We start from the raw sequence: 115,343 nt of genomic DNA, 5'->3' as shown, positions 1-115,343 counted from the left end.
TAAACTATTTTTTTAAATTATCCCAATAATGTTTAAAAGCTAATTCATTTTTATTATTTCCATGGTTATAATAAACTTTATCACATATAGCATCTGGCAGATATTGTTGCTTTACATAATGATTAACATAGTTATGCGGGTATTTATAATCTACACCTCTACTTAAGTTCTTTGCTCCCAGATAATGAGCATCTTTAAGATGTATAGGAATATCTCCAGTTTCCAAATTATCTAAATCATATAAGGCAGAATCAATTGCTTTAATAACTGAGTCTGATTTCGGACATTGAGCTAGGTATATAGTAGCTTGTGCAAGAGGTATCCTAGCCTCTGGAAAACCTAACTGTAGCGCTGATGAAACACAGGCTTCTGTTATAGTTATAGCTTGAGGAACAGCCAATCCAACATCTTCACTAGCAACACATAATAACCTTCTAGTAATTCCCTGCATATCTTCCGCCTTAATAAGCCTAGCTAGGTAGTGTATAGATGCATCTGCATCTGAGCCTCTTAAAGATTTATGAAATGCCGATAAAATCGAATACCCATCATCTCCACCTCTATCATAACTCAATCTTTTTAAACTTGATGATTGTATAACTGTATCTAATGATACATTAACTGAGTTAGATGGTACGTCTATTCCTAAATTAAAAGCTAATTCTAATTTATTTAAAGCACTTCTCATATCACCATTACAAGTCTCTGCTATACAATCTAAGGCTTCATCATCTATTTTTATACTTTCATATGAGTATAAGCCCTCTATTTTATCTACAGCTCTTTTTAGTCCTTTAAATATATCACTCTTATCTATCGCTTTGAATTCAAATATAGAACTTCGACTCAAGATAGCTTTGTATATAACAAAATAAGGATTATCAGCCGTACTTGCTATTAATGTCACTGATCCATCTTCTATAACCTCAAGTAGAGCTTGTTGTTGTTTTCTATTCATAGCTTGAATTTCGTCAAGCATCAAAATTATACCATTATATGAAAATAAATCTTGCTTCGTAGTATCAATAACTTCTTTTATTTCTTTTACACCACAGTTTACAGCATTTAGTTTTACATATTTCTTTCCTGTAGTATTAGCTATTATATTAGCTAATGTTGTCTTTCCTGTACCTGGAGGTCCAAAAAAAATCATATTTGGTATAGATTGATTTTTTATTATTTTATTAAGAACTTTTCCTTCACCTATTATATGTGATTGACCTATCATATCCTCTATTTTTTCTGGCCTTAATCTATCTGCTAAAGGTTGCATCGTCTCCTCCTTATATAAAAAATTTGCTTCGTTTGATCAATGTATCGATGTAATGTTTTAAATTCATATGATACTAAATTATAACTTATCCATAAATCCAAATAAATTATAATTTACTCATAATTAAAAAGAAGGTATCTATTACTAGATACCTTCCACTCATAACATTTTATTAGTTAGAATTTTTAACTTTTTTTAGCTCAGGTATAAGTTTATCATTAAGTATTTTTATATGAGTTCCTTTCATACCTAACGACCTAGACTCTATAACTCCTGCACTTTCAAATTTTCTTAAAGCATTTACTATAACAGATCTAGTTATTCCAACTCTATCTGCTATTTTACTTGCTACAAGTAAACCTTCTTTTCCATTTAATTCATCAAATATATGCTCTACTGCTTCTAATTCTGAGTAAGATAATGTTCCTATTGCCATCTGAACTACAGCCTTTTTTCTCATTTCAACTTCTAGCTCTTCACTTAAAGCTCTTAATACCTCAAGACCTATAACTGTAGCACTATACTCTGATATAACTAAATCATCATCTGTAAATTTATTATTATATCTTGATAATACTAAAGTTCCTAATCTTTGTCCGCTACCTAATATTGGAACTATAGTAGTATATTTTTCAAGTCTTCCGTGCTCATCTGGGAATAAATCTAAAACTTCCTCCCCAGTTAAATTATCTAGAGTCTCTGTTATTCTTAATAGACTTTGATTATATTCTTTTGTGAACATTCTTTGATTAGTTCCTTCTTCTTCGATTACCGAACTATCTTCTTCATCATTAAGATAAAGGCCTAGTATTTTTCCTTTTGAACTTAGTACATATACATTTGCACTAAGAACTTCTCCTAATGCGCCTGCTAATAATTCAAAAGAAACGCTGCTTCCACCATTTGTTTGTAATGTCTTATTTATCCTTCTCGTTTTTTGTAGCACTTCGCTCGCCATTTATAATCATCTCCTCATGAAATATCGGCCTAAAATAACCTTTTTTATATCTTTCTTCAAATTTCTTTATGTTTAAACAAAAACTTATATTCATAATTTGTGCAATGAAAATCTTATCATAAAACGAAAGGTTTTTCAATATAAAATATAATTAGACTTTTCATTCAACTTCCACAAATTTATAGTACATATTTTCTATTTTTTACACTCTTTATTTGAACATACACTTTTTGTTTCAGTTTTCGTAACTTTTTCTACCATATATGAACCGCAATCCTCACAGACTTCACCTGTAGGTTTGCTCCAAGATACAAAATCACAATTAGGATAATTAGAACATCCATAAAATGCCTTACCTTTTTTAGACTTTCTAAGAATTATATCTCCATCCTCACACTTAGGACACTTGACACCAATTTTATTAACAAGAGGCTTTGTATTTTTACATTCTGGATAATTTTTACAAGCCATAAATTTTCCAAATCGACCATACTTTATAACCATATTAGAACCGCAAAGTTCACATATTTCATCTGTTTCTTCATCCATATTTACCTTTTCTACATTCGCAATAGCTGTCTCTATAGCTTCTTTTAATGGAGCATATACTTGGGCTACAACACACTTCCAATCCGTATTTCCTTCTTCTATATTATCTAATTCATTTTCCATCTGTGCTGTAAAGTCTACATCTATAAATTTTTGGAAATTATCTTCTAGAATATTTGTGACTATTACTCCTAATTCAGTTGGATATAAACTTGTACCTTGCTTTTCTACATAACCTCTATTTAGTATAGTTGCAATCGTAGGAGCATAAGTACTAGGTCTACCAATTCCCAATTCTTCTAAAGTTTTTACTAAACTAGCTTCTGTATATCTAGCAGGAGGCTGAGTAAAATGTTGATTTGGAATAAACTCTTCTATATTTAATAAATCTCCTTCTTCTATAGGAGGTAATATCTTATCTTCTCTTTCAGTAAAGTTATAAATCTTAGTATAACCATCAAACTTCATTTTAGAACCAGTAGCTTTAAATATAAAATCTCCTACCTTGCATTCTACATTTAAAACATCAAATACAGAATCTTCCATTTGACTAGCTACAAATCTTCTCCAAATTAAGTTATATAATTTAAATTGATCTTTGCTTAAAGAAGATTTTATGCTATCAGGAGTCCTATATACAGATGTAGGTCTTATAGCCTCATGAGCATCTTGTACTTTTTTACTATCTTTCCCTTTTTTCTTATCTTCTGAGGCATTCTTATAATATTGATTTCCAAGTTCATCTAATATATATTCCTTAGATCTATCTTTTGCTTCTTCAGAAATTCTCTTTGAATCTGTTCTTATATAAGATATAAGACCGACTGTACCTTCTCCTTCTATATCTATACCTTCGTATAATTCCTGTGCTATCATCATTGTCTTCTTAGTAGTGAAAGATAGCTTATTAGCAGCTTCTTGTTGAAGCATACTAGTAGTAAAAGGTTTTGGAGCTGCCTTTCTTCTTGATTTAGATTCTATTTTCTCTACAATTAAATCTTTATTCTCTATTTGTTTTAAAATATCATTAACAATTTCTTCATTTTCTAATTCAAGTTTTTCATTTGATTTACCATAAAACTTAAATACAATATCTTTATTATCTTCTGTCTTTGCATTAATCTCTATTGTCCAGTATTCCTTTGGTACAAAAGCATTTATATCTTTTTCCCTATCGCAAATTAACTTTGTTGTTACTGATTGCACTCTACCTGCACTAAGACCTTTTCTTACTTTTTGCCAAAGTATAGGGCTTATTTGATACCCTAGTAACCTATCAAGTACTCTTCTTGCCTGCTGAGCATCAACAATATTTATATTTATATTTCTAGGATTTTTTATAGCTTTTTTAATAGCTTCTTTAGTTATTTCATTAAACTCGATTCTACAATTTTTATCCTCATCTATATCTAATATATGAGCCAAATGCCAAGAAATAGCTTCTCCCTCTCTATCAGGATCGGTAGCTAAATATACTTGCTTTGATTTTTTAGCTTCTTTTTTCAATTCTTTTATAACATCGCCCTTACCTCTTATATTAATATATTGAGGTTCAAAATTATTTTCTATATCTACACCTAACTTACTTTTAGGTAAATCTCTTACATGGCCTACAGATGCCTTTACAGTATAATGACTTTTCCCTAAAAATTTCTCTATTGTTTTAGCTTTTGCTGGCGATTCCACGATGACTAATGTTTTTGCCATTTTAAAGCACACACCCCCACTATCTATGTTATTTATACATTTAAACTATATGTATTATTATTTCCTTCTATTATGATGTCCTTTAATGATAACTCATTTAATAATGTATTTACTGATTTTATTTCCATACCAGTATAATCACAAATATCATCAATTTGCAAGACCCCTTTATTTTTTATCGCATTAATTACAGTGATACTTTCTTTACTTAAACTTATATTATCATAATTTTTACCAAATTCTACTTTATTAATGCAACTTATATTATATTCATTAATTATATCATCTAAATCTTCTATTAATTTTGCACCCTCTTTAATAATTTTATTACATCCTTTACTCATTTCTGAATTAATATTCCCAGGAATTGCAAATACATTTCTTCCTTGATCTAGTGCAAACTCTACAGTTATTAATGCACCACTTTTTCTAGCAGCCTCCACTACTATAACGCCTTTACTTAAACCACTTATAATTCTATTTCTATTTACAAAATTAGATGGTATTACAGCTGAGTTAACATTATATTCTGATAAAATAAGCCCACCATTATCAAGGATTTTATCCGCTAAAGCTATATTTTGCCTCGGTAGAGGATTATTAGCTGACGATCCTAAAACAGCTACAGTTTTTCCTTTTCCCTCCATACAGCCTATATGCGAAAATGAGTCTATTCCAATAGCTAAACCACTAATTATATTTACTCCTAAATTTGATAACTGCTTGCTTATGCTTTTTGCACAACTTACTCCATACCTTGTTGGCTTTCTAGAACCTACCATAGCTATATTTAAAGTATCATTTAATATTGATAAATCACCTCGATAAAATAATAATATTGGCGCATTATATATATGTTTTAAATCACTAGGATATTCATCATCTATACAAAAATACTTAACATCATTTTTATATAATATTTCTCTTAATTCATCTAAATATGAATTGCTTTTATATTTTACTATATTTTCTTTAATATTTAAATTTATATTTTTTAAAGTATATATTTCTCTATCAGAGAATTCCATTAAATTTTCTATATTTCCGACTTCATTTTGAAGTTTTTCTATCGTTTTAGTACTTATACCACTTATGGATTTTAGCCACAAAAATGCATCTTTTCTTTCCATAATTCACCTCTATCTAAAGTAAGTATAATAAGCCTTCCTGTATGAAAAAGCCTCATTTATATGATTCGATTTTATTGTATCACTATCATCTAAATCTGCTATTGTTCTAGCCATTTTTAAAAGTTTAGTATAACTTCTATTACTTAATTTATATTTATTAAAAATTAATTTAGTTATCTCTACAGCATTTTTATCCAACTCACAATATTTATCTATTTTAGATGACTTTATTTCATTATTACTACTTATCAAATCATTCTTAAACCTGTATTTTTGTAACTCTCTTGCTTTCTCAACTCTTAATTTAATATCACTAGAACTTTCTGTTTTTTTATAACTATGCAATTCTTCATATGAAACTTGATTTACTTCAATAAAAAGATCAAATCTATCCAATAAAGGACCTGATATTTTGTTCAAATATCTAGTAACTTCGTAATTCCTGCATTTGCATTCTTTATCAGACATATAATAACCACATGGACACGGATTCATAGCTCCAACCAGCAATAAATTACATGGATATTTAACATTATATTTAACTCTAGATATATTTATATATTTATCCTCTATTGGTTGCCTAAGAGTCTCTAATATTTTCCTATCAAACTCAGCTATTTCATCTAAGAACAATACTCCTCTATGAGCTAGGATCACCTCTCCTGGCTTAGGATTACTTCCACCTCCAATTAATGATTGTTTTGTAGACGTATGATGAGGAGACCTAAAAGGTCTTTTGTTAACTATTCCTATGTTTTCATCAATCAACCCTGATACACTATAAATTTTACTTACCTCTAACATTTCATCATTATCTATTTCAGGAAGTATAGTTGTTATCCTTTTCGCAATCATTGTTTTTCCCGATCCTGGAGGTCCTATCATTAAAATGTTATGGTTTCCTGCGGCAGCTATTTCAGCTCCTCTCTTTACGAAGTAATTTCCTCTAACATCTTCAAAGTCTTCTTCATATAATTCTTTAAATTTAGATTCATACTTATTATTTAATAATATTTTATCTTTATTTATATCTATCTCTTTGTTTAAATATCCTATACATTCAGTCAAACTACGTATAGGTATAATTTGAATTCCATCTATATATAAACTTTCTATTAAATTTTCTACCGGTATAAAAATTCTTTTTAGATTATTTTCTTTAGCTCCTATTACTATAGGTAAAATTCCTCTAACCTTTCTTAAATTTCCATCTAAAGATAACTCTCCTATAAACATACTTTCATTCATATAGTTTTCATCTTTTTTGATATAATCTCTAAGCAATCCTATACATATTGATAAATCTAAGAAAGATCCTTCTTTTTTCATGTCTGCAGGAGATAAGTTTACAACTATTCTCGAATTTGGGAATTTATATCCACTATTTATAATTGCCGATTTTACTCTTTCTCTAGCTTCTCTAATTTCTGTGCTTGGAAGTCCAACTATATTAAAACATGGTATACCATTAGTTATATCTACTTCTACTTTAGTCAAAAAACTTTCTATTCCTATTATATTGCTAGAATTAATTATACTTAGCATACTTACCCGCTTTCTAAAAGGCATTTACAATATGATTAATTTTATTTTCATTAAAGTATATTTCTATAACGTCAAATCTTATTGGTACATCATTGAAATGATTCATTAATATGTAATATCTAGCTACATTTGATATTTTTTTAATTTTTTTATAGTTTACAGCCTCTGCAGGATATCCATATCTAATATTGCTTCTAGATTTAACCTCAATAAATACTAATTCATTATCAATTTTAGCAATGATATCAATTTCACCAGTTTTTATTTTGTAATTTTTCTCTATTATTTCCGCTCCACTTTTAGTAAGATACTTTAATGCAATTAACTCTCCTAAATCTCCTTTTTCTTTATTATTCATAGTATTCACCTATTTCTAATTTTTTTAATTATTGTCAACAGACAGTATAAGTATACAATCTCCAACTTTTTTATTGAATTTTTTTCCATTTAGTATACTATATAAAATAGGGATATTATAAAATAGGAAGGGAGATATAACAATGAATAATAGAACACTCATAAAACTAAAATCAAAATTAGCATCAGTGCTAATTTTGATTTTAGTTTGTGCATTATCATTTATAGGATGTTCAGATTCTAGTGACAATAATAATAATCAATCTAATATAATAAATAACTCTTATAAGCCTACAAGCTTAAGCCTAACTGCTGTTGGTGATGTAATGGCTCACACTCCGCAGTTAAAGGCTCAATACGACTCATCTACTAATACATATTCTTTTGATAATAACTTTCAGTATATAAAAAGTTATATTGAAAATTCAGATTTAAGTATTGCTAATTTAGAAACTACTTTAGCTGGAGAAAGTTTACCTTATAGCTCTTATCCTACTTTCAATACGCCGGATGCACTTGCAGTTGCATTAAAGAATTCAGGCTTCGATGTAATTTCCACTATAAATAATCACACATTTGACAAGGGTACTTTAGGTTTTGAAAGAACACTTTCTACCTTGAAGGAACTAGGTTTTGACACAATAGGAACTCGAAGTAATGTTGATGATGATGACTATATCATAAAAGATGTAAATGGTATTAAATTAGGAATTACATCTTACTCTTATGGAGATATTAAAGGTTCTAATAAGTACCTAAATGGTATACAAGTTTCAGATGAATGTAAGGATAAAGCTAATATATTTAGCTCGTCTGATATAGAAAGTGCTTTTTCTACTATAAATAATACATTATCTAGCCTAAGCGATACTGATATGCAAATAGTAATTCTTCACTGGGGAAATGAGTATCAAAGAACGCCTAATAACTTTCAAAAGGAGTTAGCACAAAAATTATCTGATGCCGGGGTTGATATTATAATAGGTTCTCATCCCCATGTAGTTCAACCTGTAGAAATGATTAAATCCTCTAACGGTGAAAATGATACCTTAGTTGTATATTCTTTAGGAAATCTAATATCCAATCAAAGAGAAGAAATTTTAGGTACCTCTTATACAGAAGATGGATTAATGGTAACTATTGATATTGCCAAAGATAACCTTGAAGATGAGGCTTATGTGTGTAATGTTACGTGCATTCCTACTTGGGTAAATAAATATACTTCGGGGTCTAAATTGGTTTATGAAATTGTTCCTCTTGAAGATAAAACTACATTAAATACTATGGAAAATCTACCTTATAGTAAAATTGAACAATCTTATGAGAATACATCTTCGTTAATAGATGATTCAGATATTATACAAGTAGTTAGCAGTCCATTTGAGTAATTTACTTAAATAATAAAAAAGTCCTTCCATATAGTTTTTAAACTCATATGGAAGGATTTTTTATAATAATTTATTTTTAGTTTTATTATTTAAATAACTATTTATATATAACCTTAGAATCTATTTCTTTTACAGTTTGACATCCTGTTAATATCATAGTAGCTTCTAATTCAGATTTTACTTTATTAATATAATCTTCTACCCCTTCTCTTGCTCCTCCAAAAGATGCAGTTACAAAAGGTCTTCCTATTAATACAGCATCTGCGCCTAGACCTATCATTTTTAGTACGTCTACTCCTGTTCTTACCCCGCCATCTGCAAGTATAGTTACTTTTCCTTTAACAGATTTAGCTATTTCAGGAAGAACCTCTGCAACTCCTGGAGTACAATCTAGAACTCTCCCTCCATGATTTGATACAACAATTGCATCTACACCTGCTTCTACTGCCATAAGTGCATCTTCTACAGTCATTATACCCTTTAATATAAATGGTAACTTTGTACACTCTTTTAGTTCTTTTATATCCTCTACATTTTTAGGAACTACTGTTTTTCCATGCATAGATAAGGTTACTAATCCACAAGCATCTACATCTACACCAACTGCAAAAGCACCCGATTCTTCAGCTAGTTTTATTTTTCTTTTTATATCTTCATTTTCCCAAGGTTTTATAAATACAATGCCATCACCATTATTTTGTGATAGTACTTCTAAATTATCTATTAGAAAAGAATCCACTGCTGTATCTCCTACCATTGCATATACACCACTATTTATACAACCTTCAACAACAGGAGTTATATATTCTTTTTCTGTAAGCCCTCCACCCATATTTAAAGTAGTTCCTGTTATAGGAGCTGCAAATATTGGTGATTCCATTTTCTTTCCAAATAATTCTATAGATGTATCTGGTTTTGATACACTATGTATTACTCTCATATTTATCTTTACTTTTTCTAAACTTTTAAAGTTTTCTATAAAAGAAGAACCACTTCCTTTACCACCCATTCCAGGAACTTCACCTGAACAGACTACACCATTACATGTCTTGCATACTCTACAACTTCCATTCAAATTAATTCTAGCGCTTTTTAACATTTCTTTATAATCCATTGTTAGTCCCCCACAATTACTATTTTTTATTATATTATAACACATTCTTTAAGAAACTTTTTCTATGTATTGGTGTTATTCCATGCTTTTCAATAGCTTCATAATGTTCTTTTGTACCGTATCCTTTATGGCCTTTAAATCCGTATTCTGGATATATTTCATCATACTGGTACATCATACTATCTCTTGTAACTTTTGCTAATATACTTGCTGCAGCAATTGAGATAGATTTTGAATCCCCTTTAATAATTGGATTTTGCTTAATATTTATTCCAGGTATCGTAGCCGCATCAACTAATAAATAGTCCGGAGATTTTTTTAGACAGTTTAATGCTTTTTTCATTGCCATATAAGTAGCATTTAATATATTAAACTCATCAATTTCTTCATTATTTACAATTCCTATCCCATAATCAAGAGCTTCTTGCTTTATAATCTCAAATAACTCATCTCTCTTAGCCTCACTTAACTTTTTAGAGTCATTTATACCTTCTATTTTTGTACCTTGTTTAAACACTACTACAGCAGCCACAACAGGACCTGCTAAGGGACCCCTTCCAGCTTCATCTATTCCGCCTATATAAAGATACCCTTTTTCATACCCTTCATTTTCATATATATTTATTCTGTCTAATCTCTCTTCTTCTCTTCTTATATTATCTAACTTCTTAGCTAGTTTTAGAGCTAAATTTTGTACAGATTTTCTTTCATCACTTTTTAATATTTCTATATACTCCATATATTTATCTACTTCTAAATTATCTACTATTTCTTTGATTTGTTTTACACTTTTATTTGTCATTAGCTTCTCCTTACTTTTTTGTTGTACATAGGTATTTTAACACAATTATTTTTATATTAATAAATATTAGTAATAAGTTTTTACTTTTTAATCTTATTTAATTTCTACTATAAGGTATAAATTCTTAATCTATCTTCTTATAATATTCCATCTTCATCTCTATTATAAACTGGTTATCTAAATTAAATACTTTCTTCATTTGAACCACCTATTCTATATCTATCTAAATATTAGACAATACTATATAAAAATTAATTTATAAAAATAACAAAAAGAGATATCTTAAAATACTACCTCTACACAACTAATTGTATAATTAGGTCTATTTATAGACATCTCTTTTTAATTACACTGCTTTATTCATTCTATATTTATTTTCTATTTTTTTATCTGGGATAAACTTCCCTATAAATCCAGCTATAATAACTGGAACTATCCAATTAAACCCAAAAGAAGCAAAAGGTAAATTTAGAACAAAAGGTATACTAATATTAAAATCATTAGCTACAGTTAACATACTTACTATTAGCGCTGCATACGTAGCAAATTTAAATACATTATCATTACTTATTTTATCACCAAACAAAGTTAATACTATTAAGGTAACAGTTGCTGGGTATATTAAACTTAATATTGGAGCTGAGAATTGTATTATTGTACTAACTCCGAAATTAGATACTATAGCACTAAATATACAAACAACAGTAACTACTATTTCATATCTTAACTTGCCATTTGTAAGCTTTGTAAAATACTGTCCTGTCGCAGATGTAAGACCTACTGAAGTCGTTAGACAAGCAAGGCCAACTATTACTGCAAGAATTATCTTGCCAGGATTACCAAGTAACATACTTGTTATATTTACTATTAATGATGTCTGAACTATATCAGCTCCATATTTAGTTGATACTGTAGCTCCTAGATATGCAAGACCTCCATAAACCAAACATAATCCTATTGATGCTACTATACCAGCTTGCAAAGTTAATTTAACTTTTAATTTATCATCTTTATATCCTTTATTCGAAATTGTAGCTATTATTACAGTTGATAAGGCTACTGCTCCAAGAGTATCCATAGTTTGATAACCTTGGTTAATCCCTTCAACAAATACATTTTCTATCATAGGTGTTGTACTTATTTCTCCTAATGGATTTAATATTCCTGATATTATTAAGATTGCTAAAGCTATTAATAATGTTGGGGTTAAAAACGAACCTATTATATCTACAACCTTTGATGATTTTATTGTTAAAATTAAAGTTAAAGCAAAGAATATTATCGAGAATATTACAGGGTTAAAACTTTGAAATAATGGCATAATACCCATTTCAAAAGTAGTCGCTGCAGTTCTAGGTATTGCTAAAAGTGGACCTAAACATATCATTATAGCACAACCCAGTATTACTGATAATTTTTTACCTGATCTGCTTAAAATCTTACTTACTTCTCCATTACACTTAGCTGCTGCTAATATAGCTAATAATGCTAAACCTACATCAGCTAATACAAATCCAGCAAATCCAGTTAGCCAACTAGATCCTGATACTAATCCTAAAAATGGTGGAAATATTAAATTACCTGCTCCAAAAAACATAGCAAATAGAGCAAATCCTACCACCATTACATCTTTTATATTTCGCATATAATGCCTCCCAATGTTACTATATAAATTATAATTTCAATTCATTATATATTTTATTTTCTAAATTGTCAATAATATTAGAAATTTTAGTTTTTTTGTATTTTTTTGTATATTATGTAATTAAAATTAAAAGGTCATCTCTTTAAAGATATAATTTTATCTTTAAAGAGATGACCTTATATAATCACTATTTATTAATTTGTATCTTATTTTATATCTTCCGGTACTTCTAAACTTATTTGACCTATTTTTCCTTCTCTAAACTCATTTAAAACAGTGAATGCTATACGAGTGTAGTCTAGTTCTTTTCTACCTGTTATAAACCCTCTCTTACGTCCTATCATATCCATAGTCTCAAGTGGAGTTTCTCCTAATTCTTCTAACTTGTATCTAGCTTTTAACTTCTCTGGCTCAATAATCATAAGCTTCTCTATAAGTTTTAATGCTAGAGTTTCAACATCTAAAACTTCATCCTTTATAGCTCTACTAAAAGCTAAATTTAAAGCTACCTCTTGATCTTCAAATTTAGGCCATAAGATACCTGGAGTATCAAGTAGCTCCAAGTTACCTTTTAATCTAACCCACTGCTTACCTTTAGTTACTCCTGGCTTATCTCCTGTTACAGCACTTTTTCTTCCCGTTAATTTATTTATTATAGAAGACTTACCTACATTAGGAACACCTACTATCATTATCCTTATAGGTCTTTCTTTTCTACCTTTATCTTTAAGCGCTTCCATCTTATCCTTAGTGACATTTTTACACTCTTCTATTAGCTTATTTAAACCTGCACCCTTCATAGTATCTACCGGTATTGCTTTTATGCCTTTTTGTTTATAGTAATTTATCCATCTATTTAATTTATTTCTATCTGCTAGGTCACTTTTGTTTAGTATAACAACTCTTGGTTTGTTTCCTGCTAATTTATCTATATCTGGATTTTTACTACTATAAGGAATTCTCGCATCTAAAAGTTCGACAACTACGTCTACTAATTTTAGGTTATTTCTAACCAAGTCCCTAGTTTTTTTCATATGACCAGGATACCAGTTTATATGTAAATTATCATCTACAAGATAATCTTCATAGTCCGACCTCATTTTATCTCCTCTTGCCATGATTATCACTCCTTCATTATTTCTTACTATTTTTATCATATTTAACTTACTTATTATATCATAATCTTTACATCAATGATAATAATTGTAATACTAATACTTTATATCTATATTTTCACTTAATATACTATTATATATACCTCTATTCATTAACAAACTATTTAATTTAAATCTCCTTAAGATTGAAAAAAGAGTTGTCAAAATGATTTAATCACTTAGACAACTCTTTTATTTATAGTAAAGTTTCTAATTATCTAGCTTCTTTTATCTTAGCAGCTTTACCAACTCTACCTCTTAGGTAAGTTAATTTAGCTCTTCTTACTTTACCTCTTCTAGTTACTTCTATCTTCTCTAATTTTGGAGAGTGAACTGGGAAAGTTCTTTCTACACCAACGTTAAAAGATATTTTTCTAACAGTGAAAGTTTCTCTAGCTCCTCCACCTTGTCTCTTTAAAACTACACCTTCGAATACTTGAACTCTTTCTCTTTTTCCTTCAACTATTCTAACGTGTACTTTAACTGTGTCCCCAGGTCCAAAGTTAGGAACATCGTTTCTTAATTGTTCTTGTTCTAATGATCTTAATATTTCGTTCATTTTTTCCTCCTAGTATCATAGACGTTCTTAATACTTGACCAACGTACAGAGGAACGCCCGTATTTTCGACATTGTTTATTATACTATATAATTTTATTTCTTACAAGTCTTTTTATACAAATCAGGTCTTCTTTCTTTAGTAACTTTTACAGATTCATCGTATCTCCATTGTTCAATCTTCTTATGATTACCGGATAATAAAACATCTGGTACTTTCATTCCCATAAATTCTCTAGGTCTTGTATAATGAGGATATTCCAATAAGTTATCCTTAAAAGATTCTTCTTCAAAAGATTCATTTTGACTTAGTACACCAGGTATAAGCCTAGATATAGAATCTATCAATATTAGAGCAGGAAGTTCTCCTCCTGTCAATACATAGTCCCCTATAGATATTTCATCAGTAACTATTAAATCTATAATTCTTTGGTCAATACCTTCATAATGTCCACATAAAAGTATTACATCGTCGCACACAGACATCTCTTGTGCAATTTCCTGACTATGTACTTTTCCTTTAGGTGTTAAGTAAATCACCCTAGGATTTTTTATATCATGTGTGTTTACTATATGCATGTAAGCATCATATATAGGTTGTGGAGTCATAAGCATCCCTGCTCCCCCTCCAAAAGGATAATCATCTACTTTTTTATGTTTATTATTAGAAAAATCTCTAATATTATATATATATACCTCTATGCTACCCTTATCAACCGCTCTTTTCATTATACTTTCATTCATATAGGAATTAAATATATCCGGAAAAAGTGTCATTATATGAAATCTCATATTCTCACCTAGTCTAACATTCCCTTAATAGGATCTATTATCATTTTTCTTTCATCCATATCTATAGTTGGCACAAACTTCATTATAGCTGGTATTAGATATTCTTTTTCTTCACCTTTAACAACATATACATCATTTGCAGCATATTGAAGAACTTCTTTTAATACTCCAACTTTTTCTCCATCTACAGTAAACACATCTAAACCTATCATGTCAGCTATAAAGTATTCTTCTTCTTCAAGTTCTCTACCATCTTCTCTAGATACGTATATAAACTTATCTCTTAATCTTTCTGCTTTTTCTATAGAATCAATATCTTTAATTTTCATTATTACAAGGTTACCCTTATATCTAACTCTTTCTACGTTCCATTTAGTATTAAAATCTTTATCTAAATAAAAAACATCTAATTCATCAAATCTATTTATATCATCAGTAAAAGGATAAACTCTTACTTCTCCTTTTAAACCTTGAGTATTCACTATTTTACCAACTTTAAAGTGAGTTAATTTATTACTCATGCTACCACCTTCTTCTGCGAAAATTACGTTTTATTTTGTATTATAAGCAAAAAGGATTAGGTATATACCTAATCCTTTTATACTATCTCAAGAGAGACCTTTTTGTCTTCTCTATTTGCAGCAGATCTTATGACAGTCCTTATAGCTTTAGCTATTCTGCCCTGCTTACCGATAACCTTACCCATATCGTCTTGAGAAACACTAAGCTTTAAGATTATTTCATCTTCTTTTATAGTTTCCTCAATCTTAACTTCGCCAGGATTATCAACTAGAGCTTTAGCTATATCTAACACTAGCTCTTTCATATATTTCATCTCCTAATATATGCTTCTATTATTTGAATGAATTACTTAGCTTGCTTAGAAGCTTCGAATTTTTCCATTACTCCGTTGTTAACTAATAAAGTTTTAACAGTATCAGTTGGTTGAGCACCATTTGATAACCACTTTACAGCTTTCTCATCGTTTATTTTTATTTGCTTTGGTTGAGAAACTGGATTGTAGTATCCTATTTCTTCTATGAATTTTCCATCTCTTGGAGATCTAGAATCCGCAACTACTATTCTGTAGAAAGGTTTTTTGTTTGATCCCATTCTTTTTAATCTTATTTTAACTGCCATTACAGTCACCTCCGAATAATTTTTGTCTTTTTTATTTATTTAAAGAAAGGAAGTCCGGCAAAACCGCCCCTTTTCTTCATGCTTTTTTGTGATCCTGTAAACATCTTCATCATTTTTTTCATTTCATTGAGTTGTTTTATCATTCTGTTTACATCTTGAACACTTGTACCACTACCTTTAGCTATTCTTTTCTTTCTTGAAGCATTTAATAGTGATGGATCTCTTCTTTCATCAGGCGTCATTGATTGTATTATAGCTCTGCTTCTCTTCATTTCTTTTCCATTAAGATCTACATCTCCAAGTTGGTCTTTTATATTTCCCATACCTGGTATCATGCCTAATACTTTATCAAGAGGCCCCATATTTTGAATTTGCTCCATTTGTTGTAATAAATCTTCGAAGTCAAATTCTTGTTTTTTAATTTTTTGCTCTAACTCTTTAGCTTTTTCTAAATCTAAATTTTCTTGAGCTTTTTCTATTAAGCTTAGGACATCTCCCATACCTAATATTCTAGATGCCATTCTATCTGGATGGAAAGGCTCTAAATCATCTAGCTTCTCCCCCATACCTATAAACTTTATAGGCTTTTGTGTAACTGCTCTTATCGAAAGCGCAGCTCCACCTCTAGTATCTCCATCTAGTTTAGTTAAAATTACTCCATCTATTCCAAGAGCTTCATTAAAGCTTTCAGATACATTTACTGCATCTTGTCCTGTCATAGAGTCTACTACTAAAAGTATTTCATGCGGCTTAACTTCTGATTTTATAGATTTTAATTCATCCATTAAGGCTTCATCTATATGAAGTCTACCAGCTGTATCTATTATAACTAAGTCATGATTATTTTTTATTGCATGACTTAATCCTGCTTTTGCTATATTAACTGGGCTTTCTTTATCTCCCATATTAAATACTGGTATGTCTAACTTTTCACCTACAACTTGTAACTGCTTAATAGCTGCTGGTCTATATATATCGCCTGCTATTAATAATGGCTTTTTACCTTGTTTTTTAAAGTATCCACCAAGTTTACCAGAAGTAGTAGTCTTACCAGCACCTTGAAGTCCAACCATCATTATAACTGTTGGTGGTTTTGGAGATATCATTATTTTACTTTGAACATCTCCCATTAAGCTTGTAAGCTCTTCATTTACTATCTTTATAACATGCTGTGCAGGAGTTAAACTTTCCATTACCTCTTGACCAACACATCTTTCTTGAACTGTTTTAACAAAATCTTTAACTACTTTAAAGTTAACATCTGCTTCAAGAAGTGCAAGTTTCACTTCTCTCATAGCTGTTTTAACATCTTGTTCAGTAAGTTTACCTTTTGATTTTAACTTACTTAATGCACCTTGTAGTTTATCTGATAATCCTTCAAATATCATTTTAACATCTCCCTACATATATCTTCTATATTTTCTAGCTTAGGGATTAAATTAGCACAATCTCTATTTTGCAATAAATCTTGCTTAATGTCAACAATTTTATTTTCTACAAGTTTAACAAATTCTTCTTGCTCTTGTAGCTTAGAAACTAGCTTAAGCTTGTCCTCATAATCTCTTAAGATTTTCTCTGATCTTTTTAAAGTATCATATACACCTTGCCTTGATACACTTAAGTTTTCACTTATTTCTCCCAAAGAATAATCTTCTTCATAATATAAAGATACTATCTCTCTTTGCTTATCAGTTAAAAGTTCTTTATATTGTTCGAACAATAACCCAATCTCAATCATTTTTTCTATATTCATTAGTTCACTTCCCAAGTGATATACTGTAAAGGTTATTTACTTTACACATTGTATTTTATATTAAATTTTATTTATTGTCAACATTTATTTTAGTAAGCTAATTTTTCCCAAATAGTGCATCTGAAAATGCTTTTGCATCGAAATCTTGTAAGTCTTCTACGCTTTCACCAACACCAATTAACTTAACTGGTACATCTACTTCAGACTTAACTGCAAGCACAACTCCACCCTTTGCTGTACCATCTAGTTTAGTAAGTACTATTCCTGTTATATCTGCAACTTCTTTAAATGTTTTAGCCTGTGAAACTGCATTTTGACCTGTTGTTGCATCTACAACTAATAAAACTTCTCTTTTAGCTTCTGGGAATTCTCTATCTACTATTTTAAATACTTTTCCTAATTCATTCATAAGATTCGCTTTATTATGTAGTCTACCTGCTGTATCACAGATTAATAAATCAACTTTTCTAGCTTTTGCAGCTTTTATTGCATCAAATATTACTGCTCCTGGGTCTGCTCCTTCTTGATGCTTAATTATATCTACATTACATCTATTTGCCCATACTTCTAATTGTTCTATTGCTGCAGCTCTAAATGTATCCCCTGCTGCTAACAATACTTTTTTACCTTCAGATTTATATCTATTTGCTAGTTTTCCTATAGTTGTAGTTTTTCCAACTCCATTTACTCCTACCATAAGCACTATAGTTGGAGAATGTTCTACATCTAGCTTTGAATTCTCTGATGTAAGTATTTCTTCTACTATGGTTTGTAATTCAACTCTAACATCTTGAGGATCAGTTATACCCTTAGATTTTATGACACATCTAAGCCTTTCTATCATATCCATAGTTGTATTAACACCGACATCAGCAGTTATTAATACCTCTTCTAAATCTTCTAATAGCTCTTCATCTACCTTTGTGTATGATTTTAATACAGTATCGATTTTATCTGTTATACCTTGCTTGGCCTTAGTTAAACCTTGTTTTAATCTACCAAATAAACTAACCTTTTTTTCTTTATCATCTATTTCTTCTTGTACTTTAGTTTCTTCTTGTATAGAATCGAAATCAACTTCTTTTACATTAGATACTTCTTCTATACCGTTATTCTTATCTTCGCTCTTTATTTCAATCTCCTCAATAGCATCTTTCACTTCTTCAAGTTCTTCTCTAGCTTCTGACTTCTCAATAACTTCTTTAGCTTCTTCTAGCACTTCTTTAGTCCCTGGATTTTGAATATCCTCTTTAACTTCTTCAATAGCTTCTTCTTTTATAGTATCACAAATTTCTTCTATTACATTTTCTTGTACTTCTTCTGTTAATGCACTTTCGACATCTTCTTTATTTTCTTCTTGATTCTTCTTATTGAATTTAAATAATTTTTTAAACACTTATAATTCCCTCCAAATAATTAAAATTCACTTTTCCTTAGCCATTATTTTTAAATCTATTTTACACTTGCAAAACTTTAGGCCACATATAGCTAAAATTAATTTAAATATACTTTAGTAGGTAGAAAAATCTACCTACTTAAAGTTTTATATTACATCTGTTAGTTCTTCTGCTTCTTTTAATTTCAAGCTTATAACTTTTGATATTGCTTTTTCTTGCATTGTTACCCCATATATATAATCAGCAGCTTCCATAGTACCTCTCCTATGTGTTACCGCTATAAATTGAGTATCCTTAGCTAATTCTTTTAGAAAATCTCCAAATCTTGCTATATTAGCATCATCAAGTGGCGCTTCTATTTCATCTAGTATACAGAATGGTGTAGGCTTAGCAAGTAGTATAGAGAATAATATACTTATTGCTGTTAGTGCCTTTTCTCCACCTGATAATAAACTTAAGTTTTTCATTTTCTTTCCTGGTGGTTGAGCTGTTATTTCAATATCACTTTCTAGTATATTATCCTTATCTAAAATAGTAAGTACACCATGGCCTCCTCCAAACAATCTCTTATATACAAATTTAAAGTTTTCATTTATTTCATTAAATTTGACTTCAAATTCAAGCTTCATATTTTCTTCTAAATCAGCTATTAGCTTTTCTATAACTTCTATAGATTCTTCCAGGTCTTGTTTTTGTTCCTTATAGAAATCATATCTTTCTTTTACTTCTTCATACTCTTTTATAGAATCTATATTTACATTTCCAAGATTTCTAATTTCTCTTTTTAAGCTTTCTAGTAGCTTTTTATCAACTACTACATTTTCATTCTTCAATTCTACAGCTTGAACATATGTTAATTCATAATTTTCATAAAGTCTATTTATATAAGTTTCTTTAGTAGATTTTAATCTTTCTAATTTACCTTGTATTTTGAATAAACTTTCCTTTAAATCTATAAAAGTTCTATCTGCATCTTTTAAATCTTTATTAAAGCCTTCTAATTTTTGTTTTAAATCTTCTTTTAAAACTTTCTTATTTTCTAAACTTTCATTATTATGTGCTAGTTGATTATTTAAATTTTCTTTTTCTTTCTCTTCTAATTTAATATTCTCTTCTAACTCATTAATTTGTCTTTCTTGCTTTTTAGCAGATTCCTCAATTAATTTTACTTTTTCTTCGGAATTATTATTTTCATTAGTTATTCTATTTATATCTTTAGTTATACTTTCATATATTTGTTTATACTTAACTAATTCTAAATTAAGTTCATCAAATTCAATTTTATGTTCTTCATATAAATCACTATTATTCCTTAAATCTTCACCTAATTCTTCTATCTGCTTTTTATTTTCACTATGTTTATTATCTATACTTAATATTTCATTATTAACAAAGTTAGTTTTTTCTAAAGTCTCGCTTAAATAAGATCCTAAGTCTGACTTTTCTCCTTCAAGTTTATTACTATTATCTCGAAGAGATTTTATTTCATCATTAACCCTACTAATATTAGATTTCTCTAGAATAATAGATTTTTCGACTTCAGATATTTTTTCTTTGCATTTTTCTAATATTTCTCTTGTTATTATTATAGACTGACTAGTTTTCTCTCTTTCATCTATTAAAGATGAATTTTCAATTTTTATAGTTTTTATTTTTTCACTGTATTCAGCTATAAGCCTTTTTCTTGATAATATATTTCCATTTGTTCTTAAACTTCCTCCAGTTAAAGAACCTCCTGGATTTAATATTTCACCTTCTAAGGTTACAATTTTAAATTTGTGATTAGTTTCCTTTGCAAATTTAATTCCATTGTCAATATTATCAATAATTATAGTTCTACCTAATATATTTTCTAGTATATTTTTATACTTATCATCATAAGAAATTAAATCACTAGCTACACCTATAAACTTTGTATTAGCTCTTATATTTCGAACATCAATTTTATTAGACTTTATTATATTTATAGGTAAAAATGTAACCCTACCTAGATTATTTTTCTTTAAATAATTTATAGCATACTTTGCACTATTTTCATCACTAGTAATTATATTTTGCATATATGCTCCAAGAGCTGCTTCAATTGCCTTTTCAAACTTTTCGTCAACACTTACAACTTGTCCTAAGGCTCCATAAATACCTTGTAAATTTTTATTTTTAAGAACTTCTTTTACACCTCTATTAAAACCTTCATAATGATTTTCCATATCAATATATATATTAAGCTTTGAGTTGTAATCATTTAAGCTATACTTATTACTTTGAATTTTTGATTCTAAGTTATTATTTTTATCAATTAAATTTTTCAACTCTATGCTAAGATTTTCTGATTGAGTTTTTAAGCTATTTAATTCTTTATTTTCATTACCAAGTTTCAATTGAAGGTCATTTAGCTCTTCATTTTTGTTGTTCAATTTTTCATTTAGTTCATCTATATCTGAATCTATAGTGTCTTTTCTAGAATTAATATTTTCCTTGTTTGCATTTAGTGTTGAAAGCTTATTACTTGCATCCTGCTTTTTATTTAATAAAATTATTATTTCATCTTTTAAATCATCGATTCTTTTATTTAATTCTTCTATAATAACTTTTTTATCACTATTTTTTAATTCTATATCTTTTAATGATTTTTCTAATCTATTTATCTGTTCTTCTTTTTCATTTTTTTGTTCTTGTAAGCTTTGTATATTTAATTTATCTTCGCTTAACTTTTCTCTTATTTCACTTACTTCTTTATACTTTCTTTCTATTTCACCTTTGAAGTTCTTTATTCTTTCATTAATAATATTTATTTCATAATCCTTTTGAGATATTACCGACTTTATAGAATTTATATAGTCAACAGACTTATTTATATTTTCATCCATATCTTCAATTTCTTTATTTGTTATATTAAAATTATTTTCTATATTTAACTTTTCTTTTTCTATCTCTATAGATTGATCCTCAAGTAACTTATTATGATTATTAACTTCTTTTAGTTCTAATTCTAAAGATTCTATTTCTTTTATAAAACTATTAACTTCTATAGTTTTTAGCTTTTCTTTTAATTCAATATACTTTTTAGCTTTTACTTGTTGATTAAAAAGAGGTTTTAATTGATTTTCTATCTCTACATATATATCATTAATTCTCTCTAAATTTTCTTTAGTATTTTTTAAGTTTCTTTCTGCTTCTTGTTTTTTATATCTATACTTAGATATTCCACAAGCTTCATCAAATACTTTTCTTCTATTTACAGGATTATTGCTAAGAATTTCATCTACCTTACCTTGTTCTATTATAGAATATCCATCTTTACCTATACCTGTATCTAAAAGTATTTCCTTTATATCTTTTAATCTACAATGCTTATTGTTTAAGAAAAATTCGCTTTCTCCATTTCTATAAGCTCTTCTTTTTATAGTTATTTCACTAAATTCTAAATTTAGTTGGTTATCACTATTATCTATAGTAAGCGCAACTTCACAGTAGTTCATAGGTTTCTTCGTATCTGTTCCTGCAAAAATAACATCTTCAAGCTTTTCACCTCTTAGGCTTTTTACACTTTGCTCACCTAAAACCCATCTTACAGCATCAGAAATGTTACTTTTCCCACTTCCGTTGGGCCCCACTATTGCTGTTACACCTTCTTTAAAAACTATATCTGTTTTTGTGGGAAAAGACTTAAATCCCTTTAATTCTAATCTTTTTAAATACAAAACTATCTCTCCCTTCGATAAAACTAAAGGTTGTAAATATTATATAAACTACTATATATGTCATTCATATTTATTTTTATAGACTTATTATCATCTAATACAATTTCTAAATCATTTATATCAATATCTTCTTCTTTTGTTTTTAAATTTATTTTTAATTCATTCTTCATGTAATTACTATTCGATTTTTTATTTCCAATTATTTTAGAAACATTTTTCTTATTAGTTTTTACAGTTATATATTTTTCGACACTATATTTATTAGCTATATAAATTAAATAATCTCTAATCATTTCAGATTCAGCTAATTCTCTAAAAGCTGGATGATGTGGACCATCTACGACAGCCTTACCAACCTGTATATCTTCTGTAGCTTGAAGTCCAACTCTTATTACATTTATATTATTTACATAAAATAAAGCTAATAATTTTTTAACTATTTGAATACTTTGTTCTAATGTAAAAGGCTTGTACTCTCCTTTATTTAATAAAACTTCTAGTCCTGTGTCTTTAACAACTAATGTAGGATAAATTCTCACACAGTCAGGCTTTAGTTCGATAAACTTTCTTGCAGTATCAATACATTTTTCTTCTGTATCAGATGGTAATCCAACCATCATTTGCAATCCTAAATTAATTCCACTTTCTTTTATAAGCTTTGCACTTTTTATTACTTCCTCAGTATCATGCCCTCTTACACTATCTATTAGAACATTTTTGTCCATAGATTGTACTCCAAGTTCTATTATACTTACTCTATATTCTTTTAATCTATTTAAAATGTCTTCATTTATACAATCCGGTCTTGTAGACATTCTTATATCTTGAATTAATCCTTTTTCTACGTATTCCTTAGCTATCTTTAATAAATTATTTTGAATATCTTCATCTATTGCAGTAAAACTTCCTCCAAAAAATGCAACCTCAACACTTGCATCCTTATCAATAGTTGGTAAATATTCTTCAATTATGTTTCTTACATCTTCACTTGTAACATCTGTACTTACTCCAGTTATCTTTTTTTGGTTACAAAATATACAATCGTGAGGACATCCTCTATGAGGTACAAATATTGGTATTATCCTTTTTTTCACTTATCATCATCCTTTTCAACCTATGTCTGATTTAATAAAAATTATATCATCTAAGTAGTAAACTAGATACTAGTTATCCCTTTAGCTATTAAGATGGGATTATCCAAAGTTTAGCTATTTGATTTTATAATATTTTATCTAACGCTACTCTAGCTGCTAATTGTTCTGCTTCTTTCTTACTCTTGCCTTCTCCGATTCCTAGAACATCATTATTAGTTCCAACCTCCATAATAAATCTTTTATTGTGATCCGGTCCTTTTTCATCTATTAATTTATACCATATATTACTTTCTCCCTTACCTTGTAAAACTTCTTGTAAGTGCGTTTTATAGTCCCTAAATATCTTTCCTCTTCTTGCGTCTGATATTATATACTTCATATTATTTAGTATAAAGTTTCTTGCATCCTCTATAGAACCATCTAAATAAATTGCCGCTATAACAGCTTCAAAGGCATCGGCAAGTATAGATATTCTTTCTCTACCACCTGTTGCTTCTTCACCTTTTCCAAGTAACATAAAGTCACCTAACTTTATTTTATTAGCCACTTCACTTAGAGACTCTTCACAAACTATACTCGCTCTTAGTTTAGTAAGCTCTCCTTCAGGCAAATCCTTTTCATTTTTAAATAAATAATCACTAACTACTATACTTAATACTGAATCTCCTAAAAACTCTAATCTTTCATTAAAATTATATCTTTTATTTTCATTAGAATATGAACTATGTGTAAGAGCCTCAAGTATATATTCTTTATTATTAAATTTATAATCTATAGTTTCTTCAAATTTGTATATATTCTCTAGTATTCTTTTACTTATTCTCATAATACGACCTCCGAGTTTATTATCTCTAGATTATAGTGTACTATTTTTTTAAAACTATTGCAAAACTAAAATTTCTTTCATTAATAAACAAAAACCTATGAAACTATATAAGCCTCATAGGTAATTAAAATCAATACATTTTATAAATGTTTATAAGTCATCATCACAATCGCAAACTTCTGTACATTCTATATAACTATCATCGTCATCATCAGAAGATAGTATTATTGCTTGACAATTAGGACAGATAACATCAATTTCATCATTGTATAATAAATCTTCATCAATATCTACTAAATCACCACAGTTAGGACATTCCATTTCAACATAGCTAAAATCAGAGTCTTCATCACTATCTTCATCTTCATCTTCGTAAATATCCTCTTCCATATCAGCTAAATCTTCATCTATAGACTCTACATATTCTATAAGATCAGCTTGTTCTTCTTCTAAGTCTACTATGGCATCAGCAAAACTTTCTAGAACCTCTACAATTTTATGTATTATTTTCCCTTCTTTTGTTTCCTTACTTATTTCTAATCCTTCTGCAAGACCTTTTAGGTATGCAACTTCTTCATATAAGTATTTCATGGATACCCCTCTCTTTCTTTACATATATTAAAAGCTCATATATCTTTATTATTAAGATATATAAGCTTTTATATACATAAATAATTAAACTCTTGATAAATATTCTCCAGTTCTTGTATCTATCTTTACTTTATCTCCTTGGTTTATGAATAAAGGAACTTGAACAACTGCACCTGTTTCTACTGTAGCTGCTTTAGTTACGTTACTTGCAGTATCTCCTTTTATTCCTGGCTCAGTTTCTACAACTTCTAGTTCTGCAAAGTTTGGAGCTTCAACTTGGAAAGCTTGACCTTGATAGAATCTTATTGTAGCTACTTCATTTTCTTTTAAGAACTTTATAGCGTCTTCAACTTGTACATAGTTTAATGGTATTTGGTCATATGTTTCTTCATCCATGAAGTAGTATAACTCTCCATCATTGTATAAGTATTGCATTTGTCTTGTTTCTATATGAGCTTTAGGGAATTTATCACTTGGATTGAAAGCTTCTTCTCTTATTGCTCCTGTTTTTAAGTTTCTGTATTTAGTTCTTACGAAAGCAGCTCCTTTACCAGGTTTAACGTGTTGGAAATCTACTATTAAACATGGTTGACCATCTTTTTCGAAAGTTACACCTTTTCTAAAATCACTTGCTGATACCATTTCTGTTCCTCCATAAAATAAATTTATTATCTGAATATATTTTGGTGATACTTAGACTTTATCTATCTATTATTATAAGCAAAAGTTTTATTTTCATCTTAGTTAAATACTTCTATAAAAACCTTTACTATATTATAATCACCTTACCTTTTTCAATTATATATTCTATTGTAATCTTGTCAAGTTATATTAGTGTATATTATGTAATATTTACTCACTAAAATTAAGAATAGCATTTATTCCTAAAATATAACCATAAAATCCAAAACCAGATATTTGACCTATACAAGATGCTGCTGTTACACTTTTTTGTCTAAATTCTTCTCTTTGATGAATATTAGATATATGTACTTCAACTACCTTAGTTTTTATGGATCTTATAGCATCATGAATTGCATAGCTATAATGTGTAAAAGCACCTGGATTAATCACTACACCGTCAAATTCATCATTCGCTCTATGAAGCATGTCTATTATAGCACCTTCATAATTACTTTGAAAAAATTCCACATCTATTTTTTCTTTAAATTCATTTTTAATGTAGTTTTCTAAATCTTCTAGGGTATTATTGCCATATACTGTAGGTTCTCTTTTACCTAGAAGGTTTAGGTTTGGTCCATTTATTACTATGATTTTCATTTTTGCCCCCTAACATTTAGATTACAATTTTTATTACTATATAATAATATCATAAATTATCTGATATAAACAAGTATTTGACTTATCACTTCATTTATATTTTTATTATTTATATCCACGATTATATCAGAAGATTCCTTATATTTTTCATACCTCTCGGTTAAAAGCTCTTCTATTTTTGCATATAAATCTGTACTACTTTTTAATAGAGGCCTTTTATGTATATCATTGGAAACATTCTTTACTAAAGTTTCTATGCTTCCATTTAAAAATACTACATTATCCTGTTTATTTAATAATTTACAATTATCATCTATTTTTATTATTCCACCACCTGTAGAAATAATAATATCATCTTCTAAAACTAACTTTTCTAAAAGTTTTGACTCTATTTCTCTAAATTTATTTTCTCCATATTTTTCAAATATATCTACTATACTCATTTTAGACTGCTTTTCTATCTCATCGTCCATATCTATAAATCTTAAATTTAATTTATTTGAAAGTTCTTTACCTATTGTAGTTTTTCCTGCACCCATGAGTCCTATTAATATAATTTTCACCTATATTCCCCCTCAAAATTTCTTATGTATACTTTAAATTTAGTTTCATAGATTTCTTTATTTTTTTGTAATTTTAGCTTCATGCTAATAAATTTATTACTCTCATCTTTTGATACATACATTTTTTCTACATAGTCACCTATTTCATACCCTCCAGCCTCACTTTGATTTTTTATATTAAGAGTATTTATAAATAACTTATTTAGTCCTTTTTTAAAACTAATTTCTTTATTCTTATTATTAGAATAATTTATATCATCTTCATTACTATATCTACACTTTACTGATACTGCACTTTTGAAGTTTACTCCTTGTTCATTTATACTATCGGTATTGTCAAACTCTATATCTATTATTCCTTTTGATTTCTCAATTAAAGATTTTATACTTTTACTCATTTCTAGTCCTTGTTGCTGGACTTCTACTTTATCCTCTATTGAACTTTTAGTATTTATGCATAGTATTAACAGAGAATATAATACTAGTGATAATGTCAATATTATAGATAATGATATTATGCTTTCTAGAAGTAAATAACCACCTTTATTTTTCATATTGATCTTCCTTAAAAAGAACTCTACCGCTAACCGGAACTATAGTTATCTCTTTACTTATTTTATTATTAAAAATTTTGATAGTAGATCCAGTTGGATTCGGAGTACCATCATTCCTGAAATATATCTTTTTATTTGGATATGTAATATCTACATTATTCGGTAAATATACATTTTTTACTTGAATACCTTTATCCACTAATACGTATCCATTGCGACCATTTTCCTTAGTCATAAGTACAAATGAACTTAGGTTTCCTAGCATATTGTTTGATCTAACATATCTTATATCACTACACATCTGCTTAGCAAAAGAATTAATTTCATAATTGTATGAATTAAATTTAGGTATGCACATGCTACAAATCAAAACAATAACACCAATTGTTATTACCAATTCTATTAAAGTTACACGCCATCTCTTTTCATATTATATTTCCTCGTAATTATATATAGTTATTAGTTTATACTTTTTAAAAATTTCTTTTAAATCTTCTAAATCATTTTTATTATCTATATCATCTTCTTTATCTTCTACGATCTCATCTTCAGAATTTTCAATTATATCTGTTTCATTTATATTATCAAGTTCATTATTTTCTGTATTAGTTTCTGTAATTACTTCCTCTATATCTGTATCTTCGCTTTTTGCATATTCTTGAAGTGTACTTATTTCATTCCAAGGATTTTTTATTTTTATATTTACTTTGATTTGTTTTTTATAATTATTTTCTTTAGCTGTAACTTTCATTTCAAATTCAAAATTCTTAACTTCTCCAAACGGAGTTTTATTAGATAATTCCACCGTAGTATTATTTAAATCACTTTTTGAAATATCTTTACAGATTAATATAAAGCTTTTGTAGTTATCTCTTTTAATATAGTTAATATACTCTTGAGAGTCACTACAATTATCAATAGCATTTTCGATTTCATTTTTTATATTTCCATATACTATTTCTACTGCACCTAACCCATTTTCTTTCAATTGTAAATTTTTTAATTCTAAACTAGCAATATTAACATTACTATATGTTAAACTTATACAAGTTATACATATCGTGCTTATTATAGAGAATATTATCATAGTAACAATCATTATTGATCCTTTATTGTTTCGTAACATATGTGTTAACCTCTACACCTTTATTTTGTAAACTAACTCTTATATTCAACTTATAGCACTGATAATATTCTTCATTTTTAATTACTCTAGATACTATTTTGTATTTTCCTAATTGCTCTTCCTCATAAAAATTAATATTTTCAGTATCAGAATACTTTATTAAGTCTCTTTTATCATTGATATATGTTTCCGCAATACTTAACATTTCTATATTAGTTTGATTACTTATTGTGAAGTTACTACTACTTTGTATAGTTATACTTATAATACATACTGCCAACATCACAATAGATAAACTAATAATGCATTCAATTAATGCAAATCCGCCTTTTCTATCTTTTAAAATTTGTTTAATTTTAATTCAAACCTTTCAGAATAGTTTTTACTTTATACTATCTAGGTAAAATTTCTTTATGGCATTTTGATCTTCTTTCGTAGGATTTATATTAGTCCATATATAAAATGCCTCTAAACCTTGATTTATCAACATATCTATGCCATAGATAGTATCGAATCCATTTTTACATCCCCACTTAATGAAATTAGTATCATGAGGCTTATATACTATGTCGCATACTAATAGTTTTTTATTTGGAATTATACTCTCATCTATAGGGCATTCACTTGTTCCCATTCCAATTGGTGTTGTATTTATTAATATGTCTATAGAGTCTAAATCAGCTGTTTCTATTTTTTTAGTAGAATATTGAACTTTTATATCAAAATTTTCATTTAACATTAATGTTATATTCTTAGCTCTTTCTTCACTACGATTTCTTATTTCTATTAATTCAACATTATTTGATGCAAGTTCTACTGCAATACTTCTACACGAACCACCTGCACCTATAATCATTACCTTTTTACCCTTTAGATCATATCCCTTATCTAAAATAGACTTTACAAATCCCTTTCCATCCGTGTTATATCCTTTTAAAATACCTCCTTCATTTTTTATTGTATTTACAGCTCCAATTAACTTTGCATTTTTATCAACTTCATCTAGATATCTAATAACGTCTACCTTATGAGGTATAGTTACATTACATCCAAATATTTTTAAAGCCCTTAAGCCTTGTATTCCTTTTTTCAAATCACCAGGATTAACATCAAAACATATATAAGTGTAATTTTTATTATACTTTTCAAATAAATAATTATGTATACTCGGTGAAAAGCTTTGCTCTATTGGATGACCTAGTAAGCAAACTGTTTTAGTCTTAGAATTTATTTTCATACTATCTCCTACCTATAATTTATTATCAATTTAGTTTTAAATTATACCATATTTTAACAAACTAAAAACTACACATTTTCCTGTACTCTGAGTAAACAAAATCTTCTTGCTTATTTTTAATTCTTTTCTTATATATCTTAATCTTATAGTCAGCTTTTATTTCAACTATTATTTCTATATTATTAGTGTCACTTGTCTTTATTGTTAATTTTCCTTCATATAATTCTACTATTAGCTTCGCTAATGCAATTCCCATATCAAGAACTTTTCTTTCATTATCATTTATATACTTATTATAATCATACCCACCATTATTTTTTATAGACATAGTTATAAAATCATTTCTACTACCTATGTCAAAGTGAATATCACTATTATTTATTGAATATCTAGCAACTATAGACAGCAAAATTAATATAACCTTTTCTATATCATCAGGATCAATATTAGCTATTTTTTCTTCTTCATCTGTATCAAAAATTATGTTAAGTTCATTATCACTTACACAATTACTAAATTCATTAACTATATCTTCAGATATATCCACTATGTTATAATAATCTCTTTTAATTTCATGAAAATCCGACTGTAATTTAGCGAGATCTATTATATTATCGATTAATCCCATAAGTATGTTTACATGTTTTTTTACAACTTCTACAGTATTTAAAACATCTATGTTATTAGACCTCTCTAATTCATTCTTATATACTACCTCAACAAGTTGGTTGCTTGAGTGAATTAAATTCAAAGGAGTTTTTAATTCATGTGACATATTTATAAAAAATTCAGTCTTTGATTGATTCAACTTTTCCTTCTCCTCTATTTCTTGTTCTATTAGCTCAGTTTTTACCTGCTCAGTAATATCCCTTACTATACCAATCATCTTTATTTTTTTATTTATATTTAAAAGCATACCACCATATTCAATATTTATGTCCTCACCGTATCTATTTACTAGTATATCTCTCTTATATTTAACATTATCATTTATATTGCCTGATGTAACAATAATATTTTTATTTATTCCATCTATATCTATACTATGAAGATCCTTAGTTCCAACCATATTTAAAAATGCAGAATTTGCATACTGAAGGGTTTTATCTTCAAAATTTAATACATATATGCCTTCTGGAATAGTATTTACTAAAGATTCATATTTTTTCTTACTGTACTCTAAATTTTTTAACAAGTTTTTAAAGTTAGTTATATCTCTTATAACAAGTAAACTTCTACCGTCTTCACCTTCTCTATAATCTATTTTATCAATATTTAAACATACATCCATACCATTATCATAAGTATAATAAAGTTCGCCTTTTGGATATTCTCCTAATATTATATTCTTAATATCTTCTTTATTAAAATCTATATACTCATTTTTCTTATTATCATAAATAATATCCTCTTTATTAGTGACGAGTACTGAATAAGGCATGTTGTCAACTATTTTTTTATACTTAGTGTCATTATCTTTTATTTTCATTTCTATACTTTTTCTAGAAGTTATATCTGTCATTATACAAACTATACCTATATCATCATTATTTAATTTAACAGGTAAATATCTACAGTTAATAATTCGACCTTTTCTATCTCGTATTTCATCATCTATGCAGTCGAATATTTTTCTAGCTTTTTCTACATTTCTTAAAAATCTATTAGAATCTTCTATACTATTTTTACAAAATACATCTAAGTTAATATTATATTTATAGTCATTATATTCTTGCCACATTTCATAAAAGCTACTATCTTCATTTATTATGTATCCTTCACTATCTATTAAAAACATAATTTTATTTAAACTTTTTAACATTAAATTTAGTAAATTCTCTTTTTTATTTATTATTTCATAAATCTCATTATTTGTATTTTTTTTCATATTTAGTTTTTCACTATGCATTTTCATATTTATGTTACTTCTGTTAATTTTACTAGTAATATTTAGATTTTTATCATAAGTATTTTTTATATATTCTTTAAATAATTTTATTAAAATATATATACTAAACATTAACCCTAAAATCAAATTTGTATTTATAAGTAATATATTATTTTTTAATATAAGATTTACGAATATCTGTCCAAAGTATATAAAATGAATAGTGTACTTCATCTTAAATTTAGTATGAGATAAATATGTAGAAAATAAATATAAACTTGTCATTAATATATAGGTCTCTATAACAGTACTATATAGAATATTCTTTGTGTCTAAAGATAATATTAATGATCCTAAAGCTAATATGTAATTTATTGATAATATAATTTGTTTTGTTTTTTTCTTAATATTCTTAACTTCTACTTCTACTAATAATAACAATACTATCAAGTCACTTATATTTCTAAAAAAAATAAACCCATTAGAATTATTACTATTTAATATTAATATTATTTTTAAAGATATTATAGTTATAAGCATTACAAATCTCATAATTGATTTTTTATATTTATTCCCTAATAAATTACTAAATACTAAATATAAACTTGTAAGAAAAATTGATACATTAAGTATTTCTAAATATTTATACATCTTATTCCCCTCTTAGTTTAATTAATACTCTTTTAAGAGCCTATGTCAAAATATATATCTGAAAATTCTATATCTATTTTTTCAATGTCTGTATTATCATATTCTTCATTTTCTTCATCCATAGTATTAGATTTGCTATTCTCTAATATTAGTTCAAACTTACTTCCATATCCTATTTTGCTATAAACATTTATTTTTGCATTATGAATATATGCAAGTTTCTTAACCAATGCTAGTCCTACTCCAGTACCTTCAGCACCCCTTGACAATGTCGTATCTACTTGTTCAAAATTTTCGAAAATAGCATCCATCTTTTCATTAGGTATTCCTACTCCCGTATCTTCCACTGAAATAATAACTTCTTCTTTGTTTGAATTTATAGATACCATTATTTTTCCATTATTATTAGTAAACTTTATTGAATTAGATAGTAAATTCAATAATATTTTCTCTATTTTATCTTTATCTATAAGAATTACTTTTTTCTGTATATTAGTAATAAAAAGTATTTCTAAATTTTTATCTTTTGAGTATTCTCTCGAAAGTTTAACTATATTCTCTACAAACTTAACTACATCACATCTTCTATAGTTCATTTCTAAAATCCCATTTTCTATTTTACTTATTTCTTCTATATTATTTAATAACCTCTTTAATCTATAAGAGTTCTGCTTAACAACTCTTGCATAATTATCGATATATTTAAGATCATACTTTGATTTATTATTTTGAAGTATTTTATTTACTTCGAAAATGGTATTTATTGGTCTCTTTAAATTAGCAGATATTGTATATAAAAATTCTGTTTTGAATTTATATTTATCTCTCATTTCATTTAGTTTTTCTATCATTTGCTCTGCCTTGTATTCATTATCTAATATACTAACAACGCAAACTAAATTATCATCTTCTTTAGAATCTGTTATAGACATAGATAAATTAATATTCTTATCTTCTTTTATTGAAAACTTTTTAAATCTACCAAAGTTTTCATCCTTCATATATTCTTTGACTATTTCATTAAACCTATCTGAACCTATATACTTAAGTATTTTTATCATAGATTTATTTCTATAAGTATGTACTTTAGTTTTTTTATCTATTATGACAATTCCTTCTGGAAGATTCTGTAGTAATAGTTTATAAGTTTTTTCACTTTCTTCTAATTGATTTTTAGCATTTTCAAAATCGGTTATATCTATAGCTATGCTTAACATCATAGATGTACTATTTAATGTAATAGAGGTAGTCATGAATTCAATTATCTTCCCATCTTCAGTCTCTATCTTATTTATCGTTTTATCTTCTTTTCCCTCTCTAACTAGATCTATATTTTTTATAAAACTATTTCTATTTTTCTTAATTATATTCCCTTTTATATCATCTATTAATAATACTTTCTTCATCTTTTTATCTATATTAAATAACTCTAATGCTTTATCATTTATATAACTTACTGTATCAATAGTATGAATTATTACTCCATCATTTAATATATTCATAAGTTTCTTATATCTTTCTTCACTCTCTTTTAATCCCTTTTTCATTTTTATATCATCTGTAATATTTTCCAATATACATATTTTTAGAGTTTCTTCATTCATTACATCTAAAGTACAAATAAATTTAAATACTTTATCATCATAAGTGTTAATATTTATAAACTTATCAATTTGATTACATGCAGAGTTTATACTATTTATCATTTCATCAAAATTTTTTATTCTCTTTTTTAAATAAGCTATAATATTTGCCTCTTGAGAATAAATATTATCTTCTTTTAAAAACATTTCAAATTCCCTATTTCCATAAATAAAATCACCTTCACTATTCAAAATAAATATAGGTAAATTCAATGTTTCCATAGTGTTTTCTATTTTATTGTTTAGTGTCTTTACTTTTTCATTGAGATTATGCTTTAGATTAGATTGTAGTTCCATTTCTGTTATGGCTTTTGATATGTATCTTCTGTTTAGTTTTAACTTGTGCCTATTTTTATTAAGATTACGCTTTACATTTTTTATCTTATCTATAATTCCTAGATTAACAATTAAGATATTTAATATAATACTTATAATCATTGATATTTCATAACCGGAACTTAAAGATAATACTGCAAGTGTATACCCTACTATTAATAAAAAATTTAGATACCTTTTAAAATTGATTTTCTTATAAAATAAAGTTAATATTATAACTTTAGTAATAAACATTAAGCTAATCAAATAGGTTATGTCCATATTTATTAAATTTGATGATAAATAACTTATATAATAAATACTAACTCCTATTTCTATACTATGTATTAATAAAATAATTGCAAATGATATATTTTTATATAAAAAAAACATAAATGCAGATAAAACTATAATAGAAATCAGTATTATTATATTTAGCAACTTCAATATTTGCATGTATTCTTGGATATTTTCCATAATCAATCTCACCTCATAAAATTTAGGTATTATTTTTTGTTTTTTTACCTATTGGTACGTAAAAAAATTAAATATTGTTATATATTTTTTAAATCTTAGTATTCATTAACATATATGTAATATTATCATAGTCATTATAAATAATTTGTCAATTCTTGATTCAAATTAAAAAATTTATATTTGCTTAACTTCTCTATAATATTTGATAGATTGAAAAATTTTCCAAAAAGAAAAAAGCCCTATTCAAGGCTTTTTTCTGTCTTAAGTTCTTTTCTTAGTTTTTTAAGAGCTCTCTTTTCTATTCTAGACACATAGGATCTAGATATTTGAAGTTTTTGTGCAATCTCTCGTTGTGTTTTATATCCCATAGTAGTCAGGCCATATCTTAACTTTATTATTTCTCTTTCTCTATCAGTTAAAATTTTATCTAATTTTTCATAAAGTTTGCTTATTTCTACTTTAAGTTCAACTTGATCCACAATATAATCAATATCTGTCCCCAACACATCAATCAAACTTATTTCATTTCCTTCCTTATCCATACCTATAGGATCTTGAAGTGAAACCTGTGACTTATTCTTTTTATTTGTTCTTATATTCATAAGAATTTCATTCTCTATGCATTTAGATGCATAAGTAGCTAACCTTGTGCCCTTATCTACGTTATATGTCTCAATGGCCTTTATTAATCCTATTGTACCTATAGAAATTAGATCATCTTGATCTTCTGTAGAGTTATTATACTTCTTTGCTATATGAGCTACTAATCTCATGTTCCTTTCTATTAATACTTCTTTTGATGACTCGTCATTTTCTCGCTTAAACTTGGTTAAATAGTATACTTCTTCTTCAGGGGTTAATGGTTTTTCAAATGATTTTAGAATAGTCAAATATCCACCCCCTTTGACACATATCATTTTAAATTATATGTATCAAGTAGATGTAAGTTGACTATTTTAAAAATATTCTTTATTTATTTTTTCGCATATTTCTTTAAAAATCGGTATTGCTGACTTACTTTCAGTTTCTGTACCTTCTACTAGAACAGTAATTGCATATTTTGCATTTTCACTTGGATAAAATCCGGTTATCCATCCATGATTAATAGATACTTTATTCAAACTACTTTGAGCTGTACCGGTTTTCACTCCACATCCACCTTCTAAATCAGCAAGATCCTTTGCTGTACCTTCTTCTGAAACAGACTTCATAATTTCTTTTATTTTAGTTATTATATAAGGCGAAATGATTTCTTCATCTTTAGAGTTTTTGAATACCTTTATTATATTTTTATCATTATTGATTACACTATCATAAATATATAATGGCTTATATGTACCATTATTAGCTATTATCTGCGTAAGTTGATTTATTTGTATCGGTGTAAATTCTAAGGAACCTTGACCTATTGCTAAATTCCTTATAGCTATTTCATTTGGTATTTTAGATGATACTTCCTCATCTAATCCTATGCCAACACTTTCATCTAAATGAAGAGTTTTTATAGCTTCTAAAATTTTTTCTTTTCCTACCTTACTAGCTATATCCAAAAATGCCGGATTGCAGGAATTAGCAAAAACATCTTTTAAAGTCTCCTTACCATGCCCATCTAAGTTATGACAATGTAGTACCTCATCCGTATTTCCAACCTTAGTTTTACCTGTACAATTATATGTATAATTCTCATCAATTACCTTATTAGCTAAGGCTGCATATAATACAACTATTTTAAATACAGAACCTGGAGGATAAGTAACTGATATAGCCCTATTCTCTAACTCTCTATTATTACTGTTAATATATTTTGATATATCATTTTGATTATAATTTGGTCTTGAGCTTATAGACAGTATTTCTCCACTTTCTATATCAGAAATCACCACTGCTGTAGGATTTGATTCATTATTAACAGTATCCTCTACTATTTTTTGAATTTTAGAGTCAATTGTAAGTCTAATATGTTTATCATCATCACTCGACGTTACAGTTTCAATACTTCCATTCAGTATATCTAGACCTTGAGTTTTCCCTGAATCTGCCGCTTTAAATACAGATACATATTCTTTATTGCTATCTTTTAAAATATCATCCATATCTTTTTCTATACCACTTTGAGGACTTTTATCTGCTTTTTTTAAATATCCTATTGTATGAGTTAAAAGATTATCTTCAGAATATCTAAATGTTTTTTCTCTTACAATAATTTCTTTTTCCTCTAGTTGTTTTATCATACTCTCATTTATATCTTCTACTTCAATTTCTACAATATTACTTAAAAGTTGTTCTTGAACTGCCTTGAATATATCCTCATCAGTTATATTAGTTGCTTTTTTAATTAAGCTTATATTTTCATAATTACCATTTAAAAGTTTTTGTGGCACTAATAGTACCTTTTTCTTAACTGTATCTGTTAGTGGTATATTATTCCTATCATAAATTATACCTCTAGCAGAATTTAAATTTATTTTATCTGTACTTTGATTTTCTACACGTTTTGAATATTCTTCATATTTAAATATTTTTATATCAGCTAATCTATAAAGCAAGAAACTATAAATCAATATACATATTAAAAATATACTCTTGATTCTGCTTCTGCTTCTTTTAGATACTGGACCCTTTATTCTAGACATAAAATCACCCCTTAGGTATTTGTCATTTTTGACAAAACTTAAGGGGTTAATACTTATTTCATTATATTAAATTTAATTGGCTTCTTATTTTGGATATTACTATATCTATAGCAACCTGATTATGTCCACCTTCTGGCATTATTATATCTGCATATTTTTTATATGGTTCTATAAATTGATCATGAGCAGGTTTTACAGTACTTAAGTATTGATCTATTACTGAGTCTACTGTTCTACCTCTTTCTTTTATATCTCTTTGTATTCTTCTAAGAATTCTTATATCATCTTCTGTATCAACATATATTTTTATATCTAGTCTATTTCTTAATTCTTCATCCTCTAATATCATAATACCTTCTACTATTATAATATCTTTTGGAGCTATGGTTATAGTTTCGTCTAATTTTCTTGTATGAATTTCATAATCGTAAACTGGCTTTTCTACTGATTTACCTTCACATAAATCTTCTATATGTTGTATTAAAAGTTTATTATCAAAAGAAAGCGGATGGTCATAATTAGTTTTTAGTCTATCTTCAAAACTTAAATGGCTTTGATCTTTGTAGTAAGCATCTTGCTCTAATATAGATATATTTTCTTCTGGTATATTCTCTATTATAGATTTGCAAACAGTACTTTTTCCAGATCCAGTTCCTCCAGTTATTCCTATTATAAGTGGTCTCTTATTATTTTTCATTTTTATTTCTCTCCTTAACATGTGATACTTATCTATGTCTAAATCTGATTTATCTTATTTAATGTAACAAAATCATAGTACTATACTTAAAGTTTTTCAAAATATTCTTCATCATATACTTTTGTTTCATCTAAATAGAAACCTGTAGTGTACTCTCTATGATTACTTTTTATTATTTCCTTCATTATTGATTTATCAAAAGTATAGCTTTCAGGATTTTCATAGAAAGAATCTATTACCTTTCTATATGCCTTTACAACAGTTTTTACATAATCCGAATCCTTTTTTCTTCCTTCTATTGTAAGGCTGGTTATTCCTGCTTTTATAAGCCTTGGAATAAATTCTATCATACATAGGTCCTTTGAACTAAAGAAAAATGTTCCACCCTCATCTTCGTACACAGGGCAATATTCTCCTGGTCTTTTCTCTTCAACCAAATTATACTTCTTCTCTTCAGAGTAAAGGTTTATATCTCTAGTAGCTATATAGCTTGTTAATAATTTTCTTCCTGAGTATGACATGCACATACCTCCATGAACAAAAACTTCTATTTCCATATCAAAAGGAGTTTTTGCTTTTATTCCTTCTATTTCTTTTAGAGATATTTCTCTTGATACTACTACTCTTCTTATACCTTGATCATACCAAAAATTTGCTGTAGCATAATTATTAACATTTGCTAATGTTCCTAAATGTAACTTCATATTTGGAACAACCTTCTTAATAGTTTCAAGAACTCCTGGTTCTGATATTATTAATGCATCTACCTTTGCTTCTTCTAATTCCTTTAAGTAATTTTCTAAACCTATGAAATCTTGATTATGAGGAAGTAGTGTTATACTTACATAAACTTTCTTACCTCTTTCATGGGCAAAATTTACACCCTCTATTATTTCTTCTTTAGTGAAATCTTTAGATGATGTTTTCATACCAAAAGATTCCCCTCCTATATAAACAGCATCCGCTCCAGATTCCACTGCTACTTTTAATGTTTCTAAATCCCTTGCGGGGGCTTGAAGTTCAACTTTTGTTATCATTTTATTCTGCTCCTCTTTCTTTTTCTTTATAGCTAAGCGCTACTCCATCTCCAATCGGAATCAATGAAGTACTTAAATACTCGCAATTACATATATAATCTAGGTAATTTCTCATTCTTTTTACTATAGTTTTCTTTCTTCTAACTACAAAATCATCATGAGCTACCATTCCTTTATATAAAATGTTATCAGAAATTAAAAGTCCTCCGACCTTTAATTTATCTATAACCATATCATAAAATAACTTATACTGACCTTTAGCAGCATCTAAGAAAATCATGTCGAATTCGCCTTCAACTTTAGGTAATAATTCTTCCGCATCTCCTTCTAATATAGTTATATTATTTTCAAATCCAGCTCTCTTTATATTTTCTTTTGCTCTTTCTATCATAGCTTCATTTCTTTCAACAGTTGTTATCTTTACTTCATCACCCACTGTTGTTGCAAAAAGTATAGAAGAGTATCCGATAGCACAACCAACTTCTAGTATATTTTTAGGTTTATCTACCTTTAATAGCACTTTTAATAAATCAGAAACTTCCTTGTGCACTATTGGAACATTATGTTCTGTAGCATAAATTTCTAATTCCCTTAAAAGACCGTCTTTGTCTTTAAGAGTAGTTCTTATATATTCTTCTACTAAATTGTTTACTATATTACTCAATTAAATTCACTCCTTATAAACTAATATGGATTACGCCTTAATACATAAGACATAATCCATAATTTTGGCGTTAGATTAAAATAAACTATAATTATTTTTCATTTGTACTTGTATTTTTATTTTGTTCTTCTTTTAACTTATCTCTTGCATCTTTATATTCTTTTTCATATTTTAAATGATCTTCATAGTTTGTACTATAATTATTTCCACCATCTATTTTTGCAACAAAGTATAAATAATCTGTTTTTTCAGGATAAAGTGCAGCTTTAATTGATTTTATACCTGGATTTGCAATTGGAGTCGGTGGCAATCCCTTATTTAAATAAGTATTATAAGGAGAATCAATTTTTAAATCTGCATAAGTTACAATTTGCTTTCTTTCATCAAATATATACTGTATTGTTGCATCTGATTGAAGAGGCATACCTATATCTAATCTGTTATAGAATACACTTGCTATTAATGCTCTATCTTCATCTAATACTGCTTCCTTCTCAATAATAGATGATAAATTTATGACTTCTTGTAAAGTCATATTAAGTTCTTTTTGCCTCTTTACTAAAGTATCTGTATATTCTTTTTTAAATCTTAAAAGCATATCAGAAAGTACTTTTTCTTCGCTATCTTCCTCTTTAAAGTAATAAGTATCTGGATATAAAAACCCTTCTAATGATATGATATCATCTTCCTTTAAAAAACTAAACTTTTCATAGAATTTAGATGGATTTTTAATTAGTTCCTCATAAATAGCTTTATCTCCAATATTATTTTTTACAAGAGTGTTAATTATTTCCTTAGATGTTGAACCTTCAGGAATTGTTACTTTAATACCATCATTATAAACTTTACCAGAAACTAAAAGTTCTAATATATCCTTATTAGAATAAGTTTGATTAATTAAGTACTTACCTGCCTTTATTGATTGAGCATCATTACTTAATTTTACAACTATTTTGAATAAAGTTTTGTTTTTAATTAATTTATTTTCGTATAATATATCCGATATACTATTAACAGTTGACCCACTTGGTATATCTACGATTATATCTTTTTTACTGCTCTTATTATAAGGTCCAATTTCATAAAATACAAAGGCCCCTATAAGAATTACTAATATAATAGAAGTTATTCCTATTACCTTTAGCTTATTCTCTTTTAAACTCATAGGTTATCTACTCCTTATATATATTTATATCCTTTATATTATAAATCTAAGCATAAAAATTTTCAATGAATTTGTCGAAGAAATATCTTTTTTGATTCATAAAATAAATACCTTTCTTTAAATAAATAATAAATTTGTAAATATTTTGACTTTTTAATAAAAAAGCCTAACGTTATTTTTTACACGTTAGGCTTCTTATAATCATTTATCTAGAATTTTTTTATTCCATCTTTTGTTACTACACCATATACTAATTTTTTAGGTTCTACTTTTTCATCAACTATTGAATATGCATTTATAAATCTCTCTTTAGCAGATTCTAATTTTTCTTCTTTATTTAAATACATAGTTGCTAATGTATCGCCTTCGTTTACATAGTCTCCAACTTTATTGTTTAAAATTATACCTGCAGCTAAGTCTAGTTCATCATCCTTAGTCTCTCTGCCTGCGCCTAAAATCATTGCTGATACTCCAACCTCTTCAGCTTCAATTCTACTTATATATCCACTTCTATGAGCTTTTATAGGAATTACTAAATTAGCTTGAGGGAATAATGAATAATCATCCACTACTCTCTTATCTCCACCTTGATTTTCTATAAATACTTTTAATTTTTCAAGCGCTGAACCAGAAGATATAGCTTCTCTTATTTTTTCTACACCTTCTTCGAAAGTATCTGCAGTCTTAGCTAAAACTAACATATATGCACCTAATGTTTCACATAAGTTAACAAAATCCTTTGGACCATTTCCTTTTAATGTTTCTATAGCTTCTATTACCTCTAAAGAGTTACCAACAGCAAAACCTAATGGTTCATCCATATCTGTTATCATTCCTATAGTATCTCTATTCATCCCATTACCAATATCAACCATAGCTTTAGCTAATTCGAATGAATCATCTAAAGTTTTCATAAATGCACCATCACCAGTTTTAACATCAAGTAAAATTGCATTAGCTCCAGAAGCTAATTTTTTACACATTATACTTGCAGCTATTAATGATATATTATCTACAGTTGCTGTAACATCTCTAAGAGCGTACATTTTCTTATCTGCTACAGCTATTGTAGCAGTCTGTCCACATACAGCTATTTTGTGTTTATTCACTGAATCTATAAACTTCTTAGCTTCCATCTCTATTGAGAAACCAGGAATAGCTTCTAGCTTATCTAAAGTTCCTCCAGTATGTCCTAGACCTCTCCCAGACATCTTTGCTACAGGTGCTCCACAAGCTGCCACTAATGGTGCTAGCGCTATTGTCGTTTTATCTCCAACTCCACCAGTACTATGCTTATCAACCTTTATACCATCTATTTCTGATAAATCTATAACATCACCAGAATTCATCATAGCTTCTGTTAAGTATACAGTTTCTTCTTTATTCATTTTATTTAAATATATAGCCATTAGTAACGCTGATGCTTGATAATCTGGTATCTCACCTTTTGAGTATTTATCAACAAAAAATTCTATTTCAGCTTTGCTAAGTTCATGGTTATCTCTTTTTTTTCTTATTATATCGTAGATTCTCATATTATTTCTCCTAATATTCTATGGTCTATGAATAGCCCTAGTATTTATTTATGAGTAATACTAGGGCTGCTATATTGTGTTATATTCTATTAACAACCTTTTTAACTAAACTTAAAAACTCTGATTTTACTTTTTGAGTAGTTTCTATAACTTCTTCATGATCAAGAGGTTGGTTAAGTATTCCTGCTGCCATATTAGTTATGCAAGATATACCTACAACATCCATTCCAGAATGTGATGCTACTATAACTTCAGGAGCTGTAGACATACCAACTGCATCTGCACCTAAAATTTGTGCCATTCTTACTTCTGCAGGAGTTTCATATGTTGGTCCACTGAAGAATGCATAAACACCTTCTTGAATCTTCATATTTAATTCTTTAGCGCATTCTTTTACTAATTCTACATTCTTTGGTTGATATGCAGTTGACATATCAGGGAATCTTGGACCAAATCTTTCATCATTTTCTCCAATTAGTGGGTTACTACCACTTAAGTTTATATGATCTTTTATAACCATTAAATCACCTGGCTTGAAATCCTTATTTGATCCACCAGCTGCATTTGTTACAACAATAGTTTCTACTCCTAAAGCTTTCATAACTCTAACTGGGAAAGTTATTTCTCTTTGAGAGTAACCTTCATAATAATGGAATCTACCTTGCATAGCAACTACTTGTTTACCTTCTAAAGTACCTATAACTAAACAACCAGCATGCCCTTCAACTGTAGAAACAGGGAAGTTTGGTATTTCATTATAATTTATTTTTACAGGGTTTTCTATTTCATCAGCTAATATCCCTAAACCAGATCCTAATATTAAACCTATTTTAGGATTAACAGTAGTTTTTTCTTTTATAAAAGAAACACTTTCTTGTACTTTTTCAAACATATTTTTCATTTGCCATTCCTCCAAAACTATTTCATTATGTCTTTCTTAAAACTAATTCCATGCTTAGGCATTTTTACATTTAATAAATCTGCAACTGTTGCTCCTATATCAGCAAAGCTCTCTCTTATACCTAAGTTGACATTTTCTTTTATATTTTTACCATATACTAGTACCGGTATATACTCTCTTGTATGATCTGTACCTTTGTAAGTTGGATCATTACCATGGTCTGCATTTATTATTAGTACATCATCATCTTTCATAGCATCCATTATTTCAGGTATTCTAGCATCAAACTCTTCTAGTGCTTCTTTATAACCTTCTACATTTCTTCTATGACCAAACTTAGAGTCAAAATCAACTAAATTAGTGAAAATTAAACCATCATTATCTTTTTTAATATAATTTATTGTTTCATCTACACCATGCATATTATCTTTTGTATGTATAGCCTCTGTTATACCTTGTCCATTAAATATATCTTCAATTTTACCTACACCTATGACATCAAGGTTTGATTCTTTTATATTGTCAAGTACTGTAGGCTCAAAAGGATTTAAAGAATAATCTCTTCTGTTAGATGTTCTTGTAAATTCACCAGCCTTTTTACCTATAAATGGTCTAGCGATTACTCTAGCTACTGCATTATCTCCCATCATAATATCTCTAGCTATTTCACACATTTTATATAGCTCTTCTAATGGTATGATTTCTTCATTTGCTGCTATTTGGAATACACTATCTGCTGAAGTATAAACGATTACATCTCCAGTTTTTATTTGATGTTCTCCAAATTCATCTAAGATAGCAGTACCAGATGCAGGTTTATTACCAACTACTTTTCTTCCAGTTTTACTTTCAAACTCATCTATTATTTCTTTTGGGAATCCATTTTCAAAAGTTTTAAATGGAGTCTCAACTAAGACACCTGTCATCTCCCAGTGTCCTGTAGTTGTGTCCTTTCCTTGTGATAATTCTGCACATTTTCCAAATACACCTATTGGTGATTTTTCACTTTCTATAAAATCTGCTTCATCTATATTACCTATACCTAGCTTTCTCATATTAGGTATTTTTATATCACTATATTCTTTAACTATATTACCTAAGGTATTTACATTCTTATCTCCAAACTTCTCTGAATCAGGAAGTTCACCTATACCAACACTGTCTATTACCATCCATATTACTCTGCTCATTTTAATGTCCTCCTTTAGTAACTTATGATCTAGGATGCTTTTCTTTCACTTCTTTTCTAATATTTTTATTTATTTGATTTACATAACTTTGTAAACTTGATAAATTTGAATTTCCTAATATCTTGCTTACTACTGCTATATTTGCTCCATTATTTAGTAAATGAATCGCAAATGAATGTCTAAGCATACTAGGGTTTATATTTTTATTTATATTTGCTTCTACTGCGTATTTTTTTATAATTTTCCAAAGACCTTGTCTTGTAAATCTACTACCTAAAGAGTTTACAAATAAAGCCTCTTCCTTTTCATTTGCAATCCTATTTCGTCCTTCTTTTATATATTTTTCTAAATAAATTTTAGTTATATCAGAAATAGGTATCACCCTTTGATTCTTCCCAGAGTTACAATAAATATATTCAATATCCAAATCTACATCAGTTATATCCATTTCTACTAACTCTGAAACTTTTATACCTGTACCATATAAAACTTCAAATATTGCTTTATCCCTTATTAATCTAGGAGTATCTAATTTAGGGAAATCTAATAAGGAGTTAATTTCATACTCAGTTAAAATATCAATATTATTTTGCTTAACTTTTGGTTTTTTTATATTTCTTGCAGGGTCACTTTTACAATTTCCTGAAAAAAACAAGTAATCATGAAAAGATTTAATAGACGATATCATCCTAGAAACTGTAGAAGCCGATACATTCGACCTTTCTAGTTCCATTAAATAACCTATAATATCATTTTCCCCTACTTTTTCTAATTTTATATTTTTATTATCTAAGTACTCAGTATATTTTTTTATGTCTGTGAAATAAGATGATACTGTATTTTCAGATAATTTTTTTTTATTTTTTATATAACCTATATATTCCTTTATGACGTCCATACCAAACTCCTTTATCTGACTAGGAATTGTAAAATATTAATAAATATAAAATTCAATAGTACTTGTAATAACAGTGAAACAGCTATTATTATTATTGAATTTAATAAGTATCGCTTAAATAAAAATATAATATTTTTTTTATTTCTATTTTTAAATTCATAAAAAAATTCTTTTAAATAGTTCATTGAGACTAGTGTAAGTATAATCGCACCCGGTATAATTGCTAAAGTTTTAATCAAAACCACAAACACAATTTTAATACTTTTTAATTTAAGTAACAATATGCAGCTATTTATAGTATAGCCTATTGACACACCTTTTAGCATAAAAATTAAAATAGAAACTGGAAATGTTATTACCAACAAGTTTAGTATACCTATTAAACTCATAAATTTAAAGTCTAATTTTAAATTTGATAGAATAACATTTTTAACTGATATACTATCTTTAGAGCTATAGTATTTTTCAATCGAACTAACAACACCATTTAAAGATTCTTCATAGCCTGGACTAAATTTATTCATGCAAGTTCCCACTATAACAAATACTATAAATAGTATTCCTATTAAAATTATTTTTTTATTAAGTTCCTCATAATAAACTTTTCTTCCATATGTTCTTCTCAAATTTATAACCTCCCCTTATACCTTACAAATTATTATGTAAGAAAAGAGGAGGTTATGCCTTTTATATTAATTCTTTTATTAGCAAGATTCCAATCGAAGTTTTTGCATCTTCAATTTCATTTCGTGCTATCATATTGTATACTTCATCCTTATCAATTTCATGAACTTCTAAAAACTCATCTTCATCAAGGTTTCGTTCTCCTTGAATAAGATTTTCAGCCAGGAAAATATATATTTTTTGATTGGAAAATCCAGCAGATGTATAAAACTTATGAATTAATTTCATATTTTCCGCACTATAACCTGTTTCTTCTTTTAACTCTCTTATAGCACATTCTTTTGGATTTTCTCCTATTTCTATTTTACCAGCCGGAATTTCCCATAATTCCTTTTCAACAGCCTTTCTGTACTGTCTGACTAATACCACTTTATTTTCAGGAGTTATTGCTACTATACCTACAGCTCCATTATGCTCAACAATTTCTCTTTTCTGGTAACCTCTATTTGGTACCTCAACAGTCTCCACCTTTAAGCTAATTGTCTTTCCAGTATATACCCTATCACTACTAATAGTTTTTTCCTCTATCATTACAAACCTCCATTAAGTAATAAGCTGCAGTGCTTGCCGCTTGGAAGAATTCTTTATCTTGTTCATAATTTCTTCCCATACTTTTAACCTTTAGATTAAAGTAATCTAAATCCTCTTTAGTTTTTCCGTTATTGATATATACTACATTGTGTTTTTTATCTAATTTGCTATCTTTTATTTGTTTCTTTATAGTATCTATTAATTTATCTTTATATACAGTAATCGGTATATTTACACTAACATTTACAATATCATTAAATACTGTCATGCTATGATGAGATATTCCATTATGTCGTTCTCTCATATCTGCAAAACTTATTCTTGGAACTGCAATTGGCATTCCTCCTAGTTTCTTAACTGCGTCTAAAATTGGACCTTGTTCGATTCCAGTAAATCCATATTTAGTTCCCGTACCAGCAATACCTGGCCCCATACTAACAAAAACTGCATCTGCGTTAATTACTTCTTTAGCAGTTATTAATGCTGTATAAATATTTATACATTCATAATCACCACCAAAGGCATTACCTATAGTTATAGTAGAATCTATTAATTTTCTAGCCTTTAAAGTTTCTACATTCTTACTTAAAAATATAGGAAGTGCAGCCCCATCAGTCATTACATAAACTAATTTTTTATTTGGATTATTTTTTTTATAAGATGCCACAAATGGAGTTAACATACTATGTAAAGTCCCAACTACAACAGGCATATTATCTAGACTTTTAAAGTTTTCAATTGCACTATGATAACTACTTTCCTGTTCCTCTACTGAATCGACCTTAACTTGAAAAGGTGTATATCTTAACTTCATAATATGACCACCTGGAGTAAAGTTCGATTCTATATTATTTAAATTAGATATAACAAAATGATAACCACCAGTACCTAAACTTAGTTCTACAGCAGTAGTATTTAATATAACTTCATCACCCACATTAACATTCCCACTCATTTTAGGATAGTTATATGCTTTTTGTATATTTCCATTAATATTAACTCTAATATCGTCTAAGTTTTCGCTTTTATCAACTATCGATTCTACTATACCTATTTTTTTACTTATCATAAGTTTTACCTTCCTAACTTATCTATAAAGTTTAATATTTTATTATTTTCAATTATTTTAGTTAATGAATATTTCTCTGTTAATATATGTATAAGTACTAAAAATACTAACCAACTTACTCTAACATTAAATGAGTATCCAAAAACCATAAGCATTCCTATAGATATCCCCAGTACATTTGAACCAGTGTCACCCATCATAGCCTTTGCTTTTAAATCATAATTAAAGTAAGCTAAAACATTTGGAAGTATCAGTAATGGTAATATTTTTATATATCCTGTTAATGTTATAAATATTGTTACGGTAATTACTAGATATACCTTTATAGCTCTACCTGGTCTTAAGTCTAGTAAGTTCATTAAGTTCGTTGATAAAGCTATTATTAGAGTATTTATAATTATATCTGGAATACTTTCTGAAATCGCTATAGATATTAAAAGACCTACAAATCCACCAAAAATAGCCTTAAATCCACCCGTAGTTAAAACTCCTTTAAAGAAACTTTTAAAATGTCCTTTTAATCCACTCACTTCCCTTGTTCCTATTATGTCATCTAATATCCCTGCAAAAAACATAGATATTAGTCCAAAAATAAACATAAATACATATAGTAAATTTTTGTATTGTGCAGTAAAGAAAGCTAATATAATACCATTAATAATAATCATAGGCAGGAATACAATTCCCATACTAACTGGTATCATATCATTTTTATAATTTGGTCTAACTACGTTACTATTTATGAGTAAGTTTTTAAATAATGGTATAGCGTAACATGTTCCTATAAATCCTATTATAGAGATAACAGCATAAAATATATAACTATTCAATTAAACTACCTCCACTCTTTCTTTTTTTGCTTTAAAACTCTCTTTATGTGGTAGTATTGTTTTCCTCTATGAATAAATCCTTTTAAATCTCTTCCTGTTTCATTATGAGTCATATTAACTAATACTTCTTTTATCTTATAACCATTCTTTAATATGTCTATTGTCATTCCGACTTCGACACCATATCCAAATGGTATTTCTTTGAATTTTTCTAAAACTTCTTTTTTGAATAATCTTTGCCCAGATAAAGTAGCATCAAGCTCTACTCCTGTCATTTCAAAAACGGAATCTTTTGCTAAGCCTTTTACAAAACCTAATCCACCTTTTTTCTTTGCTGGTGGGAATTTAGCAATTACTACATCAGCCTCATCATTTAATATAGGATTTATTAATTTTTTTACGTCATTTGCTGATCTTCCTAAGTCTGCATCTAAAAAGCCTATAATATCTGCATTTTTCATTGCTATTTTTAATCCGTAATTTAAAGCATATCCTTTACCTCTATTTTTATCCAATTTTAAAACAACTATTTTTTCACTATTTACTTCTGAAGCAATTTTTGTAGTTTTATCAGTTGATCCATCATCTACAACTATTATTTCATTTATTTCTTTTATACCTTTTATACTTTCCAATGTATCCTTTATTTTTACTTCTTCATTGTATGCAGGTATTATCATGCTTATATAAGGATTCATAATTTTTTCTCCTTTTACTTATATGGTATTAAACTTTCTGCAGTTTCAGATATTCCAAAATTCCCAACTACATTTTCATCTTTTAGTGCTAATACTAATGCTAAGTTACCGCTACCTTGATTTATATTATCTATTGTAGCAATCTTATTCTCAGAATATAATTCTATATATGATATTTTTTTATTTGTATTTTCAACACCAACTAAGTATTTACCTTCTGATTTTAATTTTTCCACTAGTAATTTATCTATTGACTCAAAATGTTTTGCTAAATCTTTTGTATTAGTTTCTTCTGATAGTACAACTGAAGTATATGATGTATGATTTGATTCTAACTTATTTAGATCTAATAACCCTACTTGCTCAAGGTACTTTAAATTTTCTCTTGCATTATCATTTTTTAAAGACTCTACTACATAATTAATCAAGTCTGACTCATTTTTGATTTCTACACCAACATTAGTTGATACATCATTTAGAATCTCCTCGCTTATTGTATCTGTCTTTAAATTGATATTAAATACTACATTTCCATCAGCTTTAGTTATAGCATTTTCTATATATTCTGAATTGCTATTTCCATTAATTGATATTATACCTATACTCTTATCAGTCAATTCTTCAGATATTAGTTTATCAGAGTTATTATTAATGTAATCAATAGTTTTATCATAACTTGTATTTATTTCTTTTAATTTAGTTTCTAGATCATTATTTTTCTTTCTTAATTCTTCAAATTTAACATCTAAATCACCTATTATTTGTGCTTGTTGTTTACTAAGCTCTTGATCGTAATTTAAATTAAACCCTACTAATATACCTATTCCTAATGATATAAATATAGCACCTATAGTTACTATATAATACTTCATATTTATGTGCATCTTAATCCTCCTAATTTTACATCTGTAATAATAACCTAAACTTTAGCTGCATTAAGTGTATAAATTGTTTTACACTTGGTGAGAAAGACGCAACTATTAATATTGGGAATAACGCCGTTAAGATTAATGCAAATATATATTTAAGCTTTAATCTACTTCTATACAATAAATTTACACCTTTTGCATCTATAAGTTTTGATCCTATTTTTAGCCTTACTAAAAAAGTACTTGCCATTCCTGGTCTTCCTTTTTCTAAGAAGTCAATCATATTAGAATGAGTTCCAACTGCAACAATAAGCTCTGCTTCATATTCATATGCAGTTAGCATAGCTATATCTTCACTGGTTCCAGGTGCTGGAAATACTACTGCATCTAAACCTAAATCTTGTACTCTTTTTAAACCTGGTGCTCTACCATCTGTATATGCATGAACAACAATCTCTTTTGTCTTTCTTAATGCTTCATCACTTACACTATCCATATCTCCAACAATTACGTCTGGAGTATAACCAAATTCAATCAAAGCATCTGCACCACCATCGACACCTACAAGAACAGGCTTCATTTCCTCTATATAAGATATTATCGTACTTAAATCTTGTTTATAGTCTTGTCCTCTAACTACAATAAGAACATGTTTATTTTTATAATCAGTTTTAACTTTTGGGATTTCAACTTCTCCTAAAATAAGTCCCTTTTCCTTTTTTGCATAATCTATAGTGTTATCAATAAATCTATCTAATTCTATTCCAAGATTTTCATATGCTTCTTTTATCTTTTTTGAAACTGCATTTTTATCTAAAACTTCTCCACTTCCTAAAAGTTTACCATCACTATATATTTTTCCATCTATAACTTCGATAATCTGATCTTCCCTTAGTTCATTAAATAGTTCTTCTCCAACATTATCTATTATAAAAATATTTTTATCCGCAAGTATTCCTGGTCCTTTATTAGGATATCTACCACTTATAGAGGGCGCTGCATTAATTACTAATTTTATCTTTCCTTCTACTAAGGAATTTGCAGCAACTTCATCTAAATCAATATGATTTATTACTGCTATTTCTCCTCCCGTAAGTCTTTTCGCAAGCCTTTTAGTCTTTCTATCTACCTTAATAGGGGCTTCGACTCTCATATTTTAAACCTCCGATATGTTTTTAAAATCAAATTACATTATAGCATTATTTAGCAATAAAAGAAATATTTTAACCTTTTTTTATCTCTCACCCTATATACACTCACATTTTACTATACTTTTATTAAAATTCACATTTTCTATTCTTACTATACTACAATTTCATAAACTATTGCTTATACAGCAACTTTAAATTAAATCTATAAGTGTTTCTTTTTTATTTAATTCTGGACTTTCTATAACTTTATTTAGTAATTCAGTTAATTTTTCTCCTATACTTTTCCCTTTATATCCTAACTTTTCTAAGTCTTTTCCATTTATATCTAAATCATTTAACTTATAGCACTCTTTGTTATTTTCTATTGCTACAATTTTCTCTATTATACCATCTATTATATCTTTTTCATTTGAAGCATAATTTTTATTTTGTATATTTGATATTAAGTAGTTATTATATACTTTTTTTAATTCTAGCGCTTCTCTTAATATTTTTGGACCTACTTTATTTAATAATTTCTTTATTTCTATTTGATCTACTTCTATGCTATCTACAAGCATACAATCAACTAATATCATACATTCCTTTTTAAGTTTTTTAGAATATACTAAAGTATCAATTATACTTGTAGACGGAATTTTCTTTTTTTTAATGATGTATTCCAACATTGCCATTCTCTTAGCTAAATCGTTTGGGCAATATTTTAGTACCCCAAGTTCTTTTTCAAAAACATTATACTTTTCTTTATTCATATATGAATAAATTCCGATACATTTAAAGATTCCTGTTTTATATAAAAGTATAATATCTTGAGGATTATCACTTAGAATCATCTTTGTGAATTCACCTGTAATTCTTTCTTTACTTATATTTTTTATAATATCAATATTCTTATATATACTTTTTAAAGTTTTATCTTCTATTTTAAAATTTAACTTACTGCTAAATCTTATTGCTCTAACTAGTCTTAATCCATCTTCATTAAACCTTTCATCTGGATCACCCACAGTTTTAACTATTTTATTCTTTATATCTGTTATTCCATTAAATTTATCTATTATTCCTAGCTTATCATTATATGCAATTGCATTTATTGTAAAATCTCTTCTCTTTAAATCATCTTCTATATATTTTGTAAATTCTACATCTTTAGGTCGTCTATTATTTTCATATTCTCCCTCTAGTCTATAAGTGGTTATTTCATACACTTCTTTGTCTATTATTACGCCAACAGTTCCATGTTTTATTCCATTATCAATAATTTTAAAACCTTTAAAAATATCTATAATTTCATCAGGCTTTGCATTAGTAGTTATATCATAATCATTAGGCGTTATTCCAAGTATGCTATCTCTCACACATCCCCCCACTATAAATGCTTCGTATCCATTTTCATACATTTTATCTATTATGAATTTGACTTTTTGGGGTAAATATATTTCCATTGTTTTGTCTCCTTGATAAATTTTATAAGTTAATATTGTTAATTATATGGAATATTTAAAGATTTTGTTCATTTATTTATCTTATTTTATGCTTTATATCAAAAAATAAGCCTTCTTTTATTGAGAAGGCTTATTTTCTTAATCTCTATATAATTATTTTACCATACTGTGTTCTAATCTTAATTTATCTGCAATCATAGCTATAAATTCAGAGTTTGTTGGCTTTCCTTTAGTGTTGTGAACAGTATATCCAAATAATTGATTTATTGTATCTACTTTACCTCTACTCCATGCTACTTCTATAGCATGTCTTATAGCTCTTTCAACTCTACTTGGAGTCGTGTTGAATTTTTTAGCTATACTTAGGTATAGCTCTTTTGTTACTGCTCCTAAAAGCTCTACATTGTCAATAACCATTTTTATAGCTTCCCTTAAATATAAATATCCCTTTATATGTGCTGGTACTCCTATTTCATGTATAATATTCGTTATCTCAGTCTCTATATTTCCTGAATTTTTAACAAAATCACTTCTTGTCATTTGAATATCTGTATTTACTCTAGCCTTTGGCTCTATATGAGCTGTCTTATTAGATACTAATTCTCTTATTCTATTAATAAATATTACAAAATCAAAAGGTTTTACTATGTAATAATCTGCCCCTAAATTAATTGCGCTTTGCGTTATTTTATCTTGACCAACTGCTGATAAAACTATTATTTTTGGCATTTTTGGTATATCCATTGCATTTAATTTCTCAATAACTCCTAATCCATCTAAATGCGGCATAATCACATCTAAAACTAATAAATCTGGTTGAGTTCTCTTTACCAAATCTAATGCTTCAATTCCATCTTTAGCTATCCCTAGTATTTCTATGTCCTCTTCATTTGATAAATATTCCTTTAAAACTTGACAAAAGTCTTTATTATCATCAGCTAAAACTATTTTTATTTTTTCGTTCACTAAAATTCCCCCCATTAATAAAACATTCTCTTATCTTCAGAAAATCTATTTTTAATTCTTTACTAAAAGATAATTCGACATACTAAAATTATAATCCTTCATATTTATTAAAATTTTATAATCTATTTTTTATTTTACCATTTCATCTATGAAAATGCCATATCCTTTTTTAGGATTTTTTTTAAAAACATGAGTGATACTGCCTATAAGCTTATTATTTTGTATAATAGGAATACCACTCATTCCTTGAATTATTCCTCCAGTATAATTTATTAAGTCTTCGTCTATAACCTTTATTACCATATCTCTATCACATGTACTATCATCTATTATTTTTTCTATTTTTATATCATAGGTTCTTATATTTCTATTTTCATCTTCAAAAAGAATTATAGCATCTCCAATTTTCACATCACTAGATGTCCCTAATTCTATTTGCCCACTCAATAGATCTACTTTATCTAATAATAAATCACCGCAAATTCCAAAATTTGAATTATTATCAAATTCACCTATAGCTTTACTTAAATCAAATTCCCCCTTTATCTTCCCTACATTTTCTGAATTACCCTTTATAATTTCTAAATTATTCGCATTGTATAAAAATCCTTCTTTTATTTTCAAAAGTTTATTAGTATCTACATCTGTAATAGCATGACCAATCGCAAAAAAAGTCTCATTACTAGGGTCATATAGAGTCATTGTCCCAATCCCTGATATTTTGTCTCTAACCCATAAACCTAATTTATATTCATCATTTTCATTTTTTACTTTTATAATTTCTTCTTTATATTCATCATCTCTTTGAAATCCTACTTTTACTTCATTAGTTTTTAAAGTATTCAATAATTCTGATATATCAGTACTATTATTAATTTTTTTATCATTTATTTTAATAATATTATCACCTATTTTAAGGCCACCTATATATGCTATATCATCTTCTTCATATCCTATTACCAAGACCCCATCTGTATTTGCTTTAATACCAACGATATTTCCCAAAGGATATACATATCGCTTAGATTTATTATTTTCAAAAACATTTATAGTTTCTATATAATGATTATTATCAATTAAATTATTATATTTTATCATTCCTATAATTGAAAATATAAATATAGATACACATATAATTTTTGTATATATCTTTTTATTAAACATTTGCATTCTCCTAAATTTACTAATTATGTTATTATAGTTCCTTAATTGTAAAATTTTATTCAAATGTAAAATAAATTTCATTTTAAATAAAAAATAAGAAGACTTAAAAGCCTCCTTATTTTTTTGCTAACTCAATAATTTCGCTAGCATGTTCTATTGTCTTTTCCGTTATATTACTTCCAGCTATAAGTCTGGCGATTTCATCACGCTTTTGGTCACGATCTAGCCTACGTATATTCGTAAATGTTCTATCATTTGATGTATTTTTTTCTATACAGTAATGAGTATCTGCATTTGCTGCAATTTGAGGTAAATGAGTTATACATATTATCTGCTTTTTCTTTGCTATTTGAGATAATTTTTCTCCAACTATTTGAGCTGCTATACCACTTATTCCAGTATCTATTTCATCAAATACTAATGTATCTATTTGGTCTATATCTGCAAGTATAGTTTTAAATGCTAGCATAAATCTAGACATTTCGCCTCCAGAAGCAACTTTATATATAGGTTTTATATCTTCTCCAAGATTAAAAGATATCATAAATTCTATATCATCTTTACCTTCTAAAGTAAAGTTACTTTCTTCAAACTTAACTTTAAATAGTACATTTTTCATATTTAAGCTTTTTAGCTCTATTAATAGAACCTCTTCCAAATTAGATGCGACTTTTTGTCTAGCTTGAGTTAATTTCTCAGCTTTATCATTAAGTACATTTTCAATTCTTAGTATCTCTCTTTTTAATTCTTCTACTTTTTCATCTCTATTTAATATTTCATCTAATCTATTTTTAGTTTTATTATAATACTCAAAAATCTCTTCTATAGTATTTCCATATTTTCTTTTTAAGCTATTAATTTCATCTATTCTTATTTCTATTTGCTCTAGTTCATATGGTTCAAAATCTATACTCTCTTTATAATTCCTTATTTCTCTTGAGATATCTTGAAGCTCATACATTATTCTTTCTACATTTTCATTATATTCACCTAAGACTTTATCATATTCTGCTATAGAACTTAATTCTTTAGATGCACTTCCAATTAAATCAACAGCATTAACACTACCCTCATATAAATTTTGATAACTTAAATTTAGATTACTGTATATCTTCTCACTATTTCTAAATACATCTCTTTGTTTGAGAAGATCCTCATATTCATCCTTGCTTAAATTAGCAGATTCGATTTCATTTATTTGGAATTTTAACAAGTCTATTTCTCTCTGAATTTGCATATCATCTTTATTTTCAGTTAAAATATTTAAGGCATTTTTTACCTTAGTATACTCTTTGTACACATTTTTGTAATCTGACTTTAAATCTTGTAAATCAATTTCACCAAATAAATCTAAAAATTGTAAATGCGTTTCTTTGTTAAATAAAGCCTGATTTTGATGTTGTCCATGAACATCGATTAATGTAGTTGCAATTTCTTTTAATACTGATAACTTTAAAGTTCTTCCGTTAACTCTTGCCACACTTTTTCCATCATTATAAATAACTCTAGTTATCACCAATAAATTATCTTCATCTAACTCTATATCATATTTTTCAAGAACATTTTTTAAGTGTTGGCTTTCTGAAGAAAATATAGCTTCAACTATACCTTTTTCTGTACCTTTTCTTAAAAATGACCTATCATATTTTTCACCTAAACATAATCCTAATGCATCTATTATTATAGATTTTCCTGAACCAGTTTCTCCCGTTAATATATTTAGATTTTCATCAATAGTCAACCTTAGCTCTTCTACTAAAGCACAATTCTTCATATACAATTCAAGGATCACTTCAAATCCCCCTTTATCTATATAAGTATAATTTTTTATTTATTTAAGTTATGAGATGCTTCTACAACGTCTAACACTTTCTTACTATACTCTTCTTTATTAAATTCATATCCATCATTTGAGTTCTTTAAGTATATTAAATACTCTATATTGCCTTCTGGTCCTTTTATAGGAGAGTAGTCTAAGTCTAGTATAGAGAATCCTATTCCAACTGCAAACTCAGATATAGTTTCTATTACTTCTATATGTGTAGACTTTTCTCTAACAACTCCTTTTTTACCTACCTTTTCTCTTCCAGCTTCAAATTGTGGTTTTATTAGAGCAACCACATGCCCATCTGAAGAGACAAGTTCCTTAGCTTTTGGTAAAACTAGTTTTAATGATATGAAAGAAACATCTATAGATGCAAAATCTGAAAATTCTTTTGTATCTTCAATAGTAACATGTCTTATATTAGTTCTTTCCATACATACTACTCTTTCATCTTGTCTTAATTTCCATGCAAGTTGTCCATACCCTACATCTATTGAAAATACTTTTATAGCTCCATTTTGGAGCATACAGTCTGTAAATCCACCAGTAGATGAACCAATATCCATGCATACTTTACCATCTAATGTTAGTCCAAAGTTTTTCATTGCCTTTTCAAGCTTTAATCCTCCTCTACTTACATACGGAATCGGATTTCCTTTTACTTCTATTTTAGCATCTTCTTTAACATCTACACCCGCTTTATCGCATCTTTGATTATCTACAAAAACAAGTCCTGCCATTATAGCCTTTTTAGCTCTTTCTCTACTTTCAAAAAATCCTTGCTCAACTAATAATACGTCTATTCTTTTTTTCATAAAACTACCTTCCCGACTATATTTTTTTTATTTTAGATGCAATACATTTCGAAGATAAGCCTACTGCTTCGTATAGACTATCTATATTACCATGATCTATAAATTTCTCACTAACTGCTATATTCTCAACTTTTACATTGTAATTATTATCTATAATGAAGTTATTTATTCTACTTCCAAATCCACCCGATATAATATTATCTTCTATTGTTACTATTGTTTTGTATTTTGTACATAACTCATGAAGTAATTTTTCATCCATAGGTTTTAAAAATCTAGCATTTATTATAGTAGGATTTATATTATCTTCTAAAAGCATTTCTTTCGCTTCTAATGCATGCTTTACCATATTTCCTATAGCTAAAATAGCAATATCTTTACCTTCTTCAATGATTTCATACTTTCCTACTTCTATCTTTTTATATTCTCCTTTGTTTAGGTAGTAAGCATTTCCTCTCGGATATCTTATTGCTACTGGCTCATTTAATTCTGCTGACAATTCAAGCATCAACTCTAGTTCTTGAGTATCTTTAGGCGCCATAACTGTTATATTAGGAACAATATTTAAATAACTCAAATCAAACATACCATGATGTGTTTCTCCATCATTACCAACTAATCCCGCTCTATCTATTAAGAATGTTACATTTTTTTTAGTAATGCATACATCATGTATAATCTGATCATAACCTCTTTGTAAGAAAGTTGAATATACTGCAAAATAAGGCTTCATTCCTTCCTTTGCTAATCCAGCTGAAAAAGTAACCGCATGTTGTTCTGCAATTCCTACGTCATAGTATCTTTCTGGATACGCCCTTTGGAATAAATCTAACCCTGTTCCTGATGGCATTGCGGCTGTTATTGCAACTATCTTATCATCTTTAGCTGACATTTGAACTAATTTCTCACCAACTGCAACTGATATAGATTTACTATTTGAAGGTTGTATTCCTTCTTTTATATCAAATTTTGAAACTCCATGATATTTATCTGGATGTTCCTCTGCGTATTTGTATCCCTTACCTTTCTTAGTTATAACATGTAGTAAGACAGGTCCTCTTTTTTTCTTTGCTTTATTTAATATTTCTATTAATTCTTTTATATTATGTCCATCTATAGGTCCATAGTACTTTATTCCCATAGATTCAAACAGTTCACACTGTTGTGGTGTAAATTGACTTACAATGCTATCCTTAACCTTGCTAGCTGTTTTATATATTAGATTCCCTGCAGATGTTACAGTAAAAATCTTTTCTACTTCATCCTTTACTTTATTCATTGTTGAGTTTCTTATTATGCTAGATAAATGTCTAGACATTGCTCCTACATTTTTATCTATAGACATCTCATTGTCATTAAGAATTATAATCATATCTGTATTTAAATAACCCAAGTTATTTAATGCTTCAAGAGCCATTCCACCAGTTATAGATCCATCTCCAATTACAGATACTACATCAAATTTTTCTTTCTTTATATCTCTCGCACAAGCAATACCAAGTCCCACAGAAATAGATGTACTACTATGCCCTGTATCAAATATATCGTGAGGGCTTTCTATTTCTTTTGGAAATCCACTTAAACCTTCAAATTGTCTAAGCGTCTCAAAACTATCCTTTCTACCAGTAAGAATCTTATGTACATAAGATTGATGTCCTACATCCCAAACTATTTTATCTTTAGGGCTTTCAAAAACCTTATGCAATGCTAAAGTCAGCTCTACAACACCTAAGTTCGATGCTAAGTGACCACCAGTTTTAGAAACTGATTTTACTAGAAATTTTCTTATATCTTTGGCAAGTATATCTAGTTCTTCATTGGTCATATTTTTAATGTCTTCGGGACAGTTTACTTTATCTAAATATTTATACATTTACCTTCACCTTTTATTTGATTAAATTTATAAAACATTTACTCTGTATTTATAATTAACATATTTCTATAATTAAAAAAGCCTTCCATAGAAGACCTAAAAAAATCATATAGTTTCTATGTAGTTAGAAAAATGAATATACCTTAGTATTGCCTTAGATATATCCATTTTATAACCATTTGATAAAACCTAAGAAATTATATCATATAAATTTATTTTTTTCAATTTATACCATAACTAAAGCTACCACTATACCGAGTATAGCACCCATCCACACTTCAACAGGAGTATGGCCTATTAATTCCTTTAATTTATCTTGTTTTATATGTTTACCATGATGAACATCATCTACTATCTGATTTAATATGGCTGCCTGTTTTCCTACCGCTCTTCTAACTCCTGAGGCATCATACATTATAATCAACGCAAATACAACAACAACAGCAAAACCTGTAGAATCAAATCCTCTTTCTAGGCCAACCAAAGTTGCTAAGCTTGTCACAAAAGAGCTATGAGAACTCGGCATACCTCCAGATGTAAATATTCTAGCTAAATCTATACGTTTATCTTTTCCAGTAAATATTTTTATAAATTGAGCTAAAAAACAAGCAAATATACTTATTCCTAATACCTTGTTGCTAAAAATTTCTGAAAAAAAGTTCATTTTTCCTCCTTAATATTCTCTATCTATTATATAATTTGCTAATCCTTCTAAGAAACTACTATTGTTTTGTAAATCTTTGATATTATTTTTTGCTTCTTTTATTAGATCATTTGCAATCTCTTTTGATTTTTCTATACCAAGTAAAGATGGATACGTGGATTTATGATTCTCTATGTCACTACCTACTTTTTTTCCTAACTTGGCTTCATCTCCAACTATATCTAATATATCATCTACTATTTGGAATGATAATCCAATATTTTTCCCATACTTGGTTATTTTTTCTAACTCATCTTCAGTAGCATCTCCTATTATTGCTCCAGCTCTCATACAACCAATAATAATTGCAGCAGTTTTATTTAAATGAATATAATCTAATTTCTCCTTTGAAATAACCTTATTTTCACTTTGAACATCTACAACTTGTCCACCAATCATTCCATATATGCCTGAACTTTTAGCAATTTCATTTATAGCTCTTAAATACTTTTTAGGATTTTCTTTATCTATAGAGTTGGATAACATAATTTCAAAAGCATAATTTAAAAGGGCATCTCCTGCTAGTATTGCCATATCATCTCCAAATACCACATGATTTGTAGGCTTACCTCTTCTTAGATTATCATTATCTAAGGCTGGAAGATCATCATGTATTAATGAGTATGTATGTATCATCTCAATTGCTACAGCAAATGGTATAGCATCAGCTTCATTTCCACCTACTATATTACATGCTTCTAAAGTTAATATAGGTCTTAATCTTTTTCCTCCAGCTTTTAAACTATAATTCATTGCATCCATAATAGTTCTTTGATATCCCTCTACTTTAGGCATATATTCACTTAATAATCTTTCTATATAATTAGATTTTGCTTTTAGAGATTGCTTAAATTCCAATTTTATTCCTCCCTCATATCAAAGTCTTCTTCTATTCCTAATGAGTTAAATTTACTTATCTTTAATTGTGCATCTTCAAGTAACTTATTACAGTATTTGTAAAGACTTATTCCTTCTTCATATAAACTCAATGATTCATCTAAACTCGCACCTTTAGATTCTAGCTTTTCTAAAATATTTTCTAATTTTTTATAAGCCTGTTCATATGTTAAATCCATATTTATACCTCTTTATTAATTATTTTTTCTACAACACATTCTATGCTTCCATCTTTTAAAACTATATCTATATCATCTTTAAATTCTATCTCTTTTATACTATTGATTACTTTGCCTTCTTTTTGTACTATACTGTACCCTCTATCTATCGTTGATAAAGGACTTAAGTTATGGAGTATTGCTCCCATATTTATAAGTCTTTCTTTTTCAATATTAAGGTTATTTTCTACTTCAAAGGTTATTTTATCATATATTTTATCTAATTGTATAATATTATCTTTTATTGTGTATGATTTTAGATAATTATTTATCATTTCAAAAACTGAATTTAACCTATGTTTATCAATCTGAACTTGATTCATTAAACTTCTATTCATTCTATTCCTTATGTTGTTAAGCTTAAATTCTAAGTCTAATAAAGATGGAGTTGCTATCTCCGCTGCTGCAGAAGGTGTTGGAGCTCTCATATCTGATACAAAGTCACAGATAGTAAAGTCTGTTTCATGCCCTACAGCTGATATTATAGGAATTTCAGACTTAAATACTTCTCTAGCAACTATTTCTTCATTAAATGACCAAAGCTCTTCTATAGATCCCCCACCTCTACCAATTATTATTGTGTCTACATTTTTCATACTATTAAAAAATCTAATACCTTCAGATATATCATTTGCCGATTTATTACCTTGTACCGTAACTGGATAAAGTTTTACAGCAACCTTTGGATATCTTCTCTTGATTACATTAATTATGTCTCTTATAACTGCTCCTGTTGGAGAAGTAATAACTCCTATAGACTTAGGTATAGTAGGTATAGCTTTTTTATACTTATGGTCAAATAAACCCTCTTTGCTTAATTTTTCTTTTAATTTATTAAATTCAATATATAAATTCCCTATTCCCTCTATCTCTATTGAATTAATATATAATTGATAAGATCCATCTCTTTCATAAACTGAAATATACCCATTAGCAATTACTTTTGTCCCATTCTTTAATTCTAAGCTTTTATCATGATTGCTTTTAAAAATTACACAGTTTATCTTTGAATTTTCATCTTTTAATGATAAATATACATTGCCGCTACTATGTACTTTTAAATTTGATATTTCACCTTTAACTTTAAGATTATATAATATAGGATCGTTCACCAAAATCCTTTTTATATATGAATTTGCTTCACTTATATCTAAAGCTCTTAGTTTCATATTTTCTCTCCTATATAAGTTATTAATTAATTTATATATTTACTCACTTATAAATTTTTCTAATCCTATTACAGCACATCCTACTCCATTATCAGTTGAATACTCAGGCTCTGTAAAATGTGATATTATATTATTCTTTTTTAATTCTCTTTTTAATTTCATTGATATATATTTACTTGCAGATACTCCACCTGCAAACACAACTTCTTCAATATTATACTTTTTACTAATATACAATATAGATTTTATTAAATTTCTTGATATTGTATCTAACAGCAATTTACATATATATTCCTTACTGTGATTATTTATTATTTTATTTAGTTGATTTTCTATTCCAGATAAATTCATATACCCTTCTTTTACAGAGGTTTTCAGTCCGCTTTCTATTTTTTCATTGCATTTAAGGGCTTCTTCATCTACATATTTCCCACAAGGAAACTTATAACCCAAGTTAACTCCGATCCTGTCTATAAGCTGTCCAAAGCTTATATCGTTACTTTTACCAACTATATCTATTTTATATTTTGAACCTTCTTTACTGACTAAAAGTATTTCTGTAGTTCCGCCTGACATATGTACAGATAAAAATTGTTTTTCATTTTTAATTTTATTAGTTAAAAGACTCGCTTCAATATGATTTTCCTGATGACTAGTTTCATAAAAAGGACATTTATTTAATGAACTAAATAATTTACCAAAATTACTACCTACTGTAAACACAGGCATATAAGACTCTTTTAATGGTCTTGGCTTCACAGATGCGCATACTCCACATATATTATAATTTTTTAATATAGAACTTATATCACTGCTAATTTCTCCTAAGTTATTAACATGCTGAAAAACAGCTTCACTTTGTCTTAACCCCTTTGAATTATCTTTCACTTTAAGCATTATTTTTTTATTAAATATTACTTTCTTATCTAAAGATATAGCTGCTATAGAGGTTGTATAGCAGCTAGTATCGATTCCGATTATTATATTATTTTGATTCAATCTCACTTATAACACTTCCTAAGATTCCATTTATAAATTTAGGAGATTTATCATCACAGTATATTTTTGCAAGTTCTATAGCTTCGTTTACAGAAACTTTTTGTGGTACATCATCTATTGCAATAATTTCAGCTATTGCTAATTTTAATATAGCTAGGTCTACCTTAGCTATTCTATCTACCGACCAATTCTTTGCATTTGAATTTATTAATGAATTTATCATTTCATTGCTTTCTTCTATAGTTAAACATATATTTTTTATGTAATCTTTATCTATAGCTTCATCTATATCTACACCTTCTAGTGATAATTCTGGATTATTAGAATGTTGTAATCTTAATTCTTCATATCTATTTAATATATATTCAGCATTATTATCTACGAACTCATCTACTAATAATTCTAAATTATCTACGTCCTCTTTTGTTATACTAGTTTGGTATATTAATTTCATAGTATATTCTCTACTAGTTATTTTTTTTGCTATATTTTCCTTTTTCATCAGTCAAATCCTCCTTTAGTCTTTATTATGTGCGTTTTGCAGTAAAAAACCCTCTGATTTTTCAGAGGGTATGTATTAATTTTTCTTAGATTCTTCTTTCTTAGCTTCCTTCTTTGCTTGCTTTGCTTCCTTCTTCGCTTCTTCTAGCTCAGTCTTCTCTTTCTTGAAGCTAATTCCTTGAATATGTATATTTACTTGAGAAACTTTTAATCCTGTCATTGTTTCAACAGTATTTTTTACATTTTCCTGTATCTTTAAAGCTATATCTGGTATAGATATCCCGAAATCTATCATAACCATTATATCTAAGTTAACGTCCTCTTCTTCTATTTGTATCTTTACACCATTATTATTTTTTAATAGTTTATCTGTAAAAGTTGTTATAGTTTCAACGCCTTCAACCTCTAGAGCTGCAAGACCTGCTATTGTAGCTATTACATCATTAGATATTTTGACTTGTCCAAAATTATTATTTTCCATGATAAATACTTACCCCCTATTAAGGAACTATTTTATATTATAATACCAAATACTATGAAACTTTGCAAGAAAATAACCCCAGTTAATTCTGAGGATTATTTCAAATTCTAATATATATCATATATATTAAGCATATTTATTATTTTTTATTCACTATATTTTTTATTCGATTACTCTTGTTTATTGTTCATAAGCTTTATATTATCATATTCAACTTCAGCTTGCTCTGCTACCAAATCAAAAATCTTAGCTGCATCTTCTTTTCCAAAACCTTCTTCATTTACAACTACATTTACTTTACCATCACTTATGTATACTAATGCATCCTCAAATCCTTTTGTACTTAATAAATTCTCTATTTTTAGTTCTGTATCTTGGTCTTTAACTAATTTTAGTTTCATTTCAGATGCTTCTTTTCTAGTTTCTTCTGATGTAGATGGATTATTTATCATTTCATTTAATTCTTGTGCTAAATCATTTCTTTGTTTCTCTCTAGTCATTTTCATATCTAGTATATATGAAGATTTTTGCATATTTGCTTCAGATGTTAATTGTTCTTCAATTTCTTTACTTGTTTCAGTTACTTTCTCCTCTACATCACTTTCACTTGATTTACTATCAACTACGTCAACTTCTTTATTATTTTTACTTTCATCACTTTCAGAGTTTTTATTTAACTGTGCTTGTTCATAAGCTTTAAATTCTTCTGATACACCTAGCGCTGATTTCTTACTTAATTGATAGTTAGCTACTCCTACAACTACTAACATAGCAGACAATGTTATTACTACAAATCCTCTATTTTTATAATTAAATTTCATTTTTATCCCCCCGGTTATACATATATTTATTTAGAATTTATTATTTGTACTTGATGACCTTGCACTTGTAATGCGGTTTGTACAGCACTATAAAGCGTTTCTTTTACTTTAGAATCACCAGCTCCACTTGCTACTACTAATACACCTTTTATTTTAGCTTCTGTAGTTTTTAGAATCACTGGAGAATTTGAATTTGATGTTATCATTGTTTTATTCTCACTAGATGTTGTTACAGTCCTTTCTCCTCCTTGGGCATCTTTTTCCTCTGTTGTTTCAGTCGTAGAGTTACTGTTAAAAGCTGGTTGTATCTCTTCACTAGATTCAAATGTAATCATTACATTAACATCACCAGCTCCATCAATTTCAGCTAATATTTTTTGTAATTTTTTCTCTAGATCTTGTTGTTCATTTTCACTTACTTGTTCAGGTTCCTCTTGCTGGTTAACTTGAGCAGTATCTTTATCTGCATTTGTTTTTTTATCTGAAGGAATATAAGATATTATTATTAGCGCTAATACACATACAATTCCTAAAGATAACAGCGAGTATATCTTTTTCTTATCTTTTTCGTTTAAGTTTTTAAACATTTACCCAACCCCTATTAATCAATTTCTATAGTTTCGATTGATACATCAAGTATTTTGACTAAGTTATCTTTCAGTTCATCCTCACTTAAATTTAATTCATGTTCTTTTCCTTCTTCCTTAAATACTTGCTCAGTTTTTTCGTTTTCATTAGATTGTATGTCCTCTTTTTCATTTTTATTACTATTATTTTTATCTTTTAATTTTATATTGCTAATTTCAGTTCCATTAAACTCTATATCTTCAAGATCATAGCCATATTCACCTAATTTCAATTCTAGCACTTGCTTTAAACCTTCTTCATATCCGTTTGTTAAGCTATTTTTTCCCGTTTCACTAGCTAACTTATTACTACTATCTATATATTCTTTATTGTAACTATTCATTAACTGTAGAAGTTTATCTTCTAGGCTCATACTTCCTGAAAATAAACTTATTATTGGTGTTATTACTATAAATACAAATATAAAATTTACTACTAAGTTTACATAAGGTTTTATTTTAGATTTAGGTAAGATCATATCTACAATACTGACTATGAATGCCCCAATTAATATAGTTATTATCCACGATTTTAAACTCTCTATCATATAGCACACCTCCTAATGGGTCACTACGCTTATAGATGTTAAGATTGCTATTGTTACGAAAAACATAATCATTATTGCAATTACACATGCAAGCATAATTACCATTAAATTTGCTACGTCATTTAAAAAACTTGACATACCTTCTTCCCCTACAGGCTCTACTACTATTGCTGCTACCTTATATACAATTACTACAGATAGGACCTTTATTATTGGAATTAAACAAATACCTATAAGTAATACTAACCCAATTCCTCCGAATACATTTTTTATAAGCTGAGATGAAGATAATAAAATATCCATTGAATCAGATACAAATCCTCCTACTACAGGTATAAAATTTCCAATTGCAAACTTAGCTGTTTTTACACTAAACTTATCAAAGCTAGTTACATACATTCCCTGAATAGATACTAGCCCTAAATATATAGTAAATATTGCTCCTATAGTTACTATATTTATATTTTTAATGAAAGAAGATAGCTTTTTAAGTTTTATACTTTGTGATAAATTATTTATTATTAGAATTGCAAAGGCTATTGTAATTGATAAGAACATAAATTTTTTAAAAACAATATTAATTAAAGTTACACCGCCTAGAAATATTGGATTTAATGCTGTTGATGTTATTGGAAATCCTATTAACACTAATAGGGTTATTAGTATCGGCATTACAACCTGCATAAGACCAATAGTATTATCGATGGTATTATAACAGATATTCAGGACATCTTTAAATCCTATTAATGTAAGTGATACCATGGTTATGAAAATTATGTAAGTAGTTATTTTGCTTATATCTCCTGATGAAAATGAATTTTCTAAACTCTTTAGTATTGATGATAATAATGCTAATACTAAAATTATCGCCACAACTCTTAGACTAGTTTTCAACTCACTAAACACAGCAGATTGAATTTTTTCTTTGTCAAATAGATCTAATATATTACTTTTTCCGCTTATTAAATTTTTTACAAAATCTTTTAAACCTACACTCTTAACTGCCACATCATCTCTTATATACTTTTCCATTTCTTCTATATTTATCTTGCTAAGTTGACTATCTATATAAAGATCTATACTATTTTTAGTTTCATCGTAACTTTCTGTTGATTCATTTTCTGCGAGCACTATCGTTGAAAGATTTAATATTGTAAGCAATATAATTAAAACACCTAAAAATTTTTTCATAAGTAATCATTCTCCTATGGGATTATATTTAATATCATCTCTACAATAGATAAAAGTATAGGGAATGACATCGTCATAACTATAATCTTCCCACCAAATTCTAACTTTGAAGCTATATTTTTTTCTCCACAATCATTACAAAGCTGTATAGCAAACTCCATTATATAAGCTATCCCTATCAACTTAATTATTAAAGATATATACATATTAGGTATATTTGCTTTATTAGCTAAGTTTTGTATCCCCTCTATAATAAAATTCAATTTAAATATTACTGATAATAGTATAGTCACTCCTGTTATTATTGCTATAAAATTTGCCATTTCTGGTCTATCTTTTTTTATTACTAAACAGAGTGTTGTAGCAATTATGGCAACACCTACTAATTGCATTACTTCCAAGATATCTCCTCCTCTTTAGTAAAGTTGAAACATTGTTCTAACTGCATTAAATAAATCACTTATTTCAGTTAGGACGATCCCTAAAACTATTATTACACCCGCTAAAGTAGTAAATGTAGCCCAATCCTTCCTATCAGCCTTGTCCAAAATTATATTTAATACTGATATTAACAACCCAACTCCAGCAACTTTTAATATTAAAGTTATATCCATGACCTTCCCCCTATATTAAAATTATTCCTATACCTATACCTATAAACGTAATAAGCTGCTTGTATAAATTCCCTTTTTTACTTATATCCTCCTTACTATCACAAGTAAGTTTTTTCAAATTTTCAACACTAAGACTTATCATCCTTTCCTGAGATTCAATATCACTTTTACCTAATGTAAGTATAAGTGTTTTTAATTCGTCCACCTCCTTATTTTGTAAATAAGTTTCACTAATCAAAATGTTTATATTATCTTCTAAAATTTCTTCTAATAATTTTTCTCGATTATTACTTAGATCATTTGCCATAGACTTGAAAAACTTAGAAAAGCAATACTCTTCTTTTTCTCCAATTCTGTCAAAAATTTCTTCTAATGTATATAAACCAAAGGACAAGTCCATCCTCATTATCTCTAATATTCTTATGAGATTATTAAGCTCTTTATGCCTTTTTGTATAAGACTTATATATAAAATCTCCAATTAAATAACTACATCCTATTAAGATGCCTATAATAATAACTTTAATTTGCAAAATACCATCTCTTTTCTTCTAAATCATATATTCTCTCTACAGTTCCTGGGCCTTTTCTCGCAGATAAAATTATTACTTTCTTAAATAACTCTTTATCTAATAAGCGGCTCAGCTCTTTTCTTCCTTGGATATCCTCAATAGAGTCCCCATGAACTGTTGTAATAAGACTTACCCCTCCATTTAGCGCTGTATATAAAGCCCTTACTTCTCTTTCATTGCCTATTTCATCTGTTACAATAATATTTGGAGACATAGACCTTAAAAGCATTAAAATACCTATATCTTTCGGACAAGTTTCAATTATGTCTGTTCTAATTCCTACATCCATTTGAGGAACTCCTAAATATGAACCACCTATTTCATTACGCTCATCTATCAAGGCCACCTTTACTCCTCTAAAACCATATTTTTTATTACCATTACTTAAGTTTCTTACTATGTCTCTTACTAAAGTTGTCTTACCGCATTGTGGTGGCGAAATTATCAATGTATTATTTACTTGATTATTGCTGCTTATAATATGATCTAATATTTTATCAGAACATCCAATTATTTCTCTTGAAATTCTTATATTTAAGGATGATATATGCTTTATATTTTTTACTTGTCCATTTTCTACAATTGCTTTTCCTACTATTCCTACTCTATGTCCTCCCCTTAGCGTTATAAATCCTTTTGTAATATCATCCATAAAAGTATGAATAGAATATTTACATATAATTTGAAATGTTTGTTCAATATCCTCTCTAGTTACTATATAAGGATTGTCCATATTCAAAGTTAAATCATTTTCTTTTTCATTATAAAAATAATCTTTATTGTTTGCATTTAAAATAAGTGGCTTTTGAGACCTTAATCTAATCTCTTCAATATTTAGATTACTTTTAGGTAGTTTTTTTATTTTTTCTCTTAAGTTTAACGAAAGAGAGCTTACAATTTCATCAGAGATATTTTTCATATCTTGTCCTCCTTCCTCGTTTATATATATATATTTTCTTGTCCTAAAAATTATTACAAATCAATAAATATTATTTTTATTCTGATGAAAAAATAAAGCCACCTAAATTTCTTTAGATGGCTTTATTTTTCATTTTATTCTTCATTGTCTTCTTTAAAAGATTGTACAAAATCTTCTATCTCTTCTAATACATTTCCCTTAGCAAATTTTATACCTTGATTAATTGCATTCTTTATTGCTTTTGAATTAGAGCTTCCGTGAGCTTTTATAACTCCTCCATTAACTCCTAAAAGAGGTGCTCCTCCATATTCTGCATAGTCCATAAAACTTTTTAATTTTCTTAAGTCATCCTTTAGTAACATAGCTCCGATTTTACCTTTAGTACTAGATAAAAAAGTTTCTTTTAAAAGTCCCATTACCGACATCGCTACACCTTCTGCAGATTTTAATAATATATTCCCTGTAAAACCATCGCAAACTATTACATCAGTTTTTGCATTAATAACATCTCTTGCTTCTAAATTTCCTATGAAATTTATGTCCATGTTTTTAAGTTCTTCATAAGATTTTTTCATTAGGTCATTACCCTTACCTTCTTCTGCTCCAACATTAGCTAAGGATATCCTAGGATTTTCTATTCCTAAAACCTTCTTTGAGTATATATTAGTCATAGCTGCAAATTCAACTAAGTTTCGTGGCTTACAATCTGCATTAGCCCCTCCGTCAGCAATTATTGTCATACCTCTTTTCACATTTGGAATGGCAGGACATAAACAAGGTCTATCTATTCCTTTTATTCTACCAACTACAAATAAACCTCCCGCAAGTAATGCACCTGTATTTCCTGCAGAAACTACAGCATCAGCCTTACCTTCTTTTACTAGTCTTAAAGCAACAACCATAGAAGAGTCTTTTTTGCTTCTAATTGCTTTTACAGGTTTATCTTCATTTTCTATAATTTCTGTTGTATGTACTATTTCTAATTTACTTCTATCAAACTCGTAATTTGCAAATTCCCTTTCTAAGACATCTTTATCCCCTGTTATTATTATATCTATATTATACTCCTTAATCGCACTTACAACACCTTCTACGTTTGATTTAGGCGCATTGTCTCCGCCCATTCCATCTATTGCTATCTTCATAATAAACTTCCCTCCTAATTCAATTATTTCGCTTAAAATTACTTATCCATATTATAAGTCATTTACATATATTTAAGACTATATAATATTAGTATATACTAAACTAAAAACCTATAATAAAAAAAAACATGTAGAGTAATCTACATGTTCTTTAGAAGTCACTATTTAGAAACAACTTCTTTACCTTTATAATATCCGCAATCTGGACACACTCTATGTGGTAATTTTGGCTCATGACATTGAGGACAACTTACAAATCCAGTTGCAGTCATTTGTGAGTTAGCCGCTCTTCTCATTTTAGTTTTTGATTTAGACGTTTTACGCTTTGGTACTGCCATTTACGCCACCTCCTTAGTCATTTTTAAACAAATCTTTTAATTTAGCAAAACGGGGATCTATAATCTCCTCGTCGTTCGCAATTTCATCACAAGAGCATTCTTCTTTATTTAAGTTAGCTCCACACCCTTGACATAGACCTTGGCAGTCTTCATCACAAAGAACTTGTGCAGTTAAATTAAAATCTATAGTCTGCTCTATTACATCAAGAAGATTTACTTCTTGTCCATTACATATGAAAGCATCATAATCCTCAAAACTATCTTCATCATAATCTTCTTTTACTAAGAATCCTTGTATGTCATAGTTAACAGGAACTTCAACTTCATCTAAGCATCTTGAACAATTATCTAGAAATGTAAAATCAACATTAATATCAAGGTATAAACCTTTATTATTTCTTGAAATCTTACCTTCTACATTAATAGGTGAAGTTAGCTTATATGTGCTATCACAATAATTAATAGTATCAATTTTTTGAGAAAAATTCAAGTCTATTTTATCAGTTTCTCTTCTATTTAATTTATCTAGACTAATAATCATCTTTTCACCTCATTAATATTGCCAAATTTATTATACAAATCTCATGATTGTTTGTCAAGTATTTTTACTTGATAGATATATTTGTAAATAATATAAGCATAATTTAAGGTAGGTTATTAACCTACCTTAACTTTATTATATCCAATTAAAGCTTTTTAATTATTTAACTAAAGCTACAGTATCTCTAGCTATCATTAATTCTTCATTAGTAGGTATTAATAATATCTTAACTTTAGAATCTTCAGTAGATATTACTCTTTCTTTACCTCTAACTTTGTTAGCTTCTTTGTCTAACTTCATTCCTAAGAATTCCATGTTAGAAGCTATAGCTTCTCTCATATCTATTCCATTTTCACCAACACCAGCAGTGAATACAACAGCATCTACACCGTTCATTTCTGCAGCGTAAGATCCTATATATTTCTTAACTCTTTGAGCATAAGCATCTAAAGCAACTTGAGCTTTTTCGTCGCCCTTAGCAGCTGCATCTTCGATATCTCTAAAGTCACTTGATATACCAGTCATTCCGTATACTCCTGACTTCTTGTTCATTAAATCACTTAATCCTTTTGCATCTAAGTTTTCTTTTTCCATTAAGAATGGTAATATAGCAGCATCTATATCCCCACATCTAGTTCCCATTATTAAACCTTCTAATGGAGTGAATCCCATAGATGTATCAACACATACTCCACCGTCTATAGCAGCTATAGAAGCTCCATTTCCTAAGTGACAAGTTATTATTTTAACATCTTCTATGTTCTTTCCTAACATAGCTGCAGCTCTTTGAGATACATACTTGTGAGAAGTTCCGTGGAATCCGTATCTTCTTACACCGTATTTAGTGTATAACTCATGAGGTAATCCATATAAGTATGATTTTTTAGGCATTGTTTGATGGAAAGCAGTATCGAATACTCCTACCATTGGTACTCCTGGAAGTATAGCTTTACAAGCATCTATTCCCATTATATTAGCTGGGTTGTGAAGAGGTGCTAATTCTATACATTCTTTCATAGCATTTTCAACTTCTTCAGTTATAACTACAGATGAAGCGAATTTTTCACCACCGTGAACAACTCTATGTCCTACAGCTTCTATTTCGCTCATTTCTTTTACACCACCGTAAGTTGGATCAAGAACAGCATCTAATACTAATTTTATAGCATCTTCATGATCTTTCATTGGTTGTTCAACTATGTACTTACCTTCTACACCATCTTTTTCTTGCTTAAGTATAGAACCTTCTATACCTATTCTTTCAACTAAACCTACACATAATACTGCTTCATTTGACATATCTATTAATTGATATTTTAATGAAGAACTACCACAGTTTAATACTAATACTTTCATTAGTATACCTCCTTAAATTTTATCAATACTATTTAATAAGTCTATTGCTAGACCATATCTTAACTACATTGTTTGATTTCTAAAAGAAATTTTGTATACATTAAACATTTACCATAAATAATATATCACTTTTCAGTACAAAAGTACATAGTATTTACAGAATATTTTAACGCATAATTACAAAATATATGTTACACATATTATTTTTCTCTATTTATTACAATATTATTATATAATTATTAATTATTTACATATATAATCAAATATATTATTAATATTATTATATGCAACATAATGATATACTTCTAGAAGTGTTGTAACTTTCCTTCATTTTTGTACTTATACAATATGATGTATATAATTTTATTTTAAACTTACTTTTATGATTAACAAAAGGAGAAATTTTATGAATATACTTGGATTAGTAGTTGAATATAATCCATTTCATAATGGGCATTTATATCATTTATTAAAATCAAAAGAAATAACTAAAGCTACTCATACTGTTGCGATTATGAGTGGCAACTTCCTTCAAAGAGGAGAGCCTGCTTTATTTGATAAATATACTCGAGCTAGAGCTGCTGTTGAAAATGATGTAGATTTAGTTATTGAACTTCCTACATTATTTGCATGCCAAAGTGCAGAGATCTTTTCTCATGGCGCTGTGGCTACATTAAACTCTTTAAATTGCATAAATTCTATTTGCTTTGGAAGTGAAGTTGGTGATATTGAAATACTTTATACAATTTCTAAAATATTAGTTAATGAACCTAACGAATTTAAAACTTCATTAAAAAAATATTTGAATGATGGCATGCTCTTCCCTACAGCTAGAAGCAACGCATTATTTGACTATATTAATGAAAATAATTTAGTAGACATTTCTAAAGATGAACTTTTAAGTATACTAAATTCATCTAATAATATTTTAGGCATAGAGTACATAAAAAGTCTACTAAAATTAAAAAGTAATATTAAACCTTATACTATCACTCGAATAAATTCTGAATATAATTCAGAATCAATAGATAGTTCTATTTGCTCTGCTACGGCTATAAGAAAAGCTTTAAAAAATACTGATGATGTATCTTTCGCATCAAAAGTAGTTCCACTACCTACATATAATATTTTAAATACTAATATAGAAAAAAACTTCAATCCTATTTTCGATGAAATGTTTTTTGATATTCTATCTTCTATAATACTTCGAGATAGCCATGACTTAGATAAATACTTTGATGTAAATGAAGGAATAGAAAATAAAATTTACCAAAGTATTTTTACATCTTCAAATTTAGAAGAATTACATTCTTTAGTAAAATCTAAAAGATATACTTTAACTAAAATAAAACGAACTCTTAATAATATTTTACTAGGTATTACTAAAGATGATATGGCGCTTGTAAAGGATATGAACTATATACCATATATAAGAGTGCTAGCTTTTAATGATAAAGGTAGAGAAATATTAAAAACTATAAAAAATAACTCTGAAATTAATATTATAAATAAATTTTCTAAAATATCATTTGCTATAGATGATGCTAAGTTTAAAACTTTAATAGATTACGATATAAAAGCTAGCAATATATATAATATGATTTACTATAAAAACAATAGACAACTTCTTAAAGGTCCTATGGATTTTTATATGTCTCCAACTTATGTAAAGTAATTTGTTTTTACAATAAAAGCTACCTTCAAAATAAATACGATTTGAAGGTAGCTTTTATTATTACTTTTATCTCCTTGAATTCAATTTAGGTTAACAGTGTATATCTATACTTAATAAAATTTAATATATTTTCCCTGGATTTAATAAGTTTTTAGGGTCAAAAGCAGTTTTTATACTTTTTATTATATCCATATATACTTCACTTTGGGATTCATGTAAATATCCTTTTTTAGCATACCCTATACCATGTTCACCAGATACTTGACCTCTAAGTTCTCTTGCTCTACCATACATATGATCAAAAGACTCTTTTAACTTTATACTCCACTGCTTTTCATCCATATCATCTCTTAATACATATACATGTAGATTTCCATCTCCTGCATGACCAAAACTTTTTATTCTAACATTTAATTCATTTTGTAAATCGTGAGTATATTTTATAAACTCTGCAACCTTATCTCTAGGTACAACAACATCACATTCATCCATCTCAGTTGTAGATGCCTTTATAGCTTCTAAGAATGAACCCCTAGCAGACCATATAGAGTCATTTCTTTCTTGCGTATCAGATATAAATACATCATATGCTCCGCACTCTAAGCAAAGTTGAGCAACTTTTTCATATTCTTTTTCTATATCTTCTTTTGTATTTCCGTCAAATGTAAGTAATAGATATGCATCTGATGTGTTATCAGGGAATTTCTTTCCTAAAAAATCTTCTGCTGCAAGTATAACATCTCTTTCCATAAATTCTACAGCAGTTGGTATTGATTTTGATTTTATTATTTTAGGTACTGTATTTATCGCCATTTCTAAGTCTGGAAATGGTATTAATAAACTTATCGCTTTTTTAGGAAGTGGAAGCAATTTTAACGTAGCCTTGGTTACTATTCCTAAAGTACCTTCTGAACCTACTATTAAATCTTTTATTGAATATCCTGAGCTGTTTTTAACTACCTTACCTCCAACATTTATTATCTCTCCATTTGGAAGTACCACTTCTAATCCTCTTACATAATCTCTTGTCACACCGTATTTAACAGCTCTCATTCCACCTGCATTAGTATTTATATTACCTGCTATAGTAGCACTTTTTTCTCCTGGATCCGGTGGATAAAATAAATCTCTTTCTTGTACATATTGACCTATCGTCATAAGTAAAACACCAGGTTCGACAGTTAAAGTTAGATTTTCTTCATCTAATTCTAAGATTCTATCCATTTTACTTAGGTTAATCATTATACCACCATGTACAGCAACTGAAGCTCCTACTAACCCTGTTCCTTGACCTCTTGGAGTTACAGGTATATTATTCTCATAAGCATACTTCATTATTTTAGAAACTTGTTCTGTACTTCGCGCAGTTATTAGAACTTCTGGATATTTTTCAACTCCACCTAATTCATCATGAGAAAAATCTTCACTTATATCTTCTCCAACTATTACATCATCTTTTTCACATACACTAAGTAAAAAATCTATATCATTTTTATCAATAGTCTTATACATACATATACCCCCTTACTCTTCTTCAGCTGCTATAGCTATTTGTAAACTTTTTTCATCTATTTTTTCTATTAATTTAGGAATTATCTCATAAATATCTCCTATTAAAGCCATATGTGCTACATCAAATATAGGAGCTTTTTCATCTTGATTTATAGCTATTATATAGTCAGATCCACTCATTCCTGCTACAAACTGAACAGCTCCCGAAACACCACAAGTTATTATCAACCTAGGCTTTACAGTTCTACCACTTAATCCAATTTGCTTTCTTGGATCTAGCCATCCAGCTTCTATCATAGGTCTTGTTCCACCTACTTGAGCTCCTAATTTTTCTGCCAACTTATAGATCATTTTCATATCTTCTTGTTTCTTTATAGCTCTGCTGGCTACTATTATAACTTCCGCATCTTCAAGACCTACTTCTTTAGTTTTAGGTTTCACATCTAAAACATCTATCTTAGAGGATAGTTTTTCCTTGTTTATATTACACAATGTTATTTTCCCGGTTGGTACTTCTATTTTTTCTGGAGCTGAGAATATTTTATATCTAACTGTTGCAAATTGAGGTCTATGATTAGGAGTGTGTATGTGCGCCATTATATTACCACCAAAAGCTGGTCTTATTTGATCTAAGTCAGTATTTTCTTGTATATCAAGTATTGTACAGTCTGCTGTAAGGCCTGTTTTAAATCTAGCAGCAAGCCTTGGTGCTAAAGATCTACCTAATGTAGTTCCTCCAACTAACATTATTGTTGGTTTTACATTTTTTATATAATCCTCTACTGCTGCTGTATATGGTTCTATTCTAAAATCTTTGAATTCTTCATCATCATATACAAATACTTCATCTACTCCATATGATAACAATGTATCACACTTATCTTTTATATTATGACCAACAAATACACAATAAACTGGATGATTTATCTTAGTAGCCATTTCACGAGCTTTACCTATAAGTTCATAAGTTACAGGGTGTATTTCACCTTCGTGATGATCAACATATACTGTTATACCTTTCCATTCATCCTTATTTATACTTACCTTCTTTTCTTCAATGAATTCAAATGCTCCTTTTGGTCCATTCTTAACACATAACTTACACATTTTACATCCTGCACCTATTTCTATTTTCCCATTAACTTCTTCTATTGCACCAAAAGGACAAATTTCTAATACACTTTTTATATCTTCAATTTTTTCTATATTTACGACTATTTTTGCCACTTATAATCCCCCCTTATATTAACTTTAAATCTTTTAACTTATTTGATAGATCCTCACTTAACTCATCTGAACTTCCTCTTAATATATCCTTATCTGTATTTGGAGTTGGAGGGAATATTTTTAATACTTGAGTTGGAGACCCATTCAATCCATAATTCATCTCATCTTTATCCTCAAAATCATTTAAGGTAAATATTGGTATTTCTCTATCTTTTGTTTGGATTTTTAATTTGAATGATGGCAGTCTTGGTTGGAATATATCCTTTTCTACCGTTAATAAGCATGGATATTTAACCTCACAAACTTCTAATGTATTTGGCATATCTACTTCAACTACTATACTCTCTTCTTTTATATCTAATATTTTAGTAACATTTGTTACATGAGGTATATTTAAAAATTCAGCTATTTCAGGACCTACTTGAGCTGTATCTCCATCAGTTGTTTGCTTTCCACATATTATAATTTGAGGATTACCTATTTTTTTAATTCCTTGTGATATCGTATATGATGTTGCTAATACATCTGCACCAGCAAATTTTCTATCACTTATTATAGCTCCTTCGTCTGCCCCCATCATAAAACTCTCTTCTATAACTTGCTTTGCTTGAGGTGGACCCATTGTAATCACCTTCAATGTTGCATCCGTTTCCTGTTTTATTCTAAGCGCAGTTTCTAATGCAAATAAGTCATATGGATTCATCTTGGAATCTACTCCATCTCTTTTTAATACACCAGTAGTTTCATCAACTTCTACTTCAGTTGTACCTGGAACTTGTTTTATACATGTTAAAATTTCCATTATATTTCCCCCAATCTCATTTATTCAGCTGTTACAGAAACCATTGAATCAGAATCTGTACTTGTATTTTCTTTTACTATTACTGATACACCATCTGGAATAACTGCAATTTTGGCATCTTTGCCTTTTATATCAAAAGCTAGGTTTAAAGCTTCTTCAAATGTCTTTGCATGTTTCATATGCATATTTCTTATCATCTTAGGACTACATTGATCAGTCACCATTATTACTGTAAATCTTTCTAATATTCTCGCTAATATTTGGAACTCCCATTGATCTGGAACTGTTTCACTTTTTTCAACAGACCTTACATTTTTTAGTATCTCACTTGGTGAAGAAGCTTTCACAACGTTATTATAGAAAGATTGACCTCCATGACCATCATTACAAGCTGATATCATTATTATTACACCACCATCTTTACATGTAGCTTCAGCTGCTGTCATGCCTTTTACTGATTGATATATATTTTGATCTAAAGGATATCCTCCATTAGTACTTATTACTATATCTGCCATCTGAGCATCTATTTTAGATAATTCCGTTACAAATTTACATCCTGTTTTATGAGCCTTATCTACATCTCCAGCAAAAGATGCAATTACATTTTTATCTTTATCTATTACAACATTTACTATAAATGCTAACTTAGCTGCTTTTGCTGCATAAACCATATCCTCATGTATTGGATTATTATCTAAAATCCCTGTTCTAGCATTTTCGCTATCTATAAATTCACTACAGTGGTTATACATTATAGTTTTAGCTGATGCTATACCAGGAAGTATACTTTTTCTCCCTCCAGAAAATCCAGCAAAGAAATGTGGTTCTATAAATCCTTCTGCTATTAGTAAATCTGCTTCAAAAGCTACTTTATTTAAGTAAAAATCTCCACCTGACGGTAATACCCCTGCTTTTACCATAGCAGCATCATCTGTAGATATGTGCATTATGATTTTTTCATTATTTACTATTTCTTCGCCCATTTTATAAATTAATTCTTCTCTTGTACTTGGCCTATGAAATCCTGTAGCAACTATTATCTTTATATCAATATCCGGATTACCTTCTCTCAACCTTCTTAAAATTATAGGCATTGTAACTCTACTTGGAACTGGTCTAGTATGGTCACTAGTTATTATAACGACACTTTTTTTATTTTTAGCTAACTCTTCAAGTTTAATTGATCCAATTGGATTATCCATAGACTCTTCAACTATTTGTTCTTGACTTTTATTAACAACATAGTTATTAGCTTTCGATTCTAAAACTGCTAATAAGTTTTCATCTGGAATGTTTAACTCCATTCCCATTTTAGAATAAGGTACTTTTAAAATTGGCATATTGTCCTCCTTTATAAATTTGTATTATACAAATGGCATAAAACTTCCTATATAAACTAAAATACCTAATATTATTACATATCCTAAACAAAACTTAAGTGTTGCTCCAAATATTTTACCTTCACTTCCTATCAGTCCTGTAGCAGATGTTGCTATTGCTATACTCTGCGGAGAAATCATTTTACCAGCTGTAGCTCCTGCAGTATTTGCTGCTGCTATCCAATAAGGATCTATTGAAAGAGATTTTGCCGCTTCTACTTGCAATCCACCAAATAATATATTTGCAGATGTATCACTTCCTGTTACAAATGTTCCGATAGCACCTAATAGTGGTGATATTATAGGGTACATTTTTCCTGTTATTGCACATAATCCAAAAGATATCGAACTTGTCATTCCGCTATAAGACATCACCTTAGAAATGGCAACTATTGATATTATAGTTACAAAAGATTTAGAAAGTTGTTTCACTGTTCTTACAAAGACATCTATCATTTTTCCTATCTTTACTTTTTGTATTAACCCAGCTATAAAGGTAGATATTATTATTATCATACCTGGAGTATTTAACCAAATGAATAGAGTAGGTGATGCTCCTTCTCCATTGTAAATTTGTATTTTACTACTAAATTCCGCTAGAAAATTATTAACTACCGGACACAAAGGACTTGCAATTAAAATTAAAATACATAAAAGTATATAAGGTAGCCATGCTAATATGCCTTCTTTTGTAGATACTCTCGTTGCTACTGTGGACTTTATAGCTATATCAGTATCTTTGGCATTATATTCATGATTTTTCTGTGACTTTTTATTCATATATTTAGCTATAAGTATTGTAGATAACATACTACATAAACTTCCGATAAGAGCCGGTAACTCCGCTCCCAAATATTTTGCTATAAATACCTGAGGTATAGCAAACGTTATCCCAGAAACCAAAGTTATCCAAAACACCCCATTTATTGCTTTAACACTTTTTTTTGTTAATATTACTAATGCAAAAGGAATTATTACAATGAATATTGCTAATTGAATTGAAGTTATGTAACTTAAATTTAGTACATCTAAACCTGTTACTGATGCTAGTGTTGATACAGGTATCCCTATAGCTCCAAATGCTGTAGGTACTGTATTTGCGATAAGACATATTATTGCTGCAAATATTGGGTTAAAACCTAGTGATGCTAATATACTGGCAGGGATTGCAACTGCGGTTCCATATCCAGCAACAGCTTCTAAAAAGCCTCCAAATCCCCACGCCAAAATAAGTACTTGTATTCTGTTATCTGTTGTTATACTAGATAACATATTTTTCATAGTGTCCATAGTTTTTGTTTCAACAGCTAAATTGTAAGTAAACAATGCTGCCACTATAACTAATAATATTGGCCATAAAGCTACTGCTATACCTTCAAGCGTTGCAGTTGTCACATTTGTAATTGACATTTTCCAAAATACAATCGATATAACTATTGTCAGTATAACTGTAAAAAAACACGTTTTGTGAGCTGGTAACTTCATCACACCTAAAGATACTATTAGCCATATAATTGGTATTATAGCTAAGATAAATAATACATAATCGTTCATCAAGTACCCCCTTAATATTTTCTTCTCTGTCGGTAACTTGAATGATGGTCAGTGGTATTACCACTTCTTATCTAAAATGGTATTACCTTTTATGTACATTTTCAACATTTATCTTAATATTAACAATCTTACTTTTTACTATAATTTTCTTTTATCAACTGCATATGCTCTTCCATTTTTTTATAAGATAATTTTGAGTCATTACTAGCAATGGCTGTATATATCTCTTTATGCTGATTTAGCAATACTTTCTCATCTGAATATCTATTAATTATTTTTTTTCTAGCATCATTTATAAACTCTTCAAATAAATTTGACGAAGTTAAAAAAAGACATTCAATTAAATAATTTTTACTTATAGACGCTATTTTATTGTGAAATTTTTGATCTAAATTTACTAATATTTCATTTCTATTCTGATTATTAATTTCTTCTTCCATCTCATTAATTATATCTTCTAACTCGGCTTCTTCTTTCTTTGTTATTCTTTCACTGGCAAATTTAACAGCTTCTAATTCCAATGCTTGTCTTAACTCTATAACATCCATCCAAGTTCCATTATTTAACTTGAATATTAATGATAATGGTTCTATTAAAGATTTATTTATATTTGAACATACAAAGTTTCCTTCTCCCTGTTTACTTTCTATAACACCTAAAGTTTCTAACACTCTAAGAGCTTCTCTTATAGACGTTCTACTTACACCCATTTGTTCTGATAGTTCTCTTTCTGATGGAAGCTTATCTCCCTTTTTTAATTCCCCATTAAATATACTTTCTTGTATTTGCTCTATAACTTGCTCATAAACCTTTTTGCTTGATATATTATTAAACATTATTCCCCCTATAAATTTCCATAACTCTACTTTTTATAAATAAAATATTAAGTATATTATAATCTATTGTTAAGTAAAAGTGAAAATACTTTTTAATTCATAAAAATCCAATTATTTTAATATAATAAAATATATTATTTTCACAAGGAGGTGCTTATGAAAAAAAATCAAACTATCCTTTTTTTCCTCCCGGTCATCGTAGTACTGTTCTTAATCGTAGGCATAATAATATTTCCTCAAGAAGCAATTAAGTCAGCTAAAGAAGGTTTAAATATTTGGGTAAATGTCTTAATACCATCTCTACTTCCATTCATAATAGGTGCTAATTTAGTTGTAGACTTAAAAATAGTTGATTTAGTAGGAATGATAATAAATCCAGTTACTAAATTTATCTTCAATGTTTCTGGAAAAAGTGCCTTAGTATTTGTGATTTCTACAGTATCTGGATATCCTGTAGGAGCAAAGTTAGCTTATGACCTCAGAATTAATAGCCAAATTTCTAAATCTGAAGCACAGAGATTGGTTTCATTTTGCTCTACATCTGGACCACTCTTTATTATAGGCGCAGTAGCTGTTGGAATGTTCAAAAATGCATCTTTAGGATACTTAATGATATTATGTCATTATTTAGGATCTATAAGCGTAGGTATTATATTTAGAAATTATGGTAAAGAGAGATTATCTTCGCCCAAATACAATATTAAAACAAATTTTAATAATATTATTAATACTAGATACTCAAGCAATACAGGATTTTTTGTTATGTTCGGAAATGCAGTTGTAAATGGAGTTAACACTTTGCTTGCAGTTGGAGGGTTTGTAATAGTCTTTTCCGTTGTATTTAAAGTTTTATCATTGTTTAATATAATATCAATACTTGCTTCTATATTATATCTACCATTATCATTATTTGGAGTGACAAAAGATTTATGCTATGCCTTTATAAGCGGATTATTTGAAATTACTATTGGTTGTAATAATATTTCTAAAGTCGCATCTGCTTCTATGATGATAAAAGTTACTTTTTCCAGTTTTTTAATTGGATTTAGTGGACTATCTATATTAGCACAATGCTGTAACTTCTTAGCTAAAACTGATATTAATACTAACTTGTACATATTAAGTAAGTTTTTACATGGATTATTTGCGTCTATATTCACTTTTTTACTTTACCCAATATGTAATTCAACATCATTCGTCTCTAATTTCGGTAATGTTTATGATACATTCTATATCAATGGACTTTGGAATTATTATCTAAATAATACCAATATAATAGTTCCTTTAATCCTACTTACATACTTAATATTTAAATTAGTTCTACCTAATCAAGTTAATAACAAAATAAATTTCTAAAATTATATTAATCAAAATTTTTATTAATTTTTACGTTAATCTAAAAATAACATAGTTATGAACAAGAATATTATATTCTTGTCATACCTATGTTATCTTTAATTACTTATGATATTTATAATTTAAATTATTTTAACTCAGACTTATCTCTAATTACTTCTTCTAATATAGCCTTCAGATTATGTTCAACTGCAGAAAGCACATCTGTAGCATATTCAATAGATCCTTGTCTAATTTCTCTTGCTACATGTTCTGCTCTTTCTGAAATTTCTCTAGCTCTTTGTTCTGCTTGTCCAACTACATCACTAGATTCTATATAATCTTTTAAAGTTTCTTCTGAATTTTGTTTTAATTCTTCTAAACTTCTACTATACTCTTCTTTTATTTTTTCAGCATCTCTCTCAGCTTGGGCTACTAGCTCTTTAGCATCCCTTTTAGCTTCATTTAATATTCTATTTCTTTCTTTATTTATCCAAACAGCTTGTGTTACCTCATCTGGCATTAAAGCTCTTATTTCTTTTATTATAGCTAAAAGCTCTTCTTTATCTATTACTGATTTTTGTGAAAAACGGGCTGTTTGCGCATTACTTATTCTATCTTCTAAATCATCAAACAACTCCATCATCTCTAAATCTATTTTCATTTACTACTTCCCCCTATTTGTTTTTCGTTTTAGCTCTTCTAGCACTACCTTCGGCACTAAGTTTTTGACATCTGCATCAAAAGTTAAAACTTCTTTTATTAATGATGAACTTATGAAAGAATACTTAGTTGTAGTAGGCAGTATAATCGTCTCTATATTAGGATTTAACTCTCTATTCATATGAGCCATCTGAAGCTCATACTCGACATCTGCTCCACTTCTTACTCCTCTTACTAAAGTATCTATTTGATTTTCTTCACAATAGTTTACCAATAGTCCATCAAAACTTACAATTTTAACATTATCTAAGTGACTAGTACATGATTCTATTAGATGAACTCTTTCCTCAAAAGTAAAGAGACCTTTTTTATTCGGATTAAAAAGTACACCTATTTGTAATTCATCAAATAATTTAGATGCTCTACAAATTATATCTAAATGTCCATTTGTTATAGGATCAAAACTGCCTGCGAATATAGCTTTTCTTATTCTCTTATTCATTTTGTTCCTCCAGCTTATAAAATGTCAATGTTGTATTTCCATACTTCTTTTCTCTACTTTTATTAAGTCTTCCTATACTCTCTTCAAATAAGTCTTTAGTATCGTGCTCTACAACTATTATTCCATCTTCATCTAATAAATTAAATTCGTCTATGCTTTTTAAGCATTCTATGAACATATTCTCATAATATGGAGGGTCCATAAATATCACATCAAATTTTTGATTTTGAGTTGATAACTTTTTTACTGCATCCTTAAAATCAACATTTAAAATCGTACTTTCATTTTCTACTCTAGCTTTTTTTATATTTGACCTTACTATGTTTATACTATCCTTGCTTTTGTCTACAAAAATACAGTTTTTAGCTCCTCTTGATAAACACTCTATACCTAAAGAACCTGTTCCTGCAAATAAATCTAGAATATTACTATCCATTATATATGAACTTATCATATTAAATAATGATTCTTTTACTCTATCTGTCGTAGGTCTTACATCTTGATTTTTAGGAGTATCTAATTTTAATCCTCTTGCTTTTCCTGATATAACTCTCAATGATATATCTCCTCTCAATATATTTTAACATAATTTTCATCTAATTTAGCGAAATTTCTCTTGCTACATGCTCAAATTTATCAATTACCTCATTTTTCAACAATTTATTTTCAAACTTTTGTAACTTTAGGTCTTCACCTATAATATAGCGAGCCTCTTGTTGAGCTATTTTTAATATTTTCATATGCTTAAATATATTAGCTATCCTTAGCTCAGGAAGTCCATGCTGTCTTGTACCAAAAAATTCTCCTGGTCCTCTTATTTCTAAATCTTTCTCAGAAATTTTAAATCCATCATTAGTTTCTTCCATAATAGACATCCTCTGTCTACAAACTTCTGACTTAGATGCATATATTAATATACAGTAAGACTTATGTTTACCTCTTCCTACACGTCCTCTAAGCTGATGAAGCTGAGCTAGTCCAAATCGTTCTGCATTTTCAATTATCATTAAAGTTGCATTAGGAACATTAACTCCAACTTCTATAACAGTAGTTGATACTAATATATCTAAATCTTTATTTTTAAAACTTTTCATAATGCTTTCTTTTTCACTAGCTTTCATTTTACCATGTAAAAGCCCTACTCTTAAATCCGAAAAATATTCTTGCTTTAGTTCATCTACTAATTCTACAGCTGCTTTAGCTTCTATAGATTCACTTTCTTCTACTAATGGACAAACTATATATACCTGTCTGCCTTTTTCAACCTCTGATCTAACTAAATTATTATAAGCTCTATCTCTTTTATCTTTACTAACAGCTATAGTATCTATTGGTTGTCTACCTGGTGGAAGTTCGTCAATTATAGAAATATCTAAATCACCATAAAGTATAAGTGCTAAAGTTCTTGGTATTGGAGTTGCTGTCATGACTAATACATCAGGATTATTTCCTTTGTCCGATAGCTTCCCTCGCTGTCTAACTCCAAATCTATGCTGTTCATCAGTTATTACTAGACCTAATCTACCAAATTCTACTTTATCTTCTATTAAAGCATGCGTGCCTATTAATATATCAATTTCTTTATTCTTTACTCTTTCAAGTACCCTTTCTTTTTGTTTTTTAGTAAGGCTTCCAACAAGAAGTTCCACATTCATTCCAAATCCTCTTAGGGTTTCTGTCAAAGATATATAATGCTGCTCTGCTAAAATCTCTGTGGGAGCCATTAAAGCCCCCTGATATCCATTTAAGACACAGTTTGCTAATGAAAGTAATGCTACTACAGTTTTACCAGATCCAACATCACCTTGAACTAATCTATTCATAACCTTAGACGACTTCATATCTTCTATTATTTCATTTAAAGCTCTATTTTGAGCTTTAGTTAATTTAAAAGGAAGAGAGTTTATTATATCTTTTAACTTTTCATTTTCTTCAAATTTTATTCCCTCAACTTCTGTAACTCCATTTTTAAACATAAACAGACCTAACTGAAGAATTAAAAATTCCTCGAAAATAATTCTATATAAAGCTATTTTAAAACTTTCTTTATTACTTGGTGAGTGAATATTCCTTATTGCATAATCTATACTACATAACTTATATTTATCGATTATATCCTTAGGTAAATATTCTTTTATAGTTAATTCTTTATTCAATAGCACCGATTTAATTATACTTATAATTTCTTTATTTGTTACACCAAAAGTCAATGGATATATAGGCATAATCTTGCAAGCATTTTTAGGTGAATTACTAAGATGTTCTATTTCACAAGATCTAAATTCTATATTTTTAAATTCTTTTTTTACTTTACCAAATACTAATACGGTATCTCCATTTTTAAAAGTATTGCTTATATACGGTTGATTAAAAAAAACTAATTTTGCATATCCAGTCTCATCTTTTACATCTACCTTTGTTAAAGTCATTCCTTTTCTAGGATTACTAGTAGTTACTCCTACTATTAGTGCTTTTATTGTTGCCTTATCCTCATTTTTCAACTCTACAATTTTTTTTAAATTATTTCTATCTTCATATTGTCTAGGAAAATAATAAAGTAAGTCTTTCAATGTAAATATTCCTAGTTTATTTAGCTTATATGCCTTCTTAGGACCTATACCTTTTACAAATTGTATATCTTTCTTTAAGTCACTCATAGTTATCACCCACTACGCAAAAATCCTGTATAACCAACTAAACGGTAGTAAGATTATACAGGACTTTAAAATCATTATTCAACTGAAATTAAGTAATAATAAAGAGGTTGTCCTCCATAGTATAACTCTACATCTATATCGTCAAACTTTTCTTCTAATTCGTCACGAAGATTATTAGCTTCTTCTTCACTCACATCTTCTCCATAGAATAAAGTTATTATTGCACTATCTTCATCAACTAAATTTTCTACAAGCTTAGTAGTTATATCACTAACACCTTCACCTGCAGCTTGTAATTTACCTTCTGCTATAGCTATTATGTTTCCTTCTTTTACTTCAACATCATTCATAACTGTATCTCTCACAGCATATGTCACTTGGCCTGATTTAACTAATGATAAAGATTCCATCATTGCTTCTTCATTTTCTTCTACACTAGCATCACCATTAAAGCTTACTAAAGCTGTAAATCCTTGTGGAGTATTTTTAGTAGGTATAACCACTATATTTTTTTCACTTAACTCTTTAGCTTGGTTTGCAGCCATTATTATATTGCTATTGTTAGGGAATATGAATATATTTCTTGCATTTATAGTTTCTATAGCATTCATAAAATCTTCTGTACTTGGGTTCATAGTTTGACCACCTTCTATTATGTGATCAACTCCAAAATCTTTAAATATCTTAGCTAGACCGTCACCCATAGAAGTAGCTATAAATCCATATTCTTTTTCTTCTTCAGTAGTAGGTGCACTTTCATCTTTAGCTTCTATCAATGTATTTTCATGTTGAAGCTTCATATTTTCTATTTTTATAGTTAATAATTGTCCGTATGCTAAAGCTTCTTGTAATGCAAGACCTGGATCATTAGTGTGAACATGCACTTTTATTACACCTTCATCTCCAACTACAGCTAAGCTATCTCCATATTTAAGCATTTTATCTCTTATTTGAAGATCATCCACTTTATCACTTTCTAATATAAATTCTGTACAGTATTGGAATTTTATATCTTCAGTAGCTATATTTCCTTGTGGTGCTTTAATTTCCTTTACTTCACTTGAATTAGAATCTTTAATTTCTATAGGACTTCCTTTTAAAGCTTCAAGCATACCTTCATATACAAGAACTAATCCTTTACCACCTGAGTCTACAACTCCAGCTTCTTTTAATGCCTTTAATAATTCTGGTGTTCTATTTAAAGAATCATTTGCTTCTTTTATTACTAATTCTAAGAATGTAATAAAATCTTCTTCGCTTTTAGCTATTTTTATAGCAGCTTCACTACTTTCTCTTATAACTGTAAGTATAGTTCCTTCTATAGGCTTTATCACAGCTTTATAAGCAGTATCTGAACCACATTTTAATGATTCTGCAAAATCTGCCGTACTTAACTTTTCTTTACCTTCTACTGATTTTGCTATACCTCTTATTATCTGAGATAATATAACTCCTGAGTTACCTCTAGCTCCCATAAGAGATCCTCTAGATAATGCCTTACCTATATTAGTTATTTCTTCATTATCTACCTTAGATAATTCTTTCATTGCATAAGAAATAGTTAATGACATATTAGTTCCTGTATCTCCATCTGGAACTGGGAATACATTCAACTTGTCTACTAAATCTTTGTGATTTTGAAGATTATTTGCACCTGATACAAACAAATCTCTTAAATTTTTTCCGTCTATATATTGGATCATTTTTTTCCTCCTAAATTACTTAACTCTAATACCTTGAACATTAATGTCTATTTTACTTACCTTTATAGCCGTCATCTTCTCAACTGTATATTTTACTCTATCTATTATGTTGTTTGCAACTGTAGATATATTTGTTCCGTACTGTATTATAACATAAAGTTCTATAGCAATGGTATTATCTTCTAATTCATCTACTTTAACGCCCTTAGTAGCATTTTCACCTTTCAATAATTCTACTATACCCTTAGATTTATATCCTAAACCTACTAATCCGTAACTTTCCATCGCTGCTCTATATACTATTTGAGCTATTACTTGCTTATCTATTTCTACATATCCATATTCATTAGTTAATCTTGCACTCATGGCTTGACCCCCTTAAATTATTTTTTATTTTTATTTTGCTCAAAAATCATTTAAAAATATCTTCTTTTATGTAATATTAATTATAATTACTATAATACTATAATTATATTACTTTTTAAACCTACTTAATCTCTTTTGAAACTAAATTTTGATTAATCACCACGTAGTAATATATTCTAATTCACTTTTTTATATTTTTTATTTACTTTATTGTGAATTATATATATAATTTTATATGATAGTTACAAATTGTTCAATAATAATATATAAGACAAATATATATTTCTATTGCAGAATTTCGATATTTGTGTTAATATAAATATGTTTTTAGTCTTTAAATAGTTATCATTTTAAGGAGGTGTACAATAATGGCGAAAGTATGTAGCGTATGTGGTAAAGGGAAGGTTTCTGGAAACCAAGTATCACACTCAAATAGACACAGCAGAAGAACTTGGTCTGCTAACTTAAGAAGCGTTAGAGCTATAATAGATGGAACTCCTAAGAGAGTTAAAGTTTGTACTAGATGTTTACGTTCTGGTAAAGTTGAAAGAGCTTAATAAGTTATTTTTTGAAAAAGCCTACTATATATGTAGGCTTTTACTTTTTATATTGAGAATTTTATTTTTTATCCTTCCTCATAAATTTTAAAACTATATTAGATAGCCACTTTGGTAATTTTATTGTTACCATCTTCATAATCTATACCCCCATTTTATAAATTAATATATTATTTCTCTATTATATTTATTCATTTGCAACTAGATATATATTTAATATTTTCTATCTATATTAAAATTATATTCTAATATAAAAATAGTAAAACTCCACATACTATAAGAACCAATGCCGTAAGTATTGAAAAAATCCAATTAGGCAATATCATTGATATTATTACTGCTGCACCTGTTGCCATACATATTATACCTAAAAGCCCCTTTGATTGATTTTTCATAAAACACCCCCCTTACTCATTGAACCCTTATTTATAATTTAAATTTATGCAAGATAAAATATATTTAGACCTGTCCTAGTTTTTATTATTTATTTATATTTTAGTTTTTTAGACATAAAAAATAAGCATACCACTATAGCATGCTTATTTTATTGAATATCTTTATTTCTTATTATAATTAGAGTTCCTTTTTTAACACTTATTGAGCAACTCATATCTAACATAACATTTGAAATGCCTAACGGTACGGAGTATTTCATATAATGGTCATTTAAGGGATATTCTAAATTATCAAGTGTAACGCCTTGTGCATCTCCTTTAATTGGTATTACAGATATTGTGTCACCTTTATTACCATCAATTATTATTTTTTCATTTATCGCTATATAAATTTCTTCTTTTTCAGAAATAATTTTAGGAATAATCTTTTTTTCTTTTACATAATAAAGTAAATTTATATTTGCAATAGTATGGTCTATTCTTCCTCCTAATGCACCTATAAAATCTATATTCGTAGCCTTAAGCTTTTCTGCTAAAAATATACATATTTCAGAATCTGTTTCATCCTTTTTAGATGGAAACTTCTCAAAAGTTACTTTTTTTTCTTTATAGTAATTTATTATATCTAGATTTGCAGAATCTAAATCTCCAATTATATAATCTGGATTTATTCCCATCTTATAAAGATGATTCGCTCCTCCATCTGCGCAAATTATGCTGTCATAGTTTTCATTTCTTATAACTTCTTTTATTTTATTATAATCCTTAATCTCTCCATTAAGAACAATACATATTTTCATATTATCACCTATTTAGATGCATTTTTCCTAAATAAATCTACAGTTTCTTGTATATTTTCACTATTAAATATAGCGGACCCAGCAACTATAACATTTGCCCCTGCCTTAACTACATCAAGTACATTATCTGGTTTAATTCCGCCATCAACTTGTATATCTACATTTAACCCCTTTGAATCTATAAGACCCTTTAATTCCTTAATCTTAGATATCATTCCTTCAATAAATGATTGACCTCCAAATCCTGGATTAACAGTCATTATTAAAACCATATCAACATCTTCTAATACATGTTTAATAGTATCAATCGGCGTTGCTGGGTTTAAAGCAACTCCTGCTTTTATATTATATGATTTTATATTTTGTATAGTTCTATGAAGATGTTTACAAGCTTCTTGATGAACTACTATAATGTCACACCCTGCATCTACAAATTCTTTTATGTAGCTATCTGGATTTTCTATCATAAGATGTGCATCAAATACCATATTAACATCTTTTCTTAAAGATTTTACAACCCCAGGCCCTAAAGTAATATTAGGAACGAAATGACCGTCCATTACATCTATGTGTAAATATTCACAGCCTGCATTTTCTACTTTTTTTACATCCTCTAATAACCTTGCGAAATCTGCTGATAGTATCGATGGTGCTAACTTAATCATTCTTAGTATCTCCTTTTACCTTGTTTACTTTGCCTAATTTCATTTAACAGCTGTATATAACTATCGTATCTTTGTTTTGATATCTCTCCATTTTCTACAGCTTCTTTTACCCCACACCCAGGTTCATTTTCATGTACACATTTGGATCCAAACTTACAATCACCATAATTATAAAACTCGATGAAATATTCTTTTAGTTCATTTTCTTCTATATCATCTAATGTTAATGAACTAAAACCTGGAGTATCTGCAACCATACCACCACATTCTAGTTTTAAAAGTTCAGCATGTCTTGTGGTATGCTTACCTCTTTTTATTTTATCACTTACTTCACCAGTTTGTAATTGGAAATTTGCATCTATTTCATTTAATAGACTAGATTTTCCAACTCCAGATGGTCCAGCAAATACAACAACACTACCTCTTAATTCCTCTTTTATCTTATCTATATTTAGTTTAGTTTTATTACTCACTGGTATTACTTTATATCCGCTAAGTTCATATATACTCGCAATATTTTCTAAAGTATTATCATCATCTAAGTCAGCTTTTGTAAGGACTATCACGATTTCTAAGTTTTCTTTTTCGGCTAAAACTATAAATCTATCCAATAAAGATAAATGTGGCTTAGGATTTTTTACAGCAAAAACTATTAATGCTTTATCTACATTAGCTATTGGCGGTCTAATTAATTCCGTATCCCTTTTATCAATCTCTTCTACAACACCTTTTTTAGCTTCTTCATCTACTATACTTATTTTTACTCTATCTCCAACTAGCGGTGTTATTTTTTGTTTTCTAAAAATTCCCCTTGCTCTACATTCATAAATTCCCTTTTCAGTATCTACGTAATAAAATCCCCCTATTCCTTTCGTGATCTTTCCTTCTAACATTAAATTCCTCCTTTAAATTTGGGTATATCTATATAATTTACGTATATCTATATATAATAGCATAATAACTTTATAATTAATTATACTCCTAATTTATTATCTTACTATATTTTATACATATTTCCTATAAAAAGAAATCCTTTAAATGTTTTTTCTAATTTATCTAAGTAATTTATTTACTTTTATATATAAAATACACTTTTACTATAAATATAAGGCTAATATCTTAGATTAAAAGATATTAGCCTTATTAAAAATTAAATATTCTACTATTTTATTTAAGGTAATAAAGTTCCACCCTCTTCATCTGGAACATTTTCATTTCCATCACCTGAATTATCTATATCCTCATTCTCATCAGATGGCTTATTTGTCTGATTATTATTGTTGTTATTGTTACTACTATTGTTATTGTTGCTACTATTATTGTTATTATTAGTACTATTATTGTTATTATTAGTACTATTATTGCTATTGTTAGTACTATTATTGTTATTATTAGTACTATTGTTATTATTGTTATTGCTACTGTTGTTATTGTTGCTGCTATTGTTATTACTGTTATTATTATTTGATGTATCTGTTGTTTCATTATCAGAGCTATTATTTTCTTCTTGAGTTTCTCTTGGTCCTTTACTTACTACAACATCTACTTTATCGCCTTCTGACACATCTCCTAATCCTGAACTAGGAGTTTGATTTAACACTATACCTTCTTTGTAAATATCATTATATTCATATTTTATATTGCCTAATTTTAAATTATTTTGTCCCAACACTCTTTCAGCTTCTGTTAAAGTAAATCCTATTATACTTGGAACTTGACTTTGTTTAGGACCATCACTTAAAACTATGCTTATAGTGTCTCCATTTGAAACTTCCATACCGGCTGCAGGACTTTGAGAAATAACATGATCCTTTTCTACCGTATCACTATGTTCACTTTTTACAAGTATTTTTAGGCCTAATCTTTCTAGTTCTTTATTTACATATTCTAAGTTTTTTCCTTCAAAGTCAGGAAGTGTAATTACCTGTTCCTGATTACTATTTCCACCCATTAATCCAGAAACAAACTTAAATATAAAAATGCCTTGTGCCAGTAATATAATTAACAATACTACTGCTGCGATTTTTAATCTTTTTCTAACCTTTGGACTATCTTCTTTTACAGGTTTTTTAGGTTTTTTCTTTAATTTTTCTTTTTTAGGTTTTTGACTTATTTTAGGAGTTTCTTCTAACAACTCCTCATCCTCATCTTCTGAATCTAAACTTTCTTCCGCATTTTCCATATTAACTTTCTTAGTTGCAAAATTATCATATTCTTTTATAAAGTCTAAATCAATATTCTTTTCTACATAATCAATGTCTTCAATTAAGTCTTCCGCACTTTGATATCTATTTTCACTAGATTTTTCAGTTAACTTCTTTATTATTGTCCTTACACTCTGAGGTATATTAATCTTTTCTTCTGATGTAAATTCAACATCTTCATTTATATGTTGTAATGCTATAGATATAGGACTATCTCCTCTAAACGGAACCCTTCCTATTATCATTTCATATAAAACTATACCTAATGAATATAAATCAGCTGTAGCGTTAACAGAATTTCCCTTTGCTTGTTCTGGCGAGAAATAATGAACTGATCCTATTATACTACCAATATTGGTCATTGTAGAGTTTGAAACGGCTTTTGCTATCCCAAAATCTGCAACCTTAACAATTCTACCTTCATTAGATATTAATATATTGTGAGGTTTTATATCTCTATGAACTATGCCTTTTTTATGAGCAGCGCTAAGGGCCATTGCTATTTGTTTAGTTATATCAAGAGCTGTATACTCATCTAATGTTCCTTCATTTTTTATTATATCTTTAAGGTTTTGTCCATCTATATATTCCATTACAATATAGTGAACTTTTCCATCTTCTCCTACATCATAAACATTTACTATATTCGGATGAGATAAACTCGCTACTGCCTCAGCTTCTCTTTTAAACTTCCTTAAAAACTCTTCATCATCTACAAATTCAGGTCTAAGAACTTTAACAGCAACAGTTCTATTTAATAACTTATCTTTAGCCTCATAAACAAAGGCCATTCCTCCATCACCAATTTTTCTGATAATTTGGTATCTATTTCCTAAAATTGTATCTCCCACTTTATCACCGTCCTAATTATGCTTTATCAATACAACTGAGACATTATCTTTTCCAGAAACGTCATTAGCCATATTTATTAACTCTTTATTTATTTCTGATATATCTTTATTTTTTAAAAGCATATTTTTTATATCTTCTTTATCCACGCATCCAGTTAATCCATCACTAGCAAGAAGAACTAAGTCATTTTCTTTTAACTTACTTTTAAATATATCAACTATAACCATCTCATCAGTTCCCATAGCTCTTGTTATATGATTTCTACGAGGATGATTCCTAGCTTCTTCTTCTGTTATAATATTTGCTCTAACAAGTTCTTCAACAACAGAATGGTCTATACTAATTTGATTTAATTCAGTATCATTTAGTATATAACATCTACTATCACCAACATTGGCAACATATAAATTATCCTTATATATTATAGCAGTTACTAATGTTGTTCCCATTCCAAAACACTCTTCTTGTTCTATAGATTTTTTATAAATAATTGAGTTTACATTATTATAAGCCTGTTTTATTACATCATCAACATAATCTATTTTTATGCTACTTGTTTGCAATAAATTCTCTTTTAAAAATTTAAAAATATTTTCTACTGCTAACTTACTTGCAACTTCACCTTTTTTATGGCCACCCATTCCATCAGCTAGCGCAAAAATTCCTATATCTTCTTCATTTTTAGTTTTTATAACTTCCCCCATACAATAATCTTCATTATTCTTTCTTACTTTTCCTATGTGGGAGTCACAGCTATAAATCATAAGATTTCCCCCTTAAGCTACTTATGTTTTCTTCTTAATTGTCCACAGGCTCCTCCAATATCTGAACCCATAGATATTCTCACCGTAGCTGGTATATTATTTTTTTCTAAGTAATCTCTGAACTTATATATATATGATTTATCCGGCCTTTCATATTCTCTTTCTTCTACTTTATTTATTGGTATTAAATTCACATGGCATAACATGCCTTTTAGAAGCCTAACTATCTCTTTAGCTTCTTTTTCTGAATCATTTACACCTTTAATTAGAGAGTACTCAAAAGTAACTCTTCTATTAGTTTTCTTTATATAATATTTACATGCATCTATTAAATCATTTACTTTGTATGCATTTGCTACTGGCATTATCTCTCTTCTTTTTTCATCAAATGGGGAATGTAGAGATAGTGCTAAATTTATAGGCAATCCTAAATCAGCTAATTCATACATTTTAGGTACTAATCCACAAGTTGATAAAGTTATATGCCTATAACCTATGTTTAAACCATTTTTTTCATTTACTAGTTTTAAGAACTTTTTAGTATTTTCGAAGTTATCTAAAGGTTCTCCACTACCCATCAATACAAGATTCGATACTCTTTTACCTGTATCCTCTTGTATTTTCATAATTTGATCTAAAATTTCCCAAGGTTCTAAGTTTCTTATTAAACCTTCTAACGTTGATGCACAGAAATTACATCCCATTCTACATCCAACCTGATTAGAAATGCACACTGTAACCCTATCTTCATAGTCCATCATAACAGTTTCTATAATATTTCCATCATTTAATAAAAATAGATACTTTTTAGTTTTATCTACCTTTGATTCTAATTTTAATTCTTGTTCTATATTTCCAATATAAGATACTTCATCAAGCTTTTCTCTTAAATTTTTAGGTATATTTCTCATATCATCAAAAGTTTTAGCACCTTTATATATCCATGAAAAAATTTGAGTACCTCTAAATGATTTTTCTCCAATACTTACTATAAAATCTTTCAGTTCATCTTCTGTCATATTCTTTAAAGCTACTTTATTCTGTTCCATATTTATCACTACCTTACTCTTTCTAATTTTGCTATAAAGAAACCATCTATATCGTGAATATTTGGATATATCTTTAAATATCCATTTTCTTGATTATCTAAATCTACCTTAACTTCATTTATTGGAACTAATTTAAAATTATTATTATTATCTAAAAATTCTTTTACTACTTCCATATTTTCATTATCTTGTATAGTACAAGTACTATATATTAAAGTACCACCGATTTTTACATATTTAGATGCATTATCTAAAATATTTTTCTGTATATTTGGTAATTCTTTAAGCTCACCTTTTGACTTGTATTTTATTTCTGGTTTTCTTCTTATTATACCAAGACCTGAACAAGGAACATCAGCTAGCACATAATCAAATTTATCTATACTATTTTTATCCAATATCGAAGCATCAAATGACTCTATCTCTACATTCGTTAGTCCCAATCTATTTACAGTTGATTGTATTAATTTTAATTTATGGTCAAATATATCTCTAGATACAACTTTACCAGTATTATTCATTAATGTAGCTAAGTGTGTAGTCTTTCCTCCTGGAGCACTACATACATCTAAGACTTGTGAATTTTCCTTAGGATTCATAACTTTTCCAACTATCATAGAACTTACATCTTGTATCGTAAATAATCCATCTTTAAATAGTTGATTATTCTCTATATTCTTCAAATTTTCTACTCTAATAGCCTCATCTACTATAGGGACTACACTGCACTCGATACCTTCAGATCTTAATTTCTCTAAAAGTTCATCTCTAGTAGTCTTTAAAGTATTTGTTCTAAGATATACACTAGGTCTTTCACTATTTGCTTCTAATAAATCTTCTGTAAATTCTTCTGAAAAGTTATTAATCCAATTCTTTATCATCCAAGGACTATAAGAATATTTAGTTGCTAGATACATTATTTTATCATCTTTTATATCTACTTCTCCTATTGTATCTTTTTGTCTTATAACATTTCTAAGAATTGCATTCACAAATCCTGATGATCTCTTATCATATTTTTTTACTAAACTTACAGTTTCATTTACTGCTGCATAATCTGAAATACTATTTAAAAGTAAAATTTGATAAATACCCATTCTAAGCAATATTTTAACATAAATATTCATCTTTTTACATTTTATCTTCGAAAGTTTATCTATAATGTAATCTAAGTAATATTTATTTTCTACCACACCATAAATCAATTCTGTAGCTAATCCTCTATCTTGGTTATTTAAATTTATATTTTTAAAATGTTTATTAATAGCTATATTAGAATAATTACCATTTTCCTCTATATCTAAAAGAACTTTTAAAGCTAATTCTCTTGCTTTCATATTCTGTCTCCTCATTTCTCTTCTATATAAAAAAGGAGTTGCCTTAGTATCGATCGTATCTATTTGATTAGATGAAAATATAAATTTTAAAGCCAATATCAGCATTTTTAGCTATATGACTTTAAAATTTATATAACATCCATCCCAGATACCCGATTCTTAAGACAGCCCCGTTTTAATCATCATTTCTTTGAGCTATTGCTACTAACCTTAATAGCTGAAGTACTGATGTCAATGCTGCTGCAACATATGTTAATGCTGCTGCTGTAAGTACTTGTTTACTTCCCCTTAATTCTTTACCTTCTACTATCCCTAAATCACCAAGTTGAACTAAGGCTCTACTTGATGCATTAAATTCAACAGGTAAAGTGATTAATTGGAATAATACAGATGCTGAGAATAAAATTATTCCTATTTGTAAGAAAATACCTCTACTCATAAATAAACCTAATGCTATTAGTAGCCATGATATATTCGATGCAAAATTTACAACAGGAACTAAGCTACTTCTTATACTAAGAGGAGCATATCCTTTAGCATGCTGCATTGCATGACCACATTCATGAGCTGCTACTGATACAGAAGTTATTGATGTCCCATAATAAATATCTTGAGACAATCTTACAACTTTTCTTCTTGGGTCATAATGATCACTTAAGTGACCTCTAACCATTTCTATATCTACATCATATAATCCATTCGTATCTAATATTTTTCTTGCTACTTGTTGCCCATTATATCCTCTATGAGCATTCACTCTTAAATATTTATTTGTAGTGCTACTTACTTTAAATTGTGCATACATAGTAAATAATATAGCAGGAATTAATATAAGCATTGTTCTATCTGGATAAAAACCACCGTAATAACCATATGGATACATAATTTTCAACACTCTCCTATTTTAACTATACTGTGAAGAAGCTTATAGCATTTTCAACTTCTTCTACATCTATACATGTATCTACGCAAGGACCATTTGGTCTTTTATTAAATACACCTAAAACTGGTATTTTACTTACATCTTGAACTCCAGTAGTTAAATCTCTTTCACATGCAACTGCTATAACAGCCTTAGGTTTATTTTCTAAGATCATTTTTCTAGCTAAAGTTCCTCCTGTAGCTACAAATATATTCACATTTTTATTTTCCTTTAACCTAACTAAGTCTCCTATATTACATAGTCCACATTGTTTACAGTTTTTTATATCTGTAGTAACCTTTAACTTGCAGCTACTTTTTTGTACACAATGAGGTATAAGAATTAGTATATCCTCATTTTTTAAATTATACTTCTGACTATGTATATATTTATTATTAAGTTTTACATATACTTTTCTTATTTCATCTTTTGAAATACCTACAAGAGATGCAATTTTTATCATCATCGGAAAAATAAAATTTACTATTTTAAAGTTAATATTCATAATTTTCGAATTTATATCCGTACCTATAATTACTTTATAAGTTATTATAGTTGAAAATATTATAGCAGTTACTATTAACACCACTATAATATTTACCGATACTTCAAATAAATGAGTCAAGTTTAATAAAAAAACATTAATAATAGATACACCTACCATAATAATTCCCAACAAAATAATTATAGTAGTAATATATTTTTTTGCATCGATCATTTTGACACCTAACCTAAAATTTCATTACTTTCTATATTGTTTCCCTTTATATATTCTTCAACTAAAACTCTTTTCTTTCCTGGCATTTGGATTTCTTTTATTAAAAGTACATTATTCTTAGTACTTACTCTTATACCTTCTTTGTCAACCTTAAGTATAGTTCCAGGATGTTTATCACTAGTTTCATTTAATACCTTAGTCTTCCATACTTTCATAGTTTGACCTTTATAAGTTGTATAAGCACTTGGCCATGGGTTTACACCTCTTACTAAATTGTGTATTTCTCTCGCAGATTTAGAAAAATCTATTTGCCCTAATGTTTTATTCATCATAGGTGCATATGTGAATTCTTCGTGATTTTGAGGTATTCTTGGTGCCTCACCTTTATCTATTAATTCAATAGTTTCTTTTAATAATAACGCTCCTTCTTCCTTCATTATGTCATGAAGCTCTCCTGCTGTTATTTCATTATTAAGTGCGAATTCAGAAGTAAGTATCATATCTCCAGTGTCTAAACCTTCGTCCATGTACATTGTTGTTACACCTGTTTTTTCTTCTCCATTTATTATTACCCAGTTTATAGGAGCTGCACCTCTATATTTTGGAAGTAAAGAAACATGCACATTTACACATCCTAACTTAGGTATATCTAATATTGACTTTGGAAGTATTTGACCAAAAGCAACAACAACTATTAAATCTGGATTTAACTCTCTTAGCACTTTTACAAACTCTTCATCCCTTGCTTTTATAGGCTGATATACTGGTATATCATATTTTAATGCAAGTTCCTTAACTGGTGGCGTACCCATTTTTTTACCTCTGCCTACAGGTTTATCAGGTTGAGTTACAACGCCTAGTATTTCATGTTTTTCATCTATTATTTTTTGTAAACACCCAACAGCTATATCTGGTGTTCCCATAAAAACTATTTTCATTTAATCAGCTCCTACTTACTTTTCTATTTTATCAACAAATAGTATACCATCTAAATGGTCTATTTCATGACAGAATGCTCTTGCTAAAAGTTCTTCTCCTACTATTTCAAATAATTGACCTTCTCTATTGTATGCTCTTACCTTAACTGTATATGGTCTTCTTACTGCTCCAGCTTCTCCAGCTACACTTAAACATCCTTCATCGTCTATTTGTTCTCCTGATGTTTCTATTATCTCTGGATTTATAAGTTCTAATAATCCATCTCCGATATCTATAACTACTACTCTTTTTAATATTCCAACTTGAGGTGCTGCAAGTCCTACACCATCTGCTTCATACATAGTATCAGCCATATCGTCTAATAATTGGATTATTTTATCATCAATTTTTTCTACCCTTTTTGATATCTTTCTAAGTACTGGCTCTCCTATTTGAACTATTTGTCTTAATGCCATTTTTATATTCCTCCTAAAAATTATAATACGCTATTTGGATTAATATCTATGGATATATTAACATCCTTATTAAATACAACTTCTCTTTTAGTTATACATATATATTTTATTATACCCTTTAATAAATTAATTTCAATATTATCATCTTTAAATAATATTTGCCATCTATAATTGTGATTTATTTTCGAAATAGAACAAGGATTTGGACCTAATATAAAATCAAAATCTTTTATCCCTCTATTTTCTAACAGATAAATTATAGAACTATACATACTCCTAGCATTTTGTTCTACTATTTTTTCATTTGATCCACTAATTACAACACTTAACATATTATTAAAAGGTGCATATCCAAATGCTTTTCTTATTTTTATTTCATCTTCATAAAATCCTTCAAAATCATAATTTATAGCTCTTCTAATTGCATAGTGATCTGTATCATAAGTTTGAAGTATTACTTTACCTTCCTTTTCTGCTCTTCCTGCTCTTCCTGCAACCTGTGTGACTAGTTGGAAAGTGGTTTCTGCACTTTTAAAGTCTGGAAAGTTTAATATCATATCTGCAGATAATATTCCAACTAAAGTTACATTCTCAAAGTCCAATCCTTTTGATAACATTTGAGTTCCAATTAATATATCTGCTTCTTTGTTTCTAAATTTGTTTAATATTTCTTCTATTGAACCTTTTTTAGATGTAGTATCTTTATCCATCCTTAAAACTTTTACGTTTTCAAATAGACTTTTGATTTCTTCTTCTATTTTCTGAGTTCCAGTTCCAAAAGGCTTAACATAATGACTACCACAATCAGGACATTCCTTAGGTATTTCTTTTTCATATCCACAATAATGACAACGCCCTACATTTTTACCTTTATGATATGTTAATGATATATCACAGTTTTCACATTGAAACACATATCCACAATTTCTACAAGATACAAAATTTGCATATCCTCTTCTATTTAGAAATAAAATTACTTGATTATTATTTCTAATAGCATTTTCTATTTCACAATGTAACTTATGACTAATAATACTTTTATTTCCATTAGATAATTCATTTTTCATATCTATTACTTCTATTTTTGGTAATGGATTTTTGTTTGCTCTATTCTTTATAGTTATTAAATCATAGTCACCATTTACAGCTTTATAGTACTCTTCTATAGACGGTGTTGCTGATCCTAGTACTAAAGATATATTTTTCTTCATAACTAAGTACCTCGAAACCTCTATAGCACTGAATTTAGGATTTTTTTCTGATTTATATGCTCCTTCATGAAATTCATCAATAATGACTACTCCTAGACTATTAAAAGGTGCAAATAAAGCTGATCTTGCTCCTATTAATATTCTTATTTTACCTAATTTTATAGCCTTATAAACATCATGTTTTTCCCCTTCAGAGAGTTTACTATGGAAAACTCCTACCACATCTCCAAATCTATTTTTAAATCTAGATATTGTTTGAGGAGTTAAAGCTATCTCTGGAACTAAAACGATACTATCTAAGCCTTGATTTAAAGCATAATCTATAATTTCCATATATACTTCTGTTTTACCACTACCAGTTACACCATGAATCATATAAGGATTTTTATTCTCATTAAACATTTCTGAAGTTATTTTATTAACAGCATACTCCTGTTCTTCATTTAAGACAACTTTTTTATTATCTGACATATAAATATCTTCTGGACTTCTGTAATAATCTTTTATTTCCAAGGTAATTAAATTTTTACCTATAAGTGAGGTTACACTTTGCTTTGAAGCATTAAGAATTTCTAATAGATCATTAATTTCTACACTACTATTATGTTTCAAAAACTTCACTATTTCTTTTTGCTTATTGCCCAGATTTATTTTGTTTCCATGTATATAATCATCTACATAATCTTTGTCTATTCCTAAAGATACATAGCATATTTTCTTTTCATTTTTATGGTCTTTATATTCCCACTTTATATCAATTATATTTTTTCTTTTCATTTTATCTAATATATTATTGATATTTTTAATTTTTTTAAACTTGTCTATTTTTATCTTACCTTTGTTATTTATAAGTTCATCTAATATAAACTTTTCATTTTCATTTAAGTCTAAATTTTTCTCATATAAATCTCTGCTCTGTAACTTATCTATATCTAAAGTTAGTATAGCAACCTTATAATTGTTCAACTTATATCCCTTAGGATAAATTAAATTTATACAATCTATATAAGTACATAAGTACCTATTTTTCATCCAACGAACTAGTTCTAAATCTTCTAGTTTAAATATAGGTTTTTCATCTAATAAGTCAATTACATCTTTTGTTTTTATACCTTCTTCTATTGTAGCTGTAATTTCAAAAACAAAGGCCTCTGTAGGCTTGTTCCCTCTTCCAAAAGGAACTAGAACCCTGTGACCAACTTCTAATTCATTTTCTAGAAAGTCTGGTACTTCATATGTAAATAAGTTGTCCGTATACATGCTATTGTTTCTAACTATAACTTTTGCATATGTTCTCATATATTAACCTCTATTTTCTATAATTAAAATACCTTTTACTTTCACCATTCTTATCTAAAATTTAAGGGCGTGTCTCATAATAAAGAATTAATATAAATTCTTTTCTATGAGACAGCCCCTTATTTTTATAATAACGATTTAACTTTATCTAAAATAACATTAGCTACTTCTTCTTTTTTCATAATAGGATATTCTGAAATAATTCCGTCTTTATCTATAATTTTAACTATATTAGTGTCAACACCAAAGCCAGCACCTTCTTTAGTTAAATCATTTGCTACTATAAAGTCTAAATTTTTCTTTTTAACTTTATTTTTAGCATTTTCAATAAGATCATTAGTTTCAGCTGCAAATCCTACTAATATCTTATCATTTTTTATTTTTCCAATTTCATAAGCAATATCTTTATTTCTATCTAAATCTATAACTAAGTCGCCATCATTTTTCTTTATTTTTTTATCACAATAACTCTTAGGTTTGTAGTCTGCAACTGCAGCACTTTTTATAATAACTTGATTTTCTTCTAAATTATCTAATACCGCTTCATACATTTCTTGTGCAGACTCTATCTTTATAAACTTTCTTAGATTTTTTGGTGGATCTAATTTTGTAGGTCCAGAAACTAATGTTACCTCAGCACCTCTTTCTATAGCTTCTTTTGCTATTGCATATCCCATTTTTCCAGTAGAACGGTTAGTTAAGTATCTTACTGGGTCTATAGACTCTACAGTTGGTCCTGCTGTAATCATTATTCTTTTGCCTTTTAAGTCTTGTTTTTTTGTAAGAGCATTAACAACAGCTTCAACTATATTTTCTGGAGATGCAAGTTTTCCTTTACCCATATCTCCACATGCTAGTCTTCCACTTTCAGGCTCTATAAAATCATAATTTAATGCTTTTAATGTATCTATATTTCTTTGTACAATAGGATTTTCATACATGTTTGTATTCATTGCCGGAGCTATTAAAACTTTTCCTTTTGTAGCCATAACTGTAGTAGAAAGCATATCATCGCTTATACCGCAAGCTATTTTTCCAATAACATTAGCAGTTGCTGGTGCTATTAAGAATACATCTGCTTTTTTTGCTAAAGATATATGTTCTACATCCCACGTTTTAGGTTCTTCAAACATATCACTAACTACATAATTTTGACTTAAAGACTGAAAAGTTAGAGGTGCCACAAATTCTGTAGCAGACTTTGTCATTATTACATGAACATTTACACCAATTTTTTTTAATCTACTTACTACATCACAAACTTTGTATACGGCAATTCCACCACTTACGCCAATTACAACAGTTTTATCCTTTAGCATATCTTATTCCTCTTCTTTATTTATAGCTTCTTGTTCTTGCTTTTCTTCTAACTCTGCTAGATCTATTTCTTCTTGAGTTAATAATCTATATGTTATTTCACCTTCTGCAACTTCTTGAGTTGCTATACATACTGGCTTATTTTCTTTTTGCTTATTTTCTACATATGGAGTAGATCCATCTATTATTTCTCTCGCTCTTTTTGCAACAGTCCCTACTAAGTAATATCTGTTATCTATTTTGTTTAATACTTCATTGATTGATGGTTTTATCATTTTATAACTCCTCCTTAAACTTCTCTATTATATTATTCTTATATCTAGTAACTTTATTCTTTTCTGAAGATATTATAGCTTCTAGCTCTTTAACTGATTTTTCAACATCTTTATTAACTATAAAGTAATCATAGTCATCTATTTGATTTATTTCTTTAAATGCACAGCTAAATCTTTTTTCAATTTCTTCTGCTGTTTCAGTCCCTCTTCCAACTATTCTATTCTTTAATTCTTGTAAAGATGGTGGAAGTACAAACACAAAAATCCCTTCTGGATAAACTTCTTTTACTTGTCTAGCTCCTTGCATTTCTATTTCTAATATAACATCTTGACCTTTATCTAATGTTTCCATTATCGCAGACTTAGGTGTTCCATAGAAATTATCATAAATTTGAGCATACTCTAAAAATTCACCTTTTGCTATCATACTAGTAAACTCTTCCTTTTCTAAGAAAAAGTAATTTACTCCATGAACTTCTCCATTTCTAGGCTTTCTTGTAGTAGCAGATACTGAAAGCTTTATTTGGTCATTTTGGTCTAATATTGCTTTACATATTGTACCTTTTCCTGCACCAGATGGTCCGGATACAACAAGTAATAGGCCTTTTCTTTTAACCATTACATTTCTTCCTTTCTATTGTCTATTTATACTATTCTATATTTTGTATTTGCTCTCTTATCTTTTCTAATTCGCTTTTTATTTCAACAACTAAATTTGTTATATTTAAATCAGATGACTTAGAACCTATAGTATTTGTTTCTCTATTCATTTCTTGAATTAAAAAGTCTATCTTTCTTCCTATAGACTCATCTTTAACTATAGTATTTCTTAATTGTCCTATATGACTTTTAAACCTTACTATTTCTTCTGTTATACTACTTTTATCTGCATATATAGCAACTTCTTGAGCTAATCTATTTTCATCTATTAAACTTGGATTATCTAATATTTCATTTATTCTATTATTTAGCTTTTCTTTATAATCAATAACAACATTATAAGAATTATTTTCAATCTCTTCAATTGTATTTTGAAGAATATCGCATCTTTCTAATACATCTTGAGCTAGTTTTTGTCCTTCTTCACTTCTCATTTCTTTTAACTTAGTCAATGTTTCCTCTAAGGCTTTACTTAACATTGACCATAGTAAGTCTTCATCTTCTTCTTTTTCCTCTGTTTTTATTATATCTGGGAATTTAGCAACATTCATAACACTAATATCATCAGCTAGGTCAAATTTATCTCTTATTTCTCTTAGTATATTTACATATTGATTTGCTAATGTTTCATCGAACTTTAAGTTTACATCTTCACTACCTAACAAGTCAAGCTTTATGTATATATCAACTCTACCTCTTTTTATATAATTTTTAACAAAGTTTCTAGCCTTATCTTCTAAAAAAGATATCTTTCTAGGAAGACGTATGTTTATATCACAATATTTATGATTGATTGTCTTGCACTCTACTAAAAAGTAGTAGTTATCATCTTTATATTCTCCTCTTCCAAAGCCAGTCATACTAATAGCCATATCATACCTCCAAATTTCCTTCACATATTTTTACTGAAGGTCCTGTCATATAAACAAAATCTTCTATATCTATTTTCACCGCTCCACCTTGCGAGGAAACATTTACACTTTTATCTACCTTATCTAGATAGTTACAAATAACTGCTGATGCAGTCATACCTGTTCCACATCCTAAAGTATATCCGCAGCCTCTCTCCCAAGTATTCACAGTAATATTATTTTTATCTACCACTTTTACAAAGTTTACATTTGTACCTTCTGGGAATATTTCGTATTTTTCAATTTCCTTACCATATCTTTCTACTTCCTCTAGATTAAGCTCATCTACTAAAATAACAGTATGAGGAACACCCATATTCATTGAGTTTAAATAAAATTCTTTATCTAATATTTCTACTCTTTCATTAATGAATATATCTTTATTAGTAACTACAGGTATATCATTTGGAAAAAAACTACCTTTTCCCATGTTTACCTTTATAGAGTCTATCTTATTATCTTTTAAATTTATTTTTATTTTTTTTATTCCATCTATTGTATATACATCAAATTCTTCTTTTCTAACTATATTATTGTCATAAACAAATTTTACAAAACATCTTAGTCCATTTCCACACATTGCAGCTCTAGAACCATCTGAATTATAATAAACCATTTCCACATCCGCATTATCAGCATTTTTAACCACTAATATACCATCTGCACCTACTGAAAATCTTCTATGGCACACTACTTTTGCAAATTCACTGTAATTATTCGCATCTATATTATCTTCTCTACCATCTATTGCTATAAAATCATTCCCTATTCCATGTAACTTCCAAAACTTCATCTAATCGCCCCTTTTATATAAGTTACTAACTAAATATTATACAACATTACTATATTAAAATAAATAAGTAGATTAATTTTTACAATATAATATTATTATTGAAAAAAACATAAGAATAAAATAGCTAAATGATTGTAAATATAAAAGATATTAAGTATGTTTCATATTGATTGTGTATGCTTACTATTCACATTATGATTATTATGTGTAATAATTAATTTACTAATATTTATATGAAAGGAGTGTTTTTATGGCTTTAGATGGTTTAGTTATCCATTCATTAGTTGACGAGCTTTCTACTAAACTTGTTGGCGGTAAGGTTGATAAAGTTCATCAGCCTGAGGATGATGAGATTGTTTTACATATAAGAAATAACAAAGAAAATTATAAATTAGTTTTAAGTTGTAGCTCTTCTAATCCTAGAGTTTATATTGCTAACGATTATAAGAAAGAAAATCCTAAAAAAGCACCTATGCTTTGTATGCTTTTTAGAAAGTACATACAAAGTGGAAATATAGTTGGTATATCTCAAGTTGGATTTGAAAGAATAATAAAAATTAGTGTTGATTCATTAGATGAGTTAAAGGAAAAAAGCACCAAAGATATCTACATAGAAATAATGGGTAGACATAGTAATATAATTCTTACCCATAACTTAGATAATAAAATTATAGACTCTGCTAAAAGAATACCTACAAGTATAAGTAGAGTTCGCCAAATACTACCAGGTCTTACTTATGAATTTCCACCAACACAAAGTAAGTTAAACCCTCTTAATAATATCTCTAATAATGATTTTATAAATGCTTTAAACTCGTATGAAGGTCCTATTTTCAAAGGAATTTATTCTAAGTTTTTAGGTATAAGTCCTATTATTTCTAAAGAAATATGCTATAGAGCTAATGTGAATGAAAAAGCTAATATATATAATTTATCAAGTTTAGAATTAAACACTTTATACAATGAATTCAATAATTTATTTAAAGATGTAAGAAATAATAATTATTCTCCATGTATAGTTGTTAATGAAAAGATAGATAGAGTTGTCGACTTTAGTTGTATAAATTTAAACCTTTACAATGAATTTAAATTCATAATTAAAGATAGTATGTCTACCATATTAGAAGATTACTATAAAACTAAGGATATAAAAGATAGAATTCACCAGCGTGCTTCTGGTTTAAAGAAAAGTATTTCAATAAAACTTGAACGACTTTATCATAAACAAGAAAAGCAAGAAGAAGAATTAAAAGAGGCTGAAAATGCAGAAATATATAAAATAAAAGGTGAGCTTCTTACAGCTTATATTTATATGATTCAAAAGGGAATGGAAAGTATAGAGGTTCAAAACTTCTATGATCCTAAATATGAAAACATTAATATTTCTCTTAAGAAGAATTTAACACCTTCTGAAAATTCTCAAAGGTATTTTAAAAAGTACAACAAGTTAAAAACAGCTAAGAAAGAAATAACATCTCAAATGTCTATTAATAAAGAAGAAATAGATTATTTAGAGAATATACTTTTAAACATCGAAAACTGTGAAAATTTAGATGAGCTACAAGATATAAAAGATGAACTTATATCTCTTGGATATTCAAAGGCTTCAGGTAAACTTAAATCAAAAAAAGAAATTGCTAAACTTACAACTTCACCACATGAGTTTATATCTTCTGATGGGGTAAAGATACTTGTTGGAAAAAATAATAAGCAAAATGATCACCTTACACTTAGAATTGCAGATCCCGATGATATTTGGATGCATACTAAAAATATTCCAGGTTCTCATGTTATAATTAAGTGTGCAGGTAAAGAAGTCTCAGAGCAAACTATTTATGAAGGTGCAATGTTAGCAGCTTACTTTAGTAAATCTAAGATGTCTTCACAAGTCCCTGTAGATTATACTAAGAAAAAACATGTTAAGAAACCTAGTGGTTCTAAACCAGGTATGGTTATTTATGAAACTAACAGTACTATGTATGTAACTCCTACAGAAGAGATGGTTGCATCATTAAAAAATAAAAATAATTAATGCAAAATGGTAAACAATCATTTAACTAATAATTGTTTACCATTTTTATTTCTAAATTATTTCACATCATGTTTAATTTCTTTTATATCATTATCATAAATCTTATATTGATGCTCTTCAACTACAGTTTTACTTTCATCAATTTTCCTATATACAACAACTTCGTATTCATCACTATCGGTTTTCATGCTAGTCTCATACACATATCTTATACCATCTATAACCTTTTCGCTTGTACCTAACCAAGTTGGATAATCATATAACTCTACTACTGAAAATAATTTATTTTGAACCTCTACACTTAGATACATATCCAAGTACTCTTTTTCATATTTTGAATTAAAATCATAATCTATATTTATATCTGTATTTCTATTTATACTATCTAAATATTTTTTTGCTTGTAGTTTTTGCTCTTCACTTAGTTTTTCTCCATACTTATCACTATTCATTACCTTAGGAATTAAATAAATCGGAAACATTTCTTTTATAGAATTTATATACATTCCACCATCCATAACTTCTTTGTAATCTATAAAATAGAAATTATTATTTTCATCTTTTTCAAATATAAGAATCATCGGAATACCCCATGCTCCGCTTACAAGTGTAAATACATCATTTTCAAATTCAAAGCTTCCATAATTAACTATTGTATATACGTATAGTCTATTTTCAATTCCTTTTTTTCCTAAAATCATATGAGCTTCTGAATCTAGTTCTCCTATATAATAATCTTCATATATAGAATTTTTCACAGCACTTGATATTGCTTCATCTAAATTCGAACTTATTTTTCTATATTTAGATATCTTTTGTAATAGTACATTAAATTTTTCTTCATCTGTACTGTAATAACCTATATTATCTAATTCTAATATATTCTCTATATCATCTCTAGTAAATGTAAATTCATATTTTGCTTTTATCTTATCACTGTAAGGTTTATCTAATATATAATAATCTAACTTATCTACATTTTCAATTAGTGAAAATATAATAACAGAATTTATAAATAGTTCATTTTCAATATCATCCTTATTTTTATTTATGTTATTTAAATTATAATAAACTTTAACAGCATAAAGTTCTTCACTAGTTGATAACTCTATTCTTTCTTTAAAACTTCCAAACCCTAAACTTTGTATAAGATTGTTAGTATTACTGTTATCTCCTACATATGAGTTTTTATATTGAATTAAATTTTCAAAATTACCTTTTACTCTATCATCTGTAAAACTATTCTGGCTTGTCAAAAGAGTACTACCCAAAATTAATACACAACTAATTCCTATAATACTTATTAACTTCTTTTTATTTTTAAATAGGCTAGAGTTTTTTATCATCTCTATTCTTTTCTTAATAATTTTTTTATCATCGGCCATACCTAATACTCCTATATTTTTAGGTACTATACTTATTCTCTCAATGATTGTTATAATAGTCCTTGCATAATTTTTGTACTCATCTTCATTTAACTTAGAAACTACCATTTCATCTGTAGCCAGTTCCATGTCTTCTCTGATTTTTTTAAAGAAAAACCATATAAACGGATTGAACCAGTGTATGCATTGGAGTAATACGAGTAAATAATTAACTAAAATATCTTTTCTTTTATAATGAGAAAGTTCATGTAATAATATATATTTAATTTCATCATCTTTTAAATCTAGCATTGCATTTGGAAATAATATTGTAGGTTTTATTATCCCAGAAAGTGCAGGTGTTCTAATATCATCATTAACAACTAAATTAATATTGACTTTTATATTCATTATATTTTTACATTTTTTTAAAATAAATTTTATATTTTCATTTGCTATATTTTTATTTATCTTAACTTGCTTTTTTAATGTAAAACACATAAAAATTGATATAAATAAAGTTGTAATAAAACCTGCCATCCATACTAATGGTAATACATTCATAAACCCATATAAATTATTTATACTTTTATTTATATCTATACTTCCATTATTACTAATAGGTAAAACTTTATTTACTTTTTCACCCGTATTGCTTGATATGTACTCATTTTTTTCTTCATAGTTATCATTATGCTTACTTTCTAAGGATCTATTAATAATCACACTGCTATCTACTATTGTATTATTAACTATGTTCGATGGAATCTTATTAAATAAACTTATGCTACTTTGCGGGCCAAATGGAATTACCAGTTTTATTATTAATACCATCCATAAAAGATATGTCCATTTTCCACTTATTTTATCTTTTAGAAGAGTCTTTACTATAAGAATTACAATTCCCACTATACTTCCATATATAGACGCCTGTAAAACTAAATCCCATAATTTTTCCACTATACTCCTCCTATTTTTTATTCATCTAATAAATGTTTAAGTTCTTCAATATCATCCTTAGACATTTTTTTATTCTTTATAAAGCTAGCTATCATCATATTAATAGATCCATTATATAACTTCTCTAAAAATGAGGTACTCGCTGAATTTTTATACTCATCTTCATTTAATTTTGGATAATATGTATAAGATTTCTTGTTGCTTTTATCTACTTCTATTGCTTTTTTTGACACTAACCTTGTAATTAATGTTTGTATAGTCTTAGGTTTCCAGTCAGTACTTTCACTTAGTATATTTACTATTTGAGAACTCGTACCCCTCTTTATATTCCAAAGTACTTTCATTACTTCTAATTCACTTTCTGATATCTGTGGTATATCTTTCACAATAAAACACCTCCATTGGATTACATTTGTAAGTTATTTAAATCTTACACTTGTAATCCATAACTTGTCAATACTTTTTCACTTTTTAAATATGTTATTTGAATTATGTATTTTGTATTTAGATGTATTCAATATTCTTATATTCTCTATGAAGGTGTTCATATCTCAATATCTAATTTAATATATTATATTAAGGAATTCGTTTTCTCGATTTATTTATATTATATAGAGGGTTGGTGTAAATATTATGGCAAGTACTATAGTAAATTTTCCTTATAATAACATGGGAGTAGCAAGATTAGATTCTAATGGTGTAATTCATAATCATCTTTATCATGAATGTCCTATTGGTAGAATTGATGATAATAAAATTATACATAATCATCATTTAGAAAATTCTCCAGTGGGTAGAGTTGATGATAACGGATTAGTACATAGTCATCATTCAGAAAATTCTCCTGTTGGTAGAGTCGATAATGATGGATATATTCATAATCATCCTACTGATAATTCTTTAGTTGGAAGAATAGATGGGGATAATGCTATGTTAGCAGGAAGCGCTTATTTATTATTAATACATAATAATAGATAAATAGATATAAAAAGAAAATGGCTATTTTAAATAATTTAAAGTAGCCATTTTCTTTTTATATCTAATTAGTCATCTTATTCATTCTTTTATTTTCACAATACATTACTTTTTAATTAGGATATAAGTCCATTTAATGAAATTATTAGTATTAAACTTTGCTTCTTTACATTATAATCATACTATATGATAATTACATAATACATTAATTTAATTATGCTTACATTTCAAGGAGAATTTACATGAATAATTTGTTTTTATATTATATTCTATTTATTAATTTTATAGGTCTATGTCTAATGTACATAGATAAATCAAAAGCTATAAAAAAGCAATGGCGAATAAGTGAATCCAAACTCCTATTTATATCTCTAATCGGAGGCAGTATTGGCTCTTTATTAGGAATGAATTTATTTAGACATAAAACGAAACATCCAAAGTTCACAATTGGAATTCCAGTAATAATTATTTTACAATTATTAGTTTTACATTACTTACCTTCATTTATAGCTATATAAAAAATCACTGACTTTGCATTATTTTATTAATTGCTAGTCAGTGATTTTTTTATTAATTGTGAACAGTTTTTCCGATTTTAACTGGTTCTTTTTCTTCATTCTTAAACTGATCATTATTTAATAATCTATTTAATACTATTCCTATTATTGCTGCTAAACTTAATCCTGTTATTTTAACACTTTCTGTCACAGGTATACCTATTGATATTCCTTGCTTCTCTAAGTAAGTAGTCCCAAGACCTATTGCTAGTATTGTAACAATTATTATAATGTTATTTTTATTTTCTACACAAGAACTATCTTTTATAGTTTTTAGCCCTACAAAAGTTATCATTGAGAATAACATTAAACTTATACCACCCATAACTGCTTGAGGTATGCTTTGAAGGAATCCTCCAAATTTACCTACACAAGCAAGTAATATCGCAAGTACTGCTGTACGTCTTAAGTTAGCCGGATCATAATTTTTAGTTATTGCTAGTACTGCCGTATTTTCTCCGTAAGTTGTATTTGCTGGTCCACCTAAGAATCCTGCTACTATCGTTGCTAGACCATCACCTAGTAAAGTTTTATTTAGTCCTGGATTTTCAATAAAGTTCTTTCCTACAACTGCTCCATTTGTTGTCATATCACCTATATGTTCCATAAACACTGCTAAAACCACTGGTGCAATTATAACTATTGCTTCTAAACTAAACTTAGGTAATGTAAAGTTTGGCACTGCAAATAAGCTTGCACTTGCCATAGCTGATGTATCAACTAATCCCATGAATCTGCATATAATATATCCTACAACTACAGCTATTAGTATTCCTATTTGTTTTATAAATCCCTTACCAAATAAATTAATAGCTATAGCTATTCCTAAAGTTATTGCGGCTATCATAAAATTATTTGAAGCCATATCAAAAGCTGTTGGTATTAAGTTTAACCCAATTACTGCAATCATTGCTCCTGTAACTTGTGCAGGGAAATATTTTTTAATCTTCTCTACACCAACTACTTTTACTAATAAAGACATTATTACATATACTAATCCAGCTACCATTATACCACCTTGTGCATAAGCTAAATCCCCTCCATGAGCTTCTTTAGCTGCTATTATTACTGGTATAAATGCAAAACTTGAACCTAAAAATACCGGTACCTTACCCTCTGTGCAGAAGTGGAATATTAAAGTTCCTATACCTGCAGAAAATATTGCTACTGCTGGGTCAAACCCTGTTAATATTGGAACTAAAACTGTAGCCCCGAACATTGCCAATAAGTGTTGAAATGACATGATTAATTTTTTCATAAAAAAACCTCCCGAATTTTGATAGGGAGAAATATTCTCCCTTTTTCAGTATCTCTGTACTGAATTAAAAGGTAATCTAAACCTTCTATATACTTTTATGCTTCTATTCTCTAATAGTTACTGAGTCTTCTTCGTCAGTTTCCATTAATTTTACTGATATAATCTCAGATTTAGATGTTGGTACATTCTTTCCAACATAATCTGCTCTTACTGGTAATTCTCTATGACCTCTATCTACTAATACTGCAAGTTGTATTGATTTTGGTCTTCCTACATCCATAATTGCATCTAATGCTGCTCTTACTGTTCTTCCTGTGTATAAAACATCATCTACTAATACAACTATTTTATCATTTATGTCAAAATCTATATTTG

At 28.1% G+C, this 115,343-nt stretch carries 115 protein-coding genes (1 of these 115 only partly in view); 7 read left to right on the top strand and 108 right to left on the bottom strand.

Annotated features, from left to right (window positions below; all coding sequences use genetic code 11):
• Nucleotides 1-4 precede the first annotated feature (4 nt).
• From H8923_RS05000 to H8923_RS04975, 6 genes are all read right to left on the bottom strand, one after another.
• The gene (locus H8923_RS05000) at nt 5-1,273 is read right to left on the bottom strand and encodes a replication-associated recombination protein A (RefSeq protein ID WP_153924200.1); all 1,269 of its coding nucleotides are present in this window, start codon (nt 1,271-1,273) and stop codon (nt 5-7) included.
• Nucleotides 1,274-1,445: 172 nt separating this feature from the next.
• Nucleotides 1,446-2,231 carry a GTP-sensing pleiotropic transcriptional regulator CodY gene (gene codY, locus H8923_RS04995; protein ID WP_153924198.1) on the bottom strand — a complete coding sequence of 262 codons (786 nt, stop codon included), beginning with the start codon at nt 2,229-2,231 and terminating at the stop codon, nt 1,446-1,448.
• A gap of 195 nt (nt 2,232-2,426) precedes the next feature.
• Nucleotides 2,427-4,487, bottom strand: coding sequence for a type I DNA topoisomerase (topA, locus tag H8923_RS04990; protein ID WP_153924196.1), 2,061 nt, complete (start codon nt 4,485-4,487; stop codon nt 2,427-2,429).
• 32 nt (nt 4,488-4,519) lie between these two features.
• Nucleotides 4,520-5,617 carry a DNA-processing protein DprA gene (dprA, locus tag H8923_RS04985; protein WP_153924194.1) on the bottom strand — a complete coding sequence of 366 codons (1,098 nt, stop codon included), beginning with the start codon at nt 5,615-5,617 and terminating at the stop codon, nt 4,520-4,522.
• Nucleotides 5,618-5,626: 9 nt separating this feature from the next.
• Nucleotides 5,627-7,162, bottom strand: coding sequence for a YifB family Mg chelatase-like AAA ATPase (locus H8923_RS04980; protein WP_153924192.1), 1,536 nt, complete (start codon nt 7,160-7,162; stop codon nt 5,627-5,629).
• Between the two features lie 13 nt (nt 7,163-7,175).
• Nucleotides 7,176-7,520, bottom strand: a complete 345-nt coding sequence (locus H8923_RS04975; protein WP_153924190.1) for a YraN family protein — start codon at nt 7,518-7,520, stop codon at nt 7,176-7,178.
• 142 nt (nt 7,521-7,662) lie between these two features.
• Between H8923_RS04975 and H8923_RS04970 the strand changes: the two genes are divergently transcribed.
• Nucleotides 7,663-8,907: a CapA family protein gene (locus H8923_RS04970; RefSeq protein WP_153924188.1), complete on the top strand. Its 1,245-nt coding sequence runs from the start codon at nt 7,663-7,665 to the stop codon at nt 8,905-8,907.
• 97 nt (nt 8,908-9,004) lie between these two features.
• Here H8923_RS04970 and H8923_RS04965 read toward each other — a convergent pair whose 3' ends face one another.
• The 68 genes from H8923_RS04965 to H8923_RS04630 form a co-directional block, all read right to left on the bottom strand.
• A complete protein-coding gene (locus tag H8923_RS04965; RefSeq protein WP_153924186.1) occupies nt 9,005-10,021 on the bottom strand; it encodes an alpha-hydroxy-acid oxidizing protein in 1,017 nt (338 codons plus the stop codon).
• Nucleotides 10,022-10,055: 34 nt separating this feature from the next.
• Nucleotides 10,056-10,823 carry a ribonuclease HII gene (locus H8923_RS04960; protein ID WP_153924184.1) on the bottom strand — a complete coding sequence of 256 codons (768 nt, stop codon included), beginning with the start codon at nt 10,821-10,823 and terminating at the stop codon, nt 10,056-10,058.
• A gap of 346 nt (nt 10,824-11,169) precedes the next feature.
• Nucleotides 11,170-12,468, bottom strand: a complete 1,299-nt coding sequence (gene brnQ / locus H8923_RS04955) for a branched-chain amino acid transport system II carrier protein (RefSeq protein ID WP_153924182.1) — start codon at nt 12,466-12,468, stop codon at nt 11,170-11,172.
• Between the two features lie 206 nt (nt 12,469-12,674).
• The gene (gene ylqF, locus H8923_RS04950) at nt 12,675-13,568 is read right to left on the bottom strand and encodes a ribosome biogenesis GTPase YlqF (protein WP_153924354.1); all 894 of its coding nucleotides are present in this window, start codon (nt 13,566-13,568) and stop codon (nt 12,675-12,677) included.
• A 268-nt stretch (nt 13,569-13,836) separates the two neighbouring features.
• A complete protein-coding gene (gene rplS, locus H8923_RS04945) occupies nt 13,837-14,181 on the bottom strand; it encodes a 50S ribosomal protein L19 (protein WP_153924180.1) in 345 nt (114 codons plus the stop codon).
• Between the two features lie 93 nt (nt 14,182-14,274).
• Nucleotides 14,275-14,970, bottom strand: coding sequence for a tRNA (guanosine(37)-N1)-methyltransferase TrmD (trmD, locus tag H8923_RS04940; RefSeq protein ID WP_153924178.1), 696 nt, complete (start codon nt 14,968-14,970; stop codon nt 14,275-14,277).
• Nucleotides 14,971-14,978: 8 nt separating this feature from the next.
• Nucleotides 14,979-15,491, bottom strand: a complete 513-nt coding sequence (rimM, locus tag H8923_RS04935) for a ribosome maturation factor RimM (protein ID WP_153924176.1) — start codon at nt 15,489-15,491, stop codon at nt 14,979-14,981.
• A 77-nt stretch (nt 15,492-15,568) separates the two neighbouring features.
• Nucleotides 15,569-15,796 (bottom strand): KH domain-containing protein, encoded by a 228-nt coding sequence (locus tag H8923_RS04930; protein WP_153924175.1) that lies wholly within the window; start codon nt 15,794-15,796, stop codon nt 15,569-15,571.
• Between the two features lie 41 nt (nt 15,797-15,837).
• Nucleotides 15,838-16,110 (bottom strand): 30S ribosomal protein S16, encoded by a 273-nt coding sequence (gene rpsP, locus H8923_RS04925; RefSeq protein ID WP_122638252.1) that lies wholly within the window; start codon nt 16,108-16,110, stop codon nt 15,838-15,840.
• Nucleotides 16,111-16,145: 35 nt separating this feature from the next.
• Nucleotides 16,146-17,498, bottom strand: a complete 1,353-nt coding sequence (gene ffh / locus H8923_RS04920) for a signal recognition particle protein (RefSeq protein ID WP_153924174.1) — start codon at nt 17,496-17,498, stop codon at nt 16,146-16,148.
• Entirely contained in the window at nt 17,495-17,863 is a 369-nt protein-coding gene (gene ylxM / locus H8923_RS04915) for a YlxM family DNA-binding protein (protein ID WP_153924173.1), read from the bottom strand. Before ylxM ends, ffh begins: the two co-directional genes overlap by 4 nt.
• 97 nt (nt 17,864-17,960) lie before the next feature.
• Complete coding sequence (gene ftsY, locus H8923_RS04910; RefSeq protein WP_187127851.1) at nt 17,961-19,259, bottom strand: signal recognition particle-docking protein FtsY; 1,299 nt, start codon at nt 19,257-19,259, stop codon at nt 17,961-17,963.
• 147 nt (nt 19,260-19,406) lie between these two features.
• Nucleotides 19,407-22,961 (bottom strand): chromosome segregation protein SMC, encoded by a 3,555-nt coding sequence (smc, locus tag H8923_RS04905; RefSeq protein WP_153924172.1) that lies wholly within the window; start codon nt 22,959-22,961, stop codon nt 19,407-19,409.
• Between the two features lie 23 nt (nt 22,962-22,984).
• Nucleotides 22,985-24,055, bottom strand: coding sequence for an elongator complex protein 3 (locus tag H8923_RS04900; RefSeq protein WP_187127850.1), 1,071 nt, complete (start codon nt 24,053-24,055; stop codon nt 22,985-22,987).
• A gap of 124 nt (nt 24,056-24,179) precedes the next feature.
• A complete protein-coding gene (gene rnc / locus H8923_RS04895) occupies nt 24,180-24,881 on the bottom strand; it encodes a ribonuclease III (protein WP_153924170.1) in 702 nt (233 codons plus the stop codon).
• Nucleotides 24,882-25,031: 150 nt separating this feature from the next.
• On the bottom strand, nt 25,032-25,472 hold the full coding sequence (locus H8923_RS04890) for a CD1247 N-terminal domain-containing protein (RefSeq protein ID WP_153924168.1): 441 nt from the start codon (nt 25,470-25,472) through the stop codon (nt 25,032-25,034).
• Nucleotides 25,473-25,556: 84 nt separating this feature from the next.
• Nucleotides 25,557-26,114, bottom strand: coding sequence for an elongation factor P (efp, locus tag H8923_RS04885; protein ID WP_153924166.1), 558 nt, complete (start codon nt 26,112-26,114; stop codon nt 25,557-25,559).
• A 210-nt stretch (nt 26,115-26,324) separates the two neighbouring features.
• A complete protein-coding gene (gene aroQ / locus H8923_RS04880) occupies nt 26,325-26,753 on the bottom strand; it encodes a type II 3-dehydroquinate dehydratase (protein WP_153924164.1) in 429 nt (142 codons plus the stop codon).
• Nucleotides 26,754-26,809: 56 nt separating this feature from the next.
• Nucleotides 26,810-27,316 (bottom strand): shikimate kinase, encoded by a 507-nt coding sequence (locus H8923_RS04875; protein WP_153924162.1) that lies wholly within the window; start codon nt 27,314-27,316, stop codon nt 26,810-26,812.
• On the bottom strand, nt 27,313-27,870 hold the full coding sequence (locus tag H8923_RS04870; RefSeq protein WP_153924160.1) for a hypothetical protein: 558 nt from the start codon (nt 27,868-27,870) through the stop codon (nt 27,313-27,315). The genes H8923_RS04875 and H8923_RS04870 overlap by 4 nt, the downstream gene beginning before the upstream one ends.
• Complete coding sequence (locus H8923_RS04865) at nt 27,860-28,240, bottom strand: hypothetical protein (RefSeq protein WP_187127849.1); 381 nt, start codon at nt 28,238-28,240, stop codon at nt 27,860-27,862. The genes H8923_RS04870 and H8923_RS04865 overlap by 11 nt, the downstream gene beginning before the upstream one ends.
• A gap of 60 nt (nt 28,241-28,300) precedes the next feature.
• A complete protein-coding gene (locus H8923_RS04860) occupies nt 28,301-28,996 on the bottom strand; it encodes a hypothetical protein (protein ID WP_153924157.1) in 696 nt (231 codons plus the stop codon).
• Nucleotides 28,980-29,282, bottom strand: coding sequence for a hypothetical protein (locus tag H8923_RS04855; RefSeq protein ID WP_153924155.1), 303 nt, complete (start codon nt 29,280-29,282; stop codon nt 28,980-28,982). Before H8923_RS04855 ends, H8923_RS04860 begins: the two co-directional genes overlap by 17 nt.
• 96 nt (nt 29,283-29,378) lie before the next feature.
• Nucleotides 29,379-30,233, bottom strand: coding sequence for a shikimate dehydrogenase (aroE, locus tag H8923_RS04850; protein WP_153924153.1), 855 nt, complete (start codon nt 30,231-30,233; stop codon nt 29,379-29,381).
• A 61-nt stretch (nt 30,234-30,294) separates the two neighbouring features.
• Nucleotides 30,295-32,772 carry a PAS domain-containing sensor histidine kinase gene (locus tag H8923_RS04845; protein ID WP_153924151.1) on the bottom strand — a complete coding sequence of 826 codons (2,478 nt, stop codon included), beginning with the start codon at nt 32,770-32,772 and terminating at the stop codon, nt 30,295-30,297.
• A 32-nt stretch (nt 32,773-32,804) separates the two neighbouring features.
• Nucleotides 32,805-35,207 carry a PAS domain-containing sensor histidine kinase gene (locus H8923_RS04840; protein ID WP_153924149.1) on the bottom strand — a complete coding sequence of 801 codons (2,403 nt, stop codon included), beginning with the start codon at nt 35,205-35,207 and terminating at the stop codon, nt 32,805-32,807.
• A gap of 239 nt (nt 35,208-35,446) precedes the next feature.
• The gene (sigK, locus tag H8923_RS04835) at nt 35,447-36,097 is read right to left on the bottom strand and encodes an RNA polymerase sporulation sigma factor SigK (RefSeq protein WP_153924147.1); all 651 of its coding nucleotides are present in this window, start codon (nt 36,095-36,097) and stop codon (nt 35,447-35,449) included.
• Between the two features lie 66 nt (nt 36,098-36,163).
• Entirely contained in the window at nt 36,164-37,840 is a 1,677-nt protein-coding gene (locus H8923_RS04830) for a peptidoglycan D,D-transpeptidase FtsI family protein (protein ID WP_153924145.1), read from the bottom strand.
• A gap of 61 nt (nt 37,841-37,901) precedes the next feature.
• Entirely contained in the window at nt 37,902-38,537 is a 636-nt protein-coding gene (gene udk, locus H8923_RS04825; protein WP_153924144.1) for a uridine kinase, read from the bottom strand.
• An 86-nt stretch (nt 38,538-38,623) separates the two neighbouring features.
• Nucleotides 38,624-39,574, bottom strand: coding sequence for a peptidase U32 family protein (locus H8923_RS04820; RefSeq protein ID WP_153924142.1), 951 nt, complete (start codon nt 39,572-39,574; stop codon nt 38,624-38,626).
• A 1-nt stretch (nt 39,575) separates the two neighbouring features.
• The gene (locus H8923_RS04815) at nt 39,576-40,238 is read right to left on the bottom strand and encodes an O-methyltransferase (RefSeq protein WP_153924140.1); all 663 of its coding nucleotides are present in this window, start codon (nt 40,236-40,238) and stop codon (nt 39,576-39,578) included.
• Between the two features lie 91 nt (nt 40,239-40,329).
• Entirely contained in the window at nt 40,330-41,403 is a 1,074-nt protein-coding gene (gene mltG, locus H8923_RS04810) for an endolytic transglycosylase MltG (protein ID WP_153924138.1), read from the bottom strand.
• A 209-nt stretch (nt 41,404-41,612) separates the two neighbouring features.
• A complete protein-coding gene (locus H8923_RS04805) occupies nt 41,613-42,938 on the bottom strand; it encodes a pyrimidine-nucleoside phosphorylase (RefSeq protein WP_153924136.1) in 1,326 nt (441 codons plus the stop codon).
• Between the two features lie 79 nt (nt 42,939-43,017).
• The gene (locus H8923_RS04800; protein ID WP_153924351.1) at nt 43,018-43,830 is read right to left on the bottom strand and encodes a purine-nucleoside phosphorylase; all 813 of its coding nucleotides are present in this window, start codon (nt 43,828-43,830) and stop codon (nt 43,018-43,020) included.
• 26 nt (nt 43,831-43,856) lie between these two features.
• Entirely contained in the window at nt 43,857-45,029 is a 1,173-nt protein-coding gene (locus H8923_RS04795) for a phosphopentomutase (protein WP_153924133.1), read from the bottom strand.
• 22 nt (nt 45,030-45,051) lie between these two features.
• Nucleotides 45,052-45,927 carry a tyrosine-type recombinase/integrase gene (locus tag H8923_RS04790; RefSeq protein WP_153924132.1) on the bottom strand — a complete coding sequence of 292 codons (876 nt, stop codon included), beginning with the start codon at nt 45,925-45,927 and terminating at the stop codon, nt 45,052-45,054.
• An 11-nt stretch (nt 45,928-45,938) separates the two neighbouring features.
• A complete protein-coding gene (locus tag H8923_RS04785; protein WP_153924130.1) occupies nt 45,939-46,553 on the bottom strand; it encodes a hypothetical protein in 615 nt (204 codons plus the stop codon).
• Between the two features lie 61 nt (nt 46,554-46,614).
• Nucleotides 46,615-47,142: an NUDIX hydrolase gene (locus H8923_RS04780; RefSeq protein ID WP_153924128.1), complete on the bottom strand. Its 528-nt coding sequence runs from the start codon at nt 47,140-47,142 to the stop codon at nt 46,615-46,617.
• A complete protein-coding gene (locus H8923_RS04775) occupies nt 47,120-48,211 on the bottom strand; it encodes a DUF3866 family protein (protein WP_153924126.1) in 1,092 nt (363 codons plus the stop codon). Before H8923_RS04775 ends, H8923_RS04780 begins: the two co-directional genes overlap by 23 nt.
• A 5-nt stretch (nt 48,212-48,216) precedes the next feature.
• Nucleotides 48,217-49,041, bottom strand: coding sequence for a glycosyl transferase (locus H8923_RS04770; RefSeq protein WP_153924124.1), 825 nt, complete (start codon nt 49,039-49,041; stop codon nt 48,217-48,219).
• 5 nt (nt 49,042-49,046) lie between these two features.
• Complete coding sequence (locus tag H8923_RS04765; RefSeq protein WP_153924122.1) at nt 49,047-49,739, bottom strand: glycosyltransferase family 2 protein; 693 nt, start codon at nt 49,737-49,739, stop codon at nt 49,047-49,049.
• Nucleotides 49,740-49,753: 14 nt separating this feature from the next.
• Nucleotides 49,754-50,623: a copper transporter gene (locus tag H8923_RS04760; protein WP_153924121.1), complete on the bottom strand. Its 870-nt coding sequence runs from the start codon at nt 50,621-50,623 to the stop codon at nt 49,754-49,756.
• 16 nt (nt 50,624-50,639) lie between these two features.
• Nucleotides 50,640-51,761 (bottom strand): putative cytokinetic ring protein SteA, encoded by a 1,122-nt coding sequence (gene steA, locus H8923_RS04755; protein ID WP_153924120.1) that lies wholly within the window; start codon nt 51,759-51,761, stop codon nt 50,640-50,642.
• 189 nt (nt 51,762-51,950) lie between these two features.
• On the bottom strand, nt 51,951-53,204 hold the full coding sequence (locus H8923_RS04750; protein WP_153924119.1) for a CCA tRNA nucleotidyltransferase: 1,254 nt from the start codon (nt 53,202-53,204) through the stop codon (nt 51,951-51,953).
• Nucleotides 53,205-53,357: 153 nt separating this feature from the next.
• Complete coding sequence (gene spo0A, locus H8923_RS04745) at nt 53,358-54,185, bottom strand: sporulation transcription factor Spo0A (protein ID WP_187127848.1); 828 nt, start codon at nt 54,183-54,185, stop codon at nt 53,358-53,360.
• A gap of 114 nt (nt 54,186-54,299) precedes the next feature.
• Complete coding sequence (locus H8923_RS04740; RefSeq protein WP_153924117.1) at nt 54,300-55,334, bottom strand: SpoIVB peptidase S55 domain-containing protein; 1,035 nt, start codon at nt 55,332-55,334, stop codon at nt 54,300-54,302.
• 115 nt (nt 55,335-55,449) lie between these two features.
• Nucleotides 55,450-57,126, bottom strand: a complete 1,677-nt coding sequence (gene recN / locus H8923_RS04735) for a DNA repair protein RecN (protein ID WP_317982811.1) — start codon at nt 57,124-57,126, stop codon at nt 55,450-55,452.
• A gap of 35 nt (nt 57,127-57,161) precedes the next feature.
• A complete protein-coding gene (locus H8923_RS04730; RefSeq protein WP_153924115.1) occupies nt 57,162-57,974 on the bottom strand; it encodes a TlyA family RNA methyltransferase in 813 nt (270 codons plus the stop codon).
• A 16-nt stretch (nt 57,975-57,990) separates the two neighbouring features.
• A complete protein-coding gene (dxs, locus tag H8923_RS04725) occupies nt 57,991-59,847 on the bottom strand; it encodes a 1-deoxy-D-xylulose-5-phosphate synthase (RefSeq protein ID WP_153924113.1) in 1,857 nt (618 codons plus the stop codon).
• A 226-nt stretch (nt 59,848-60,073) separates the two neighbouring features.
• Nucleotides 60,074-60,511: a divergent PAP2 family protein gene (locus H8923_RS04720; RefSeq protein WP_153924111.1), complete on the bottom strand. Its 438-nt coding sequence runs from the start codon at nt 60,509-60,511 to the stop codon at nt 60,074-60,076.
• A 9-nt stretch (nt 60,512-60,520) separates the two neighbouring features.
• Nucleotides 60,521-61,408 (bottom strand): polyprenyl synthetase family protein, encoded by an 888-nt coding sequence (locus H8923_RS04715; RefSeq protein ID WP_153924109.1) that lies wholly within the window; start codon nt 61,406-61,408, stop codon nt 60,521-60,523.
• Between the two features lie 2 nt (nt 61,409-61,410).
• Nucleotides 61,411-61,626: an exodeoxyribonuclease VII small subunit gene (gene xseB, locus H8923_RS04710; protein ID WP_153924106.1), complete on the bottom strand. Its 216-nt coding sequence runs from the start codon at nt 61,624-61,626 to the stop codon at nt 61,411-61,413.
• Between the two features lie 2 nt (nt 61,627-61,628).
• Nucleotides 61,629-62,834 (bottom strand): exodeoxyribonuclease VII large subunit, encoded by a 1,206-nt coding sequence (gene xseA / locus H8923_RS04705; protein ID WP_153924104.1) that lies wholly within the window; start codon nt 62,832-62,834, stop codon nt 61,629-61,631.
• A 39-nt stretch (nt 62,835-62,873) separates the two neighbouring features.
• Complete coding sequence (locus H8923_RS04700; RefSeq protein WP_187127847.1) at nt 62,874-63,839, bottom strand: O-sialoglycoprotein endopeptidase; 966 nt, start codon at nt 63,837-63,839, stop codon at nt 62,874-62,876.
• Complete coding sequence (nusB, locus tag H8923_RS04695; protein WP_153924102.1) at nt 63,820-64,335, bottom strand: transcription antitermination factor NusB; 516 nt, start codon at nt 64,333-64,335, stop codon at nt 63,820-63,822. The genes H8923_RS04700 and nusB overlap by 20 nt, the downstream gene beginning before the upstream one ends.
• Before the next feature lie 75 nt (nt 64,336-64,410).
• Nucleotides 64,411-64,815 (bottom strand): Asp23/Gls24 family envelope stress response protein, encoded by a 405-nt coding sequence (locus tag H8923_RS04690; RefSeq protein WP_147541785.1) that lies wholly within the window; start codon nt 64,813-64,815, stop codon nt 64,411-64,413.
• Nucleotides 64,816-64,985: 170 nt separating this feature from the next.
• Complete coding sequence (locus tag H8923_RS04685) at nt 64,986-65,636, bottom strand: SpoIIIAH-like family protein (RefSeq protein ID WP_153924100.1); 651 nt, start codon at nt 65,634-65,636, stop codon at nt 64,986-64,988.
• Nucleotides 65,637-65,662: 26 nt separating this feature from the next.
• The gene (locus tag H8923_RS04680) at nt 65,663-66,223 is read right to left on the bottom strand and encodes a stage III sporulation protein AG (RefSeq protein WP_153924098.1); all 561 of its coding nucleotides are present in this window, start codon (nt 66,221-66,223) and stop codon (nt 65,663-65,665) included.
• Between the two features lie 14 nt (nt 66,224-66,237).
• Nucleotides 66,238-66,810, bottom strand: a complete 573-nt coding sequence (gene spoIIIAF, locus H8923_RS04675; protein WP_153924096.1) for a stage III sporulation protein AF — start codon at nt 66,808-66,810, stop codon at nt 66,238-66,240.
• Between the two features lie 12 nt (nt 66,811-66,822).
• Nucleotides 66,823-68,001, bottom strand: a complete 1,179-nt coding sequence (gene spoIIIAE / locus H8923_RS04670; RefSeq protein ID WP_153924094.1) for a stage III sporulation protein AE — start codon at nt 67,999-68,001, stop codon at nt 66,823-66,825.
• 14 nt (nt 68,002-68,015) lie between these two features.
• The gene (gene spoIIIAD, locus H8923_RS04665) at nt 68,016-68,393 is read right to left on the bottom strand and encodes a stage III sporulation protein AD (protein WP_243139878.1); all 378 of its coding nucleotides are present in this window, start codon (nt 68,391-68,393) and stop codon (nt 68,016-68,018) included.
• A gap of 24 nt (nt 68,394-68,417) precedes the next feature.
• On the bottom strand, nt 68,418-68,615 hold the full coding sequence (gene spoIIIAC / locus H8923_RS04660; protein ID WP_147541779.1) for a stage III sporulation protein AC: 198 nt from the start codon (nt 68,613-68,615) through the stop codon (nt 68,418-68,420).
• 10 nt (nt 68,616-68,625) lie between these two features.
• Nucleotides 68,626-69,147, bottom strand: a complete 522-nt coding sequence (locus tag H8923_RS04655) for a stage III sporulation protein AB (protein ID WP_153924092.1) — start codon at nt 69,145-69,147, stop codon at nt 68,626-68,628.
• Nucleotides 69,137-70,105, bottom strand: a complete 969-nt coding sequence (gene spoIIIAA / locus H8923_RS04650) for a stage III sporulation protein AA (RefSeq protein ID WP_153924090.1) — start codon at nt 70,103-70,105, stop codon at nt 69,137-69,139. The genes H8923_RS04655 and spoIIIAA overlap by 11 nt, the downstream gene beginning before the upstream one ends.
• A gap of 134 nt (nt 70,106-70,239) precedes the next feature.
• Nucleotides 70,240-71,250 carry a phosphate acyltransferase PlsX gene (plsX, locus tag H8923_RS04645; protein WP_153924088.1) on the bottom strand — a complete coding sequence of 337 codons (1,011 nt, stop codon included), beginning with the start codon at nt 71,248-71,250 and terminating at the stop codon, nt 70,240-70,242.
• A gap of 161 nt (nt 71,251-71,411) precedes the next feature.
• The gene (gene rpmF / locus H8923_RS04640) at nt 71,412-71,588 is read right to left on the bottom strand and encodes a 50S ribosomal protein L32 (protein ID WP_122638306.1); all 177 of its coding nucleotides are present in this window, start codon (nt 71,586-71,588) and stop codon (nt 71,412-71,414) included.
• Nucleotides 71,589-71,601: 13 nt separating this feature from the next.
• Nucleotides 71,602-72,129 (bottom strand): YceD family protein, encoded by a 528-nt coding sequence (locus H8923_RS04635; RefSeq protein WP_153924086.1) that lies wholly within the window; start codon nt 72,127-72,129, stop codon nt 71,602-71,604.
• 159 nt (nt 72,130-72,288) lie between these two features.
• Nucleotides 72,289-73,485 (bottom strand): acetate/propionate family kinase, encoded by a 1,197-nt coding sequence (locus H8923_RS04630; protein WP_153924084.1) that lies wholly within the window; start codon nt 73,483-73,485, stop codon nt 72,289-72,291.
• Nucleotides 73,486-73,891: 406 nt separating this feature from the next.
• Between H8923_RS04630 and H8923_RS04625 the strand changes: the two genes are divergently transcribed.
• The gene (locus tag H8923_RS04625; protein ID WP_153924082.1) at nt 73,892-75,160 is read left to right on the top strand and encodes a nucleotidyltransferase; all 1,269 of its coding nucleotides are present in this window, start codon (nt 73,892-73,894) and stop codon (nt 75,158-75,160) included.
• 120 nt (nt 75,161-75,280) lie between these two features.
• On the opposite strand, the gene H8923_RS04620 is transcribed toward H8923_RS04625, so the two are convergent.
• From H8923_RS04620 to H8923_RS04595, 6 genes are all read right to left on the bottom strand, one after another.
• A complete protein-coding gene (locus tag H8923_RS04620; protein WP_153924080.1) occupies nt 75,281-76,672 on the bottom strand; it encodes an FAD-binding oxidoreductase in 1,392 nt (463 codons plus the stop codon).
• A gap of 12 nt (nt 76,673-76,684) precedes the next feature.
• Nucleotides 76,685-77,899 carry an FAD-binding protein gene (locus H8923_RS04615; protein ID WP_187127846.1) on the bottom strand — a complete coding sequence of 405 codons (1,215 nt, stop codon included), beginning with the start codon at nt 77,897-77,899 and terminating at the stop codon, nt 76,685-76,687.
• Between the two features lie 13 nt (nt 77,900-77,912).
• Nucleotides 77,913-78,701, bottom strand: coding sequence for an electron transfer flavoprotein subunit beta/FixA family protein (locus H8923_RS04610; RefSeq protein WP_153924078.1), 789 nt, complete (start codon nt 78,699-78,701; stop codon nt 77,913-77,915).
• A 20-nt stretch (nt 78,702-78,721) separates the two neighbouring features.
• On the bottom strand, nt 78,722-80,044 hold the full coding sequence (gene larA / locus H8923_RS04605) for a nickel-dependent lactate racemase (RefSeq protein WP_153924076.1): 1,323 nt from the start codon (nt 80,042-80,044) through the stop codon (nt 78,722-78,724).
• 24 nt (nt 80,045-80,068) lie between these two features.
• On the bottom strand, nt 80,069-81,637 hold the full coding sequence (locus tag H8923_RS04600; protein ID WP_153924074.1) for an L-lactate permease: 1,569 nt from the start codon (nt 81,635-81,637) through the stop codon (nt 80,069-80,071).
• Nucleotides 81,638-81,765: 128 nt separating this feature from the next.
• Nucleotides 81,766-82,473: a FadR/GntR family transcriptional regulator gene (locus H8923_RS04595; RefSeq protein ID WP_153924072.1), complete on the bottom strand. Its 708-nt coding sequence runs from the start codon at nt 82,471-82,473 to the stop codon at nt 81,766-81,768.
• A gap of 156 nt (nt 82,474-82,629) precedes the next feature.
• Here H8923_RS04595 and ylbJ point away from each other — a divergent pair, with 156 nt between their 5' ends.
• On the top strand, nt 82,630-83,829 hold the full coding sequence (gene ylbJ, locus H8923_RS04590) for a sporulation integral membrane protein YlbJ (RefSeq protein WP_153924070.1): 1,200 nt from the start codon (nt 82,630-82,632) through the stop codon (nt 83,827-83,829).
• A 127-nt stretch (nt 83,830-83,956) separates the two neighbouring features.
• Here the strand turns inward: ylbJ and H8923_RS04585 are convergent, their stop codons facing one another.
• The 6 genes from H8923_RS04585 to H8923_RS04560 form a co-directional block, all read right to left on the bottom strand.
• Nucleotides 83,957-84,472, bottom strand: coding sequence for a hypothetical protein (locus H8923_RS04585; RefSeq protein WP_153924068.1), 516 nt, complete (start codon nt 84,470-84,472; stop codon nt 83,957-83,959).
• A 3-nt stretch (nt 84,473-84,475) separates the two neighbouring features.
• Complete coding sequence (coaD, locus tag H8923_RS04580; protein WP_153924066.1) at nt 84,476-84,973, bottom strand: pantetheine-phosphate adenylyltransferase; 498 nt, start codon at nt 84,971-84,973, stop codon at nt 84,476-84,478.
• Nucleotides 84,966-85,529: a 16S rRNA (guanine(966)-N(2))-methyltransferase RsmD gene (gene rsmD / locus H8923_RS04575; RefSeq protein ID WP_153924064.1), complete on the bottom strand. Its 564-nt coding sequence runs from the start codon at nt 85,527-85,529 to the stop codon at nt 84,966-84,968. The genes coaD and rsmD overlap by 8 nt, the downstream gene beginning before the upstream one ends.
• A gap of 40 nt (nt 85,530-85,569) precedes the next feature.
• Nucleotides 85,570-87,630 carry an ATP-dependent DNA helicase RecG gene (gene recG, locus H8923_RS04570; protein ID WP_153924062.1) on the bottom strand — a complete coding sequence of 687 codons (2,061 nt, stop codon included), beginning with the start codon at nt 87,628-87,630 and terminating at the stop codon, nt 85,570-85,572.
• A gap of 74 nt (nt 87,631-87,704) precedes the next feature.
• The gene (locus H8923_RS04565) at nt 87,705-89,333 is read right to left on the bottom strand and encodes a DAK2 domain-containing protein (RefSeq protein ID WP_153924060.1); all 1,629 of its coding nucleotides are present in this window, start codon (nt 89,331-89,333) and stop codon (nt 87,705-87,707) included.
• Between the two features lie 15 nt (nt 89,334-89,348).
• On the bottom strand, nt 89,349-89,699 hold the full coding sequence (locus H8923_RS04560) for an Asp23/Gls24 family envelope stress response protein (RefSeq protein WP_153924058.1): 351 nt from the start codon (nt 89,697-89,699) through the stop codon (nt 89,349-89,351).
• A gap of 368 nt (nt 89,700-90,067) precedes the next feature.
• Here H8923_RS04560 and rpmB point away from each other — a divergent pair, with 368 nt between their 5' ends.
• Nucleotides 90,068-90,256: a 50S ribosomal protein L28 gene (rpmB, locus tag H8923_RS04555; RefSeq protein ID WP_073123407.1), complete on the top strand. Its 189-nt coding sequence runs from the start codon at nt 90,068-90,070 to the stop codon at nt 90,254-90,256.
• A gap of 245 nt (nt 90,257-90,501) precedes the next feature.
• Here the strand turns inward: rpmB and H8923_RS04550 are convergent, their stop codons facing one another.
• The 18 genes from H8923_RS04550 to dapF form a co-directional block, all read right to left on the bottom strand.
• A complete protein-coding gene (locus H8923_RS04550; protein WP_153924056.1) occupies nt 90,502-90,651 on the bottom strand; it encodes a 2-oxoglutarate translocator in 150 nt (49 codons plus the stop codon).
• A 149-nt stretch (nt 90,652-90,800) separates the two neighbouring features.
• On the bottom strand, nt 90,801-91,451 hold the full coding sequence (locus H8923_RS04545; protein WP_153924054.1) for a thiamine diphosphokinase: 651 nt from the start codon (nt 91,449-91,451) through the stop codon (nt 90,801-90,803).
• An 8-nt stretch (nt 91,452-91,459) separates the two neighbouring features.
• A complete protein-coding gene (gene rpe / locus H8923_RS04540) occupies nt 91,460-92,116 on the bottom strand; it encodes a ribulose-phosphate 3-epimerase (RefSeq protein WP_153924052.1) in 657 nt (218 codons plus the stop codon).
• Nucleotides 92,117-92,118: 2 nt separating this feature from the next.
• Nucleotides 92,119-93,009, bottom strand: coding sequence for a ribosome small subunit-dependent GTPase A (gene rsgA, locus H8923_RS04535; protein WP_153924050.1), 891 nt, complete (start codon nt 93,007-93,009; stop codon nt 92,119-92,121).
• A gap of 278 nt (nt 93,010-93,287) precedes the next feature.
• A complete protein-coding gene (gene pknB / locus H8923_RS04530; RefSeq protein WP_187127845.1) occupies nt 93,288-95,171 on the bottom strand; it encodes a Stk1 family PASTA domain-containing Ser/Thr kinase in 1,884 nt (627 codons plus the stop codon).
• Nucleotides 95,172-95,183: 12 nt separating this feature from the next.
• Nucleotides 95,184-95,936, bottom strand: a complete 753-nt coding sequence (locus tag H8923_RS04525) for a Stp1/IreP family PP2C-type Ser/Thr phosphatase (RefSeq protein WP_153924048.1) — start codon at nt 95,934-95,936, stop codon at nt 95,184-95,186.
• Nucleotides 95,937-95,953: 17 nt separating this feature from the next.
• Entirely contained in the window at nt 95,954-96,985 is a 1,032-nt protein-coding gene (rlmN, locus tag H8923_RS04520) for a 23S rRNA (adenine(2503)-C(2))-methyltransferase RlmN (RefSeq protein WP_153924046.1), read from the bottom strand.
• Nucleotides 96,986-96,993: 8 nt separating this feature from the next.
• Complete coding sequence (gene rsmB / locus H8923_RS04515; protein ID WP_153924044.1) at nt 96,994-98,322, bottom strand: 16S rRNA (cytosine(967)-C(5))-methyltransferase RsmB; 1,329 nt, start codon at nt 98,320-98,322, stop codon at nt 96,994-96,996.
• A gap of 175 nt (nt 98,323-98,497) precedes the next feature.
• The gene (locus tag H8923_RS04510) at nt 98,498-99,205 is read right to left on the bottom strand and encodes a zinc metallopeptidase (protein WP_153924042.1); all 708 of its coding nucleotides are present in this window, start codon (nt 99,203-99,205) and stop codon (nt 98,498-98,500) included.
• Between the two features lie 25 nt (nt 99,206-99,230).
• Entirely contained in the window at nt 99,231-99,962 is a 732-nt protein-coding gene (locus tag H8923_RS04505) for a DUF116 domain-containing protein (RefSeq protein WP_153924040.1), read from the bottom strand.
• An 8-nt stretch (nt 99,963-99,970) separates the two neighbouring features.
• Nucleotides 99,971-100,900 carry a methionyl-tRNA formyltransferase gene (fmt, locus tag H8923_RS04500; protein WP_153924039.1) on the bottom strand — a complete coding sequence of 310 codons (930 nt, stop codon included), beginning with the start codon at nt 100,898-100,900 and terminating at the stop codon, nt 99,971-99,973.
• Between the two features lie 15 nt (nt 100,901-100,915).
• Nucleotides 100,916-101,356: a peptide deformylase gene (def, locus tag H8923_RS04495; RefSeq protein ID WP_153924036.1), complete on the bottom strand. Its 441-nt coding sequence runs from the start codon at nt 101,354-101,356 to the stop codon at nt 100,916-100,918.
• A gap of 20 nt (nt 101,357-101,376) precedes the next feature.
• Nucleotides 101,377-103,866: a primosomal protein N' gene (priA, locus tag H8923_RS04490; RefSeq protein WP_153924034.1), complete on the bottom strand. Its 2,490-nt coding sequence runs from the start codon at nt 103,864-103,866 to the stop codon at nt 101,377-101,379.
• Between the two features lie 125 nt (nt 103,867-103,991).
• Complete coding sequence (gene coaBC / locus H8923_RS04485) at nt 103,992-105,185, bottom strand: bifunctional phosphopantothenoylcysteine decarboxylase/phosphopantothenate--cysteine ligase CoaBC (RefSeq protein ID WP_153924032.1); 1,194 nt, start codon at nt 105,183-105,185, stop codon at nt 103,992-103,994.
• Nucleotides 105,186-105,188: 3 nt separating this feature from the next.
• Nucleotides 105,189-105,458, bottom strand: coding sequence for a DNA-directed RNA polymerase subunit omega (gene rpoZ, locus H8923_RS04480; protein WP_153924030.1), 270 nt, complete (start codon nt 105,456-105,458; stop codon nt 105,189-105,191).
• A gap of 1 nt (nt 105,459) precedes the next feature.
• Complete coding sequence (gmk, locus tag H8923_RS04475; RefSeq protein WP_153924029.1) at nt 105,460-106,077, bottom strand: guanylate kinase; 618 nt, start codon at nt 106,075-106,077, stop codon at nt 105,460-105,462.
• A gap of 31 nt (nt 106,078-106,108) precedes the next feature.
• Nucleotides 106,109-106,990: a YicC/YloC family endoribonuclease gene (locus H8923_RS04470; protein ID WP_153924028.1), complete on the bottom strand. Its 882-nt coding sequence runs from the start codon at nt 106,988-106,990 to the stop codon at nt 106,109-106,111.
• Between the two features lies 1 nt (nt 106,991).
• A complete protein-coding gene (dapF, locus tag H8923_RS04465) occupies nt 106,992-107,822 on the bottom strand; it encodes a diaminopimelate epimerase (protein ID WP_153924027.1) in 831 nt (276 codons plus the stop codon).
• A 250-nt stretch (nt 107,823-108,072) separates the two neighbouring features.
• Here dapF and H8923_RS04460 point away from each other — a divergent pair, with 250 nt between their 5' ends.
• A complete protein-coding gene (locus H8923_RS04460) occupies nt 108,073-109,854 on the top strand; it encodes an Rqc2 family fibronectin-binding protein (protein ID WP_153924026.1) in 1,782 nt (593 codons plus the stop codon).
• Nucleotides 109,855-109,910: 56 nt separating this feature from the next.
• Here H8923_RS04460 and H8923_RS17605 read toward each other — a convergent pair whose 3' ends face one another.
• Both H8923_RS17605 and H8923_RS04450 read right to left on the bottom strand, forming a co-directional pair.
• Nucleotides 109,911-112,178 carry a M56 family metallopeptidase gene (locus tag H8923_RS17605; protein WP_153924025.1) on the bottom strand — a complete coding sequence of 756 codons (2,268 nt, stop codon included), beginning with the start codon at nt 112,176-112,178 and terminating at the stop codon, nt 109,911-109,913.
• A 17-nt stretch (nt 112,179-112,195) separates the two neighbouring features.
• Nucleotides 112,196-112,564, bottom strand: coding sequence for a BlaI/MecI/CopY family transcriptional regulator (locus tag H8923_RS04450; protein ID WP_187127844.1), 369 nt, complete (start codon nt 112,562-112,564; stop codon nt 112,196-112,198).
• A 247-nt stretch (nt 112,565-112,811) separates the two neighbouring features.
• Here H8923_RS04450 and H8923_RS04445 point away from each other — a divergent pair, with 247 nt between their 5' ends.
• Nucleotides 112,812-113,156, top strand: a complete 345-nt coding sequence (locus H8923_RS04445) for a hypothetical protein (protein WP_153924024.1) — start codon at nt 112,812-112,814, stop codon at nt 113,154-113,156.
• 239 nt (nt 113,157-113,395) lie between these two features.
• Complete coding sequence (locus H8923_RS04440; RefSeq protein ID WP_153924022.1) at nt 113,396-113,671, top strand: DUF1294 domain-containing protein; 276 nt, start codon at nt 113,396-113,398, stop codon at nt 113,669-113,671.
• A gap of 52 nt (nt 113,672-113,723) precedes the next feature.
• Here the strand turns inward: H8923_RS04440 and H8923_RS04435 are convergent, their stop codons facing one another.
• Complete coding sequence (locus H8923_RS04435; RefSeq protein ID WP_153924020.1) at nt 113,724-114,968, bottom strand: uracil-xanthine permease family protein; 1,245 nt, start codon at nt 114,966-114,968, stop codon at nt 113,724-113,726.
• A 103-nt stretch (nt 114,969-115,071) separates the two neighbouring features.
• On the bottom strand, nt 115,072-115,343 hold the 3' portion of the coding sequence (pyrR, locus tag H8923_RS04430) for a bifunctional pyr operon transcriptional regulator/uracil phosphoribosyltransferase PyrR (protein ID WP_147541488.1). It continues 262 nt past the right edge of the window; only the last 272 of its 534 coding nucleotides appear in the window; its start codon lies beyond the right edge, outside the window; it ends in the stop codon at nt 115,072-115,074.

This window comes from Romboutsia faecis, from assembly GCF_014323405.1.
GTDB classification, from domain to species: Bacteria; Bacillota; Clostridia; order Peptostreptococcales; family Peptostreptococcaceae; genus Romboutsia_E; species Romboutsia_E faecis.
This window is presented reverse-complemented; position numbering and strand designations above follow the sequence as displayed.

What these genes read in the sequence shown, in the direction of transcription:
- H8923_RS04730 (WP_153924115.1), bottom strand. Translation starts at nt 57,974, where the DNA reads ATGAAAAAAAGAATAGACGTATTATTAGTTGAGCAAGGATTTTTTGAA.
- H8923_RS04630 (WP_153924084.1), bottom strand. Translation starts at nt 73,485, where the DNA reads ATGAAAGTATTAGTATTAAACTGTGGTAGTTCTTCATTAAAATATCAA.
- H8923_RS04585 (WP_153924068.1), bottom strand. Translation starts at nt 84,472, where the DNA reads ATGAAAATAGATTTAGAGATGATGGAGTTGTTTGATGATTTAGAAGAT.
- H8923_RS04870 (WP_153924160.1), bottom strand. Translation starts at nt 27,870, where the DNA reads ATGAAAAATAAAGGTGGTTATTTACTTCTAGAAAGCATAATATCATTA.
- priA (WP_153924034.1), bottom strand. Translation starts at nt 103,866, where the DNA reads ATGAGAACATATGCAAAAGTTATAGTTAGAAACAATAGCATGTATACG.
- gmk (WP_153924029.1), bottom strand. Translation starts at nt 106,077, where the DNA reads ATGGTTAAAAGAAAAGGCCTATTACTTGTTGTATCCGGACCATCTGGT.
- H8923_RS04685 (WP_153924100.1), bottom strand. Translation starts at nt 65,636, where the DNA reads ATGAAATTTAATTATAAAAATAGAGGATTTGTAGTAATAACATTGTCT.
- H8923_RS04440 (WP_153924022.1), top strand. Translation starts at nt 113,396, where the DNA reads ATGAATAATTTGTTTTTATATTATATTCTATTTATTAATTTTATAGGT.
- spoIIIAD (WP_243139878.1), bottom strand. Translation starts at nt 68,393, where the DNA reads ATGCAATTAGTAGGTGTTGCCATAATTGCTACAACACTCTGTTTAGTA.
- aroE (WP_153924153.1), bottom strand. Translation starts at nt 30,233, where the DNA reads ATGAAAATAAATTCTAAGACTAAAACAGTTTGCTTACTAGGTCATCCA.
- def (WP_153924036.1), bottom strand. Translation starts at nt 101,356, where the DNA reads ATGGCATTAAGACAAATAGTTCAAATAGGAGAGCCAGTACTTAGAAAG.
- H8923_RS04890 (WP_153924168.1), bottom strand. Translation starts at nt 25,472, where the DNA reads ATGAAATACTTATATGAAGAAGTTGCATACCTAAAAGGTCTTGCAGAA.
- dxs (WP_153924113.1), bottom strand. Translation starts at nt 59,847, where the DNA reads ATGTATAAATATTTAGATAAAGTAAACTGTCCCGAAGACATTAAAAAT.
- H8923_RS04445 (WP_153924024.1), top strand. Translation starts at nt 112,812, where the DNA reads ATGGCAAGTACTATAGTAAATTTTCCTTATAATAACATGGGAGTAGCA.
- aroQ (WP_153924164.1), bottom strand. Translation starts at nt 26,753, where the DNA reads ATGAAAATCATAGTAATAAATGGACCAAACCTAAACCTTCTAGGTAAA.
- nusB (WP_153924102.1), bottom strand. Translation starts at nt 64,335, where the DNA reads ATGAAAAAGGAAAATATAGCAAAAAAAATAACTAGTAGAGAATATACT.
- spoIIIAE (WP_153924094.1), bottom strand. Translation starts at nt 68,001, where the DNA reads ATGAAAAAATTTTTAGGTGTTTTAATTATATTGCTTACAATATTAAAT.
- mltG (WP_153924138.1), bottom strand. Translation starts at nt 41,403, where the DNA reads ATGAGTTTAAAAGAGAATAAGCTAAAGGTAATAGGAATAACTTCTATT.
- spoIIIAF (WP_153924096.1), bottom strand. Translation starts at nt 66,810, where the DNA reads ATGATAGAGAGTTTAAAATCGTGGATAATAACTATATTAATTGGGGCA.
- H8923_RS04610 (WP_153924078.1), bottom strand. Translation starts at nt 78,701, where the DNA reads ATGGAAATTTTAACATGTATAAAACAAGTTCCAGGTACAACTGAAGTA.
- H8923_RS04845 (WP_153924151.1), bottom strand. Translation starts at nt 32,772, where the DNA reads ATGTATAAATATTTAGAAATACTTAATGTATCAATTTTTCTTACAAGT.
- H8923_RS04560 (WP_153924058.1), bottom strand. Translation starts at nt 89,699, where the DNA reads ATGAGTGCAAGATTAACTAATGAATATGGATATGTAGAAATAGATAAG.
- dapF (WP_153924027.1), bottom strand. Translation starts at nt 107,822, where the DNA reads ATGAAGTTTTGGAAGTTACATGGAATAGGGAATGATTTTATAGCAATA.
- H8923_RS04860 (WP_153924157.1), bottom strand. Translation starts at nt 28,996, where the DNA reads ATGTTACGAAACAATAAAGGATCAATAATGATTGTTACTATGATAATA.
- H8923_RS04435 (WP_153924020.1), bottom strand. Translation starts at nt 114,968, where the DNA reads ATGAAAAAATTAATCATGTCATTTCAACACTTATTGGCAATGTTCGGG.
- H8923_RS04960 (WP_153924184.1), bottom strand. Translation starts at nt 10,823, where the DNA reads ATGACAAATAAAAGTGTAAAACAAATCAAAGAAATAGTAGATAATTTA.
- spo0A (WP_187127848.1), bottom strand. Translation starts at nt 54,185, where the DNA reads ATGGGGGGAATTTTAGTGAACGAAAAAATAAAAATAGTTTTAGCTGAT.
- H8923_RS04505 (WP_153924040.1), bottom strand. Translation starts at nt 99,962, where the DNA reads ATGATCGATGCAAAAAAATATATTACTACTATAATTATTTTGTTGGGA.
- xseB (WP_153924106.1), bottom strand. Translation starts at nt 61,626, where the DNA reads ATGGATTTAACATATGAACAGGCTTATAAAAAATTAGAAAATATTTTA.
- H8923_RS04790 (WP_153924132.1), bottom strand. Translation starts at nt 45,927, where the DNA reads ATGGACGTCATAAAGGAATATATAGGTTATATAAAAAATAAAAAAAAA.
- H8923_RS04525 (WP_153924048.1), bottom strand. Translation starts at nt 95,936, where the DNA reads ATGATTTATAGCTGTGACTCCCACATAGGAAAAGTAAGAAAGAATAAT.
- recG (WP_153924062.1), bottom strand. Translation starts at nt 87,630, where the DNA reads ATGAGTGACTTAAAGAAAGATATACAATTTGTAAAAGGTATAGGTCCT.
- H8923_RS04780 (WP_153924128.1), bottom strand. Translation starts at nt 47,142, where the DNA reads ATGATAGAGGAAAAAACTATTAGTAGTGATAGGGTATATACTGGAAAG.
- H8923_RS04775 (WP_153924126.1), bottom strand. Translation starts at nt 48,211, where the DNA reads ATGATAAGTAAAAAAATAGGTATAGTAGAATCGATAGTTGATAAAAGC.
- ffh (WP_153924174.1), bottom strand. Translation starts at nt 17,498, where the DNA reads ATGATATTTGAAGGATTATCAGATAAACTACAAGGTGCATTAAGTAAG.
- brnQ (WP_153924182.1), bottom strand. Translation starts at nt 12,468, where the DNA reads ATGCGAAATATAAAAGATGTAATGGTGGTAGGATTTGCTCTATTTGCT.
- H8923_RS04460 (WP_153924026.1), top strand. Translation starts at nt 108,073, where the DNA reads ATGGCTTTAGATGGTTTAGTTATCCATTCATTAGTTGACGAGCTTTCT.
- H8923_RS04750 (WP_153924119.1), bottom strand. Translation starts at nt 53,204, where the DNA reads ATGGAAATATATTTACCCCAAAAAGTCAAATTCATAATAGATAAAATG.
- H8923_RS04740 (WP_153924117.1), bottom strand. Translation starts at nt 55,334, where the DNA reads ATGTTTAATAAAAAGATATATACAAAAATTATATGTGTATCTATATTT.
- fmt (WP_153924039.1), bottom strand. Translation starts at nt 100,900, where the DNA reads ATGAAAATAGTTTTTATGGGAACACCAGATATAGCTGTTGGGTGTTTA.
- coaBC (WP_153924032.1), bottom strand. Translation starts at nt 105,185, where the DNA reads ATGCTAAAGGATAAAACTGTTGTAATTGGCGTAAGTGGTGGAATTGCC.
- H8923_RS04795 (WP_153924133.1), bottom strand. Translation starts at nt 45,029, where the DNA reads ATGAGCAGAGTAATATGGATGGTAATAGACAGTGTTGGTATAGGTGAA.
- xseA (WP_153924104.1), bottom strand. Translation starts at nt 62,834, where the DNA reads ATGAAACTAAGAGCTTTAGATATAAGTGAAGCAAATTCATATATAAAA.
- H8923_RS04975 (WP_153924190.1), bottom strand. Translation starts at nt 7,520, where the DNA reads ATGAATAATAAAGAAAAAGGAGATTTAGGAGAGTTAATTGCATTAAAG.
- rsgA (WP_153924050.1), bottom strand. Translation starts at nt 93,009, where the DNA reads ATGTTAGAAGGAAAGATCACGAAAGGAATAGGGGGATTTTATTACGTA.
- H8923_RS04470 (WP_153924028.1), bottom strand. Translation starts at nt 106,990, where the DNA reads ATGGCTATTAGTATGACTGGCTTTGGAAGAGGAGAATATAAAGATGAT.
- rpoZ (WP_153924030.1), bottom strand. Translation starts at nt 105,458, where the DNA reads ATGATAAAACCATCAATCAATGAAGTATTAAACAAAATAGATAACAGA.
- H8923_RS04805 (WP_153924136.1), bottom strand. Translation starts at nt 42,938, where the DNA reads ATGAGAATCTACGATATAATAAGAAAAAAAAGAGATAACCATGAACTT.
- H8923_RS04620 (WP_153924080.1), bottom strand. Translation starts at nt 76,672, where the DNA reads ATGTATAAGACTATTGATAAAAATGATATAGATTTTTTACTTAGTGTA.
- rlmN (WP_153924046.1), bottom strand. Translation starts at nt 96,985, where the DNA reads ATGGAACAGAATAAAGTAGCTTTAAAGAATATGACAGAAGATGAACTG.
- H8923_RS04970 (WP_153924188.1), top strand. Translation starts at nt 7,663, where the DNA reads ATGAATAATAGAACACTCATAAAACTAAAATCAAAATTAGCATCAGTG.
- dprA (WP_153924194.1), bottom strand. Translation starts at nt 5,617, where the DNA reads ATGGAAAGAAAAGATGCATTTTTGTGGCTAAAATCCATAAGTGGTATA.
- ylxM (WP_153924173.1), bottom strand. Translation starts at nt 17,863, where the DNA reads ATGAATATAGAAAAAATGATTGAGATTGGGTTATTGTTCGAACAATAT.
- spoIIIAA (WP_153924090.1), bottom strand. Translation starts at nt 70,105, where the DNA reads ATGAAAAATATCTCTGATGAAATTGTAAGCTCTCTTTCGTTAAACTTA.
- H8923_RS04980 (WP_153924192.1), bottom strand. Translation starts at nt 7,162, where the DNA reads ATGCTAAGTATAATTAATTCTAGCAATATAATAGGAATAGAAAGTTTT.
- rnc (WP_153924170.1), bottom strand. Translation starts at nt 24,881, where the DNA reads ATGAGAATAAGTAAAAGAATACTAGAGAATATATACAAATTTGAAGAA.
- H8923_RS04680 (WP_153924098.1), bottom strand. Translation starts at nt 66,223, where the DNA reads ATGTTTAAAAACTTAAACGAAAAAGATAAGAAAAAGATATACTCGCTG.
- rplS (WP_153924180.1), bottom strand. Translation starts at nt 14,181, where the DNA reads ATGAACGAAATATTAAGATCATTAGAACAAGAACAATTAAGAAACGAT.
- trmD (WP_153924178.1), bottom strand. Translation starts at nt 14,970, where the DNA reads ATGAGATTTCATATAATGACACTTTTTCCGGATATATTTAATTCCTAT.
- H8923_RS04760 (WP_153924121.1), bottom strand. Translation starts at nt 50,623, where the DNA reads ATGCACATAAATATGAAGTATTATATAGTAACTATAGGTGCTATATTT.
- H8923_RS04800 (WP_153924351.1), bottom strand. Translation starts at nt 43,830, where the DNA reads ATGTTTGAAAAAGTACAAGAAAGTGTTTCTTTTATAAAAGAAAAAACT.
- rimM (WP_153924176.1), bottom strand. Translation starts at nt 15,491, where the DNA reads ATGAGTAATAAATTAACTCACTTTAAAGTTGGTAAAATAGTGAATACT.
- H8923_RS04820 (WP_153924142.1), bottom strand. Translation starts at nt 39,574, where the DNA reads ATGATAACAAAAGTTGAACTTCAAGCCCCCGCAAGGGATTTAGAAACA.
- efp (WP_153924166.1), bottom strand. Translation starts at nt 26,114, where the DNA reads ATGGTATCAGCAAGTGATTTTAGAAAAGGTGTAACTTTCGAAAAAGAT.
- H8923_RS04765 (WP_153924122.1), bottom strand. Translation starts at nt 49,739, where the DNA reads ATGAATCCTTATATAAGCATGATAATACCTGCATACAATGAAGAAGTA.
- rsmB (WP_153924044.1), bottom strand. Translation starts at nt 98,322, where the DNA reads ATGAAAGCAAGAGAATTAGCTTTAAAAGTTCTTTTAGATATAGAGGAA.
- H8923_RS04550 (WP_153924056.1), bottom strand. Translation starts at nt 90,651, where the DNA reads ATGAAAAATCAATCAAAGGGGCTTTTAGGTATAATATGTATGGCAACA.
- codY (WP_153924198.1), bottom strand. Translation starts at nt 2,231, where the DNA reads ATGGCGAGCGAAGTGCTACAAAAAACGAGAAGGATAAATAAGACATTA.
- rpmF (WP_122638306.1), bottom strand. Translation starts at nt 71,588, where the DNA reads ATGGCAGTACCAAAGCGTAAAACGTCTAAATCAAAAACTAAAATGAGA.
- H8923_RS04830 (WP_153924145.1), bottom strand. Translation starts at nt 37,840, where the DNA reads ATGTCTAGAATAAAGGGTCCAGTATCTAAAAGAAGCAGAAGCAGAATC.
- plsX (WP_153924088.1), bottom strand. Translation starts at nt 71,250, where the DNA reads ATGAAGATAGCAATAGATGGAATGGGCGGAGACAATGCGCCTAAATCA.
- udk (WP_153924144.1), bottom strand. Translation starts at nt 38,537, where the DNA reads ATGAAAAATAATAAGAGACCACTTATAATAGGAATAACTGGAGGAACT.
- H8923_RS05000 (WP_153924200.1), bottom strand. Translation starts at nt 1,273, where the DNA reads ATGCAACCTTTAGCAGATAGATTAAGGCCAGAAAAAATAGAGGATATG.
- H8923_RS04600 (WP_153924074.1), bottom strand. Translation starts at nt 81,637, where the DNA reads ATGAACGATTATGTATTATTTATCTTAGCTATAATACCAATTATATGG.
- H8923_RS04930 (WP_153924175.1), bottom strand. Translation starts at nt 15,796, where the DNA reads ATGAAAGAGCTAGTGTTAGATATAGCTAAAGCTCTAGTTGATAATCCT.
- H8923_RS04510 (WP_153924042.1), bottom strand. Translation starts at nt 99,205, where the DNA reads ATGTATCCATATGGTTATTACGGTGGTTTTTATCCAGATAGAACAATG.
- H8923_RS04625 (WP_153924082.1), top strand. Translation starts at nt 73,892, where the DNA reads ATGAATATACTTGGATTAGTAGTTGAATATAATCCATTTCATAATGGG.
- topA (WP_153924196.1), bottom strand. Translation starts at nt 4,487, where the DNA reads ATGGCAAAAACATTAGTCATCGTGGAATCGCCAGCAAAAGCTAAAACA.
- ylqF (WP_153924354.1), bottom strand. Translation starts at nt 13,568, where the DNA reads ATGAGGTCGGACTATGAAGATTATCTTGTAGATGATAATTTACATATA.
- H8923_RS04545 (WP_153924054.1), bottom strand. Translation starts at nt 91,451, where the DNA reads ATGAAAATATGTATTGTTCTTAATGGAGAGATTAAGGATTATAATAAA.
- rpe (WP_153924052.1), bottom strand. Translation starts at nt 92,116, where the DNA reads ATGATTAAGTTAGCACCATCGATACTATCAGCAGATTTCGCAAGGTTA.
- H8923_RS04595 (WP_153924072.1), bottom strand. Translation starts at nt 82,473, where the DNA reads ATGTTTAATAATATATCAAGCAAAAAGGTTTATGAGCAAGTTATAGAG.
- spoIIIAC (WP_147541779.1), bottom strand. Translation starts at nt 68,615, where the DNA reads ATGGATATAACTTTAATATTAAAAGTTGCTGGAGTTGGGTTGTTAATA.
- larA (WP_153924076.1), bottom strand. Translation starts at nt 80,044, where the DNA reads ATGCCAATTTTAAAAGTACCTTATTCTAAAATGGGAATGGAGTTAAAC.
- H8923_RS04720 (WP_153924111.1), bottom strand. Translation starts at nt 60,511, where the DNA reads ATGAACTTTTTTTCAGAAATTTTTAGCAACAAGGTATTAGGAATAAGT.
- H8923_RS04690 (WP_147541785.1), bottom strand. Translation starts at nt 64,815, where the DNA reads ATGGAAAATAATAATTTTGGACAAGTCAAAATATCTAATGATGTAATA.
- steA (WP_153924120.1), bottom strand. Translation starts at nt 51,761, where the DNA reads ATGAGAGTCGAAGCCCCTATTAAGGTAGATAGAAAGACTAAAAGGCTT.
- H8923_RS04840 (WP_153924149.1), bottom strand. Translation starts at nt 35,207, where the DNA reads ATGGAAAATATCCAAGAATACATGCAAATATTGAAGTTGCTAAATATA.
- H8923_RS04965 (WP_153924186.1), bottom strand. Translation starts at nt 10,021, where the DNA reads ATGGATTATAAAGAAATGTTAAAAAGCGCTAGAATTAATTTGAATGGA.
- coaD (WP_153924066.1), bottom strand. Translation starts at nt 84,973, where the DNA reads ATGAATAAGAGAATAAGAAAAGCTATATTCGCAGGCAGTTTTGATCCT.
- H8923_RS04565 (WP_153924060.1), bottom strand. Translation starts at nt 89,333, where the DNA reads ATGATCCAATATATAGACGGAAAAAATTTAAGAGATTTGTTTGTATCA.
- rpmB (WP_073123407.1), top strand. Translation starts at nt 90,068, where the DNA reads ATGGCGAAAGTATGTAGCGTATGTGGTAAAGGGAAGGTTTCTGGAAAC.
- rpsP (WP_122638252.1), bottom strand. Translation starts at nt 16,110, where the DNA reads ATGGCAGTTAAAATAAGATTAAAAAGAATGGGATCAAACAAAAAACCT.
- ylbJ (WP_153924070.1), top strand. Translation starts at nt 82,630, where the DNA reads ATGAAAAAAAATCAAACTATCCTTTTTTTCCTCCCGGTCATCGTAGTA.
- H8923_RS04635 (WP_153924086.1), bottom strand. Translation starts at nt 72,129, where the DNA reads ATGATTATTAGTCTAGATAAATTAAATAGAAGAGAAACTGATAAAATA.